Genomic DNA, 115,343 nt, shown 5'->3' with positions numbered 1-115,343 from the left:
GATAGCTGACTTTGCCGCTGTTATAGGCATTGAGCGCGCCCTGAATGCGGAACAGATAATATTGGTTAATGCCGCCTGCGCGGTAGTATTTTGCCGTACCCAGCACGACGCCGACGGGGCGGGGGGGAAGGTCTTTCAGGTCGTCGAAAATGTAGGGGGCGGTGCGCCAGCTGATGCAGCGGTCAAGCAGAAATGCGCCTCCTGCCAGCACCAGGATGCTGGTGAAAAGACCAAATGTCAGGCGTTTCCACATGCGTCTGCCTTACTCAGCACGAATCAAATCATCCGGCAAGGCTACTTTACCTGCCGGGCTCACGCAAGGCGAAGCGTCCCGGGTGAACGCTTAATGATGAATTTTAGTGCAAGGGATCAATTAAAAGGAAAAGAATACCGGGGACGGGAGGAAAGAATTCCCCGGTGTAACGTCATTAGACCCGGCTGCCCCACAGGTCATATTCGTCGGCGTGTTCGATTTTTACCGTCACGAGATCGCCCGGCTTGAGGCGAGTTTCGCCGTTCAGATAGACCGCGCCGTCGATTTCCGGGGCGTCGGCCATGCTGCGGCCGATGGCGCCTTCTTCATCGACTTCATCGATGAGTACCGGCAGCTCCAGGCCGATTTTCGCCTGCAGGCGCTGCGCGGAAATCTGCTGCTGTAACTGCATGAAGCGGTGGTAGCGCTCCTCTTTGATCTCTTCCGGCACTGGGTCGGGCAGCGTATTGGCGGTGGCGCCTTCTACGGGACTGAATTTGAAGCAGCCCACGCGATCCAACTGCGCTTCTTTCAGGAAATCCAGCAGCATCTGAAAATCCTCTTCCGTTTCGCCGGGGAACCCAACGATGAAGGTTGAGCGCAGCGTCAGCGCCGGGCAGATCTCACGCCAGCGTTTAATGCGCTCCAGCGTGCGTTCGATCGCGCCGGGGCGTTTCATCAGCTTCAATACTTTCGGGCTGGCGTGCTGTAGCGGGATATCCAGATACGGCAGGATTTTTCCTTCCGCCATCAACGGGATCACCTCGTCGACGTGCGGGTAAGGGTAGACGTAGTGCAGGCGGACCCAAATCCCCAGCGTCGCCAGCTGTTCGCACAGGCTGACCATGCTGGACTTGACCGGCTGGCCGTTCCAGAAACCGGTACGGTGTTTGATGTCGGTGCCGTAGGCGGAGGTATCCTGCGAAATGACGAGCAGTTCTTTCACCCCGGCGTCGACCAGACGCTTAGCTTCATCCAGGACGGAGCCTACGGGACGGCTATCCAGTTTTCCGCGCATTGAGGGGATGATGCAGAAGGTGCAACGATGGTCGCAGCCTTCGGAGATCTTGAGGTAGGCATAGTGACGTGGCGTCAGTTTCACGCCGGATTCCGGCACCAGACTAGTGAACGGGTTGTGTTTCGGCTGCGGAACATAATGATGGACGTGCGACAGCACCTGCTCGTAGCTGTGTGGCCCGCTGATCTCCAGCACGTTGGGATGCACTTCGCGGATTTGGTTCTCTTTGGCGCCGAGACAGCCGGTGACAATGACTTTACCGTTTTCATTGAGCGCTTCGCCGATGGTTTCCAGCGATTCTTGAACGGCGCTGTCGATGAAGCCGCAGGTGTTGACGATCACCAGATCGGCGTCGTGATAGCTCGGCACGACCTGATACCCTTCGGTGCGCAGCTCCGTGAGGATGCGTTCGGAATCCACCAGGTTTTTGGGGCAGCCCAGGCTGACAAAACCAATTTTATTGCCCTGCGGTTTGTCGCCGCCTTTCTTTTGCCGGGCCAGCGTTTTCTCCGGGGCCGCCAGCGTGGTGGTCTGCGAAGGATCGAAGGTGTTAACAGTCATAGCGTCTCATACATCGGGTTGTACGGGAAAAGTCGGCGGATTATACCCGAATCAACGGCAGGAAACAGATCCCGCCGCCAATCTTGACGGCGGAGCGGGGCGTTTAGCTGAGGGGAATCATAACCTTGCTTTTGAACGCCGGACGCGTCGTTAATTGCTGGTACCAGCGCTCCAGATGGGGATGAGGCTGGCGTGTAATGGGCATGCCGAACCAGCCGTAGGCAATGCAGCCCAGCGGAATATCGCCGACGCCAAAGTGCTCTCCGGATAACCAGGGCTGGGTCGCCAGCGCGCTATCGGCGATGCTCAGCAAAGATTCGCAACGCTCGATATTGGCTTCAACGGCAGCCCTATCGCGCTGGTCGGCAGGCGTGCGCATCATGTTGATAAACACCGGCCCAAAAAATGTGGCGAAGGATATTGCCCAATCCATCCATTTCTCCGCGCTGGCGCGCACTTTCGCATCGGCCAAATAAAGCGAATCTTGCCCATACTGCGCCGCCAGATAGCGCACGATACTATTGGATTCCCATAGCACCAGCTCATCGTCGCGCAGGCAGGGAATCAATCCGTTGGGATTCAGCGCCAGATAATCGGGGTCTTGATTACCCCCGAAAGCGCCGCCCAGAGGAATATGCTGGTACGTCAGTCCTAACTCCTCCGCGCACCAGAGTACCTTTTTCACATTCGTCGAGTTCTCGCGTCCCCATAGGGTTAGCATTGTGTTAATCCTCCCGTCACGTTTTGACCATTAATGTAGATAAGACCATGAGTCTGGCACGGAATAAAGTCGCGCATCGCTATGCCTGCATAATCATAGGGTTTTTTATTATTTATTTATTACGCTGATTCCCTTAATAATCATGATAACCAATGACAACAATGACTCAGACAGGAAGGGTGTTATGACATTTTCTCAATCTATACGAGCGACGGTGGTCGCCGCGCTATTGGCCTCGGGCATTCACAGTGCTGTCGCGCAGAGCGACGCACACACCATCGTATTCGGCGTCGCGCCGGGTCCTTATGGCGATATGGTTAAACAGGCCATCAAACCAGAGCTGACGCAAAAAGGGTACAAGGTCGTGGTGCGCGAATTCAGTGACTACGTCCAGCCTAACCTCGCATTGTCGAACGGCAGCATCGACGCCAACCTGTTTCAGCATACTCTTTATCTGGACAAGTTCGCGGCGGATAAAGGTCTGAAACTGACCCGCCTAATCGCGGTGCCGACCGCCAGCATGGGATTCTATTCGCGCAAAATCACCTCGCTGGACGAATTGAAGAAAGGCGACATCGTGACGTTATCCAACGATCCCACCAACCTGGCTCGTGGCCTGCGCTTCCTACAGTCGCTGGGACTGATTACCATCAAGCCGGACATCGATCCCACTAAAGCGTCGGAAAAAGATATTGTCAGCAACCCGCGAGGGCTGGTGTTTAAACCGCTCGAAGCTGCGCAACTGCCACGCACGTTGGATAGCGTGACGGCCTCGTTGATCAACGGCAACTTCGCCCTTTCCGCCGGACTGAAACTCTCTTCCGCGCTGAAGCTGGAAACGCTGGATGAGAACCTCAAGAACGTCATTGCCGTCCGGACGGCGGACGTTGATAAGCCGTTTGTGAAGGACATCCAAGTCGCCGTCGAGTCACCGGCTTATGCGGCCGTGATCGACAATCCGGCGACGATGTTCAGTCAGTTCCAGAAACCGGAATGGATGCACGCGCAGACGCCAGCGCCAACGACCACGCCATAACGATCTGGCCGCGTGACCTTTCATAGAGCCGGTCAATGATCGGCTTTCTGTTGTTCCTATATTCAGTCGGGAGTGCGCGAACCATGATTCGCATAGACAATGTCAGCGTTGACTTTCCACATGAAAAACAACGAGAAACGAAAGCGGTGGATAATGTTTCACTGCATATCCGTCGGGGCGATGTGTATGGCATCGTCGGGGCGAGCGGGGCTGGGAAAAGTACTTTGCTGCGCACCATCAATCTGCTACAGCGCCCGACGTCGGGCCATGTTAGCGTGAACGGCGTGCGTATCAGCGACCTTCGCGGTGCCAGGCTGCGGCACTGTCGACAAAAAGTCGGCATGATTTTCCAACACTTTAATCTGATGCAGACGCGCACCGTTGCGCAAAACGTCGCTTTCAGCCTGAAATCAGCGGGCAAATCCAGGGCGGAGATTGAGCGGCGGGTGCCGGAGATCCTGATGCTGGTCGGGCTGGCGGATAAGGCTCAGGCCTACCCTGCGCAGCTCAGCGGTGGGCAAAAGCAGCGGGTCGGCATCGCGCGGGGCATCGCCAACCATCCGGAAGTGCTGCTGTGTGATGAGCCGACGTCGGCGCTGGATCTGGAAACGTCCGCCGCGATCCTTGCGTTGCTGAAAGAGATCAATCTGAAGCTTGGTATTACCATCGTGCTGATCTCTCATGAAATGAGCGTCATTAAGACGATCTGTAATCGCGTCGCGGTGATGACCGGCGGTCGCGTGGTGGAAGAGGGCGACGTGTTCGATATCTTCGCCACCCCGCAGCACGATTTCACTCGCCAACTGGTGGCGCATACGCTGAATCTAGCGCTGCCTAGCCGGCTGAAAGAGGATTTGCGGGGAACGCTGGTGAAGATCCTGTTCGTCGGCGACTCCGCCGAACAGCCGGTCCTGTCGGATGTCGCGACGCGCTTCGGCGTGTCCGTGAATATTCTGCACGGCAAAATCGAATATATCGGCAATCGGGCGCTGGGGATCCTGGTGGCGCTGCTGATGCACGCGACGGACCCGTCGCAGGTCACGGCCGCCGTCGAGTACATCCGCCATAAAACCGCTAACGTGGAGGTGCTGCATGGATGAATTATGGGGTGATCTGATCGCCGCATTCGGTGAAACATTCCAGATGGTCGGGATTTCGACTTTCTTCGCCGTAATCGGCGGCCTGCCGCTGGGGCTGTTGATCTACGTCACCGACCGGCATCTTTTCTGGGAGAACCGCTTTTTCTATCTGCTCAGCACCGTGCTGGTGAATATCATCCGTTCGATTCCGTTCGTGATTTTGCTGGTGCTGCTGCTGCCGTTGACACAGATCCTGCTCGGCAACACTATCGGCCCTATCGCGGCCTCGGTGCCGATGTCCGTCGCCGCTATCGCTTTTTATGCGCGGCTGGTGGATAGCGCGTTGCGCGAGGTTGATCCAGGAATTGTGGAAGCCGCGGAGGCGTTCGGCGCCAGTCCAATGCGTATCATCGGCACGGTGCTGCTGCCGGAAGCGCGTTCCGGGTTACTGCGCGGACTGACGATAACGTTGGTGAGCCTGATCGGCTACTCGGCGATGGCGGGCATCGTCGGCGGCGGCGGCGTCGGGGATCTGGCGATCCGTTTCGGCTACTACCGCTATGAAACGCAGGTCATGGTGGTGACGGTCATTGCGCTGGTGATTCTGGTACAGATCGTACAAACGCTAGGCGACTGGCTGGCGAAACGCGCCGATAAGCGCGAGCGACGCTGATCGCACCGGGGCGCCTTTCCTATAGTCCGTTCGCGGCGGAAGGAGAGGCGTCCATTTTCCTCTCTTTTTCCTCGGTTTTATCCGCAGTCACCGCCTCCTCGGACCGGTTTTCCTCACGTTTGATTAACTTTACACATTGAGACGTTTTATTACGGCACGTGAAAGGCTACTTTTATGTGTGTCAGAATATGTCTGCATAGCGTTCCTCTCCGTAGTTAACGACGTAAGGACAGAGTTGCTAACCAATGAAAATCAAGATGCGTTTTCCCCGCTTACAGGCCGGCATCGCCAGCCTGATCTTCGTAACGGTATTGCCTGCGGTCGCGGAACAAGCGCCGCCCGCGCCACAAATCGACGCCAAAGCCTATATCCTCATGGATTTTCACAGCGGCCAGGTGTTGGCCGAGTCTCAGGCGGATGAACGGCTCGATCCCGCCAGTCTGACCAAAATCATGGCCAGCTATGTGATTGGGCAGGCGGTGAAAGCCGGCAAAATAAAAACGACCGATGTGGTGACCGTTGGAAAAGATGCCTGGGCGACGGGCAATCCGGCGCTGCGCGGTTCTTCGCTGATGTTCCTGAAGCCCGGCGATCAGATTGCGGTCTCAGAATTGAATAAAGGGATCGTTATTCAGTCCGGCAACGATGCCAGCATCGCGCTGGCGGATTATGTGGCGGGCAGCCAGGACGCGTTTGTCGGGCTGATGAACCAATATGTGAAAGCGCTAGGGTTGACCAACACGCATTTTCTAACCGTCCACGGCCTGGATGCGGAGGGGCAATACAGTACCGCGCGGGATATGGCGCTCCTCAGCCGGGCGCTGATTCGCGACGTGCCCGATGAATATGCGCTGCACAAAGAGAAGTCTTTCACCTTCAACAACATCCGTCAGATGAATCGCAATCGTCTGCTGTGGAGCAGCAACCTGGTCGTGGACGGGGTGAAAACCGGGCATACCAGCGGCGCAGGCCATAATCTGGTGGCGTCCGCCACGCAAGGGGAGATGCGCCTGATCTCCGTGGTGCTGGGTGCGCCGACGGATGCGATACGTTTTCGCGAAAGTGAAAAGCTGCTGACCTGGGGATTCCGATTCTACGACACGGTTACGCCTGTACGCAGCGATACGGTGCTGACGACGCAACGTGTATGGTTCGGCGAGAGTTCGCAGGCGCGTTTAAGCGTGGCTGAAGACGCCGCGCTCAGCATTCCCAAAGGACAGAGCAAAAATCTGCGGGCCAGCTATACGATCAGCTCAACGCCGCTGACGGCGCCGCTGAAAAAAGGGCAAGCCGTTGGAACGGTGGATTTTCAGCTGGAGGGTAAATCCATCGCTCAGCGTCCGCTGGTGGCGATGGACGACGTACCGGAAGCAGGGTTCTTTAGCCGCATGTGGGACGCGGTGCTGATGAGACTAAATCAGTGGTTTGGCGGTCTCTTGGGGTGAGCATCTGACCGGGCGTTGCCGTTAGCGACGGGGTAAGCAGTTGAATGTCCTGTTCGGCACAGTAGCTGATGTAGTCGGCGGCCGGTAATCGGTCGCTGACCACGATATCGAAGAGCGTCAGTTCGCCGATGCGGGCCGGGCTGCGTTTCTCGAATTTGCTGTTGTCGATGACCAGGACATTGCGTTGACTCGCCGATAACGCGCGGTGTTTTATCGCCAGTTCGGCGACATCGAGACAGGTGGCGCCCACCTGAAGATCGACCCCTTCCGCGGAGATAAACGCGACATGCGGGCAGAGATGGTCCATGTCGTGCTGGTGGCCGATAGGGGTAAACAGGGCTTTGCTCGCGTTGAACAGTCCGCCTAGCAAGATCGCCTGACACAAGGGTTTATTTTGCAGCGCCATAAAGGTGTTGAGCGAGTAGCAGACGCCGGTGAAGCACATATCGTCCGGGATCGCTTCGATGATGAAGCTGGTCGTGGTGCCGCAGTCGAAAAAGACGATGTCGTTGGCTTCGACCAACTGTGCCGCACATTCCCCAGTCTGGCGTTTTTCTTCCACCTGACACTGTTCTCGATCGGCAATGAGATAACCGCCGACATTGTGGCTCCGAGGATCGCTGACCACATAGCCGCCCAGCAACATTACGCAGGTCTCCCCACTGTTAAGGTCGCGCCTCACGGTCATCTCAGAAACGCCCAGCAATAGTGCCGCCTCTTTAAGGCGCATTTTGTCGGTTTTCTTTAAGGCTCGTGCCAGTGTGTTCAGCCGTTCGATGCGGCGCATTACCATGATGGTCCTCAGTAAATAAAGTCAAAATAAAATGCAGTGCGATAAGTGTCGGCCTCCTTGTCAACGACAGCCCCATCGATAGCCATAGGCTGATGCCAACGCGAGGTTGTCCAAGTTCAGAGGTCTAAAAGGTGGCGCACAGCGTGTTCTGTGTGCCGTGCCAGAGTGCGGTCAACCGCAACCTGAAGCAGCAGGAACAGCCATGTTCATGCGGGAAATAGCCTGAGCCGGTGAGCCGGCAGACGGGACAGTAATATAGCGGTTTAGATAACGGTGGTGCAAACAGACATTAAGAAACTAATGTAATGGGTATTTAAATAAGTATAACTAATTACGAAATAGGGTAATTAGCATCCTATCAAAGTCACGGGCTCGTGTATCAAGCCGCAAAGATCATGATTGGCGAGTCGCCCTCCTACCAGCGACAAAAGTGACGCGGTGTCACTTATTAGCGCAACGCGCGGAAGATAAAGGGAGAAGCTTATCTGCCGCGCTGCACTTTCGAATAATCTCTGTTTGCTCTCGTCAACATCCCGCTATAACGGTAGCTCCGGCCAGATAATGACAATAAGCGAACCCGCCAGTGTCAGGAGAACATTGGCGATGGCGTACGTGCCGGCATAGCCGAGCGCCGGAATATTGCTGCGCGCAGCATCGCTGATGATATCCATCGCAGGCGCGCAGGTACGGGCTCCCATGATGGCCCCGAACAGCAGCGCGCGGTTCATGCGGAGAATATAGGCGCCAAACAGGAAACAGATAAACACCGGCACCAGACTGACCAGCATTCCTGACAGCAGCATTTGCAGACCAATAGCGCCCAGACTGGTGTTGATGGTGCCGCCTGCGCTCAGACCGACGCCAGCCATGAAAACCATCAGCCCGAACTCCTTCACCATATTCAACGCCCCCTGCGGGATATAGCCGAAAGTGGGATGGTTGGCTCGCAGAAAGCCCAACATGATGCCCGCGAACAGCAGACCTGCGGCGTTGCCGACGCCGAACGAAAAGTGGCTGAACTGAAACGAGATCAGCCCGATCATAATGCCGATAATAAAGAAGGCGCAGAAGGCGAGCAGATCGGTGAGCTGGCTGTGGATGGAGATAAAACCGATGCGGTCTGCAATGCTTTTCACCCGTCGGGTGTCGCCGCTGACCTGCAACACATCCCCTTTATTCAGCACCACGCCATCGTCAATCGGCATTTCAATCTGGCTACGGACAATGCGATTGAGAAAGCAGCCGTGGTCGGTCAGTTTAAGCTGGCTGAGTCGTTTGCCGACGGCGTTGTGGTTTTTCACCACGATCTCTTCAGTGACGATGCGCATATCCAGCAGATCGCGGTCGAACACTTCTTTGCCGTCGCGGAAGTTGGGATTGAGCCGCGCATGCGCATCCGGGTAACCGACCAGCGAAATCTCGTCGCCCAGTTGCAGCACGGCATCGCCGTCCGGGCTGGCCAGAATCCCGTTACGCCGAATTCGTTCGATATAGCAGCCGGTTTGGCGGTAAATGCCCAGCTCGCGCAGATTTTTGCCGTCGGCCCAGGCCACCAGCTCCGGCCCGACGCGATAGGCGCGAATAATCGGTAGATAAATCTTGCGCTGACTGTCGGCGTCCAGGCCGCGCTCACGCGCGATTTGCTGGGCGCTGGTCGGCAGATCCTGATGTTGCAGTTTAGGTAAGTAGCGCGCGCCAAAGATCAGGCTGACCAGGCCGATGAGATAGGTCAGGGCATAACCCAGGCTGAGGTGTTCCTGTTCGATGCCGAGCATGGGCGTGGCCCCGAACGCGTTCCTGAGCGTATCGCCTGCGCCGACCAGTACCGGGGTCGAGGTCATGGAGCCTGCCAGCATCCCGGCGGTTAGCCCGATTCCCCAGCCGAAAATTTTTCCTAATATCAGCGCAAGTACCAATGCGCTGCCGACCATAACCAGAGCCAGCATCAGATAGTTTTTGCCGTCGCGGAAAAAAATCGAAAAGAAGTTGGGGCCAGCTTCGACGCCCACACAAAAAATAAACAACATGAATCCCAGGCTGAGCGCTTCGGCATTGATGGTGAAATGCTGTTGGCCCAGAAACAACGAGACCACTAAAACTCCAATAGAATTACCGAGTTGTACGGAACCTAGCCTCAACTTCCCCAAACAAAGACCCAAACACAGAACGACGAACAGCAGCAGAATGTAATTCCCGTTTAACAAATCAGCGACGTTTATATTCATGGGATGCAACTTATTTTTTACTATTAAGTTCTTGATATAAAAGTAATTTAGGCTAAATTTACTCCATCACAAGGACGCTGGCGTCGACAGCAGAGTTGCATGAAATGAAGGGAATCAGCCGTGTCTGTAACGATTGATGTGGCGGTCGCTATTCTAGAAGTTTATTTGCGTGACAACCAGCTGTGTATGCAGATAAAACGCGCCAAGAGCACCGTCTTGGCACATCAGGGAAATACCACGATTGGTGGCCTGTGCGGTATGACGAGGTCGGAAGGTATTGTCACCTGTTTATAGTGAGAAGACGAAGCATGGCAAACAATAAAGGGTGGGTTGGGATAATCAGTTGTCTTGTATTGTTTACACTGGTTTTTCTCAGTCAGAAGATGATGTCGTTCAAAGTGACGACGGTACAGGGGGGTAACGGCGAGCCGGGCATGTTGCTGTTTTTACTGCCGGGTATGATCTCCAGCTATCTGACGGGTTGCGACAGAATGCGCTATACCCTGATTGGCGCCTTGATCGCAGTGCCCCTTTGTCTGTGGCTGCTGCGTGCAGGCCACGCATCGTGCGGATCGTTCTGGCAAGACTTGGCGTATGTGGTGGTGTCGGTTTTCTGGACTTTACTGGGAGGGTTGTTGCTGCTGTTTTTGAGGGCGGTCGTTCGTCACTTCTTTCGCTAATAACACGCGAGGTTTTTCTTGCGTTAAACGGGCGACGTCATTCGTGTTGAGTGCTGGATCAGCCATAAAAAAGGCGCGGGAAGCGCCTTATGTTGGATCAATGCTCGGTAAGTGACGCTGTCACTTAAACAGATTCAGATGCTCTTTCGCATAAGCTTCAAACTCCGTGCAGCCACCGATGTGCTGCTCATCCAGGAAAATCTGCGGAACGGTCTCAACCGGTTTGCCGACGGTCTTCGACAAATCGGCTTTCGTGATCCCTTCTTCCTGAATATCCACGTAGCGATAGCTGAAGTCATCGCGCTGAGCGGTCAGTTTTTCCGCCAGTTCTTTGGCGCGTACGCAATAGGGGCAACCTGGGCGTCCGAAAATTACAGCAAACATGCTTACTCCTTCATAAAAACTTAAAGTTAGCCAACGTGGCTACTATGCCCGCTCGACGACACAATAAAAAGCAGTCATTGCCTGTCGTATTGATTCCCTCTGGCTATCAGTATCGCACGCATGACGTTGTGAGTCGGGCGGCCTGTCTTATAATTGTGGGCTAAGCGACGCTTGCTGTCGCCTTTATATCCGTTGATTGTCGCGCCTGTTGCTGACCCTCGGCGCGACAGCCATTTTCATTACGCGTAAGGATCGCCATCGTGACTCCTACTATCGATTTACTCTGTCATCATCGCTCCATTCGTCAATTTACCGACCAACCACTGACGGAAGAGCAGCGTCAGGCCATATTCCAGTCCGCCCGAAGCGCCTCGACCTCCAGTCTGTTGCAGTGCAGCTCCATCATTCGTATTACCGATAACGCGTCGCGTCAGGCGCTGGTCACATTAAGCGGCGGCCAGGCGTACGTGGCGCAGGCGCCGGAGTTCTGGGTTTTTTGCGCGGACTTTAACCGACATCTGCAAATCTTCCCGGAGGCGGAGGTGGGGTTGGCGGAGCAACTGTTGCTGGGCTGTATCGACACGGCCATTATGGCGCAGAATGCGCTGATCGCGGCGCAATCGCTTGGACTGGGCGGGGTGTATATCGGCGGGATTCGCAACCACATCGCCGAGGTCACGGATTTGCTGGAACTGCCTGAGCAGGTGCTGCCTTTGTTCGGTCTGTGCTTGGGCTATCCGGCCGTTCAGCCGGATCAAAAACCGCGACTGCCCGCCGAGTTAGTGATCCACGAAAATACCTACCAGCCGATGGATAAAACCGTGCTGGCGCAATATGACCAGCACATGGCGGAGTATTACCAGCACCGCAACAGCCATCAGCGAAGCGGCAATTGGAGCGACCATATCAGAACGGCGCTGGAGAAAGAGCAACGTCCGTTTATTTTGAATTATCTGCATCGTCAAGGGTGGATTAAACGCTGACGGCGAGCCGCGTTCCGTCTTTTCACCGGCGAGGATGCTCCCTCCTGCACGAACTGGCCGTTCAGACGGCAAAAACAGGGGGACTCGGCAGCATCGCTATTGATATACTAGACTCGCGTTCGGGCACAGTGTCTGGGTCAGGCAGCGAAGGTAAGATGGCGTTCAAGCCGTTTTGGGCCATCGCCGTTGTCCGACAGCATTGTGGCTGTTCGTCACTCCCCGCAAGCTTATGAGAATGCCCTGAGATGTCGCCGCTACCACCACCCGCGGGACATTTATTCCGGGTATAGCCTTGCGGGCCGGTGTCTTTTTTCACTGATGGGTAAGTAATGAGGCAAGTTTATATGGATTCAATCATCGTCCCTGATTTGAATGTGCTACGGCGGTGGCTGGATCAACTGGGCATCATTTATTTCGAATGTGACTCCTGTGAGGCGCTGCATTTACCACATATGCAAAATTTTGACGGCATATTCGATGCCAAGGTCGATATCGTCGACAACGTCATCGTGTTTTCCGCGTTGGCGGAAGTGAAGCCGACTGCGCTTATCCCGCTGGTAGGCGACCTGAGCCAGACCAACGCCAGTTCTCTTACGGCCAAGGTATTTTTGGATATTCAGGACGATAATCTGCCTAAGTTGATCGCTTGCCAGACCTTTAGCGCAGGCGCGGGCATCTGTCTTGAGCAGTTCCGCTATTTCATGCAGCAGGCCGAAGAGCAGACGTCGATGGTGATTATGGAAGCCGGCGCCAATAATCTGCTGTTTATCGGCGATGAAGAAGAGAGTCCTGCTAGTCGCGTTATCGCGCCCAGCCTTCATTGATCGTGTTATTAATCAGTCAATACCATCGCATTTTCTTATTTTTGTCCCCCAACATTTTATTTTAGTTTCCTCGCCTATTTGCCATATATTCCACGGCATTTAGGCGACATTGGACGTGTACTATCAACCAAATACCAGTAAATCATTCATAAACCCCGGTTTTATCTCCCCTCTATGGTGCCTCCAGTTCACTACGGTTATGCTTTAAAGCGGTAGTTATGCATGAGGTCCGCCGTGTTTCGACGGTCAGTCGCTATACTGAATTCTGACGCAAGTTGATGAAAACACATTGCGAATGCTGCCCTGGTCGACACACTCGCGTAATCGATTCATACACAGTTAATCCTAATTATCCCCTGAGATGGAGGAATGGACGGATGTTCACCCAACGTAAAAAATGGTTATCGGGTGTGGTTGCCAGCGTGCTGATGGCTGCGTCGTTCACAGCATTGGCGGAAGATAAAACGCTGCATGTATACAACTGGTCTGACTATATCGCGCCGGACACGCTGCAGAACTTCCAGAAAGAGTCGGGCATCAAGGTTGTCTATGATGTGTTTGACTCCAACGAACTGCTGGAAGGCAAACTGATGGCGGGAAGCACCGGATTCGATCTGGTGGTTCCTTCGGCCAGCTTTCTAGAGCGCCAGCTCAGCGCAGGCATTTTCCAGCCGCTCGATAAGAGTAGACTGCCCAACTACCAGAATCTCGATCCAGAGCTGATGAAACTGATTGAGCCTCACGATCCAGGTCATAAATTTGCGGTGCCGTATCTGTGGGCAACCACCGGTATTGGGTACAACGTCGACAAGGTCAAAGCGGTGCTGGGCAAGGACGCTCCGCTGGATAGCTGGGATCTGGTGTTGAAGCCTGAAAACCTGGAAAAACTGAAAAGTTGCGGCGTTTCCTTCCTTGACGCCCCGGCGGAAATCTATGCGACCGTACTGAATTATCAGGGTAAAGATCCTAATAGTGCCCAAGAGAGCGATTACACCCAATCCGCCAACGATCTGCTGCTGAAGCTGCGCCCGAGCATCCGCTACTTCCACTCCTCGCAATACATCAACGATCTGGCTAACGGCGACATTTGCGTCGCGATCGGCTGGGCAGGGGATGTCATGCAGGCGTCAAATCGGGCCAAAGAGGCGAAAAACGGCGTCAATATCGGCTACAGCATCCCCAAAGAGGGCGCGCTGGCCTTTTTTGACGTGCTGGCGATCCCGAAAGATGCCAAAAATCTGGATGAAGCCTATGCGTTCCTGAACTACCTGTTGAAACCGGATGTGATCGCAGGCGTCACCAATTACGTCTATTACGCTAACCCGAACAAAGCCTCTTTGCCGCTGGTGAAAGACGACGTTAAAAATAACCCTGGCATTTACCCCCCGGCCGACGTTCGCGCCAAGCTGTTTACGTTGAAAGTTCAGTCCCCGAAAATCGATCGCGTGATCACCCGTTCGTGGACCAGGGTCAAAAGCGGGAAATAACGCCCCCAGCTGACCTCGGCCATCAGGCGGCGGCGGTCGCCTGATGGCCTCCTCATCTGTCGCAGTCAGGTGACTGCGATGTATCTTGCTTCTGCCGGAGAGCACTATTTTGAACGAAGCGATTTCCCGCCCTCAGCCTAAGACCCAAAAGGCGGCCACTCCGTTGCTGGAGGTCCGCAATCTGACCAAATCTTACGACGGACAACTGGCCGTCGATGACGTTAGCCTGACCATCTACAAGGGTGAACTCTTCGCTCTCCTTGGTGCGTCCGGCTGCGGTAAATCCACGCTGCTGCGCATGCTGGCCGGCTTCGAACGGCCGACGCAGGGGCAAATTATGTTGGACGGTCAGGATCTGTCGTTAGTGCCGCCCTATCTCCGTCCCATCAACATGATGTTCCAGTCCTATGCGCTGTTCCCCCATATGTCCGTCGAGAAGAACATCGCCTTCGGTCTCAAGCAGGACAAGCTGTCGCGCGGCGAAATCAAAGACCGGGTGGCGGAAATGCTCTCGCTCGTCCACATGCAAGAGTTCGCCAACCGTAAGCCGCACCAGCTTTCCGGCGGTCAGCGTCAGCGCGTCGCGCTTGCGCGAAGTCTGGCGAAACGCCCCAAGCTGCTGCTGTTGGATGAACCGATGGGCGCGTTGGATAAAAAGCTCCGCGATCGGATGCAGCTGGAAGTCGTGGATATTCTGGAACGGGTCGGCGTCACCTGCGTCATGGTCACGCACGATCAGGAAGAAGCGATGACGATGGCGGGACGGATCGCAATCATGAACCGCGGCAAATTCGTGCAGATCGGCGAGCCGGAGGAGATTTATGAGAATCCGACCACCCGGTTCAGCGCGGAGTTTATCGGCTCCGTGAACATGTTCGAAGGGCTATTGCAAGAGCGTCAGGACGATGCGTTCATCGTACAGAGTCCGGGGCTGGTGCATCCGCTTAAGGTAGCTTCCGACGTCTCGGTGGTCGACGGCGTACCCGTGTCCATCGCGTTGCGCCCCGAAAAAATCATGCTGTGTGAAAGCGTACCGGAAGACGGCTGCAACTTTGCGGTGGGAGAGGTGGTGCACATCGCTTATCTGGGCGACTTGTCGATCTATCATGTTCGCCTACAAAGCGGACAAGTCCTCAGTGCACAGTTGCAGAACGCCTACCGCTATCGCAAAAATGCGCCGACGTGGGGCGATGAAGTGCGGTTGTGCTGGGATGCGGACAGCTGTGTGGTGCTAACGGTGTAGCAGGGGGAGCACACATCAATGACGATCTTATCTGAACAACATCAGACAACGGGGAGAACCGCCGGCCTGCTCAGGCGCTGGCGGATGCTGTATGGCCACAAGCTGGTGATCGCGCTGCCGTATTTATGGCTCCTGTGTCTGTTCATGCTGCCTTTCCTGATTGTCTTCAAAATCAGTCTGGCGGAAATGGCGCGTACGGTGCCGCCGTATACCGATCTGATGACGTGGGTCGATGGCACGTTGAATATCGCGCTGAACATCGGCAACTATTTGCAACTGCTGTCTGACCCGCTGTACATCGAGGCCTACCTCCAGTCGTTGCAGGTCGCGGCGATCTCAACGTTACTGTGTCTGCTGCTGGGCTATCCGCTGGCCTGGGCGGTCGCGCACAGCAAACCGTCGACCCGCAATATCCTGCTGCTGCTGGTGATCTTGCCGTCGTGGACGTCGTTCCTGATCCGGGTTTACGCGTGGATGGGGATCCTTAAAGAAAACGGCATCCTGAACAACTTTCTGATCTGGCTTGGCGTCATCGACAGTCCGCTGACGATCCTGCACACCAATTTGGCGGTTTATATCGGGGTGGTGTACTCCTATCTGCCGTTTATGGTGTTGCCGATCTACACCGCGCTCACGCGTCTGGACTATTCGCTGGTGGAGGCATCGCTGGATCTCGGCGCTCGGCCCTTCAAAACGTTCTTCAGTGTGATCATGCCGCTGACCAAGGGCGGTATTATTGCCGGTTCGATGCTGGTGTTTATCCCGACCGTCGGCGAGTACGTCATCCCGGAACTGCTGGGTGGCCCGGACAGCATCATGATCGGTCGTATCCTGTGGCAGGAGTTCTTCAACAACCGCGACTGGCCGGTGGCTTCCGCGGTGGCGACAGTGATGCTGCTTCTACTGATCGTCCCCATCATCTGGTTCCATAAGCACCAAAACAAAGCGGCGGAGGATCAGGCATGAATGATTTACCGGCAGTGCGATCCCCCTGGCGTATATTGATTCTGGTGCTGGGATTTACCTTCCTGTACGCGCCGATGCTGATGCTGGTGGTCTACTCTTTTAACAGTTCCCGCCTGGTGACGGTGTGGGCTGGATGGTCCACGCAGTGGTACACGGCGCTGTTTCATGACTCCGCGATGATCAGTGCGGTTGTGCTCAGTCTGACCATTGCGGCGGCATCGGCGACGATGGCCGTCGTGATCGGGACGATGGCGTCGCTGGTGATGGTGCGTTTCGGCAGTTTTCGGGGTTCGAACGGCTTCGCCTTCATGCTGACCGCGCCGCTGGTGATGCCCGACGTTATTACCGGGCTGTCGCTGCTGCTGCTGTTCGTTGCGCTGGGTCATGCCATTGGCTGGCCGGCGGAACGCGGTATGTTGACCATCTGGCTGGCCCATGTCACGTTCTGTTCGGCCTATGTGGCGGTGGTGGTGAGCGCGCGCCTGCGTGAGCTGGACCATTCAATTGAAGAAGCGGCGATGGATTTGGGCGCAACGCCGCTCAAAGTGTTTTTTATCATCACCGTGCCGATGATTGCCCCCGCGCTGGTCTCCGGCTGGCTGTTGGCGTTCACGCTGTCTCTGGACGATCTGGTGATCGCCAGTTTTGTCTCGGGACCCGGTGCAACCACGCTGCCTATGCTAGTCTTCTCCAGCGTGAGGATGGGCGTTAATCCGCAGATTAATGCACTGGCTTCGCTAATACTCTTAGTGGTCGGCATTATTGGGATCATTGCGTGGTGGTTTATGGCACGGGCGGAAAAACAGCGGCAACGTGATATGCAAAAAGCGCGTCAGGGCTGAGCGGCATACTGCGAGTGAGCGCCGATCCAACCGTCATCATAACGCCACCTTGATTTGAGGTGGCGTTATTGTTTATGGGGAGGAGAGTCTTATTCTGTCTATAAAAAAGGATGCGTTGCGACTGTACCGCCGCGGTACGCCTGTCGCGGTGATGGTGGCGGGAACCGGTATTATCGCCACCCGCTGCGTGGGGTTGGCTTTGGTGATTGGCGAGCTGGGGCTGGATGGTTTCGGCGGTTGGTTAAGCAACAGCGCAGCGCAATGGGATACCACTCTGCTGATGTTGGCGGCATGGCTGCTGTTTTGCCTCGAGGTCCGCTGTGGGTTTGCGGTACTGTATGGGCGCGACTGGGGGCGCTGGTGCTATCTGGCTTGCCAGTGTCTGACGATGCTCTACATTCTCATCGCATCGGTGGCGAATGTGCTGCCGCCTATCTTTTATCTAAGTGCCGATGATGAGATGGGCGTGTTTAAACAGCTGCTGGAGCACAAGGCGGCGGATGTGGTCATGCTGCTCCTCCTGTTTCTCCCCCGGCGCAGCCAACGCTTTTTTATGCGTCGCAAATAATCTTTCGCTCAAGGGGGTGCTACAATTCGCCTCCTTTGATTTCTTAACAGGTTTCAAATTTACCGTGATGCATTGCGCCCGCTACAACGACGGCACCTGCCGTTCCTGCCAATGGTTGGAAAAAGAGTATCCGCAGCAGTTGGAAGACAAACAGCAGCATTTGAATGACCTGCTGGCTGACCATTCGGTTTGTCAGTGGCTGCCCGCGCTTCCTTCGCCCCATAGCGGCTTTCGCAATAAAGCCAAGATGGTGGTGAGCGGCAGCGTCGAGCGTCCGCTGTTGGGTGTACTCCATCGCGACGGCACCTCGGTCGACCTGTGCGACTGCCCGCTTTATCCCGACAGTTTCAAGCCCGTGTTTACGGTACTGAAGACGTTTATCGCGCGGGCGGGATTAACGCCTTATCAAGTGGCTCGTCGGCGCGGCGAGCTGAAATATCTGCTGCTGACGGAAAGTCGGTTGAACGGGCATTTTATGCTGCGGTTTGTTTTACGCTCGGAAACCAAACTGAACCCATTGCGTGCGGCGCTGCCGTGGTTGCAGGAACAGCTGCCGCAGCTGGCGGTGATATCCGCCAACATCCAGCCCGTGCATCAGGCGATCATGGAAGGGGAGCAAGAAATCCCGCTCAGCCGCCAGCAGGTGCTGGAGGAAGCGTTTAATCAGATACCGCTGGCCATCCGCCCGCAAAGCTTCTTCCAGACCAACCCTGATGTGGCCGCGTCGCTATACGACACCGCCCGGCGCTGGGTACACGCGCTGCCGGTCCGCAGCCTGTGGGATTTGTTCTGCGGCGTGGGCGGATTTGGACTTCACTGCGCGACGCCGGAGATGACGTTGACCGGTATTGAAATCAGCGCCGAGGCTATCGCTTGCGCGCGACGCTCCGCCGAACTGCTCGGGCTGAAGAAAGTGCACTTCGAGGCGCTGGATTCGACGCGGTTTGCCATCGGAAAAGGCGCGGTGCCGGATTTGGTTATCGTGAATCCGCCTCGTCGCGGCATTGGGGACGACCTCTGTCAGTATCTCAGTCGAATGGCACCGCCGTACCTTCTCTATTCCAGCTGCAACGCCCAAAGTATGGCGAAGGATATGTCGCGGCTCCCCGGCTATCGCGCCGAACAAATCCAGCTGTTCGATATGTTTCCGCATACCGCGCACTATGAAGTGCTGACCTTGCTGAAACGGGTAGCGTAAATTCAGCGCAGGGTGTCAGCCCGGGAGTGATGTCGATGGAGATCGACGGCGAGTAGAGACAGGGCGGCGAGTTACAGCATGGAAAGGGGACAGATGGGGAATGAGGCGGGTGAAGACGGGCTGCACCGCAGCCCGATGACGTTAGCGCGTGTGCGACTTACTGCGCCGGGAACCACTTATCGCTAATCGTTTTATAAGTGCCGTTCGCCTTTACATCGCTGAGCGCCTGATTCAATTTCGCCAGCAAGGCGGAGTTGTCCGGACGCACGGCAATCCCCAAACCGATGCCGAAGTAGGCCGGGTCAGTAATTTTTTCACCCACCGCCCCCAGTTCAGGGCTGTTTTTCAGCCATTCATCGACGACCGCGGTATCACCGAACACCCCATCGATACGGCCATTTTTGAGGTCAATGATGGCGTTTTGGTAACTATCGTAAGACACCGTCTGTATCTCAGGATGCTTCTCATTAAGGTATTTCTGGTGAGTGGTGCCGTTTTCCATACCGATACGTTTGCCCTTAAGATCGGCAAATGTCGCGAACTTTCCTTTCTGTGAGATCACAATGGCGGAGTTGGCATAGTAAGGCTGTGAAAAGGCGACCTGCTTGCTGCGCTCTGGGGTGATGTCCATTCCGGAAATGACGGCGTCATAACGACGGAATTTCAGCGCCGGGATCAGGCTGTCGAAAGCCTGATTAGTGAAGGTACATGTCGCCTTCATCTGGTCGCACATGGCCTTGGCCAGATCAATATCGAAGCCGGCGATCTGATTATTCGCATCCATAAAATCAAACGGCGGATAGGTAGCCGAAGAGGCAAACCGAATGTTGTCTGCAGCCGCAACGCCAAAGCTCATTCCAGCCAACAGAGTGGCAAGTACCCATTTCTTCATTGTGTTCACTCCAGATCGTTATAGTTAGACGAAATTACGGTCCGCCCTAGAGGCTTACCTTGCCACCGAGTGAATTTATATGCAAACAAAACAATTACAAATTCAATGGCAAAAGGGCAGTCAACGGTGACTAAGGTTTTGAATGCTGGACGATAAGCGACGCATTCCACTCATTGGCGTGTGCGTACTGAGTGCATAAAAAAGCCCGAGAGAGTCGGGCTCTTTCGGGCTGGAAGCATCACAATCGTGCGTGGTTATGCATCGTGATTTTCAAAGGCCAGAGCCCGGCGTTCAACCATCCGCAGAATTAACGTTAGCAGTCCATTCACACAAAGGTAAACGATGCCGGCGGCGCCAAACACCAAAACGTCATAAGTCCGACCATAAAGCAGTTGCCCGTAGCCCATCACATCCATCAGTGTGATGGTATAGGCGAGAGAGGTCCCTTTAAACACCAGCACGACTTCGTTCGAGTAGGACGACAGCGCGCGTTTGAAGGCGAAAGGCAGCAGAATGCGTAGCGTCTGGCGTTTGTTCATCCCGAGGGCCGCGCAGGATTGCCACTGACCGTCTGGAATGGCGCGCACCGCGCCATAAAATAGCTGGGTGGTGTAGGCGGCGCTATTGAGCGCCAGCGCGATCATGGCGCACAACCATGGCTGAGAGAGTAGAGACCAAAGCCAGGGGATCTGCTTGATGGCGTCGAACTGGCCCGGACCATAGTAGATCAGGAAGATCTGTACCAGCAGCGGGGTGCCGGTAAACAACGTAATGTAAGCGCGGGAGGCCAGGGAGAGCAGCGGCGTCTTCAGCGTCAGCACGATGGTCAGCAGCAGCGACAAAAACAGCGCCGCAATCAGCGCGGTGACCGTCAGCGTGATGCTGGTATGCAGCCCCTTGAGCAGCTCAGGAATATAGTCAAGCATCAGGAGGGCCTCCGTTCGAAGCGAGTGGCGCGAGTTTCAATACGTTTAAGGACCCACTGGCTCAACAGGGTGATCACTAGATAAATGGCTGCCGCTATCATGTACCAAGTGAAGGGCTCTTGCGTACGCGTTGCAATGCTTTTGGTCTGCAGCATGAGGTCGTTGACGCTGATGAGCGAGACCAGCGCCGTGTCTTTCAGCAGCACCAGCCACTGGTTTCCCAGCCCAGGCAGCGCATGGCGCCACATCTGCGGCATGATGAGACGGCGGAAGATTGCGCCTTTCGTCATTCCCAGCGCCTGTCCGGACTCCCACTGACCGCGCGGGACTGATTTCAACGCGCCGCGCAGCGTCTGTGACGCATAGGCGGCGTACAGCAAGGCCAATGCGATTACGCCGCACAGAAACGGGCTGACCTCAAATGTTTCAATATCCAACTGCACCGGTATTTGGAACAGATACAAATTAATGCTGAATCCGTCCGCCAGAATCAGCAGCAGCTGGGAAGAGCCGAAGTAGATAAACAGCACGACCAGAATTTCCGGCAGGCCGCGCAGCAAAGTCACCAATGCGGTGCCGCAGGCGCTGACGATTTTCCAGCGCGCCGTTTCCCACAGGGCAAACAGCATCGCCAAAATCAGGCCTAAAAACAGGGCGCAAAGGGCAAGGCCGACGGTCATCCCGGCGGCGCTGGCTAAAGGGTGTAATTCAATCATCGGGTATCAGACTATTGCTGGAACCATTTTTGATAAAGGGCCTGGTAAGTCCCATCCTGTTTGATGCTGTTCAGTGCGTTATTGAATTTCTGCAGCAGCGCATCATTATGCAAACGAACCGCGATGCCCAGACCGGCGCCAAAGTACGCCTTGTTCGTCACCTTATCGCCGACGACGGCCAGGTTGGCGTTCTGCTTCAGCCATTCGTTGACCACAGCGGTATCCCCGAACACGGCAGAAACACGGCCGTTTTTCAGATCCAGCACCGCATTCTGATAGCTGTCGTAAGGCACGACGGTAATGTCCTGATGCGTTTCCAGCAGGTACTTCTGATGGGTGGTGCCGTTCTGCACGCCGACGCGTTTGCCATTAAGCGCGGAAACATCCTTCACGCTATCTTTCTGTGCGATGAACAGCGCGGAGTTGTCATAGTACGGCTGGGTAAAGTTGACCTGACGCTGACGCTCCGGCGTGATGTCCATGCCGGCGATGACGGCATCGAAGCGACGGAATTTCAGGCCCGGTATCAGGCTGTCAAACGACTGATTATTAAATGTACAGGTCGCTTCCATTTTCCGACACAGAGCGTTAGCCAAATCGATGTCAAATCCCTGAATCTGGTTATCCGCACCGACAAATTCGAAGGGGGGATAAGAGGCTTCGGTGGCGAAACGCAGGGTGTTTGCTGCGCTGGCTGACAGGCTCAATCCGGCAAGCAGCGCGGCCACAAATACCTTTTTCATAGGGCTTTCCTGAATCATCAGTGTGATAGGTAGCTGGCAAACTCTTGGGTTTGCGGCTGAGTGAAGTGCGAGGCGTCGCCATGCTCCACAACGCGCCCGTCTTCCATATACACCACGCGGCTGGCGGTTTTACGCGCGAAATCGACCTCATGCGTGACGATGACCTGAGTGATGCCGGTTTGGCTCAGCTCCTGGATAATGCCCACGACCTGTGCGGTGATCTCCGGGTCCAGCGCCGCGGTGGGTTCATCGAACAGCAGGACCTGGGGTTCCATCATCAGCGCTCGGGCAATGGCGACACGTTGTTGCTGTCCGCCCGAAAGATGCAGCGGATAGCGGTCGGCGAAGTCGTTCAGACGCAGGCGTTTCAGCAGCTTTTCAGCACGAGCGTGCGCTTCCTGACGGCCTAATCCCAGCACGCGGCAAGGCGCTTCGACCAGGTTCTGCTGCACCGTGAGATGCGGCCACAGGTTATATTGCTGAAACACCATCCCTACGTTTTGGCGGAGTTCGCGAATTGCGTCGTCGCCCGGCGTGCGGGTAAAGTCAAACTGGTTACCGGCGATAGACAACGAACCGGAACGCGGCATCTCCAGCAAGTTTAGCACTCGCAGAAGGGAGCTTTTTCCCGCGCCGCTGGGCCCTAACAGGACCAGCGTTTCACCGGCCGGGCAGTCAAGGGTGACATCGAACAGCGCCTGATGCGCGCCGTAGAAACAGTTAATGCTGTTTAGTTGAATACTCATGCGCAAGAATTGAATAGACATTGATGCCGCAAATGGTAACGTTGGCAGAATAGTTATGCAATCGCCACGGGTTAAAATTTGCAAACAGGCGTTTTATTGCCCGCTTAATAGCATAAAATAACGATTTCCCGTCTTCATCGCCTGATTTCTCAGGTGATAACCACACCTCATAAACGATTTTTTATCGCCTGTTTTGTTTTCAACAGGAAAACAGCGGTGAATCTGCCGGAGGATTCACTGCGCCAGCAGGCTATACTTCCGTCTCGGGTTTTGCGCAGACGGCGACACCTTTTCATTGTCGCCGCGCGAACATCCTGACGATGTATTTGACGACTCATCCGAATTCCTCAAGGAGATTGCCATGCAACTGTCTACGACTCCCACGCTCGAAGGCTTTGTGATTACTGAATACTGCGGCGTGGTCGCGGGCGAAGCGATACTCGGCGCGAATATCTTCCGGGATTTTTTCGCCGGGATCCGAGATATCGTCGGCGGCCGCTCAGGCGCTTACGAGAAGGAACTGCGGCGCGCGCGCCAGATTGCGTTTAAAGAGCTGGAAGAACAAGCGGCGGACTTAGGCGCCAATGCCGTAGTGGGTATCGATATCGATTATGAAACTGTCGGCAAGGACAGCAGTATGCTGATGGTCACGATCAGCGGCACTGCCGTCAAACTCAGCCGCTGACGGTGGCGGGCTGATGCGTAGCATGCTGTTTTCCGGGGTACTGGCGTTGCTCGCCGGATGCAAGGCGCCCGTCACGGCCGTACCGGTATCGCACATTGGCCAGGATTACCAACTGTCTACGGCGGATGTGTCGCGCAATCAGACTTCCCGCGTCAAACTGCTGGTCATTCATTACACCGCGGAGGACTTCGCCAACTCGCTGCATCTCCTGACGCAGGGCGAGGTCAGCGCGCACTATCTGATCCCCGAAAAGCCGCCGCTTAGCGCGGGCGTCCCCGTGGCGTGGCAGCTAGTGCCGGAGTCCCAGGCCGCGTGGCATGCCGGGATCAGCTATTGGCGTGGAGCGGTTCAACTGAATTCCCTCTCCGTGGGAATAGAATTGGAGAATAAGGGCTACCGTTGTTCGTTGTTGGGGAGCTGCCGCTGGGCGCCGTATTCGCCGCAACAGGTGGCGCTGCTGGCGCATCTGGCGCGGGATATCCTGGAGCGCCACCAGATCGCGCCTTGGAATGTGGTCGCCCACAGCGATATCGCACCGCAAAGAAAGGTTGACCCCGGACCGTTATTCCCCTGGAAAGCGCTGGCGGAGGCCGGTATCGGCGCCTGGCCTGATACGGATAGGGTACGATTTTATCTGGCGGGCCGCGCGCGGGATGAGCCGGTCGCTGTGCGTCCGCTGCTGGATAAGCTGGCTCGCTATGGCTACGAGGTCAATGATTTGATCACGACGCAACAGCAGCAGCGTGTGATCGCGGCCTTCCAGATGCATTTCCGTCCCCAACGCTATGACGGAGTTGCCGATGCTGAAACCGAGGCTATCGTGGATTCGCTGCTGGAGAAATACGGGGGGCAGTAGCGGGTGTTCACCTGCTCTGTGGGTTCAGGCGACGAACATCGCGATCAAGACCGGCGACAGCAGGCTCAGTATGAAACCGTGCACGATGGCGGGCGGAACCATGTCGACGCCGCCGCTGCGTTGCAGTACCGGCAGCGTAAAGTCCATCGAGGTAGCGCCGCACAAGCCCAGTGCGCTGGCGCGGCGGGATCGAATCAGGCTCGGGATCAGCATGATGGCGATCAGTTCACGCGCCAGATCGTTAAAGAATGCCGCGCTCCCGATAACCGGACCGTAGGCATCAGTCATCAAAATGCCCGACAGCGAATACCAGCCATAGCCGGAAGCCATCGCCAGACCGGTTTTCAAAGGCATGTCGAGCAGCAGCGAAGCCAGCGCGCCGCCGCACAACGCGCTGACGGCCACGACACCGGCGATAATCGTGCCGCGACGATTGATAACGATTTGGCGCAAGGTCATACCGCTGTTGCGCAGTTGGATCCCGACCAGGCACAGCAGCACGAGCAGCGCGTATTCTCCGCCTGAGGCTGCGAACTTCAAGAAAGACCATTGGCTCAGCCCCAGCAGGAACCCCGCTAGCACCACCCCGCATAGCTGCAGCGATTCCAGCATCATTTTTAGTCGGGAAGGGATCTCCTCATAGGAAAGCGCCGTGGCCGTCCAGGCGCTGCGTTTTTCCAGCAACCATAGCGCCAACAGATTCGCCGCGATAATGCAGACGGTATAAACGGTGGCATATTGCAGTACGGCAAGCAGGTTGCTGCCCAGATTTTCCAGAAAGGCCAGGCTGATGCCCATTAGGAACAGGATGACGTACACCATCCAGCTCAGTAGCCGGTTCACGCCTTGCAGTAGGGTTTTATTGCGCACAGGGATCAGATAGCCGAGTATCAGCGGCAGCAGAATGATCAGTAATCCTGAATACATAGTGAAGATTTTCCTTGGGAAAGTGGCGCGGTTTGGCTGGAGTGATAAGTTGTAATTATGTGATTTTAAATAAAAAACAAAATCGGGTAAAGCAGTGATGGCGGGCGAAATCAGACCCTGCCGAAGCGTGTCTCCATGCAGGTCATGACATAGCCCATGAGGAGGGGCGGATGTATCTGGAAAAGGTCGATATTGTTGGTTTCCGGGGAATTAACCGGCTGTCTCTGGCGTTGGATGAGAATACGGTCTTGATTGGCGAAAATGCCTGGGGAAAATCCAGTTTGCTCGACGCGCTCTCTTTACTGCTGTCCCCCGCGCCGCCGCTATATCGCTTCCAGCTGGATGACTTCCATTTCACTCCCGGCGACGAGGCCAGCCGTGAAAACCACCTCCAGATCGTTTTCACGTTTCGTGAAACCGATGTGGGTCATCATCAATCTGCACGCTACCGTAAGCTATTTCCTTTATTTATTCACGGGGACGAGCGCCTCAAACGCATTGTTTATCGCCTTGAAGGTGAGGTCGATCAGTCGAAAGCGGTCAAGACCAGGCGCAGTTTTCTGGACGAGCACGGGCAAGCGCGTTCTCTGTCGGATATTGATGCGCTGGCGCAGACGTTAATTCATCTTCATCCGGTGCTCAGGCTGCGCGATGCTCGTTTCATGCGGCGGCAGCCCGTGCCGTCAATCGAACCTGAGGTCGAAAACGGAGAACATCTGGCGCAGCAGTTTGAACTGCTGGTGGAGTCGCTGGGGCAGAACCCTCATCGCATGACCAATCGTGAACTGCACCAAGGGGTGGCGATTATGCGTCAATTGGTCGAACACTATTTCTCCGAACAGAATGCGGCGCCCAACGATCGTCATCAGCGACATGCGCGTCTGGGCGGCGGCCGCTCATGGCGAGCGCTTGATACCATCAACCGCATGATGGCCGGCCCCAACAGCCGGAATCATCGCATTATTTTGCTTAGCCTGTTCGTGACGCTACTGCAGGCGAAAGGCGCGGTGAGGCTCGACCCTGAGGCTCGCCCGCTGCTGCTGATAGAAGACCCGGAAACCCGGCTGCATCCGATTATGCTTTCCGTAGCCTGGGGCCTGTTAAGCCAATTGCCGCTTCAGAAAATGACCACGACCAACTCCGGCGAATTGCTATCGCTGGTGCCGGTAGAACAGCTTTGTCGGCTGGTGCGAAATGCAACCAGGGTGGCAACGTATCGTCTCGGGCCACAAGGCATGTCGGTGGAGGACGCGCGCCGTATTGCCTTCCACATCCGCATCAACCGGCCTGCGTCGCTGTTTGCGCGCTGTTGGCTGCTGGTGGAAGGGGAAACGGAAGTGTGGATGATTGGCGAGCTAGCGCGTCAATGCGGTCACCGCTTCGGCGCTGAGGGGGTGAAGGTGGTTGAGTTCGCGCAGGCCGGGCTGAGGCCGCTGCTTAAATTCGCCCAGCGCATGGGAATTGAATGGCATGTGCTGGTTGACGGCGATGAAGCGGGTAAAAAATATGCCGCGACGACCCGAAGTCTGCTGGTGGATCAGCATGAACATGAACGAGACCATTTGACGGTGCTGCCGGCGCGAGATATGGAATATTTCATGTATAAGAGCGGATTCGCTCAGGTTTATCACCGCGTCGCGCAGTTGCCGGATAATGTGCCGCTATCGCCAACTAAAATCATCGCCAAGGCCATTCATCGTACTTCCAAGCCGGATCTTGCCATAGAAGTGGCCATGGAAGCGGCGACAGGGGGGGAAAGGGCAATTCCGCCGCTGATGCGTCATATGTTTTCACGTGTGCTTTGGCTGGCGCGGGGGCGGGCTGAATAGCGACGACAGATGACAATAGCGCGCTCGACAGGCTTTACCCTCGTAATAGAACATTTGTTTCACGAACTCGCTCCAGTTTTATTGTCTTGAGCGCGCCACGTTTAATTGTCCGTTGTCCTTCAGTAAGCCCGAATGAAATTTTTACAGTGGAAGGGAAAGTAATTATAATCGCGCCGCTTTTTGTTGTTTCTGATTTATATGAAACTCAATTTTACTGCAGCAATAAAATAAGGATATATTTTTAATGGAAAAGGCAAAGGCGATACTCTCTTCTCGACCCATTTTTATTTCTCGCCCCGGCATTGCCAGCAGTCTAGGCGCTTTTATTGCGGCCTTGTTAATATTATGTGTTGCATTGGTGTTCGCTAAAAGTGAAGTGCCTGATATTTATCGTGACTACATTATTAGTAAAAGCCCGTTAGTCATGGAGGATGCCGGTATTTCCCTGGGGAAATGCCGAATGAAATATAGCATTACGCTCTGCTCTGCGGATGTGAAGTACAAATATAAGAACGAAGTCCATGCCTCAAAGATAAATATCATGTTTTTGGACATTTCGCGCAGCAACTACACGACGGATGTCGTCATCTCGTCCGAGCATCCGGAAATGGCGACGCTGACTCTGGGATTAGAGAAATTGAATAACCGAATCATCGCTGCCGGGGGACTTATCGGCGCTTTGCTTATTCTGGCGGCCCTGTCGTTTAATAACAGCGTGAAATTTTTCCGTGCTGGGCGTAAAGCAAAATGCCTGTCGAAATTAACACTTGTTCCTGTCGAACTCGACGACATCAGAAAATCGTTTTTCATACGCGTGCAGCCGTATACCTATATCGGCGAAGATAAAAAGAAAATCAAACTGGCGAGTCTGCTGAAATGCAATGAACAGCCCATTTATCTGGATGAGAGCATGAAACAGGGATGGGCGGTACTCCTGAAAGAGGTCAATATTCCTGTTTTGCTGGACGACCGTTTAATGCGACTGGAACTCAGCGATGAAGAGCGAGAATCGCTTCGCACCGCATTTGAACTCTGACCGCGAGCGCTTCATAACCGATATTTTCGCTACGGTGGCGGTGCGGATAGTCGCCGGTTTGATGTTAATTAACCTCTGCGGTCGTTAAGATAAAAAGGCTGGCCACCTTGGTGACCAGCCTTGCAGGCAGATTCAGCGCCAACGCCGCGACGTACTTGGTCAGTCGTTAGGCCACCGGCTCGTCAATAAATGGCACAATCAGGCTGGCATGATTGCCTTTCGGTCCCTGGTGCACACTGTAATTAACCACCTGGCCCGCTTTCAGCGTGCGGTAGCCGTCCATCTGGATAGTTGAGTAGTGTGCGAAAATGTCTTCCCCTCCGCCCTCTGGGCAAATAAAACCAAAGCCTTTGGCGTTATTGAACCATTTAACAGTACCCGTCTCCATACATCTCCATCCTTCATAAGCGTATTTTTACGGTGGGGTTATTGGTTAAGGTGAAATCAAAATTGATTAAAACTTCATCAATCACACTAAGACTCTATTAAAATTGCGTGGGTCGTCAAGCGCGATGGATTAGGCGGCGCGTCGGCTTCGCCAAAATTTGATATGGGTAACGGAATGGCGGGGAAGATTACGCCTATCGCAGAAATGGGTTGATGTACTTTTGTTGCCGGGTGATTTTGGTTCGGCAATGGTAAAATAAAAAACAGACGTGCTACTGTTAAGTACGGTAGACCAGGGCAAAACACAGTTAAGATTTGGAAAAACGATGGGAAATCATAGTACGTGGTCGCACACTGAGGACCAGACCAAGCTCGCCATACTGAAGCATTGCAGCCGCCGTCCATGTATAACGTTGTGCTCATCAACGACGATTACACGCCGATGGAGTTTGTTATTGACGTACTGCAAAAGTTTTTTTCTTATGATATCGAACGTGCAACGCAACTGATGCTTACGGTTCATTACCAGGGAAAGGCTATCTGCGGCGTATACAGCGCTGAAGTGGCAGAAACCAAGGCCGATCAGGTTAATCGTTATGCTAAAGAGAACGAGCATCCGTTGCTATGTACGCTGGAAAAAGCCTGATTTAAGGCAATATATTGGGGGAGGTGCCTATGCTCAATCAAGAACTGGAACTCAGTCTCAACATGGCTTTCGCCAGAGCGCGTGAGCACCGTCAAGAGTTTATGACCGTGGAGCATTTGCTGCTGGCATTGCTCAGCAATACCTCCGCACGTGAAGCACTGGACGCATGCACGGTCGACCTGGATGCTTTACGTCAGGAACTGGAAACCTTCATCGAACAAACAACGCCAACGCTGCCTGAGAGCGAAGCGGAACGCGATACGCAGCCGACGCTGAGCTTCCAACGTGTGCTCCAGCGTGCGGTATTCCACGTACAATCCTCAGGACACAGCGAAGTCTCCGGCGCCAACGTGCTGGTCGCCATTTTCAGCGAACAGGAATCGCAAGCCGCCTATCTGCTGCGCAAGCACGACGTCAGCCGCCTTGATGTGGTGAATTTCATTTCCCATGGTACGCGTAAAGAAGAGTCCGGGCCGTCGGTCAGCCAGGAAAATCCGGTGAACGAAGAGCAGGCTGGAGGGGAGGAGCGTATGGAGAATTTCACCACCAACCTTAATCAACTGGCTCGCGTGGGCGGTATTGACCCGCTTATTGGTCGCGAACGTGAACTGGAACGCACGGTTCAGGTGCTGTGCCGTCGTCGTAAAAATAACCCGCTGTTGGTTGGTGAATCCGGCGTCGGTAAAACGGCCATCGCCGAAGGCCTGGCCTGGCGTATCGTTCAGGGCGATGTTCCCGAGGTGATCGCCGACTGTACCATCTACTCTCTGGATATCGGTTCGCTGCTCGCAGGCACCAAATATCGCGGTGATTTCGAGAAGCGCTTTAAGGCGCTCCTGAAACAGCTGGAGCAGGATCAAACCAGCATCCTGTTTATCGATGAGATTCATACCATCATCGGCGCGGGCGCCGCCTCAGGCGGTCAGGTCGATGCGGCGAACCTGATTAAGCCGCTGCTGTCGAGCGGTAAAATTCGCGTTATCGGCTCCACGACCTATCAGGAGTTCAGCAACATTTTTGAAAAGGACAGGGCGCTGGCGCGTCGCTTCCAGAAGATCGACATTACTGAACCGAGTGTTGAAGAGACGGTGCGGATCATCAACGGCCTGAAACCGAAATATGAAGCTCACCATGATGTGCGCTACACCGCGAAAGCCGTGCGCGCCGCCGTTGAGCTGGCGGTGAAATATATCAACGACCGTCATCTGCCGGACAAGGCGATCGACGTGATCGATGAAGCCGGCGCGCGTAGCCGACTGATGCCGGTCAGCAAACGCAAGAAAACCGTCAACGTCGCGGATATTGAATCGGTCGTGGCGCGCATTGCTCGGATTCCCGAGAAGAGTGTTTCCGCCAGTGACCGTGATGTGCTGAAAAACCTGGGCGACCGTCTGAAAATGCTGGTGTTCGGTCAGGATAAAGCCATCGAGGCGCTGACCGAGGCCATCAAGATGAGCCGCGCTGGATTGGGTCACGAACGCAAACCGGTGGGTTCGTTCCTGTTTGCCGGGCCGACGGGAGTGGGTAAAACCGAAGTCACGGTACAGTTGGCGAAAGCCATGGACATCGAACTGCTGCGCTTTGATATGTCCGAATACATGGAGCGCCATACGGTGAGTCGTCTAATCGGCGCCCCTCCGGGTTATGTCGGGTACGATCAGGGCGGTCTGCTGACGGATGCAGTGATTAAACATCCGCATGCCGTCCTATTGCTCGATGAAATCGAAAAAGCGCATCCCGATGTGTTTAACTTGCTGCTGCAGGTAATGGATAACGGCACCCTGACCGACAACAACGGTCGCAAGGCTGATTTCCGTAATGTCATATTGGTCATGACGACCAACGCCGGGATTCGTGAAACTCAGCGTAAATCTATCGGGCTGATACAGCAGGATAACAGCAGCGATGCGATGGAAGAGATTAAGAAGGTGTTTACGCCGGAATTCCGTAACCGTCTGGACGGCATCATCTGGTTCAACCATCTCTCTACCGAAGTAATTCAGCAGGTGGTGGATAAATTCATCGTTGAACTGCAGGCGCAGCTGGATGCCAAAGGCGTGTCGCTGGAAGTCAGCGAAGATGCGCGCGACTGGCTGGCTGAGAAAGGTTACGACAAAGCGATGGGCGCGCGGCCGATGGCGCGGATCATTCAGGAGAATCTGAAGAAACCGCTGGCCAACGAACTGCTCTTTGGCTCGCTGGTGGAAGGGGGATCCGTTACCGTAGAACTGGATTCCACGACCCAGCAGCTGAGCTATAGCTTCCACAGCGCGCAGAAACGCAAAACTGAGGGCGCGGTATCGTCCTAACCACGCGTTATTCGCTAACCCCAACGTCAAGGGCATCCGAATGGATGCCCTTGTTTTTAGAGAATATGCCTCAGGGTTAATCAAAGTGAGATCGGTGAGACGTTTTAATCGTCTTGATCCTGATGGGGCGGATAGAGACTCAACAGTTTAAGCGTGACGCCATTCGTCCAGCCAAAACCATCTTGCAGTTCGTACTCGCCCCCGCCGCCGCCGCCAAGTTCGCCGGTTTCAACCGCATATTTCTCCACCAACTTATGCTCGCGTTCATAGGTATGCCGAACGCTGTTTAGAAAACGGACCGCGATTTCTTCGGCGAGCGGCTCTTGCTGGTAATAGCGTAGCCCTTCCACCGCGACCCACTGCAAGGGCGCCCACGCGTTCGGCGCGTCCCATTGCTGGTGAGAGTGTAGAGTGGTCGTCACCATCCCTCCTTCCTGAACCAGCTCGTTACGGACCGCCTGGGCAGTCTCTTGCGCGTAATTCGGTGGGGCGGCCTGGACATACAGCGGAAACAGGGTTGCCGCGGTCAACTGCTGGCTCACTTTGCCTTGGCGCCAATCGTAATCCGCGTAGTATTGCTTTTCCGCGTTCCAAAAGTAGCGATTCAACGCCTGCTTGCGTTTGTCGGCCCTGAGAGCGTAACGATCAGCGTCGGTCATCTTGTTGGCTAAACGACTGGCTTTCGACAGCACCATCTCATTGTGATAGAGCAACGCATTCAGATCGACCGGCAGGATATCAGTAGTGTGGATCGTCGACAGCTTCATCGGGTCTTTCAACCAGCGTGAACTGAAGTCCCATCCAGAGGCTGCTCCCGCGCGTAGGTCACGGTATAGCTGCGGTCGTTCGCTTTCCGGCACTTCGCTGGCGGTGGTGACGTCGTCGAGCCAAGACTCGGTCCTGGGGACGTTGCGATCGTCCCAGTAGCGGTTTAGTACATCATCGCCGAGGCGGACGACGCGTTTGTCGGCCTGTCCGGGCTGTAGGCTGTTTTCTCCGTCCATCCAGTACTGATATTCCCGCTTCATCTGCGGCAGATAGGTCACCAGCAAATTGTCGCCGTCATGCTTCGCCAGCAGCTCTACCATTTTAGTGAAGAAGGGGGGCTGTGAACGGCTCAGATAATAGGTGCGATTACCGTTGGGGATGTGTCCGTAACGGTCGATCTGGTAGGCGAAGTTTTGCACCATGTTGCGGATGAGACCCCACTGGTCGCTTTCCGCAAGGCCTAACATGGTGAAATAGCTATCCCAGTAATAGACTTCGCGGAAGCGTCCGCCCGGCACCACATAGGCGTTGGGCAGCGGCAAGAGCGAGTCCCAGCGGGTAATGTCGGGTGTACTGCGCGTAAGGTGTGGCCACAAATCGATGATATGCTCCCGCAGCGTCTGGCCGCCGGGTGGGATATAACCTTTACCGTCTGCAGGAATGGTGAAGTTATGCAGGACAAAATGCTGCAGGTCAAAATTGTTCAGCCGCCGCTGCATATAGTAATCCGCCATGATGGCCGAGGGCGAGTAGCGGGGAACCGCGTCTACAAACGTTTTTTGATCCGGAAACATTTTCGCTTTCTGCACTGCTTCGAAAAGCGGCCCCATCGTGATATCCGGCGGAGCCGTGGCGATAGGCTGCGGGTTTTCTGCGTGAGCGCTCTTCATCACCATAACGGGAAAAGCCAGGATTGTGGTTATCTGTAAAATAATCAAAAACGGATATGTCCTCATTGCCTGGAGGGTTAACATCGCTCGCTCTACTCCTCTATTATGTGCAAATTGAGCAATAAAAAAGCAACAATTTTGTAAATATTGCTCAATGCAATGATCTTAGGGCAAAGAGATATATGAGACGTTAATCGAAGAGTGATCTGCTGAGAGGGTCACAGGCTGAGATGTGAAATATGTGAAGGTGGGCACAAAAAACAAAAGCCCTGACCGCAAGCGGAAAGGGCAGGAGGGCGAACATCCTCGTGGGATCGCGTTAAGCGATGGCGGGCCTGTTAGCGGCTACGGAAGACAATGCGGCCTTTGCTCAGGTCGTACGGGGTCAGCTCCACTGTGACTTTGTCACCCGTCAGGATGCGGATATAGTTTTTACGCATTTTACCGGAGATATGAGCGGTAACCACGTGCCCGTTTTCCAATTCAACGCGGAACATGGTGTTGGGCAGCGTATCCAGTACGGTGCCTTGCATTTCAATATTGTCTTCTTTGGCCATCGAATCCTCTAGGTTTTACTACCTTAGTTTTTAACCGGCAAGATAATGCCGAAAAACCCACATTATGTAAAGAAGCGTTGCGACTCCGCGCTTGATTAATTCATCATAGGTGGGTCGTTTAGTTAGGCGAGCGGCAGCGTTTGTCTCTGCCAGCACGGTTCACCCAGCGTAATGGGCCGCAATTGGGAAAGGTGTTGCAGGAACTCCCAGCGCGGTATTTCCGTCGCTCCCAGCGATGCCGTGTGCTCGTTTAATATCTGGCAGTCAATCAGTTGTCCGCCGTGGCGAACAAAGTGACGCAAAAACGCCAGTAAACCGCACTTCGAAGCGTTGTCCGCACGGCTAAACATTGACTCGCCGCAGAACAAGGCGCCTTGAGAAATGCCGTACAGTCCGCCGATCAGCCTGTCATTATGCCACACTTCCACCGATTGCGCCTGTCCTGCCTGATGCAGTTGGCAATAAGCGTCAATAATATCATCGTCGATCCAGGTGCCTTCTTCCCGTTCGGTGGCGCAAGCCCTGATTACCTCGGTAAAGGCCTGATTCAACGTGACCTGATACTCGGTCTTGCGGATGAATTTTTTCATACTGCGGCTGAGATGAAATGCCTCAGGAAACAGGACGGCGCGCGGGTCGGGCGACCACCATAAGACGGGCTCTCCCGGCGAATACCAGGGGAAGATGCCGTGCTGATAAGCCGCCATCAATCGTGACGGCGCCAAATCGCCCCCGAATGCCAGCAGGCCGTTTGGATGGTTTAACGCCACCTCCGGATCGGGAAACTGCACGGAGAAGGGCGACAGCTCAAACAGTTGCATGACTGGCCTCAATTAAAGATGTTGATGAAACTGCCAATAGCGGCCTCGCTGAGCCATCAGCATCTGGTGGTCGCCCTGTTCGACTATCTGTCCGCCGTCCATAACGTACAGGCGGTCCATGCTTTCTAAACCGCGTAGGCGATGGGTGATGACCAGCAGCGTTTTATCTTTGCAGTGCTCACGCAGGAGCTGGAGCATTCGCTGTTCAGTTTCGGCGTCCAACCCCTCGGTGGGTTCGTCAAGCAGAATCAGCGGTGCAGGATGTAACAAAGCCCGCGCCAGACCGATTCGGCGCTGTTCGCCGCCGGACAGTTGACGGCCGCCTTCACCCAGCCAGGCATTCAGCCCCTCGTGCTCCAACAGGTGAGCAAGCCCCACCCGCCGCAGGACGTGAGTCAGCGCCTCGTCACAGGCCTCGGGCGCGGCCAGCCGCAGATTCTCACGCAGCGTGTCACTGAAGAGATGTACCCGTTGAGGAACGACGCTCATCATGCTGCGTAGGTTCTCTTCTGACCAGGCAGATAACGGCGAACTATTGAGGCTCACTGCGCCCTCGGTACAGTCCCAAGCACGGGTGAGCAGTTGCATCAGCGTGGATTTACCGCATCCGGTTTTACCCAACAGCGCGATGTGCTCGCCGGGTTGGAGGCTCAGTGAAATATGCTGAAGCACCGGCAGAGGCTGATCCGGATAGGTAAAACTCACGTTGTCCAATGTTAACGCGGCCTGAGAAGCGGGGGGGGGCCCTCGGCAGTGAATACGACGGCAGGCGTCAGCTTCATCAACTGGTCGACTCGAACGGCGGACGCGGCGACCTGTCCGAGATGTTGGAAGGCGTTTGCGACCGGACCCAACGCTTCAAAGGCGGCCAGCGAGGCGAAAACAAACAAGGCGATGAGCGCGCCCGGCTGCGTATCACCGCCGACGCCGCTGGCCGCCATCCACAGGATCAGCGTGACGGTGAGTCCGCCGCTCAAGATGATGAGGGATTGCGCTAGCGCGCTGAGCGTCGCCTGCTGACGTTGCCGTGATAACCAGCGATTTTCCAGTTGATCCAGCCGATGCCGGAAAGAGACTAACGAACCGAAGATAGTCAGCTCGGCCTGCCCCTGTAGCCAGGCGGTCAACTGGAGGCGGTATTGCGCGCGTAACTGAGTCAGCGCTTCGCCAACCGGCTGGCCTGTTCGGTAAAACGCCGGCGGCATGATGATCAAGAGCAGCAGCATGATGGACGCCAGCGTCATCGCCAATGTGCTATCCAGCCAGCTAAGACCGAAAGCCACCACCACGATAACGAAGAGAGCGCTGACCAGCGGCGAAATCACACGCAGATACAAATGGTCCAGTGTATCGACGTCCGCCACCAGGCGGTTAAGCAGGTCTGCCTGTCTAAAACGGCTGAGCCCGCCGGGGGAAAGCGGCAGAATGCGGCTAAAGGTATACACGCGCAGATGCAGCAGCACGCGGAAGGTGGCATCGTGGCTGACCAGTCGTTCGAAGTAGCGGCTCACTGTGCGTGTAATCGCGGCGCCGCGGACGCCAGCGGCGGGTAGCATGTAGTTGAAGGTATAAAGCCCGGCGAGTCCGGCGAGCGCCGAGCCGGCAAGGAACCAACCGGAGAGCGCCAGCAGTCCGATACTCGCGAGCAGGGTAGCGATGGCGAGCACTACTCCCAAACTGAGTCGCCAAAAGTAGCGGCGATAAAGCCCCAGAAACGGCATCAATACCTGGATGACCTGTGTTTTCTTCATCTCAGAGCTCTCCTCGGCGTTGTGCCATCAATTCTGCGAAAGGCCCCGGCGACGTGCTGAGCGCATTGAAATGCCCTTGCTGTACCAGACGTCCCGCTGCCATCACCCACACCTCATCATAGCGATTGGCCTCGTCGAGCTGATGCGTAATCAGCAGGGTTGTCTGTCGCGCTGCGGCAGCACTCAGTGCATTCATCACCCGTTGTTCGCTATGTGCATCCAGGCTGGCCGTAGGCTCGTCCAGCAACAGTAAATGGCTGGGGCGCATCAGGGCTCTTGCCACCGCGACACGCTGAGCCTGGCCGACGGAGAGGCGTGCCGCGGCATCGCCCAGCACGGTATCCAGTCCTTGAGGCAGACAAGGCAGGAATTCGTGGACATAGGCGTTTTCTACCGCTGTTTGAAGCGTCTGTTCATCTGCTTCGGGATGACCTAGCAGAATATTTTGCCGCAGGGTCTGTTCCGGCAGATGCGGATTCTGGCCTACCCAGCTCAGTTGCTTGCGCCAGGCATCGGGGGCGATTGTGTTCAGCTCCACGTTATTGACGGTCAGAGAGCCTCGATAGGGCAGGAACCCAAGTAACACATTCAACAGCGACGTTTTGCCTGCGCCGCTGGCGCCGACCAATGCGATCCGTTGCCCGGCCGCAATGGTGAACGAAAGCGGTCCGGCAAGTACGGATCCGGTTGGCGTAAGAATCGTCAGATCTCTGGCAACCAATTCCAGCGATTCGACACTATCAAAATCCGCCTGGCCACCACCGACGCTCTCCCCCTCTTCGGAAAGGAAGGTATACAGGGTTTCCGCGGCGCCGACGGCTTGGGCTTTAGCGTGGTAGAACATCCCTAAATCGCGCAGAGGCTGGAAGAACTCAGGCGCAAGGATCAGGACCAGAAAACCGGCAAACAAGGTGACGCCAGTCCCGTAATGACCAAAGTTGAGTTCTCCCAAATACGAGAAACCGAAATAGACCGCGACGATGGCGATGGAAATCGATGCGAAGAACTCTAGTACGCTGGAGGAAAGGAAGGCCATTCGCAACACTTCCATCGTGCGGCGGCGAAAATCTTCGGAGGCTTGACGGATACGATCGGTTTCGGCCTGACCGCGGAAGAATAACCGCAGGGTTTCCAGTCCCCGCAGGCGATCAAGAAAATGACCGCTCAGGCGTTCCAATGCCAGGAAATTGCGGCGGTTGGCTTCTGCTGCGCCCATGCCGACCATCGCCATAAATATGGGGATCAACGGGGCGGTCAAAAATAGGATCAGTCCCGCCGCCCAGTTGATGGGAAAGACGAAGAGGAGGATCAGGAGCGGCATCAGCGCCGCCAAATACATTTGCGGCAGATAGCGGGCATAGTAATCCTGCATGTCGTCGACCTGTTCTAGAATCAGCGACGCCCAGCTTCCGGCCGGTTTGCCCTGAATCCAGGCCGGTCCCAACTGCTGTAAGCGATCCAGCACCTTACTACGAATCTGTCGGCGGATGACCTCGCCGCAGCGGAATCCGACGCGCTCCCGTATCCAGCTCATAATCGCGCGTAAACAAAATGTGGCCGCTAACAACGAAAACGGCGCGAGTAACTGTTCTCGAGGGGTGTGATCGATGATGAGCGCCTGCAACAGCGCGGCTAATAGCCAGGCCTGGGCGATAATGAGCAGACCGCTCACCAGCCCTAACAGAAGCGAAAGGCGCAACCAGCGTTGCGCCAACCGGCTTTGCTGCTTCAGCCAGCGGGTGAGTTCTTGTTGTCGGGAATTTTTCATCAGTTGCCGATTGTCTTCTTGTGAGAGTATTGCGAAATAACGCTTGTATAACCGCGGGTTAACATTTGTTCGGGCGTTCGGTCAATTTGGCGTCATGTTATCGTGACGAGAAGGTCATGCAAACGAAAAGAGGCGGAAAATGAGGCTGTGCGATCAATTTTCACAAATCGAGAAAGAAAGGCCTGAGAGAGAGAAAACTCCCTCAGGCAAGGGTGATCAGCTATTGCCCAGACCATCCAGATAGCGCTCGGCATCTAATGCGGCCATACATCCCGTTCCGGCGGAGGTGATAGCCTGACGGTAGATATGATCCATGACGTCGCCTGCGGCAAACACGCCGGGAATGCTGGTCTGCGTCGCGTTGCCGTGAATGCCGGATTGCACCTTGATATAGCCGTTTTCCAGCGCGAGCTGATTATCAAAAATTGCGGTGTTCGGGCTGTGCCCGATGGCGATGAAGGCACCGGCGACGTCCAGTGTTTCCGTCGCTCCGCTGTGCGTGTCGCGCAGACGAACGCCGGTGACGCCCATCTCGTCGCCCAGAACCTCATCCAGCGTACGGTCGGTGTGCAGCACGATGTTGCCGTTAGCGACTTTCTCGTTCAAACGATCGATCAGAATTTTTTCTGAACGGAAAGTATCGCGGCGATGAATCAGATGAACTTCAGAGGCGATGTTGGAAAGATACAGCGCTTCTTCTACGGCCGTGTTGCCACCGCCGACGACCGCGACCTTTTGGTTTCGATAAAAGAATCCATCGCAAGTCGCACAGGCGGAAACGCCTTTGCCCTTAAACGCTTCTTCAGACGGCAGCCCCAGATAACGAGCGGAGGCTCCCGTGGCGATAATCAGGGCGTCGCAGGTGTACTCTTCGCTGTCGCCGAACAGGCGGAAAGGGCGAGTCTGGAGGTCGACGCGGTTGATGTGGTCGAAGACGATTTCCGTATTGAACTTCGTGGCGTGGGCGTGCATTCGTTCCATCAGCGCCGGACCGGTCAAATCATCGGCATCACCCGGCCAGTTTTCAACTTCTGTTGTAGTGGTCAGCTGACCGCCTTTTTCCATCCCGGTAATCAATAGCGGATTCAGGTTGGCGCGCGCAGCGTAGACCGCGGCGGTATATCCGGCGGGGCCGGAGCCCAGAATTAACAGTTTGCGGTGTTTGGCTGTACCCATGAGTTCCTTAACTCCAGTGGAGGGACGATAGGGCGATTGTAAGGAAATTACCGGCCTAAAAAAAGTGTCGGGGAATGTTGTTAACTATTTGTCTTATCGTTAACAACCATTGAAAAAAGTGAAACACGGCTGGAGCGGGGATGTAACGAGCTAACTTGCGGCCAGCAAAAAAGCATCAAAACGCTGCCTGGCAGCGTTTCTAGGATTTGAATCTGGCAGTTTCTTCTGATTTTAATTGTTTTGCTTTGACAATCGGCTGCGCTTTTGCGAAAACATCCTATGAAGAGGAAAATTTTTGTATGTGAATAGTTGAATGCTCGGCTTTTTATCCGTTTTGGCATTGTTTAATTGGCAGGCGACAGCATAGCTCATGCACCTGTTTGTCGTACGCGGGATACGGAATAAACAGACGTGACTTTTGATGTACAAAATAGACAGGGGTCTTCTTTAGGGGCAACTCTGGCACATTGATGTGGGCCAGAGGGAGCGATGAGCAGGGAAGAGTGAAGAGAGACAATAATAATGGTAGACACAAAAAAACGTCCGGGAAAAGATCTTGATCGTATCGATCGCAATATCCTGAACGAATTGCAAAAAGATGGTCGTATCTCCAACGTGGAGCTGTCCAAGCGGGTTGGTTTGTCGCCCACACCGTGTCTGGAACGCGTTAGACGTCTGGAGAGACAGGGTTTTATCAATGGTTATACGGCGTTACTGAATCCTCATTATCTGGATGCTTCGCTTCTGGTCTTCGTGGAAATCACGCTGAACCGTGGTGCGCCGGATGTATTTGAACAGTTCAATACTGCGGTACAGAAGCTGGAAGATATTCAGGAATGTCATCTGGTTTCCGGAGATTTTGACTATCTGCTGAAAACCCGCGTGCCGGACATGTCTGCCTACCGTAAACTGCTGGGGGAAACGTTGCTGCGTCTGCCTGGCGTTAACGACACCCGCACCTATGTGGTGATGGAAGAAGTTAAGCAGAGCAACCGGTTGGTCATCAAGACCCGCTGACGTATGGGTGCAAAGCCCGGCAAACTCAGCTACACTCCTGTGATTTTATACAGCTACAGCGCCGGGACCTTCTCGGCGTTTTGTCATGACTCCTTTACCGGAACCTGGAGAAACGCTTGAGCCAGGAATACACTGAAGATAAAGAAATTACGCTGGAAAAACTCAGCGCGGGGCGGCGTGTAATAGAAGCGTTGCTTGTTGTTGCAGGGCTGTTCGCCTGCTACCTGGCCGCTTCGCTGCTGAGCTTCAGCCCGTCCGATCCTAGCTGGTCTCAGACCGCCTGGCATGAACCCATTCACAACCTGGGCGGTGGCGTTGGCGCCTGGCTGGCCGATACGCTGTTTTTCGTTTTTGGCGTATTGGCTTATGCCATTCCCCCCGTGATGATCTCGCTTTGTTGGCTGATTTTTCGTCAGCGAAACCATCAGCATGCGCTTGACTATTTCACCTTCTCTCTACGTCTGATTGGCGCTTTGGCGCTCATCCTGACCTCGTGTGGTTTAGCCGCCGTCAACGTGGACGACCTGTACTATTTTGCCTCCGGCGGCGTGCTCGGCAGTTTGCTCAGCAGCGCCATGATTCCGCGATTTAACAGCATCGGCTCTACGCTGATTCTTTTGTGCGTTTGGGCGGCGGGGCTGACGTTATTCACCGGTTGGTCGTGGCTGACGATCGCGGAAAAAATCGGGGCTGCGGTGATGGGCTGCTTGACCTTATTCTCCAACCGCGGACGCCGTGATGACGCTATCGACGAAGAGGATATGGCGCACGATACGGAGCATGAAACTGCAGTAACGCCCTCCGTCGCGCTTCGCGAACACGAGGTGGATGAAGACGATGTGCTACTCGCTGCCCCAGCGGAGCCTGGTGTTCAGCCAGTAGCCGCTGAAGAGCAGGTGCCTTCGCCACCGTCTTCCGAGCCGGCAATAGAGGACGTCTCGCAGGACATGTCTGCGACCGAGACACCAGCCGGAAACGTCACGGTTCCTGCCACGCCCATTGACAGCCAGAAGGTTGTCACCGTCCCGACGGAGACGGATAAGCACGTCAGCGAAACGGAAAAAAGCGAAGTCCCTCCCCTGTATTCTTTCGACGTGCCTGAGTCTCCGGCTGCGGAGCCTTTGAACGAAGACTCGATGCATCACGCTCCGCCAGACGACCCGGTTCCCCCGGTGCCGTCCACACCAGTAACGCCTGCTACGGCAGCGGCAGCGGCTGCGGCAACGGTATCAACAAGTCAGGCGGCGTCTTCGCTGTCGTTTACTCCGGCCTTTTCAGCAGATGATTCGAATCCGCAGATCAAGCAGGGGGTAGGGCCGGAATTGCCGCGCCCGAATCCTGTGCGCATTCCAACGCGGCGTGAGCTGGCTTCATACGGTATCAAGCTGCCCTCGCAGCGCCTGGCGGAACAGCAGGAGCGAGACGCTCAACGTCAAGCGCAGCTGAATGGGGGCGTCGAGCCCGTGGAGAGTATCGAAGCAGATCAAGAGGACGATGCGTTGATGCATCAGCTCGCTCAGGACTTCGCTGAGCAGCAACAGGAACGTTACGGTCACGACACATTGAATGATGGGCCGGAAGAGCGCTCCGCTGAGCAGGTTGCGCCGCCGTCGCAAGTTTCGCCACCGCCTCACTCTACGAACGTTCCGCCGTTAGACAGTGTTTTCGCTATTTCTCCGTTGGCTGACCTGGTTGACGATACGCCAAGCGAGCCGTTATTTACTTTGTCTCCTGAGGAAGAGGCCGCTGCCGTAGAGCATTTTGCTTCGCAAAACGCGTCTACGCCTTCTGTCCAGCCCGCAGCGGCGGTATCAACTCCAGCACCTGACGCGGCGGAGGATGAGGACAACGATGCTTCTCCGTCTATTATGGATAGCCTGATCCACCCGTTCCTGATGCGTAACGACCAGCCGTTACAGAAGCCGACCACACCGTTCCCTTCTTTCGATCTGCTGACTCCGCCATCGGGCAATGAAGACCCGGTGGATGATTTTGCCCTGGAACAAACGGCAAGACTGATTGAAGCGCGTTTAGCGGATTATCGCGTCAAGGCGACGGTCGTGGATTATCATCCCGGCCCGGTCATCACGCGCTTCGATCTGGATCTGGCGCCTGGCGTAAAAGCGGCGCGAATTTCTAACCTCGCGAAGGACTTGGCTCGTTCACTGTCCGTGGTGGCTGTGCGTATTGTCGAAGTAATTCCCGGCAAACCCTATGTCGGTCTGGAGTTGCCCAACAAACGTCGCCAGACCGTATTCCTGCGTGAAGTCCTGGATTGCGACAGTTTCCGCGACAATCCGTCGCCCCTGTCGGTCGTACTAGGCAAGGATATCGCGGGCCAGCCGGTGGTGGCCGATCTGGCTAAAATGCCGCATTTGCTGGTGGCGGGGACGACCGGTTCTGGTAAATCCGTCGGCGTCAATGCCATGATTATCAGTATGTTGTATAAAGCATCGCCGAAAGATGTTCGTTTCATCATGATCGACCCCAAAATGTTGGAGCTGTCGGTCTATGAAGGTATCCCGCACCTCCTGACAGAGGTCGTAACGGACATGAAGGATGCGGCTAACGCGCTTCGCTGGTGCGTTGGCGAAATGGAGCGGCGGTACAAGCTGATGTCGGCGCTGGGCGTGCGTAACCTGAGTGGTTACAACGAGCGCGTCGAACAGGCGGAATCTATGGGCCGCCCCATTCCCGATCCGTTCTGGAAGCCGGGCGACAGCATGGAAACACAGCCGCCAATGCTGGAAAAACTGCCTTACATCGTGGTGATGGTGGACGAATTCGCCGATCTGATGATGGCCGTGGGTAAAAAGGTGGAAGAGCTGATCGCGCGTCTGGCGCAGAAGGCGCGTGCCGCAGGTATTCATTTGGTTCTGGCGACGCAGCGCCCGTCGGTGGATGTTATCACCGGGCTGATTAAGGCCAACATTCCCACGCGTATCGCGTTTACCGTCTCCAGCAAGATCGATTCGAGAACGATCCTCGATCAGGGCGGGGCGGAGTCCCTGCTGGGTATGGGCGACATGTTGTATATGGCGCCTAACTCGTCAATACCCGTGCGTGTGCATGGCGCATTCGTTCGTGATCAGGAAGTGCATGCCGTCGTCCAGGACTGGAAAGCGCGCGGTCGCCCTGAATACATCGACAGCATCGTTAAAGGCGGTGATGAGGGCGAAGGCGGCAGTTTGGGTCTGGATGGGGATGAAGAGCTCGACCCGCTGTTCGATCAGGCGGTGGCCTTTGTGGTGGAAAAACGCCGCGCATCAATATCTGGCGTACAGCGCCAGTTCCGCATAGGCTACAACCGGGCGGCGCGTCTTGTAGAACAGATGGAGGCGCAGGGCATTGTCAGCTCCCCGGGGCATAACGGCAATCGCGAAGTTCTCGCTCCTCCTCCCATGGAATAATACTTGGACCGAAACGGCTATCGTCTGTGCAAAGATGCGTAAAGCCCGATATTACAGACAACGACGGCTGTTTCGGTTTACCTCGCTGATCTACAGTGAGGTAGTACACTCGGCGGTTGTCCAATACAGCCGTTGACCGATGCCATCAAGATAGTAAAAGGATCTTTTTATGATAAAAAAATGGTTAATGACCGGTTGTTTGCTGTCGAGCATGGTATCCGGCGTCGTTCATGCGGACGCCTCCAGCGATTTGCAAAGTCGTCTGAGCAAAGTTAATAGTTTCCATGCCAGTTTTTCACAAAAGGTGACCGGCAATGATGGTTCCGCGGTGCAAGATGGCGAAGGCGAACTGTGGGTCCAGCGTCCGAATCTGTTTAATTGGAAAACGACGTCGCCGGATGAAAGCGTACTGATTTCTGACGGCAAGACTTTGTGGTTTTATAACCCCTTTGTCGAGCAGGTCACCGCGACTTGGGTGAAAGATGCGACGGGGAATACGCCGTTTATCCTGATTACGCGCAACAGCCCGAGCGACTGGAAGAACTACCATGTGACGCAGAAAGGCGATGACTTCGAGCTAATGCCGAAGTCCGCCAGCGGCAACCTGCGCCAATTCTCCATCAGCGTGACCAGTTCCGGCACCATCAAAGGCTTTACTGCCACCGAACAGGACGGTCAGCGTAGTAGCTACGTTCTCAAAGATCAGCAGAACGGAGCGGTAGACGCGGCAAAATTCACCTTTACACCGCCCAAAGGGGTGGCGGTGGACGACCAACGTCAGTGAGGCGTCTGTGAGTAATCTGTCACTCGACTTTTCCCAGAATGAATTTCAGCCCCTGGCCGCGCGTATGCGGCCAGTCACGTTAGCGCAGTATATTGGCCAGCAGCATTTACTGGGGCCGGGCAAACCGTTGCCGCGCGCGATTGAGTCCGGACAGCTACATTCGATGATTCTGTGGGGGCCTCCGGGAACCGGAAAAACCACGCTGGCGGAATTAATTGGTCGTTACGGGGATGCCGATGTTGAGCGTATTTCAGCAGTGACGTCAGGCATTAAGGAAATTCGCGAAGCGATTGAGCGCGCGCGGCATAATCGTGATGCTGGGCGTCGCACCATTCTGTTCGTGGATGAAGTACACCGGTTCAATAAAAGCCAACAGGATGCTTTTCTCCCTCATATCGAGGACGGCACGATCACCTTCATCGGCGCGACCACAGAGAACCCCTCGTTTGAGCTGAATTCGGCATTGTTGTCCCGCGCCCGCGTTTATTTATTAAAAGCGCTGACGGCGGAGGATATCGAAGTGGTCTTGGCGCAAGCGCTGCAGGATAGCGAGCGTGGACTCGGAAAACAGCATATCGTCTTGCCTGATGAGACGAGACGCCTGCTGTCTCAACTGGTGAGCGGGGATGCACGTCGCGCGTTGAATTTGCTGGAAATGATGTCGGATATGGCGGAAGTCGATGCTGCCGGTGAGCGTCATCTGACCCCCGATTTGCTTAACGAGGTCGCCGGTGAACGCAGCGCCCGTTTTGATAACAAAGGCGACCGCTATTACGACCTCATCTCCGCATTGCATAAGTCAGTGCGGGGCTCCGCGCCGGATGCGGCACTTTACTGGTACGCCCGAATTATCACGGCGGGCGGCGATCCACTGTATGTCGCCCGGCGTTTGCTGGCGATTGCATCGGAAGATGTGGGTAATGCCGACCCCCGTGGTATGCAGGTCGCAATTGCCGCGTGGGACTGCTTTACCCGCGTGGGGCCGGCCGAAGGGGAGCGGGCGATCGCTCAGGCTATCGTCTACCTGGCCTGCGCGCCTAAAAGCAATGCCGTTTATACGGCATTCAAGGCGGCAATGCGCGATGCCCGTGAAAATCCGGATTTCGATGTGCCCGACCATTTACGCAATGCGCCCACCGCGCTTATGAAGGAGATGGGTCTCGGTGCTGAGTATCGGTACGCGCATGACGAACCCAATGGCTATGCGGCAGGCGAGAACTATTTTCCCTCGGAATTGGCGGCTACGCAGTATTATCATCCAACCTCTCGCGGCTTAGAGGGGAAGATCGGTGAAAAGCTCGCCTGGCTGGCCTCTCAGGATCAAAATAGCCCGACAAAACGCTACCGCTAGCCTACCCGTTGCGGTAAGGTTACAGCCGATATCTTTCTGCTACAGGGACCTTTGCAGGCCCGCTGTTATATCTCTTCCATCAATAAAAAGCACAGGACTAGCATGCTTGATCCCAATTTACTGCGTAATGAGCTAGACGCAGTTGCCGAAAAACTACTGGCTCGTCGAGGTTTTACACTGGACGTCGAGGCGCTGCGCGCACAAGAAGCACGTCGCAAAACGCTACAGGTCGAAACGGAAAGTTTGCTGGCAGAACGTAACTCCCGATCGAAAGAGATCGGCGCGGCTAAAGCACGTGGTGAAGACATTGAACCGCTGCGCCGTGAAGTTAACGCATTGGGAGAGAAGCTGGAATCTGCGAAAAAAGAGCTCGATCAACTTCAGAACGCGATTCGCGACTTGTCTTTGACGATCCCGAATTTGCCTGATGACTGCGTGCCGTTGGGCAAAGACGAGACCGAAAATCAGGAAATCAGCCGTTGGGGCGAGCCGCGCCAATTGGATTTTAAACCTCGCGACCACGTCGAGCTGGGCGAGCTCAACAATGGCTTGAGCATGGCCGACGGTGTGAAACTGACCGGTTCACGCTTCTCCGTTATGCGCGGACAGGTTGCGCGTATGCATCGTGCGCTTGCCCAATTCATGCTGGACCAACATACCGAGCAGCATGGTTACCTGGAAGCCTATGTCCCATATCTGGTTAACCAGGACTCCCTGTATGGTACAGGCCAGTTGCCGAAGTTCGGCGAAGATCTGTTCCATACCAAGCCGTTGTCTGAAGAAGCGGATAGTAGCAATTACGCTTTGATTCCGACGGCGGAAGTGCCGCTGACCAATCTGGTGCGCAACGAAATCCTGGATGAAGAGTCTTTACCGATCAAAATGACGGCGCATACGCCGTGCTTTCGCTCTGAAGCAGGTTCCTACGGACGTGACACTCGCGGTCTGATTCGCGTTCATCAGTTCGACAAAGTCGAAATGGTGCAGGTTGTGCGCCCTGAAGATTCCATGCAGGCATTGGAAGAGTTGACCGGACATGCGGAAAAAATCCTGCAACTGCTGAAATTGCCTTATCGTAAGGTGCTGTTATGTACGGGCGATATGGGCTTCGGATCCTGTAAGACCTACGATCTGGAAGTGTGGCTGCCTGCGCAAAACACTTATCGTGAAATCTCTTCATGCTCCAACATGTGGGATTTCCAGGCGCGTCGCATGCAGGCTCGCTGCCGCAGCAAAGGTGAGAAGAAACCCCGTCTGGTTCACACACTGAACGGCTCTGGTCTGGCTGTAGGGCGTGCGCTTGTCGCCGTGATGGAAAATTATCAGCAGGCTGATGGACGCATTGAAGTGCCGGAAGTGCTGCGTCCTTATATGCACGGACTGGAATTTATCGGCTAAGCCGTTTCAGCTCAGAAAAGCGCCCTCAGGGGCGCTTTTTTTATCCCTAAACTTTGGTGTTTACAGCAATGTGCGTTGGGGTGCTTTCATCGTAAGACTCTTGGTAAGACCTGGGGTAGCGTCCGCGTTATTTGGCTATAGGAAAAGCGTATTACCCTAAAAAATACCCCAAGCCGAGATTCGTTAAGACGTGGTGGGCCTCCGCTATATGAGGCCATGAACAAATCGTGCGGTCACTCTCTCAACACAGATTGACTTTAACTTTGCTGGTGGCATGATGCGCGCAAAATATCTTCTCTCGTGGTCATCGACCCATGTTCACCTATACGCGCCCGGTCATTTTGCTGCTTAGCGGTCTCTTGCTGCTAACGGTCTGCATTGCTGTGCTTAATACGCTCGTTCCCCTTTGGTTGAATGCTCAACAGCTGTCGGTATGGCAAGTCGGGTTGGTGGGTTCCTCATACTTCAGTGGCAACCTGATTGGCACGTTGTTGGCCGGAGCTTGATCCACCGGTTTGGGTTTAATCGCTCTTATTACTTCGCCGCCATCCTGCTGGCTACCGCTACTGCAGCCTTAGCATTGTCGGTCGATTTCTGGAGCTGGTTGCTGTGGCGCTTAATTGCGGGCGTTGGTTGTGCATTGATATGGGTTGTCGTGGAAAGCGCGCTGCTTTGCGGCGGTCACGCCACTCACCGCGGGCAACTGCTGGCGGCGTACATGATGGCGTATTATCTGGGGAGCGTCGTGGGGCAACTCCTGCTGAGCATGGTCCAAACCGATGTATTTAGCGTCTTGCCGTGGGCGGTGACGCTGGTCGTACTCAGTGTATTACCGATGCTGTTTGCCCGCCTTTCCCCGCCACAAATTATGACGCACAAGGTGAATGTCTGGCAGATGTTACGTTACCGTACGGCCCGTTTAGGCATTAATGGCTGTGTGATTTCCGGCATCATCTTGGGATCAATGTATGGTCTGATGCCGCTCTATCTTGCCCATCAGGGAATGAGTGACGCACAGGTCGGTTATTGGATGGCGCTGCTGATTAGCGCCGGTATTTTTGGACAATGGCCGGTAGGCAAAATGGCGGATCGCTATGGCCGCCTGATGGTACTGCGGGTATTAGTGTTCGCGGTGATCATCGGCTGTATCATGATGCTGGGCTTCAGTCGAGTTGCGATGGTGCCAGCGTTATTCATTCTGGGCTGCGCGGCATTTACGCTCTATCCCGTGGCCATGTCTTGGGCCTGCGAGAAAGTGGCGGCGGGAGAGTTGGTGGCGATGAATCAGGCTTTGCTGCTGAGCTACACGATTGGCAGTCTGACGGGACCGAGTTTGGCGGCGATGCTGATGCAGTCATACTCCGATAAACTGCTGTTCGTTCTCATTGGCGCCATTGCTTTCTGTTATCTGGTCATGCTACTAAGAAAGGCCAATCATCAACATCCCAATCCACTGGCAGCAGCTTGAAGGTTGAATCAACACGCCGGCCACAGGTGACCGGCTTGCGGTAAATGTTCAATAAGCGACGTGGTGGCCGTAGCTTTCAAGAATGGATTTAACGCGGTTCATCGTTTCGGCTTTCGGTGGTTTAACGCCATCCAACTGGTACTCCTCGCCCATAGCGACCCATTTGTGTTTACCCAGTTCGTGATAGGGCAGTAGTTCAATCTTCTCGATGTTCCCCATCTCTTGAGTGAACGCTCCTAGCATGTGCGCTGACTTGTCGTCATCGGACCAACCGGGAACGACCACATACCGAATCCATGTTCTCTGGTTACGTTTTGCGAGGTAGCGTGCGAATTCCAGCGTACGATGATTGGAAACACCGACCAGATTTTGGTGGATGGTGTCGTCAAGCTGTTTTAAATCCAGCATCACCAAATCGGTGGCATCCAGCAGTTCGTCAATCACCGGATCGTAACGGCGTACAAATCCATTGGTATCAAGGCAGGTGTTGATGCCCTGTTCCTGACAGGCGCGGAACCAATCGCGAACGAATTCCGCTTGCAGAATGGCTTCTCCACCGGAGGCGGTCACGCCCCCACCGGAAGCATTCATGTAATGGCGATAGGTGACCACCTCTTTCATCAGCTCTTCTACCGTAATCTCTTTGCCGCCGTGAGTATCCCAGGTGTCACGGTTGTGGCAGTAGAGACAGCGCATCAAACATCCCTGGAAGAAGACGATGAAGCGTATGCCTGGACCGTCGACGGTTCCACAGGACTCGAAAGAGTGAATACGACCAATTACTGACATTGCGAGGTTTCTCCGGGTTGGGCCGAACAATAGCGGCCAGCTGGGGCGCAGTATGACGTCACATTGTGCACGAAGTACATCATGATGACGCTGCGTCGAATCTGTTTTGGCAGCCCTCCCTGGTAAACGGTCACAGCGGGCTGACAAAACAGGCTCTGAATGCTCCGGTGAAGCGGTGAAAAAAGGCCCCACAGAGTGGAGCCTTTATTTTACGCCTTTTCAGGCAGACAGGATAATCAGATGGACTGCGTGAAAGTACGCGTAATCACGTCCTGCTGCTGTTCTTTGGTCAGCGAGTTAAAGCGGACTGCGTAACCAGAAACACGGATGGTCAACTGCGGATATTTTTCCGGGTTTTCCATGGCATCGAGCAACATTTCACGGTTCATCACGTTCACGTTCAGGTGCTGACCACCTTCTACGTTGCTGGATGCTTCGTGGTGGAAGTAACCGTCCATCAGACCAGCCAGGTTGGCTTTACGAACATCGTCGTCTTTACCCAGAGCGTTCGGTACGATTGAGAAGGTGTAAGAAATCCCATCTTTCGCGTAAGCAAACGGCAGTTTAGCGACAGAAGTCAGAGAGGCTACAGCCCCTTTCTGGTCACGGCCGTGCATCGGGTTAGCACCGGGTCCGAACGGCGCGCCAGCGCGACGACCATCCGGAGTGTTACCGGTTTTCTTACCGTATACCACGTTGGACGTGATGGTCAGTACAGACTGAGTCGGTACTGCATTGCGGTAAGTGTTCAGCTGCTGAACTTTCTTCATGAAGCGTTCAACCAGGTCACAGGCCAGGTCATCAACACGCGGGTCGTTGTTACCGAACTGTGGGTATTCGCCTTCGATGTCAAAGTCGATAGCCAGGCCGTCTTCGTCACGAACAGGTTTCACTTTGGCGTATTTGATAGCGGACAGGGAGTCAGCCGCAACAGACAGACCTGCGATGCCGCATGCCATGGTGCGATACACATCACGGTCGTGCAGCGCCATCAGAGAGGCTTCATAGCTGTACTTGTCATGCATGTAGTGAATAATGTTCAGCGCGGTGACGTACTGTTTAGCCAGCCAGTCCATGAAGTGATCCATGCGTTCCATGACTTCGTCGAAGTTCAGGGTTTCGCTCATGATCGGTGCAGATTTCGGGCCTACCTGCATCTTCATTTTTTCGTCCATACCGCCGTTGATTGCATACAGCATGGTTTTCGCCAGGTTGGCACGAGCGCCGAAGAACTGCATCTGTTTGCCCACAACCATCGGGCTAACGCAACAGGCAATGGCGTAGTCGTCATTGTCAAAGTCAGGGCGCATCAGATCATCATTCTCATACTGCAGAGAAGAGGTATCGATGGAGACTTTAGCCGCGTATTTTTTGAAGTTTGACGGCAGTTTTTCAGACCACAGGATGGTCATGTTCGGTTCCGGAGACGGCCCCATGGTGTATAGGGTGTTCAGGAAACGGAAGCTGGTTTTGGTGACCAGCGTACGGCCATCCAGGCCCATACCGGCCAGAGATTCAGTCGCCCAGATCGGGTCGCCGGAGAACAGCTCATCGTATTCAGGGGTACGCAGGAAGCGAACCATACGCAGTTTCATGACCAGGTGGTCGATCAGTTCCTGAGCGTCCTGTTCGGTGATTTTGCCCGCTTTCAGGTCGCGTTCGATGAAGATATCCAGGAAGGTTGAAACTCGACCGAAGGACATCGCGGCGCCGTTCTGAGACTTAACTGCAGCCAGGTAACCGAAGTAGGTCCACTGTACTGCTTCTTGAGCGGTGGTAGCCGGAGCAGAGATATCGCAACCATATTTGGCTGCCATTTCTTTAATCTGTCCCAGAGCGCGATGCTGTTCAGCAATTTCTTCACGCAGACGGATGGTGGCTTCCAGATCTTCGCCGTTTTCCAGTTTGCTCTGCAGAGAGCTGAACTGTGCGAATTTCTCTTTCATCAGGTAGTCGATACCGTACAGCGCAACGCGACGGTAGTCACCGATGATACGGCCACGGCCATACGCATCCGGCAGCCCAGTCAGAACACCGGATTTACGGCAACGCAGGATGTCAGGGGTATAAACGTCAAACACGCCCTGGTTGTGAGTTTTGCGGTATTCGGTGAAGATTTTTTTCAGTTCCGGATCCAGCTCGCGGTTGTACGCTTTGCAAGAACCTTCAACCATCTTGATGCCGCCGAAGGGGATAAGCGCGCGTTTCAGCGGAGCATCAGTCTGCAGACCAACCACTTTTTCAAGGTTGTTATCGATGTAGCCCGCATCATGCGAGGTGATGGTGGCAGCAAGATCAGTATCGAAATCAACAGGCGCATGAGTGCGGTTTTCCTGTTTGATGCCTTCCATGACTTTATCCCACAGCGCGCTGGTTGCAGGAGTAGCGCCCGCCAAGAAAGACTCATCGCCTTCATACGGCGTGTAGTTTTTCTGGATGAAGTCGCGAACATTGACTTCATTCTGCCATTCACCTTTGCTAAAACCATGCCATGCGTTGGCTAATTTTTCATTCAGATCGGTCATTTTACACCTACCTTTTATATGGATTTTTAAAACCCGATGTTGCGGCCGATAACACCCTAGTGCTTGTTTCCACCGCGCAAATAAATAACCCAATAAGTTAAGCCTACCAACAACCCGCCCCCAATGATGTTGCCGATAGTGACCGGGATCAGGTTATCGACAATAAAATTGTGGATAGTCAGGTGTTCGAATTGGCTCGGCGCCATCCCAATGGCATGCCAGAATTCTTCCGAAGCGAAGTTTTTAATCACAATTCCCATGGGAATCATAAACATGTTTGCAATGCTATGCTCGAAACCGCTGGCTACGAACATGGCTACCGGCAAAACCATCACTAGACATTTGTCGAGCAGGGTGCGGCCGGAGTAACTCATCCAGACGGCCAGACAAACCATCAGATTTGCCAGGATGCCGAGGCTCAGCGCTTCAGTGAACGTGTGCTCCAGCTTGTGATTCGCTGTCTGCAGAACATTCAAGCCCCATGCGCCGTTAGCAACCATGTGCTCGCCCGAGAACCAAATCAGCGCAACGAAGATCAGCGCTCCTACCAGGTTCCCAAAATAGACGTTCACCCAGTTACAGCCTAACTGCCGCCAGGTGATGCGGTCGCTGGCCTTAGCCACAAGAATCAACACGGTGGACGTAAACAAATCCGCACCGCAGACCACCACCAGCATCAGCCCTAAAGAGAAGCAGATACCGCCGACCAGCTTGGCCATGCCGAATGGCATAGAGGCAGACCCTGTGGTGGCAGTGATGTAGAAGACAAATGCTATGGAGATGAACACTCCCGCACATATCGCGAGGGAAAATGTAGTAAGCGGTTTTTTTGTGGCTTTATAGACACCTGCATCTTCCGCAACTTTTGCCATTGCTGCCGGTAGTAGCAGAGTAAAGGGGTTGTCAGCTTTCACACTAACTCTCTCTTAAAGTTTATCAGCGCAGTGATATTAACAAAGCATATTAATGCGAAATTTGATATGGATCATAATGGCGGGTACTTGATAGGTATTATACCGCCCAAAATGAGGTGTTTTTTAGGTTAACCGAATGAATTATAAGGAAAAATATTTTTAAAAATATAAAAACGTTTAAGCATAAGCGCCGTAATAGGTATTTTTTATTAAAAAATGGCACTTATAATATAATTATAGCGGTTAAATTCATCGCCACTAGTCGAAATTTAACCAAGTAGTAACATCGGAATTAATATCCATAATTAAATTAAGGTGTTAGGAAAAAATCACCCTAAATTTAGTCTGGGATTATATAGGCTGACGAAAAACGGAAACCGGGGGCGAACAGCCGCGGGGAGTGTAAAGCATTGTTGCAGCGATGGGAATCCATCAGCGTGTAAATATATACCCCACTAATAAAAAACGGGATCATGGTGAGAGACGGCAAGCACAAGCTTGCCGTATTAATAGGAGGGTTAGGATCGCCAGTGCTTACGTTTGGCCTGTTGCAGCTTTTCATAGGCCGCCAGCAGAGACTGGTGAGCGGGCAACGCGGTCAGAGAAGCATCGACAGAGAACAGCTTGTAGAAGCAGGATTCGCCTGCGATGGCCGCGCTGGCTTCTTCAACAGTATTTTGGCCGTACATCTTGACCAACGCATCGTAATACTGCTCAGCCTCTCTTTCCGGCTCCAGCGCCAATTCCAGCAGGGTTTGCAGGCAGCGATAGTAGTTGCTGTGCTCATGACTGAAGACGGACTGGTTGAAGTCCTGCGACCACTCGACCCAACTCAGCGCCTGTTCCAGATCGCCGCCCGCCAGCGCCAGCATGGATTTAAGTTCACCGACACGCAGCGTGAACCAGCCGTTATCTTTGCCGGTCGCAATACCTAACAGTTCGCGCACGCGGGTGAAATCGTCCAGTCCTTCGTCGTCGAGTTGTTGCAACAGCGCCAGATATTCTTCCTGACCAAATTGGCTGTCAGGTAACGCCAGCAAGGTTTCGCGCAGATGCGCCCCCATGCTGTTATTGGCCAGCATTAGGTCTTCGGCAGGATAAATGTCGGACATGCCCGGTACCAAAATACGGCAGGCGTAAACGGAGAGATGCTCATAATCAGCGATATACACCTCTGCATCTTCCTCGCGGAAAATGTCCATCAGCGTCGCGAATTCCTGCTCGGTCGTACCGCTGAAATCCCAGTCGCTAAAAGCGTAATCGGACTCGTCTTTAAAGAGATCCCAGGAGATCAGACCGCTGGAGTCGATGAAGTGCGTCTCCAGGTTCGTGTGCTCAGCGACTTCTTCATTGTCGAACGTTGGCGGGGTGAAGACATCCAGATCTTTCAACCCGCGGCCCTGCAATAGCTCTGTCACGGTGCGCTCCAGCGCGACGCCGAAGTCGGGGTGTGCGCCGAACGAAGCGAAGCAAGTGCCGTTGGCCGGGTTGAACAATACCACGCAGATCACCGGGTATTTTCCGCCCAGGGAAGCGTCGAAGGCAAAAATAGGAAAGCCTTCTTGCTCTAGTGTGGCGACGGCTTCGACAACCCCGGGATAGCGGGACAGCACATCCGCCGGAATTTTCGGCAGGCTAATGGCTTCCGCGATGATTCTATTCTTAACATAGCGCTCGAATACTTCGGAAAGTCCCTGAACGCGCGCCTCATTAGCGCTGTTGCCCGCGGACATCCCGTTTGAAACATACAGATTGCCGATAATGTTGACCGGAATATAAACCGTCTGTAGATCGGACTGGCGGGTGAAAGGCAGTGCGCAGATGCCGCGTTCGGCGTTGCCGGACTGCAGATCGATCAGGTCGTTCGCGGCCAGTTCGTGTTCAGGATTGTAGAAAGCGTGTAGCCGATCATCGAGGATGCCGTCGGGCAGTGTATCGTCCTCTGGCAGGGCGAACCATTTTTCGTCTGGGTAATGGACAAAGTCGCCGTGAGCGATGGTTTGACCCAGATAGAAATCGGCGAAGAAGTAGTTGGTGGACAGACGCTCGAAATATTCGCCAAGCGCGGAAGCCAATGCCGCTTTTTTCGTTGCGCCTTTACCGTTGGTAAAGCATAACGCGCAATCTCGGTCGCGGATATGGACAGACCAGACGTTAGGCACCGGGTTCAGCCAAGAGGCTTCTTCGATGTTGAACCCCAGGTCTTGGAGCTGCTGTTGAAAACGGGCGATGGAGTCTTCCAGGGCGGCGTCTTTGCCTGGGATAAACGTTTGGGTCATGTTGCTCACTCGGTTGTTTTTTTGCAGAAAAGGCATGATACGGACTTTTCTGCGCCGACTCTATTTATTCTCTGTAACAGGCGGGCAACAGGTGAAGGGACGGCGTCGGCTCTCGGTTGGCCACGTTTTCGATGACCGGGGTGAATAAGCGTTGCAGGCGCGAATAACGAGTGATAAAACCAATAACCAAGCAAAACCAGCGACGACTCAGGTCGCCATTTTTTTTATATTTTAGACAGAATGTGGTGAGGGGAAATGACTCAGGTTTTTAATTTTAGCGCCGGTCCGGCGATGCTGCCGACCGATGTATTGCGTCAAGCGCAACAGGAATTGTGTAATTGGCAGGGGCTGGGGACGTCAGTGATGGAAATCAGCCATCGCAGCAAAGAATTTATCCGGGTCGCCACCGAGTCAGAACAGGATCTGCGCGATCTCCTCAATATTCCCTCCAACTATAAAGTCCTTTTCTGCCACGGCGGGGCGCGTGCGCAATTTGCGGCAGTGCCGATGAACCTATTGGGCGACAATAACAAAGCGGACTATATCGACGGCGGTTATTGGGCCCACAGCGCAATTAATGAAGCGCAGAAATATGGCACGCCCAATGTCATCGACGTGAAAACGCGTGCGGATGGCCTGCGGGCAGTAAAACCAATGCGCGAGTGGGCGCTGTCGGACGATGCCGCTTTTGTCCATTACTGCCCGAATGAAACCATCGACGGCATGGCCATTGAAGAGCAGCCTGATTTCGGCGACAAAGTTGTGGTGGCCGACTATTCCTCAAGCATTCTGTCCCGAGCGATTGATGTCACTCGCTACGGCGTCATCTATGCAGGCGCCCAGAAAAACATCGGTCCCGCCGGCCTGACGCTGGTGATTGTACGTGACGACTTGCTGGGCAAATCCCGCCGGGAATTGCCGTCTATGCTGGATTACAAAATTCTGGCCGACAACGATTCTATGTACAATACGCCGCCGACATTTGCCTGGTATCTTTCCGGGCTGGTGTTTAAATGGCTTAAAGCGCAGGGCGGATTGGTTGAGATGGAGAAGAAGAATCAGGCCAAGGCCGAGCTACTTTACTCCGTCATCGATCGCAGCGATTTCTATAGCAACGATGTCGCAGCATCCAACCGTTCCCGCATGAATGTGCCTTTCCTGCTGGCGGATGCCGCGCTGGACAGCGTATTTCTGCAGGAAGCGCAGAGCGCTGGCCTGCATGCGTTGAAAGGGCACCGGGCCGTTGGCGGCATGCGTGCGTCCATCTATAATGCGATGCCCCTGGAAGGAGTGAAGACCCTGACCGAGTTTATGGCTGACTTCGAACGTCGCCACGGCTAATCGCATTAGCATGCGGCCATGCTCGCCCCATTTAAAAGCCCGGTCGGATGCCGGGTTTTTTATATCACTATTTTGGAGACAACAATTCACATGCAGGAATCCCTGACCCTACAACCCATAAAACGCATCGACGGCACGATCAATCTGCCCGGCTCGAAAAGCGTATCCAACCGCGCGCTGCTGCTGGCGGCGTTGGCGGAAGGCACGACGCGCTTAACCAATTTGCTGGATAGCGATGACGTGCGTCACATGCTGAATGCTCTCAAAGCGCTGGGCGTCAGCTATCACTTATCCGCAGACCGGACCCAGTGCGATATCGTAGGGCTAGGCCATCCGTTTTACGTCAACGAGCCGATTGAATTGTTCCTGGGCAATGCAGGAACCGCGATGCGTCCACTGGCTGCCGCGCTGTGCTTGACGGAAGGGGATGTCGTCCTGACGGGTGAACCGCGCATGAAAGAGCGTCCTATCGGTCACCTGGTCGACTCATTGCGTCAGGGCGGCGCGCGCATCGACTATCTGGAGCAGGAGAACTATCCTCCGCTGCGTTTGCAAGGGGGTTTCCAGGGCGGCGATATCACCGTGGATGGAAGCGTCTCCAGCCAATTCCTGACGGCGTTGCTGATGATGTCTCCGCTGGCGCCTAAAGACACACGCATCACCATCAAGGGCGACTTGGTGTCCAAACCGTACATCGACATCACGTTGCATATGATGGAAACGTTCGGCATTTCCGTTGAAAACAAAGCGTATCAGACGTTCCAGATCGCGGGGCGGCAGCGCTACCGCTCGCCGGGCGATTATTTAGTTGAAGGGGACGCATCATCTGCATCCTATTTCTTGGCCGCTGGCGCTATTCGGGGCGGGGTGGTGCGAGTAACCGGCGTAGGGCGTAACAGCGTTCAAGGCGATGTGCGCTTTGCCGATGTGCTGGAAAAAATGGGCGCGATTATTCGCTGGGGCGACGACTACATCGAATGCGAACGTAATGTGCTGCACGCCATCGACATGGACATGAATCATATCCCCGACGCGGCCATGACCATCGCGACTGCGGCCATGTTTGCGGAGGGCGGCACTACCACGCTGCGCAATATCTATAACTGGCGCGTCAAGGAGACCGATCGTTTAGCCGCGATGGCGACCGAGCTGCGTAAAGCCGGCGCGGAAGTAGAAGAAGGGCACGACTATATCCGTATTACTCCGCCGAAACAGCTAACGTCAGCTGAAATTGGTACGTACAACGATCACCGTATGGCGATGTGTTTCTCGTTGTTGGCACTCTCCGACACGCCCGTGACGATCCTCGACCCCAAATGCACGGCGAAAACCTTCCCCGACTATTTTGAGCAATTGGCACGACTGAGTCAGTTTGCTTGATTTGTACTATTTCAGGGGGGGGAATTACGCCTCCCTGAATAGTTTTATCCGCTCTTCGTATAAGAATTCGCCGGATATTCAGTAGGTATAAGTCTTTTATTTAAATTTTATCGCTATGTCGGCGTATAATAGCTGACTTTATTGTCTACAATGGCACGAAGATTTTCCCTGTGTGAAGGAGAAGAACATGGCGGTGACTGCACCGGTAATTACGGTTGACGGGCCGAGTGGCGCGGGTAAAGGCACGCTATGCAAGGCATTAGCAGAGGCGTTGCACTGGAATCTGTTGGATTCCGGCGCTATCTATCGCGTACTGGCGCTCGCGGCGCTGCATCACCAGGTGGATATCCACTCTGAAGAAGCGCTGGTGCCGCTGGCGACGCACCTTGATGTCCGTTTCGTTCCCGAAGACGGGCAGTTGAAAGTGGTGCTGGAAGGCGAAGACGTTAGCCTGGCAATCCGTACAGAAGAAGTGGGCAACACGGCGTCGCAAACGGCTGCATTTCCCCGAGTACGCGAGGCGTTGCTGCGTCGTCAACGCGCTTTTCGCGAGGCGCCCGGCTTGATTGCCGATGGTCGGGATATGGGGACTGTCGTCTTCCCCGATGCGGCCGTGAAGATTTTTCTCGACGCCAGCGCGGAAGAGCGTGCGCAACGCCGCATGCTGCAGTTGCAGGAGAAGGGCTTTAGTGTTAACTTTGAACGTCTTTTATCCGAGATTAAAGAACGCGACGATCGCGATCGTAATCGAGCTGTAGCACCGTTGGTGCCGGCGCCGGACGCTCTGGTGCTGGACTCGACCGAGATGTCGCTAGATGAAGTGGTTGAAAGGGCGCTGGCTTATGTAAGTCAAAAGCTGGGTCCGGCAAACCAATAAATAATCCCACCTCGCTGTAAGGATGCGTAGCGAGGTATGTGAAACAGCCCCATCGAGCAGGATGCCAGATGGACGTTAAATTAAGAAACCCTAAGATTATCAACATGACTGAATCTTTTGCTCAACTCTTTGAAGAATCCCTGAAAGAAATCGAAACCCGTCCGGGTTCCATCGTTCGCGGTGTTGTTGTTGCTATCGACAAAGATGTCGTACTGGTTGACGCCGGTCTGAAATCTGAGTCCGCCATTCCGGCTGAGCAGTTCAAGAACGCGCAGGGCGAAATTGAAATTCAGGTTGGCGATGAAGTTGACGTTGCACTGGACGCTGTCGAAGACGGCTTCGGCGAAACTCTGCTGTCCCGTGAGAAAGCTAAGCGTCACGAAGCATGGCTGATGCTGGAAAAAGCTTACGAAGAAGCTGAGACTGTTACCGGTGTTATCAACGGTAAAGTTAAAGGCGGTTTCACCGTTGAGCTGAACGGTATTCGTGCGTTCCTGCCGGGTTCCCTGGTAGACGTGCGTCCGGTACGCGACACGCTGCACCTGGAAGGCAAAGAGCTTGAGTTCAAAGTGATCAAGCTGGACCAGAAACGTAACAACGTTGTGGTTTCCCGCCGTGCAGTTATCGAATCCGAAAACAGCGCAGAGCGCGATCAGCTGCTGGAAAACCTGCAGGAAGGCATGGAAGTTAAAGGTATCGTTAAGAACCTCACTGACTACGGTGCGTTCGTTGATCTGGGCGGCGTTGACGGCCTGCTGCACATCACTGACATGGCTTGGAAACGCGTTAAGCATCCGAGCGAAATCGTCAACGTTGGCGATGAAATCAATGTTAAGGTGCTTAAATTCGACCGCGAACGTACCCGTGTATCTCTGGGTCTGAAACAGCTGGGCGAAGATCCTTGGGTTGCTATCGCTAAACGTTACCCGGAAAGCACTCGTCTGACCGGTCGCGTAACCAACCTGACTGACTACGGCTGCTTCGTTGAAATCGAAGAAGGCGTTGAAGGTCTGGTTCACGTTTCCGAAATGGATTGGACCAACAAAAACATCCATCCGTCCAAAGTGGTTAACGTGGGCGACGTGGTTGAAGTTATGGTTCTGGATATCGATGAAGAACGTCGTCGTATCTCCCTGGGCCTGAAACAGTGCAAATCCAACCCGTGGCAGCAGTTCGCTGAAACCCACAACAAGGGTGACCGCGTAGAAGGTAAGATCAAGTCTATCACTGACTTCGGTATCTTCATCGGTCTGGATGGCGGCATTGACGGTCTGGTTCACCTGTCCGACATCTCCTGGAACGTAGCTGGCGAAGAAGCTGTTCGCGAGTACAAGAAAGGCGACGAAATCGCTGCCGTTGTCCTGCAGGTTGACGCAGAGCGTGAGCGCATCTCCCTGGGCGTTAAACAGCTGGCTGAAGACCCGTTCAACAACTACCTGTCTATGAACAAGAAAGGTGCGATTGTTACGGGTAAAGTTACTGCCGTTGACGCTAAAGGTGCTACAGTTGAATTAGCTGATGGCGTTGAAGGTTACCTGCGTGCTTCTGAAGCCGCGCGTGACCGCGTTGAAGACGCAACTCTGGTTCTGAGCGTTGGCGATTCCGTCGAAGCGAAGTACACCGGTGTTGACCGTAAGAACCGCGTAGTTAGCCTGTCTGTTCGTGCTAAAGACGAAGCTGACGAGAAAGATGCAATTGCTTCTGTTAACAACAAACAGGAAGAAAGCAACTTCTCCAATGCAATGGCTGAAGCTTTCAAAGCTGCTAAAGGCGAGTAATCACGGTGGACCGAGCGACAGTATGCCGCTCGGTCTCAAACGGTAGTAAGTTACTATGGTGTTATCTGACCATATACTTGGAGGAACTATGACCAAGTCTGAGCTTATTGAAAGACTTGCTGGACAGCAATCTCATATCCCGGCCAAGTTAGTCGAGGATGCGGTTAAAGAGATGCTCGAGCAGATGGCGAGTACGCTGGCAGAAGGTGATCGTATTGAGATCCGTGGGTTCGGCAGTTTCTCACTTCACTACCGTGCACCGCGTGTTGGACGTAACCCGAAGACGGGTGAAAAGGTGGAACTCGAAGGTAAATACGTTCCCCATTTCAAACCTGGCAAGGAACTGCGCGATCGTGCGAATATCTACGGCTGAATGACAGCAGTAGGTAAGCATCTTGCGCGGTATGACGTGCAACAGACTGCTGAGTAAGAAATTTTAAAAGGCGCCCCACAAGGGGCGCCTTTTTTCTGTCTGCGATTTGGCCAACGAGTCTACCTCTGAGATATGAGGGTTGAGGCGCAGTGCAGACGAAGAGGGCATGGCTGTATGCAGGATGAATGAGGCAGTCAGCCACTCAGTCGTGATAGGAAAGATCCGCGGGTGTAGTGATTATGTAGAAATTTATCTATTTGAATCGGCGCGTTGACGGTACCGTGCCTGGTGGCATTTTTGACTTTCAGTAGCCGTGGAATAGTGAGAAGCCTTGGTTAACTTTACGGATCATCGCTGATTGTCAGAGGTGTGACCAGGATGGTCTCAGGCGATGACCTGTCAGGCGGCATATTTGTGCGGCCGCCTCTTTTGCGAACTGTTGAGTGGAGAGAACAAACAAACGGAGCTGCTTCGGCGGTGCATAGTCGGCGCAGTGTACCGAGGCATTGAAGGATGTGGTAAGGGTAAGTAAGCAGGCGGAACATTAACCAGCCTTCAAAAATGCTGATGAGTTGGGCATGACGCACATGTCGAAGAGGCATGAACCCGTACATCAGTGATGATGGTGACATCCGTCGAAGTCACGAGCGCGGCGCGTGATAAGGCGCATCAGGCCAAATTGAATGACCAGTAGAGTGCGGTAGGCGTCAACAGCGGGGATGATGAGGGTCACCCTAGCCAACGCAGGGTGACCTCGTTCATGAGCTGATTATTGGGTATGACGTTGTTGCAGACAGCCGATGATAGTCGCCAAATCCAAATTCTGATCCTGAAGCAGTACCAGCAGGTGATACATCAGATCGGACGCTTCGTTGGTCAACTCTTCCCTGTCATGCACGGTTGCAGCCAGCGCGGTCTCCAATCCCTCTTCGCCGACTTTTTGCGCGATACGCTTCGTGCCGCTGGCATAGAGCCGTGCGGTGTAGGAGCTTTCTGGGTCGGCGGCCTTACGGCTTGCCAGCAGCTGCTCCAGATTAAACAGGAACTGCCATTGACTGGCTGCCGGGGAGAAGCAGCTGCTAGTACCGGTATGGCAAGTCGGGCCAACCGGATTGGCCAGAACCAGCAGGGTATCGTTATCGCAGTCCGGCGTGATGGAGACGACGTTCAGGACATTGCCTGAGGTTTCCCCTTTGGTCCACAGTCGGTTTTTGGTGCGAGAGAAAAAGGTGACTTTTCCCGTCTCTTCGGTCGCCTGCAGCGCTTCAGGATTCATGTAGCCCAGCATCAGTACTTCGCCGGAGACGGCATGTTGTACGATAGCAGGCAGCATGCCGTTGGTTTTTTCCCAGTCTAGCTGGCTTCTTTGTTGTTCGGTTAACACACCCGGATCTCCACGCCTTGTTGCTTGAGGAACTGTTTCAGTTCACCAATATTAATAATTTGTTTATGAAAGACCGATGCCGCCAGCGCGCCATCGACGCGTGCATTCTGGAATGCTTCCAGGAAATGCTCGCGAGTACCGGCGCCGCCGGAGGCGATTAATGGCACCTGACAGACGTCTCGTACCTGCCGCAGCTGTTCCAAATCGTAGCCGTTGCGGACACCGTCTTGGTTCATCATGTTGAGAACAATTTCACCTGCGCCGAGCTTCTGAACTTCCTGAACCCAGTCCAGCGTTTCCCACTGAGTAACACGGGTGCGCTTCTCGTCACCGGTGTATTGATTAACATGATAACGCCCGGTGTCGGCGTCATGCCAGGTATCGATCCCGACGACGATGCATTGAACACCGAAGCGGTCGGCCAACCGGGAAATCAACGTCGGGTCGGCCAGCGCCGGCGAGTTGATGGAAATCTTGTCTGCGCCGAACGACAGAATCTGTGCGGCTTCTTCCAGACTTTTAATGCCGCCCGCTACGCAGAAGGGGATATCGATCACTTCCGCCACGCGAGAGACCCAGCTTTTATCCACGACGCGGCCGTCAGAGGATGCTGTGATATCGTAAAACACCAGTTCGTCCGCGCCTTCCAGTGCATAGCGCTGCGCCAGAGGAACGATATCGCCGATGATTTCGTGGTTGCGGAATTGAACGCCTTTCACCACCTGTCCGTCGCGCACGTCAAGACAGGGAATTATCCGTTTTGCCAACATGCGATTGCCTCCGCTACGTTAAATTTTTCTTCCAGCAGTGCGCGACCCACGATCACGCCTTGCACGCCGCTACCGCGCAGCGAGGCAATATCGGCAAGAGAGCCGATACCGCCGGAAGCCTGAAACGCCACCTGAGGGTATTGCTGGCAGATCTGTCGATAAAGATCCACGTTAGAACCCTGCAGCGTGCCGTCGCGGGAAATATCGGTGCACAACACGTGACGCAGACCCAACGGCAGATAGCGCTCGACGGTCTGTTCCAGCGTGATCCCTGAGTTTTCCTGCCAGCCGCTGATCGCCACATTTTTAACGCCGTCGGCATCAATACGCACGTCCAGCGCTAGTACCAATGCCTCTGCGCCGTAGCGCGTAAACCATGATTGCACCAACGCGGGATCTTTGACGGCGGTGGAGCCGATGACGACGCGGCGGGCACCTGCCGCCAACAGGGCTTCTACGTCCTGCTCGGTGCGGATACCGCCGCCGACCTGTACCGGCACGGAGACGCCGGCCAATAGCGTTTTCAGAAGGGGGATCTGGCGAGCGGCGGGATCTTTTGCCCCGGTCAAATCGACCAGATGCAGCACCTGCGCGCCTTGCTGCTGATAATCCTGCAGGCGAGGAAGCGGATCGCTGCCGTATTGGCGCTGCTGTCCGTAATCGCCCTGATGCAAACGGACGACCTGCCCGTCGATCAAGTCTAAAGCGGGAATAATCATGATCGTTTACATCTCCAGAAAGTTTTTCAGCAACTGCGCGCCAGCGGCGCCAGAACGTTCCGGGTGGAACTGCACGCCGTAGAAGTTCTCTTTTTGCACTGCGGCCGTAAAAGGATCGCCATACTGAGCCTGTGCGATGGTATCGGCGCAGACAGGCATGGCGTAGCTATGCACGAAGTAGAAATAAGCGTCCTCGGGAATGTCGCGGAACAGACGGTGACCCGCCTGCGGCGTTAGCTGGTTCCAGCCCATGTGCGGCAAAGGCAGCCCTTGGTCTTCCATTTTCAGCACGGGCGCGTCGACGATGCCCAGCGTGTCGATACCGCCGCTCTCGTCGCTGGCGCTGCCCAGCAGCTGCATCCCCAAACAGATACCCAGTACGGGCTGGGTGCAGGCTTTAATCAGGTCGATCAGATCGCGCGCTTTCAGCTGTTCCATCGCGGCCTGCGCCGTGCCGACGCCCGGCAGAAACAGTTTATCGGCATGCAGCACCACGTCCGACTCGCGGCTGATGACGGGGTCATAGCCCAGACGTTTCACCGCATAGGCGACGGATGACAGATTGGCGCAGCCGGTATCAAGAATCACTACGTCCATCACAATACTCCTTTCGAGCTCGGCAACGTATCACCTTCGACCCGGATAGCCTGACGCAGCGCGCGGCCAAAGGCTTTAAACAAGCTCTCGACGCGGTGGTGGTCGTTACGGCCTTTGGTTTTGAGGTGCAACGTGCAGGCCATTGCATAAGAGAGCGAACGGAAGAAGTGTTCGACCATTTCCGTGCTCAGATCGCCCACGCGCTGATAGTTGAATTCTGCTTTGTATTCCAGGTGCGGACGGCCGGAGATATCCAGCGCGCAGCGGGCCAGACATTCGTCCATCGGCAGCACGAAACCGAAGCGGCCGATACCGCGTTTGTCGCCCAGTGCCTTATTCAACGCTTCACCCAACGCCAGCGCGGTGTCTTCTACCGTGTGGTGGTCGTCGATGTACAGATCGCCTTTGACTTCCACCTGCATCCGGAAACCGCCGTGGGTGGCGATTTGGTCCAGCATATGGTCAAAGAACCCCACGCCGGTGCTGATCTGGCTCTCACCCTCACGATCTAGCCAGACGTTAACGTCGATAGCCGTTTCGCGCGTCACCCGGCTGACGTATGCGTGGCGGTCGCGGCGGGTCAACTGGGTGACAATATCAGCCCAGTTGAGCCCGTCTCGCTGGTAGCGCAGACCGGTGATCCCCATGTTTTTCGCCAGTTCGATATCCGTTTCCCGATCGCCGATGACATAGCTGTTGCCGCTGTCCATCACGTTGTCTTTCAGGAAAGCGTCAACCAGCGCGGTTTTCGGTTTGCGGCAATCGCAGTGGTCAGACGGCAGGTGAGGGCAGATCAATACGCGCTCGAAGGCAATCCCCTGTGAGGTGAAGATCTGCATCATCAGGTTATGCGGCGGATCGAATTCGTCCTGCGGGAAGCTGGCGGTGCCGAGTCCATCCTGATTCGTGATCATCACCAGTTTAAAGCCAGCCTTTTGCAGCGCCAGCAACGAAGGAATGACACTCGGCTCCAGCGCCAGTTTGTCCAGCCGGTCAACCTGATAATCCTCAGGGGGCTCGGCGATCAACGTGCCGTCACGGTCGATAAAAAGGTATTTCAATCCCACAATCGTTCCTCAAGATTAAGCGGTGATGCCGGAAAGCGCCTGTAGGGCGGCGATAACGCGTTCACATTCGTAGCGGGTGCCGACGGTAATACGTAGGCACCCGGCCAGCCCGGGCTGTTTATTTTGGTCGCGCAGAATAATGCCTTGCTCCCACAGAGATTTAAACACTTGGGTCGTTGGATTGAACTTCACCAGCAGGTAGTTGCTTTCGCTGGGGAACACCGACTGTACGCAGTCCAGCGGCTGCAGTTTATCGGCCAGCCACTGACGATTGTCCAGTATCTCGGCGACATTGGCCTTCATCTTCGCGACACCCGTCTCGCTCAGCGCCTGTGCGGCGATGTCAGCCACCGGTAGAGAGAGTGGGTACGGGGCAATCACCTTTAACAGCAGCTGAATGACGTCTTCGTTCGCCAGCGTAAAGCCGCAGCGCAGTCCCGCCAGCGCGAATGCTTTAGACAGCGTGCGCAGGATCACGAGATGAGGATAGTCCGCCAGCCAGCTTACGGTGGAGGCCTCTGGGCAGAATTCGATGTAGGCCTCGTCGATAACAACCAGCGCCTTGTCCTGCGCCAGTGTTAGTAGGCGACGCAGATCTTCCGGGTTCACCAGATTGCCCGTCGGATTGTTCGGGCTACAGACGTAGATCACTTTGACGTTATCGAGTTGCCGTTCAATCGAGGCCATATCCAGCTGCCAGTCCGCTGTACTTTGCGCCGTGCGGCGTTCTACGCCGAACGTTTCGGCGCTGACCGCGTACATACCATAAGTCGGCGGACAGAACAGAATCGCGTCTTTACCGGGTTCGCAGAAGGCGCGAATTAACAGCTCGATACCTTCATCCGCGCCGCGGCTAGCCAGCACCTGCTCTGGTCTGACTCCCGCGTAGGCCGCGTAGCGCTCAATCACTTGCTTAGGCTGACATTCCGGATAGCGGTTGAGCGTGGGTAGCGTGAGCTGATATTCCGGCTCCTGAGGAAACTCATTGGCGTTCAGCCAGACATCGCCGCTGCCCCCCAGACGGCGGGCCGACAGGTAGGGCGTCAGCTGACGGACGTTTTCGCGTGCCAGATTTTCGATGCTCATGCTTGCTCCTTCAGGGCGGCGACGCGCAGGGAGACGGCGTTTTTGTGAGCGGCCAGCTGTTCCGCCTGCGCCATCACTTCTATCGCGGGCGCCAGCGCCAGCAAGCCTTGCGGCGTTAATTGCTGAACGGTCATCCGTTTCTGGAAATCCGCCAGCCCCAGACTCGAATAGGTGGCGGTATAGCCGTAGGTCGGCAGCACATGGTTGGTGCCGGAGGCATAGTCGCCCGCGGACTCCGGCGACCAGTCGCCGAGGAAGACTGAGCCGGCGCTGATGACGTCGTCAACGAGATCGCGGGCATTGCGGGTCTGGATGATCAAGTGCTCAGGACCATACTGATTGCTGATCTCGACGCACTGAGCCAGGTCGCGGGTAATGATCACACGGCTGCTGGCCAGCGCCTGTGCAGCGATTTCGCGGCGCGGAAGCTGACTTAGCTGCTGTTCCACCGCCACGGTGACGGCCCGAGCCAGCTCGCGATCCGGCGTTAACAGAATCACCTGCGAGTCCGGACCGTGCTCCGCCTGAGAAAGCAGGTCGGAGGCGATAAAGTCCGGCGTCGCGCCGCTGTCGGCAATCACCAGCACTTCGGAAGGCCCGGCGGGCATATCGATCGCCGCGCCGTCCAAACGCTGACTCACCTGACGTTTGGCTTCGGTCACGTAGGCGTTGCCGGGGCCAAAGATCTTATCCATTTTCGGAATGCTTTCGGTGCCGAACGCCATGGCGGCAATGGCCTGCGCGCCGCCCAGTTGGAAGACTTCCTGCACGCCGCACAGCTGCGCCGCATACAGAATTTCATCGGCAATCGGCGGGGGGGAGCACAGGATGACGCGGTTGCAGCCCGCCAGCGTTGCGGGCGTTGCCAGCATCAGTACCGTCGAGAGCAGGGGCGCAGAACCGCCGGGGATATACAGCCCGACGTTGGCGATAGGACGGGTGAGTTGCTGGCAGCGGACGCCGGGCTGAGTTTCGACGTCCACTGGTGGCAGTTGCTGCGCCTCGTGAAACGTTTTGATATTACGTACGGCAATCGCCATCGCTTGTTTGATGTCATCGCCCAGACGGTCGGCCGCGGCGTCGACGTCCTGCTGACTGATGCGCAGGCTGTCCACCCGCACTTTGTCGAATTTGGCGCTGAAGTCACGCAGGGCGCTGTCGCCTTCGGCTTTCACGCGATCCAGAATGTCGCTGACGATGGCGGTGATCTGGCCAGAGGCGGAAATCGCCGGGCGCGTCAGCAGCTGTTGCCGCTCTGATTCTGAACAGGTTTGCCAATCTATGAGTGTTTCGAAGCTGTTCGCCATGGTGATTACTCCATCATTTTCTCAATCGGCAGCACCAGAATAGAGCTGGCGCCCAGCGCTTTCAGATTTTCCATTGTTTCCCAGAACAGGGTTTCGCTACTCACCATGTGCATGGCGACGCGGCTTTTCTCTCCGGCCAACGGCAAAATAGTCGGACGCTCGGCGCCCGGCAGCAGCGCGATGATTTCGTCCAGACGTTCGCTGGGCGCGTGGAGCATGATGTATTTGGATTCGCGAGCTTGAATCACTCCCTGTATACGGGTCAGGAGTTTGTCGATCAATTCCTGTTTCTCTGCGGGCATTTCGCCATCGCGCTGAATCAGGCAGGCTTTGGACCGGTAAATCACTTCGACTTCACGCAGACCGTTGGCTTCCAGCGTGGCCCCGGTCGAAACCAAGTCGCAGATGGCGTCGGCCAGACCCGCGCGAGGAGCGACTTCAACTGAACCATTCAGCAGGCAGGATTTGAAATTGATGTCTTGTTTATCGAGGTACTGCTTAAGGATGTGGGGGTAAGACGTGGCGATACGTTTGTTTTGCAGGCATTGAGGACCGGTGTATTCCTCATCCAGCGGCATCGCCAGCGACAGGCGGCAACCGCCGAAATCCAGACGGCGCAGCGTAAAGTAACGCGGGTCTTCGCCTTGGGCGCGGCGGTCGAGTAACTCTTCCTCCAGCACGTTTTCGCCGATGATGCCCAGATCGACGACGCCGTCCATGACCAGCCCTGGGATATCGTCATCGCGAACGCGCAGGATATCGATGGGCATATTCTCAGCGAAAGCGATGAGACGCTGCTGCTGCAAGTTGATTTTAATACCGCAGCGGGCCAGTAACTCGCGAGATTCGTCGCTCAAACGGCCTGATTTCTGCATCGCGATGCGTAAACGTGTTTTATCCAGCATATAAACCTCAATTTTCCTGTCTGATGTGCCTGTTGATGCAGGCTTCTTTTAAAAACGGGGGACATAAAAAAACCCTCGGAAGACGATCTTCCGAGGGCTCTCTTTAACGTTCTGCGCCACTGGAAGATCTAACCGTCTTCCAGCACCTATCGCCTGAAAGACTAGTCAGGGTGATGGTGATGATGGTGGTTGAACAGAACGCTTAACATAATATTGTCCATTGAAGTGGATGATTTAATTCTCGTGTTGGACTTAACCTAAACCAAGTCGTATCGGTTGTGCAACCGTTTTTTACCTCTCCGCAAGCATTTGGTGTTGCTATGGTTAATTGAGCGTGGATAGTAGGTGGAAACAAGCGGGTCAGGGCGGGAGCGTGAAATGAAAAAAGTGTCGATTATCGGGTTAGGGTGGTTGGGCATGCCGCTGGCAATGGCGTTGATGGGCCGCGGGTATCAGGTGGTCGGATGCAAAACCACGGATGACGGGGTAGAGGCGGCACGCAACGTAGGGATTGAATGTTATCGCCTGCGTCTGACGCCAGAACTCGAGTGCGAAGCCCGTGAGCTGGAAGCGTTGCTGGACACGGAGGCGCTAATTGTGACGTTGCCGCCGAGCAGGGTGTCCCAGGAGGGGGCAGGCTATCTGGAGGCGGTTCAGGCGATCGTCAACAGCGCGTTGGCCCACGGCGTTCAGCGCATGGTGTTTACCAGCACGACGTCGGTATACGGACGGACGCAAGGCATCGTTAAGGAGAGCAGCGCGCTGCAGCCTGATACCGCGACGGCGCGAAGCATTGTTGAGCTGGAACAATGGTTGCACGCGTTGCCGAATACGGAGGTGGATATTGTGCGGCTCGCCGGGCTGGTGGGCGCGGAACGCCATCCTGGGCGTTTTCTGGCCGGGCGACGCGACGTGCCGAATGGCAGTCACGGTGTCAATCTGGTTCATCAGGAGGATGTGGTTGCGGCCATTCTCCTGTTGTTGCAGCTGCCGCACGGTGGACATCTCTACAACCTGTGCGCGCCGCTGCATCCTTCCCGGGAAGTTTTCTATACCGCACAGGCGCAGCGTTTGCATCTGGACCCGCCCCGATTTTTGGCGGGCGACCCGGCGGCGGCGCGCCTCGTCGATGGGCAGCTTATCTGTCGCGAACTGGGATTCGAGTACCTGCATCCAGACCCGATGACGATCCCGCTCAACTGACAGATCCTCTTTAGCCATTATTTTTTCGGTACAGGCGTCGAGGATGACCGATTTTGCCGTACAGCATCTGCACGTCGAGAAAATGATTTTCCAGACTGTGCTCCAGATAGCGGCGGGCGGTGGTCTTGCTCAGCCCCGTTCGGGCGACCACCTCATCGACTGAAAACAGCGTGTCGGGGGCGTCATGGAAGATCTGCTGGATCAAATTCAGAGTGTTTTCCTCGATGCCTTTCACCGACGAGCCGGTGGGGGCGGCGCTCGACTGGAGCTGATACAGAACGTCGACGTTTTGCTGGTCGACGTATTTGTAGGTGTACTGCGCCTTTACGAACTGGATAAACCGATTCAGCGATGAACGCAGCCGCGGGTAGGACACGGGTTTGATGATGTAATCAAACGCGCCGCAGCGGATCGCCTGGGCGCACGTGTCCATGTCGCTCGCGGCCGTGATGAAAATGACCGAACAGTTCATTCCCTTCATGAGTTCACTCTCAATCAATGAGATGCCTTCGCCATCCGGCAGATAGTTATCCAATAGCATTAAACGGGGACGATGCAGCTGAAGTAATCGCCGCGCTTCTTGGAGCGTAGAGGCGATACCGACGATGCCTAGGTTGAAATTCTTTTCAATAAACTCGGCATGGATGTCGGCCAGTCGTTTTTCATCTTCGACGATGAGGACCTCGAAGTTTTCGACCGATTCGTCCGTCGATGAGGTGGGTTTCTCAATTGACATGATGCTCTGTGTTCCTGTTGGTCTCTGTCTGGTGAGTCTCGGTAAGATGCCGGGGAATAAAAACGGAGAAAATAGTGCCCTGCGGCGGGTTGGCGGAAACCTCAATCACCCCCTGGGCCTGATTGACATAGTTTGCGACCAGATGAAGCCCCAGCCCGTGATCGCCTGTGGTCTTGCTGGTGGCGCCCATGTCAAAGATGCGGTCGGCTATCTCCGGGGCGATGCCGGTGCCTTTGTCGGCGATTTCGATCACCAGTTCCCGCTCATTATCATGAATATAGACCTCAATCGGTTCATGCGGCCGCGGGCTGGCCAGCGTGGCCTCCATCGCGTTATCCAGCAGATTGCCGATGATCGACATCAACTCGGTCTCACGCAGCGCGTCGGGGATAGCTTTCAGCTGACAGCGAGGGTCGAAGAGTATTTGCAGTCCTTTCTCTCGTGCGCTGGCGTATTTCCCCAGCAGTAATCCACACAGGGCGGGAGCGCTGAAACGCGCGGAGATGAAGTCCAAGGTGGCCTGCGCGCCCTGCGATTGGGCTTCGATATAGCGAATCGCCTCATCGTAGCGCTCCAGGTGCAGCAGCCCGGCCAGCGTCGCCGTCCAGTTCAACTGCTCATGGCGTAATATTCGCAGGCTGTTGGCGTAGCGCTTTACCTGACTGAGCTGCAAGCTCAACGTGTGAAGATCGTTTTTATCGCGAAAGCTGATGACCCACCCCTGTAGCTCGTCTTCCAGCATAATCCGCACGCGGCTGGCGATGACGGTCACATGGTTAAAGCGGCAAATTTCGTCATGGGTATCGCTGGTCCACATCTCGTCGCTGGAAAAGAAGGGGACGGACTTGATGACTTCGTCTATCGGTCTGCCACGTAGCGTCACGGCGGGATCGTTCAGCTCCAGCAGCGTTTTCGCCGAATGGTTGATGGCGGCGATATGCGACTGTTTGTCGATAGCGATGACGCCTTCGTCGATGGACTCGAGCAACGCCTGCTGCTGGCGGACCAGCAGTTTGATCTCCAGGGGCTCCAGCCCGAACATCTGTTTTTTAAGATTGCGAGAAAACCACCATGAAAATAGGAACAGCGCGATAAAAATCGCCACGATCCCTAGCAGAACGTGGCTGACATTACTGAGCGATAGGCTGTCGATGTGCGTTTTCAGGTAGCCGACTGAAACGATGCCCACCACCTCGTTGCCGTCCATGATAGGCGCTTTGCTACGCAGGGAAATGCCGGTTCCGCCGTGGCGTAGGGTGATCGTCGTCTTGCCGGCAAGCACTTCCGCATTATCCCCGCCCACCATCTGGCTGCCGACCAGCTGAGCGTCCGAGGAGTGAAAAAGATGCACGGCGCTACGGTCGCCAATGACGATAAAGCTGGCGTCACTGTTCTGTATTAACTTCTGCCCGAGAAGATCAATAGTGGGGATGTCGCGTTGCTTGACGCTGGTGATAAGCGTGGGGATCACGGCGATCTCTTTTGCCTGCACCTGCGCCCGTCCGCCCAGCTCATGGTAAAGGCGTTGAGATGTGGCGCGGTAATAATAAAGGCTGCCCATGGCTAACAGTAGGGAAAAGAAAATCATCAGATAAATGAAGAGTCTGAGATGAAATGAAAGCCTCAATGCCATGTTGCGCTAACACCGCCAAGTTTGTTTTGTCTGAAAGTTCAATCTAGCATGAAAGAAGTGAAAGGGGATAAGCAGTGCCCATTCTTGTGAGCGCCGACAGGTAAGTTATCCGCAGGATTAATATAGACAGGCAAATATGTAGACATTTGTAGGCAAATAAATTTGCCATGGAACATTTTAATTACCTTTTTATAACATGAGCAGGGGATATTTCCGTCAGTTATATAGAGATGAAAATTAACGGCATGTTCACGAAAATTGTTTAATAATGTTAACTTGGTAACCATCTGTTTTTTATCAAGTTAATAATTAAAACTTTAAAAACCATAAGTGCCATTAAAACTCATTTTTCAATTTGAAGGTTATCACACAATTATTGTTTTTGACCTCCTAATATGACTGGTAAAATAATACAAGGAGGCAGGGGCATGAGTACGACAGATGATTCATATATCGCTGTAAAGGATAAGCGCTCTGTGAAGCGTTCGCTTAAAGAAAAATGGTGGTATGTACTGGATACCTACAAAATCGGTATTATTCCTCTGCCGCTATTCCTCCTTATCGGTCTATTAATCGCGCTTGACTGTCTGGACGGCAAGCTGCCCAGCGATATTGTCGTCATGGTGGCGACGCTGGCCTTTTTTGGTTTTGCCTGCGGCGAATTCGGCAAGCGTTTGCCGATTATTGGAAAAATGGGGGCCGCGGCCATTTGCGCCACCTTTATTCCTTCCGCGCTGGTATATTATGGACTGCTGCCAAAGGTCGTGGTTGACTCCACCACCCTGTTCTATAAGTCCACCAACATCCTTTATCTCTACATTTGCTGCATTATCGTCGGCAGCATCATGAGCATGAATCGGGACACCTTAATTCAGGGCTTCATCAGGATTTTCTTTCCGATGCTGTGTGGCGAAATTGTCGGGATGTTGGTCGGCGTCGGCGTCGGGGTCGCGCTGGGTCTTGACCCGTTCCAGGTGTTCTTCTTCCTGGTGCTGCCCATCATGGCGGGTGGCGTGGGCGAGGGGGCGATACCGCTTTCCATCGGGTACGCGACCCTGCTGCATATGGATCAGGGCGTGGCGCTGGGAAGAATATTGCCCATCGTCATGCTGGGTGGCCTGACCGCTATCCTGCTGGCAGGGATGCTCAATCAGCTCGGCAAGCGTTATCCGCACCTGACCGGCGAAGGGGAACTCCTGCCGGGCAAATCGAACGATGACAAAAAGACGACAGCGTTGTCGGCCGAACTGAGTGGCAAAATCGATGTGACCGCGCTGGCCGCAGGCGCCTTACTGGCCATCATGCTCTATATGGTGGGCATGCTGGGCCATAAATACATTGGTCTGCCCGCGCCGGTTGGCATGCTGTTTGCCGCGGTGTTGGTGAAGTTGGCGCATGGCGTTTCGCCGCGGATTCGAGAAGGATCGCAGGTGGTTTATAAATTCTTCCAGACGTCTGTGACCTATCCCATTCTGTTTGCCGTCGGCGTCGCGATTACGCCGTGGGAAGAGTTGGTGCATGCTTTCACCATCACGAACCTGATCGTTATCGTCACCACGGTGGTCACGTTGGTCGCGACCGGATTCTTTGTCGGTAAAAAGATCGGGATGTATCCCATCGATGTCGCGATTGTCTCGTGTTGCCAGAGTGGGCAGGGTGGGACCGGCGATGTGGCCATCCTGACCTCCGGCAATCGCATGGTGCTGATGCCTTTCGCCCAGATTGCGACCCGCATCGGCGGCGCCATTAATGTTTCCGTGGCGTTGCTGGTGCTCGGGAACTTCCTGATTTAATTCATTACGACAGTAAAGCAGTGAACCAGCATAAGTTATTTTTAATACGGGAATCATTATGAAACTTGCAAGCTACCGCCATAACGGAAAAGACAGCTACGGCATTTATACACCGGCTGGCTTTATTGACCTGCGCAGCAGACTGGGTCAGCGTTATCCGGATTTAAAAGCATTGCTGGCGGGAGACGGCTTGGCGGCGGCGAAAGCCCTGGTCGATGAAGCGCCGGATGTGGCGGAGTCGGATGTCACCTTCTTACCGGTTATCGTTAATCCTGGGAAAATTTTGTGCGTCGGCATGAATTATGCAGCGAAACGGAAAGAGTTTGATCAGGTCGACCCGGCGCCGACCCTGTTTGTCCGCTTTGCCGATTCTCAGACCGGACATATGACCGATGTGCTGAAACCCCAGTTCTCGGACGAGTTCGACTATGAAGGCGAGCTGGCGGTGGTCATCGGTCGCCGCGGTCAAAACATCGCGCGGGAAGACGCCTTATCGTTTGTCGCGGGATACAGCTGCTATATGGACGGTTCCGTACGAGACTGGCAGCACAGCTGGTTCACCGCCGGCAAAAACTGGCCGAAGACCGGCGCGTTCGGCCCTTATCTGACGACGAGCGATGAGATCCCCGACCCGCAGGTGCTCAATATTCATACCTATCTCAACGGCAGCCAGGTGCAGGAAGATAACACCCGCAACATGGTGCACAAGGTGCCGGAGCTGATTGAGTACATCAGTACCTTCACCTCGCTGGCGCCAGGCGATGTCATCATCACCGGGTCTCCGGGCGGCGTGGGCAAAAAACGCCACCCGCCGCTGTTTATGCGCCCCGGCGATCGCATCGAAGTCGACATCGAACATCTCGGCAGGCTGAGCAATAACATCGCCGAGGCGAAAAGCCGCATCGATGATGTTCAGCCCTCGTCAGCTACGATCACCCATTGAATTCGGTCCCCGTTTGCGCGGGGATATTTTTAGCCGTTATGTTGAATAGCCGTCAGAAGCAGGATTACCGTTATGTATGACGATGAGTCTTTCTTTATCACCACACTCGATGTCAAAGACCCTGCCGAGGAGCTGGAGGAGATCCACCAGTTTCTGACTCGTTGTCAGTTGGGAATGGACAATGACGTGAATACCTTTGTGATAGGGAGGCACGGCGGTCACTTGGTGGCCTGCGCGGGACTGGCGTCGAACACCATCAAATGCGTGGCGGTGGACCCTGAGTTCAGAGACCTGAACCTGGGGGTGCGGATGGTCAACGAAGTCGTCCAACTGGCTGCCGATCGCGGCATATTCCACCTGTTTCTCTACACTAAACCCGACAATATCGCCATTTTTCGCGGCTGCGGCTTTTACCCCATCGCTAGCTACGACGAGACGGCGGTGCTGATGGAAAATACGCCGATAGGCATTAAACAATACTGTCAGAAGCTGTCTGCGTTGCGGCAGCCTGGTGAGCGTATCGGCTCAATTGTGATGAACGCTAATCCCTTCACGCTCGGTCACCGCTATCTGGCTGAACAGGCCGCCAGCGCCAGCGACTGGCTGCATATCTTCGTCGTTCGCGAAGACGTCTCTTTCTTTCCCTATAGCGAGCGGCTGGAGATGGTGCAGAAAGGGGTTGAGCATATCCCTAATCTGACGGTGCACCCCGGCTCGGACTACATGATTTCTAAAGCCACCTTTCCCGGCTATTTCCTGAAGGAAGAGAAGCTGATCACCCAGGCCCATGCGGCCATTGACCTGATTATTTTCCGCAAATATATCGCTCCCGCGCTCGGTATCAACCAGCGTTTCGTCGGGACAGAACCCTTCTGTCCGGTGACGCATCAATACAATCAGGATATGCATTACTGGCTGGAGCAGGACGGCAGGGTGAAGGCGCCTGCGCTCAAGGTGATTGAAATCGAGCGCACCTGCGAACATTCAGGCCGGGCTATCTCCGCCTCGGAAGTTAGAAAACTCTTGAAGCTGCGCCAGTTCGATCCCATTCGGGACATGGTGCCGCCGACCACGTTGCAGCATTTACAGCGTTACTGCGAGCCTCAGTACGCGTAATTCACTTTTCATGTATCAGGCAGGAAATAAAGATGAAGATTGTCAAGGAAGCCTTGGCGGGCACCTTTGAGTCCAGCGATTTGCTGGTCAAAGTCGCCCCTGCTGAAGGTCAGTTAACCGTCGTGATCAATAGTGACGTCATCAAGCAGTTCGGTGATCAAATTAAGAAAGTCGTCGATGAAACCCTGACGGCGTTGGGCGTCAAAGACGGCACCATCATCGTAGAAGACAAAGGCGCGCTGGATTGCGTGATCCGCGCCCGGGTGCAGAGCGCCGTCCTGCGCGGAGCGGATGCCCAGCAGATTGAATGGGAGAAACTCTAATGTCGACCTTACGCCGCAGTATGCTATTTCTTCCCGGTTCCAGCGCCGCCATGCTCTCCAACGCATTCATCTATAAACCCGACTCGATCATGTTCGACCTCGAAGATGCCGTATCTCTGCGAGAAAAAGACACGGCCCGTCTGCTGGTATTCCACGCGCTGCAACACCCGATGTATCAAGATATTGAAACCGTGGTGCGCATTAACCAACTGAGCACGCCGTTCGGGCTATTGGATCTGGAAGCCGCAGTTCGCGGTGGCGCGGATGTGATCCGTTTGCCGAAAACCGACTCCACCGACGATGTCGACGAGTTGGAACAGCACCTGGTGCGTATTGAAAAAGCCTGTGGTCGAGAAGTGGGATCGACGCGCATCATGGCGGCCATCGAATCCGCCGTCGGCGTGATCAATGCGGTATCTATCGCGCGGTCCTCCAAGCGCATGATCGGCATCGCGCTTGCAGCCTTTGACTATGTGATGGATATGCAGACGGAACGCGGCGACGGCACCGAACTCTTCTATGCCCGCTGTGCCGTGCTGCACGCCGCTCGAGCGGCCGGGATCGACGCGTTCGACGTGGTGTACTCCAACGTGAACGATGAAGAGGGCTTCCTGCGAGAAGTCGAGCTGATCCGCAAACTGGGCTTCAACGGGAAATCGCTGATTAACCCGCGTCAGATTGAATTGCTGCACAACGCCTACGCGCCGACACAGGATGAGGTGGATTACGCCCAACTGGTGATTAAGACGGCGGAAGAGGGCGAGCGCGCTGGACTGGGCGTCATCTCGCTCAACGGCAAGATGATTGACGCGCCGATTATCGACCATGCCCGCCGGGTAGTGGAACGCGCCCAGGCATCGGGTGTGCGTAAATAAACGTCGGCCTTTTTTCAGCAATGACAGGATTTGATCATGAGCAACATTATTGAAGCGCTTCGTCAGCAGTTTCCAGAAAAAAACGCGTTACAGCCGTTCGTCGACGCCAATCACAACACGCCGTGGCTGAACGACCTGACTCAGAAGCACGAGCGTAAGCTGTGCGCCGATTTGCAAGAAGCCGTCGTCAAAAGCGGTTTGAAAGACGGTATGACTATCTCCTTCCATCACCATTTCCGTGAAGGGGATAAGGTGATCAACAAGGTGATGGAGACGCTGGCGGAGATGGGATTCAAAGACCTGACGCTCGCCTCCAGCTCGTTGATGAGTTGCAACGCGCCATTGGTCAAACACATTCGCAACGGGGTCATCAGTAAAATTTACACCTCGGGTATGCGCGGCAAGCTGGCTGACGCCGTGTCGCACGGGTTGATGAAAGAGCCGGTGCAGATCCACTCTCACGGCGGCCGGGTGCATCTGCTGCAAAGCGGCGAGCTGAAGATAGACGTCGCTTTTCTGGGCGTGCCATGCAGCGATGAATTCGGCAACGCCAACGGGACGGACGGAAAATCCCGCTGTGGTTCGCTGGGCTACGCGATGGTGGATGCGGCATTTGCCCGCAACGTCGTGCTGCTGACAGAGAGTCTGGTGCCGTTCCCCAATATGCCCGCCAGTATCGTGCAGGATCAGGTGGACTACATTGTGCAGGTCGAAGAGGTGGGCGACCCGGCCAAAATCAGCGTGGGGGCCGCGCGCGTGACCAGCAATCCTCGTGAATTGCTGATCGCCCGTTCCGCCGCCGATGTGATTGAACACTCTGGCTATTTCAAACCCGGTTTCTCAATCCAGACCGGCTCCGGCGCGGCCTCCACCGCCTGTACCCGCTTCCTCGAAGACCGGATGCAGAAGCAGAACATCGTGGCGCGCTTCGCGCTCGGCGGTATCACCGGCAGCATCGTCGACCTGCATGAAAAGGGATTGATCGAGAAACTGCTGGATACGCAGTGCTTCGACGCCAACGCGGCCGACTCGCTGGCGACCAATCCCAACCATGTGGAAATCTCGACCAACGTCTACGCGAACCCGAGCGCCAAGGCGGCGTGCTGCGATCAACTGGACGTGGTGATCCTCAGCGCGCTGGAAATCGATCTGGACTTCAACGTTAACGTCATCACCGGCTCCGACGGCGTAATGCGTGGGGCTTCCGGCGGACACTGCGACGTGGCGACGGCGGCTAACTTGACGGTGATCGTGGCGCCGTTAATTCGCAGCCGTATTCCGACTGTGGTTCGTCATGTCACCACGTGTGTGACGCCGGGCGAAAGCATCGACGTCCTGGTGACCGACCACGGGATTGCGGTCAATCCGGCGCGTCCTGAAGTGGCAGAGCGACTGACTGCCGCCGGGCTGACCGTCATGTCGATCGAAGCGCTGTATGAGCGTGCGGTGGCGCTGGTAGGCGAGCCGAAACCGATCGCGTTTCACGACCGCATCGTCGGGGTAATCCGCTATCGCGACGGCAGCGTCATTGACGTCGTGCGGCAGGTGAAAGAGGACGATGAATAACGTGACGGCGCCGTCGCCCGCAACGGTTACGCTGGAACGTCTGCTGGCGGCGAAAGAGCGAAGAGCCGCCCGGCAGCAGGCGCTGCTGGCGAGGCATCATGCCCCATTAGTGTCGCTGACGTTGGTGACGCCGGGGCCAATTAAAGACTCGCCGCTGTATCGCCGCGCGATGGAAGAGGCCGTGGCGGCGTTTGATGCCTTGAGCCGTCAACAGGGCTGGCAGGTGGCGGAACATCAGCTGCACTGGTTGGAGACGGGCGCGGAGGGATTCTGGGTGGTGGGTGGCGATGCACTGGCGATTAAGCGCGCCACCGTTATTCTCGAAGATACGCATCCGCTCGGACGGCTGTGGGACTTCGACGTTTTCTGCCCGCAGTCCGGCGCGCTCAATCGCGCGGGTCTCGATCGCGCCGGTCGCCGCTGTCTGTTATGCGACGAGCCAGCCCATGCCTGCGCGCGTTCGCGGCGGCACCCGTTGTCCGACGTCCTCACCCGGATTGAGGAGAGGCTAAATGCCTATTTCTCCTCACGCTGACGAATGTCTGGCGCAGACTGCCGTGTCCTTTGGCGCTCGCGCGGCGCTGCCTGTGCCGGATATCGATCGATGGGTGGTACAAGCGCTGACGGTGGAGGTCTTGCTGACGCCGAAACCGGGGCTGGTGGACCGGGCGAACAACGGCGCGCACCATGACATGGACGTTCAGTTGTTTCAAAAAAGCATTGATGCGATCACGCCCTGGCTGCGGCGCTTTATCGACGAGGGCTATGCCCATGCGGACCTGTCGCCTAAGCTGTTGCTGGCACAGGTTCGTCCTGTCGGCATCGCCTGCGAGCAAGCCATGCTCGCGGCGACGTACGGTGTCAACACGCACAAAGGCGGCATCTTCGCCTGCGGACTGCTGTGCAGCGCCGCGGGCTGGCTGGCGGCGAACGGTGTGGCGCTGACGCAGCGAAGTTTATGCCAAACCGTGGCGAACATGTGTCGCGATCTGGTGCGTGAAGAGCTGTCTCTTTCCCATCGGGCGGCGACGGCCGGAGAGCTGTTGTTCCAGCGCTACGGCCTGACCGGCGCTCGGGGGGAAGCCGCCAGCGGCTTTGAAACGGTGACCCGACTGGCTCTGCCCGCCTATCGACAGGCGCTGCGCAAGCACGATCAGGAAACGGCGTTGTTGCATACGTTGGTGGTGCTGATGGCGCACAATCCGGACACCAATGTCGTAGCTCGCGGCGGGTTGGAAGGGCTGGCGTTCGTCCAGCGCTGTGCAACCCATCTGCTGGCGCAGGGGGTCACCATTCCTGGCTTACAAGCGATGGATCGCGCCTTGACCGAACGTCATCTCAGCCCTGGCGGCACGGCTGATTTACTGGCGCTGACCTGGTTGCTGCATCACTATCCCGCTGAATAAATTTTTTAATCACCCCTTATAATGTCAATCCAACGTAAAGTTGGGGACGCAACTGACGATATCCTACGTATAACTCTAAGCTGTGACTTATCGGGACTGATTCGTCGCGGTAACGATTAAACTTTGGGATGGACAATATGGACGAAACCAAAAAAGAACAATTTCTAAAGAGAAACAAACTGGCGATTTGCGCGACGCTCCGCGAGCTGCATAAAAACAAGACGGCGCTGATGGTGAATCACGCACGGGGTCATTTCATCAGTAATATTCTAGATGTTCGGCCGGACGACAATATTTTCATCTTCGACCTCGGCGGCACGTCGCAGGGGAATGACGTACTGGACACGGAGATGTATTTCGTTGCCGAGCCGGCGGGCGCGAAGGTGGAATTTAATGCGAACGGGGTATCCAGAATCGATTACGAGGGGTTCCCGGCATTCCGCGCCACGATTCCCGCCGACCTCTATCGCATCCAGCGCCGCAACTATTTTCGCATTACTTCTCCGGCTTGGCCGCCGATGTTCTGTCGAGGCAGTCTGCCGGATGAGCGTCGTTTCCAATTCACGATCAAAGATCTTTCGCTGGGCGGCGTCTGCCTGCTGAGCGAACAGGAAGACGTTGCTGAACAGTTCGGGCATGGCGATATTTTGGAAAACGTTACGCTGGAGCTGGGCACCTATGGCGAGTTCAGCATCGACGTACAATTCATCAGCCATGCAGTTAGCCGCATTGTCGGCGCCAAAGGCGAAGTGAAAAAGGTGCAACGGCTCAGCTTCAAGTTCCCGTGCCTGACGCCTGGGCAGGAGCGAAGTCTGCAACAGGTGATTACCGCGCTGGAGCTGGAACAGCACGAGAAAAGGAAACGGGTCCTGTAATTTGCCGCTGTCAGCGAGCCGTTATTGAGACACTACCGGTGACTTAATTTAAATAACTCCTGCGGTCGCGCAAAGTCTTGTCTCTTGCCCCCCTCTCCGGCAGAATACGCGCCCTGAAATAACCGACGTTAATAGCGTCGGTTATTTTTTTGAGACTTTTTTTTCTTAATGAAGGGGCCGGACGTCGTGCCGGAACGATATCAGACCAGGCTGCCACGAAGGCAGAAAGAGGAATATGTGAAATGGGGCAATCTGTTGTAGCAGTACCGGTGCCCGCCGGTTTGCGCTGTGTGAGCAGCGACTATGGCGCCGCAGCGGCGTCGACTTTCTACGATCGTGCGTCAGCATCCATTGACGGCGGCAACCTGTCTTCATCCAAGTCAAACTACACCGTTTCTCATCGCCTCCCCATGTCCAATAGATTCACGACATCCCTGACCCGTATATCTATTGCCGGCAACGGAGGGATGCGTCATGTCGCATAATGCAGCGGTTTCCAGCCAACGAGTACAACTAAGAAAAACACTGACGCTCTGGCAAGTTGTGATGATGGGGCTCGCCTATTTGCAGCCCATGACAATTTTTGACACCTTCGGCATTGTTTCCGGCCTCACCGATGGCCACGTGGCGACCGCATACGCCTTTGCCTTGACCGGCATTCTGTTCACGGCGGTGAGCTACGGAAAATTGGTGCGTCGATTCCCGTCCGCGGGCTCGGCCTATACCTATGCGCAGAAAGCGATTAGCCCGCACATTGGTTTCATGGTGGGCTGGTCCTCATTGCTGGACTACCTGTTCATGCCAATGATCAACATCCTTCTCGCCAAAATTTATTTGGAAGCGATCTTCCCCGGCGTACCGTCCTGGATCTTTGTGGCGGCGCTGGTCGGACTGATGACGCTCTTCAACCTGCGCGGCATCAACATCGTCGCGAACCTCAACTCGGTGATCGTGGTTGTCCAGGTGGCGATAATGGCGGTCTTCCTGACGCTGGTGATCCACGGGATTTCCGGCGGCGAAGGCGCGGGAACGCTGGTGAGCAGCAAACCGTTCTGGTCTGAGCACGCACAGGTGGTACCGATGATTACCGGGGCTACGATACTCTGCTTCTCCTTCCTCGGTTTCGACGGCATCAGCTCCCTGTCGGAAGAGACGCCAGACGCGGGCCGCGTGATCCCGAAAGCTATTTTCCTGACGGCGCTGATCGGCGGCATTATCTTCATCGTGGTGTCCTACTTCTTGCAGTTGTTCTTCCCGGACATCTCTCGCTTCCAAGACCCGGATGCGTCTCAGCCGGAAATCATGCTCTACGTTGCGGGTAAACTGTTCCAGTCTGTCGTGCTGGTCTTCTCCTGCGTCACCGTATTAGCGTCCGGGATGGCGGCACACGCGGGCGTTTCCCGTCTGATGTATGTCATGGGACGCGACGGTGTCTTCCCAGAGCGCTTCTTCGGCTACATCCACCCGGCATGGCGGACGCCTGCGCTGAACGTCTTGCTGGTGGGCGTAATTGCGCTGTCGGCGGTATGTTTTGATCTGGTGACGGCCACGGCGTTGATCAACTTCGGCGCGCTGGTGGCGTTTACCTTCGTCAACCTGTCCGTCATTTCCCAGTTTTACATTCGGGAAGGTCGCAACAAGACGCTAAAAGATCACATCAATTATCTGCTGCTGCCGGTCTTGGGCGCGCTGGCTGTCGGCGCGTTGTGGCTGAATCTGGAAGCAACGTCGATGACGTTGGGACTGGTCTGGGCCGCGATTGGCCTGCTGTATCTCGCGGTGGTGACCCGCCGCTTCAGACAGCCGGTGCCGCAGTGCAGTGAAGACATTGTCTAACTCCGCCACATTAGCCTGATGCTAAAACGGCCGCCGAGGGAGTGATCCCCAGCGGCCGTTTTTTATCGCTAAACGCTCGGAAGTGTGGCCGTCCGGCACAAATATCGCCCGTAAAAACAAGACCGCCCGCCAGAGGGTATTCTGACGGGCATCGCGTTGACCTGCGGGTCGTGTCGCGTCTTTCGTCGTCTTTGACGGCGGTCAACCTTGAGTCTTATCCCGTCGGTCAGGCGCTGGTATCAGCCCACCACCTGCTGGGCATAGGCGAACAGGGACTTGAGCAGGAGTGACTTTTTCTCATCATCCTGATGCAACTGATACAGCTCGTGCAGATTATTCAGATAGGTCTCCAGACGTTCCGGAGTAAAGACCTCTTTGCGGTGCTGCAGCCAGCGCTGTTGTTCGCGGTCATCCAGCGTGGCGGGATAATTGCGGGCGCGAAAGCGGAAAAGCAGTTCTGCAATGCGGCCGTCGGCGAATTTCAGATCGAGCGCGGGCAGGTTTTGCGGCGACGTTTCCTGAATAATGGTCATGGCCGCACGGTCTGCGTCACTGAAAAAGCCGTCGTACAGTTGAAGATCTACGTCGTTAGCAGCGGCGAAGGCGGGCGCTTCGGCATACAGCGCCACCGCTTTTTCCCGTACCAACGGGTGTTGACGCAGACGTTGCAGGTTATCGAGACAGTGCTGTCGGTCTATCCCCAATCGTGCCGCATCTTCCGGCCTCAGCGTGCTGGCGGGCGCGAGCACGGGACATTTGTTAATTTGCACCAGTTTGAGTGGGACGGGAGACTGCCCTTCTTCCAACTGGTCGCGTTTGGTGTACAACCGCGTGCGCAGTTCATCAGGCTCCAGCTCCAGTAGCGGCGTGATATCGCCCGCCAAGTCGCACATGATCACCGCATTACGATTTTCCGGATGCCAGGCAAGTGGCACAATCCAGCTGGTATTGCCCCGCGCCGCGCCAAACATGCCTGAAACGTGCATCAGCGGTTTCATCTTCGGGATATCAATCAGCGCGTTAACCTTATTCTTGTTACGCAGTTGGAACAGATAGTCGAACAGTTTGGGCTGCGCGGTTTTCAGCCGTTTGGCCATGGCGATCGTCGCGTAAACGTCGGACATCGCGTCATGGGCCTGCGTGTGTTCGACGCCATTCGCCTTGGTCAGGTGTTCAAGTCGGAAGCTTGGCAGACCGTCGTCATTTTCCGGCCAGACGATCCCCTCCGGCCGCAGCGCGTAGCAGGCGCGCAGCGCATCCAGCAGATCCCAGCGTGAGTTGCCGTTTTTCCAGCTGTAGGCGTAGGGATCGTAGAAGTTGCGGTAAAAAATGTTGCGGCTGACTTCATCATCGAAACGGATGTTGTTGTAGCCCAAGATACAGGTGCCCGGCACGCTGAAGGCTTCGTGGATCTGACGCGCGAACTCCGCCTCGCATACGCCTTTGCTCTTGGCAACCTGCGGCGTGATGCCGGTGATGAGCACCGCTTCCGGCTCCGGCAGATAGTCGTCCGTCGGCTGACAGTAGATGACCAGCGGTTCACCAATGATATTGAAGTCCATATCGGTACGGACGCCAGCAAACTGCGCGGGTCTATCCCGGGCCGGATGCTTGCCGAAGGTCTCATAGTCGTGAATAAAGAAGGTCGGAGTGCTGAATTTATTAGACACGCGGTTTCTCTGTCGGTTGCAAGGACCCGCCGGGTACGCATGTATCGGGCGCGTCGGGTGCGGATGGGGAGGTTTCGCTTGGGACGCCGGTTAGCGAAACGTGACATGGCGGCAATGGTAAACCATATCGTCGTCCGGCAGAAGTCGGCGGAGGGGATCGGTACCGGTAAGGGGGAATGTCCCGGCCTGGCGGCCGGGACGAACAGTGGCAGAGCTCAGTCATCCTCGATGATGAGATAAGCGGCATTGACCGGGCCGTGTACCCCGATCACTTTGCTCAGCTCAATGTCGGCCGTAGAGCTGGGACCGCCGATCAGATTGATGCAGGACGGCATGCGCTCTCCGGACTGCGCCTTCTGATGCAAACGCTCCGCCAACTGAGCGACGCGGGGCAGCAGCGTACTTTTTCGCACCACGAAAATCGAGGAAGTGGGCAGCAGGCTCAGCGAACGGGGGCGTTCCGGCGCGGAAAACAGAACGACGCCGCCGGACTCTGTCAGTCCGTACTCGGCGAACACGACGCCAACGTCTGCCCGCTCTGCGGCGTGAATATTTACCTCCCCCTGCGATGCATCCCACACCTGCGCCGAAAAAGCCGCCTGCAACGCGGAGGTGATCCCCAACGTCTGTAAGCGAGCATCTCCGCTCACCATCACGGCGGTCCGGTTTTCGTGCTGATCGCCGTTGTTTTTGTGATCCTGAATATAGTGCTGGCAGAGTTCGCGCACGGCCGCCGGGGCGTCTTGCTCGCGGGTCAGTCGGCAGGTGACCTTGAGGGTCTCTTGCGCCAGTTTGACGAAGGCGTCGCAGCGCTGCTGAAGGGAGAGATCCGCCAGCCGCGTCTTCTCATAGCGGCAAACCGGGGGCGGAGCGGCCGCGGGCTGATGGCGCACCGGACGCCTAAACTGCTGGGCTATCTGAGCCAGGAACGTGTCGCGATTGGCATTTCCCATCACTGCTTCTCCTCTTTATTCGCCTGATGCTGCTTGAACCAACTGCGAAAGCTTTCGCCGTCGCTTTGGGGCAGATCGCGTGCTTCCGTCCACTTGCCGATGGCGCCGATATTCAAGGGGGCTTTGCCGTTTTTAATAAACCAGTTAACAGCGTGGGCGCCGCTGACCATGCCGACCTTCCACAGGGTTGGGTGGCTATTGGCATAGGTAAACAGGCGCGTCGCGACCTGTTCGACTCTAGGCGGCAGGCCCGCGTCGACCATCCTGCGGCGATGTTTAAGGATCAGCTGCGCCAGCGGAATTTTGACCGGGCAGACGCTATTACAGGCGTAACACAGCGAGCAGGCGTAGGGCAGATCTTTAAAGTCGGCGTAGCCGCCCAATAGCGGAGACAGTACGGCGCCGACCGGGCCGGGATAGATTGAACCATAGCCGTGACCGCCGATATGACGATACGCAGGGCAGGTATTCATACAGGCGCCGCAGCGGATGCAGTGCAAAATGTCGCGGAATTCCGATCCGAGCACGGCCGAGCGTCCATTATCAACCACCACCAGATGAAAATCCTCGGGGCCATCGACGTTGTCTGCCTCCCTTGGCCCCGTCAGCCAGGTGTTATAGCCGGTCAGCTGAGCGCCGACCGCGCTGCGAGCCAGCAGCGTAATCAGGACATCAACTTCCTCGAACGTCGGCGCGAGACGCTCCATGCCCATCACGGCGATGTGCGTTTTCGGCAGCGTGGTGCACAGCCGCGCGTTGCCCTCGTTACTGACCAGACATACCGATCCGGTTTCGGCGACGGCGAAATTACAGCCGGTGATGCCGATATCCGCGCTAAAAAACTGCGGGCGCATCTGTTCGCGAATAAACAGCGTCATCGCCTCCGGGGTGTCGGAGCCGGTGTAGCCCAACGTATCATGCAGAATTTTGCGGATCTGGTGGCGATCGCGATGAATGGCGGGGACGACCACATGGGACGGGGCGTCGTGGGCGAGTTGCAAAATGTATTCGCCCAGATCGGTTTCGATGACGGTCAACCCCGCGCCTTGAAGCGCGGCATTGAGACCGATCTCCTCGGTGACCATCGACTTGGATTTGACGATTTTCCTCGCCTGTTTCTGTTTCGCGACGGTCAGGATATAGTCCGTCGCCTGCGCTTTGGTGGAGGCGAAATAGACGTGTCCGCCATTCTTCGTCACATTTTCGGAGAGCTGATACAGGTAGGCGTCCAGGTTTTCGAGCACGTGCCGCCGGATCTGTTCGCCACGGCTGCGCCATGCTTCCCAGTGTCCGAGGTCATCGACCATGATTTGTCGGTTGGCGCCGATGCGCTCTTGAGCCATCGCCACCGCTTTACGCATGACGGCATCGTCAATCTGTTCGCGGATCCGTTCATGAAACGGGACGTCGCTGGTTTTGAGATACATGTGGGCTCCTTAATGGCTCATCAGCACGTCGGCGATGTGCATGACTTTCACGGATTTGCCTTCGCGATGGAGGCGGCCGCCAATGTTGATTAGGCAGCTAACGTCGGCGCCGATAAGGTAGTCGGGGTTGGCTTCCATCATGTGACTGACCTTTTCTTTCACCATTTCACCGGATATTTCCGCCATTTTGACGGAGAACGTGCCGCCAAAACCGCAGCAGGTTTCGGATAAGGGAAACGGGACGATGTCCAACCCGTTGACGTGCTCTAGTAACGTCATTGGCTCGCGCTGAACGCCCAGTTTGCGAAATAGACTGCAGGAGGGATGGTAAACCGCCTTGCCGGGCAAGGTTGCGCCCACATCCACGACGTTGAGAGTATTCACGATGAAAGAAGTCAGATCGCAGATTCTGTCGGAGACATGAGTCGCGCGCTTGGCCCACTCAGGTTCATTCTTCAAATATTCGGGGTAGCTTTTGATGGCGTAGGTACAGGAACCGGCCGGGGAAATGATCGGGTCGTCATTGTCTTCCAGCGCGGCGATCAGATTTTTCATCCCCGGGATGGCATCGGCGGTATACCCCGCGTTTAACGCCGGTTGGCCGCAGCAGCCCTGTTTTTGAGGAAAGTGAACGGTACATCCCAGTTTTTCGAGCAGTAATACCGAGTTTTGCGCCATTTTTGATTTCAGCGCGTCACCAATACAGGTAACGAAAAAGTTCACATTCACTTGCTTGCCTCTCTGTGAGTCCTTTGCATGAATCATCATGCGCCCGTTAACGGGAAAATCGTGTGATAGGCGTTGTTATTTATTTCCGGATAACGGCACTGGACATGTCGAATTAATCCATTTTCGATGATTTATAGCGCCTGATAATATTTTCCGAATAAATTATTGATTACCTGAAAGATGATGAAGGGTAATGCGACGAGGTTCCTGAATAAGGTTTAGAAGACGCGGAAGTATAATGACACCCGTTTTTTGTTTCGGTTTGTTACCGTAGCTTATCGTCGGCCTAATAAGGGATTGCCATGGCAAATCTCCTCTTCAATATAATGACGCATCGAAAATGTGGGTGTCGATAGGACTGACTGGTCTTGAGATAATCGCCATATTCGCGAAAGCGTATGGCGTCGGCCCCCCCTATGCGAGCAGAAAGGGCGGCACGCAAGATCACCGCTGTACGCGCGCTGAGTCGCACAAAGCTCTGTTGCTAAAATTGTATGAAGAGTGGTCGGTCAGCCGCCACGCAACGCCGTCCTGCGGCGGCCGGAAGGGAAAGCGGGTGAAAGAAAGTGAAAACAATGATAAAACAAGCTCATCTGTAATCGCCGTCGGCACCCGGCAGTGGCTGCATTCAGTCAATACCGACTTGTCGATGAGAACTGCTAACCTGTATGTTTAGCACGGGCGGTTTCCGCATCTTGAATCTTAATATGAGTTAAGTAAGGGTAGAAAATGGATAAGGGTAACAACAAACCGTGTTTCCAGGACGTATTGGCGTTTGTGCGTACATTCCGTCGTAAAAACAAGCTGCAACGTGAAATCGCCGATAACGAAAAGAAAATCCGTGATAACCAGAAACGTGTGCTGCTGCTGGACAACCTGAGCGAATACATCAAGCCGGGTATGTCGATCGATGATATTCAGAACATCATTGCCAACATGCGCAGCGACTATGAAGACCGTGTTGATGAGTACATCATCAAAAACGCGGATCTGTCGAAGGAACGCCGTGAGCTGTCACGCAAAATCAAAGAAATGGGCGAAATCAAATCAGCTGCTGAGACTAAATAACCTGTTTCATGACGTATTCAAGGGATCGCTGCGGCGATCCTTTTTTTTGCCTGCTCGCGCAATGGCGCGCCCTTCGGCTTGATCGCTTCGCGTGAGAGATCGGGGCTGGCGGCGAATAGAGGCGGCGTTATCTCCGCCCATCCCAATGCGGACGATGAGACAAACACGGTCTAAACGCCGCTGTCGGCGCCGTATACGGAACAACACACCCACGCCAACGCGCCTATGGGCGGAAGGGCGCGATAGCGGCCTTAGCGTGATGATAGGCGTTTGGCCCTGTGGCTTGAGCGGTGGTGATAGGCTGACCTCGCTGAAATAAGCTTTTGCCTTCTGTCTCTCCGCGCATCACCCTGACTGCCTGACTGCCTGACTGCCTGACTGCCTGACTGCCTGACTGCCTGACTGCCCACGTTTCTCACTCAACCGCCGTTACATGACATGACATTTATCTTTGCGCGGCGGCCCGCGCTTCAATCACCGGCTGCTGTGCTTTCAGCACGGTGAAAAATAGACTGGATGAAGGGATAAAAACGCCGTCCGACTGGCGGGCGAAACGGTCAGGGAGTGCCGCTTTACTATGTCGCTGAATGTCATGGCGCTTGCGCTGATAAGCGGAATTTTACCGCTATTGTGGCTACCGCAAATCCCGCCGCTCACCGCATTGGTAGGGGGGCTAGCGGCGCTGATCCTGGCCTGCCGTTACCTTTCCAACCGCTTGCGCGCCTTGGGCTTGGCGATATTCGCGCTGGTCTGGGGATGCTACAACGCCGGGCAGGCCGTCGACCAGACGGCGGAGCTGACCTCAAGGCAGGTAACGGCAGAGGTGGATATCATTAGCGTGCGCTTTGGTGCGTTGCCGGAAGCCGCCCCGGTGGTGCGTCTGATTCGGGTCGACGGTCGCCGGCGGTTTCCTCCGGTCGCGGTCCGGCTGACCCCGTCTACGGCACTGAACGCGTGGTGCGGCGGGCAACGCTGGCAACTCAGGCTACAACTTCGGCCCGTGCACAGTCGGCTGAACGAAGGCGGATTCGACAGCCAGCGTTGGTCGTTGGCCCGTCGACAAACGCTGACGGGCACCGTACAACGCGCGGCGGTGCTGGATACGCGCTGCGGGGTTCGGCAGGGCATCGTGACGGCGGTGGAGCGTCAGACTGAACACCTGCCGTGGCGCTCCATCCTGTTAGCGTTAACGCTGGGTGAAATGGCCACCGTGGATGAAGATACCCAGGCCCTTCTGCGCCGGACGGGAACGATGCACCTGATGGCGATCTCCGGATTACATATCGCGCTGGCGGCGCTGTTCGGCTGGGGGATCGCCCGGGGCGTCCAATACCTGTTCCCGGTACATCGTATCGGCTATCGCTTTCCATTGTTCGTCGGACTATTCGCGGCCCTAAGCTATGTCTGGTTGGCTGGGGGAAATCCGCCGGCAGTCAGGGCGGGTCTGGCGTTATGCGTATGGACGCTATTACGGTTGAAATGCGTAAGTTGTACGCCGTGGCAGGTGTGGCTTGGGTGTGTGGCCCTGATTCTGACCGGCGATCCGCTAAGCGTATTATCCGACAGTTTTTGGTTATCGAGCCTCGCGGTGGCGGCGCTGATTTTTTGGTATCAGTGGGCGCCGTTGCCTCGTTCTTTCCTGAGGCCTAAACGCTGGGTTTGGCTCCGCTGGCTGCATTTACAGGTGGGCATGACGTTATTACTGCTGCCGTTGCAGGTCGCGTTGTTCCACGGCGTCAGCCTGACGTCTTTACCCGCAAATCTGTGGGCCGTGCCGCTGGTCTCTTTTGTCACGACGCCGCTGGTGCTAGTCGCGCTGCTGCTGTCTTTCGCCCCAGCCTTTAGCGCCATTTTTTGGTGGTTGGCCGATCGTTCGCTGACGGGCGTGTTCGCGCCGCTCGCGGCGTTGCCATCCGGCTGGTGGTCGTTAGGGGAGCAGGCGTTGCCGTGGAGTCTCTCGGGGTGGCTGGCGGTGGCGATCTGGCGTTTTGCCTGGTGGCGATCTGCGCCGCTGAGCGTACTTAGCCTGCTGCTGATCCTGCTCCTCCGACCGAAAGCGCCAGCGCCGTTGTGGCGAGTGGATATGCTGGATGTCGGTCACGGGATGGCCGTCGTGATTGAACGTAATGGCAAAGCCGTGTTGTACGATACGGGCGCGAGCTGGACGGGCGGCAATATGGCGAGCCGTGAAATCGTGCCCTATTTCAGGTGGCGGGGGCTGAAACTGGAGCGGATTATCGTCAGCCATAGTCATCAGGATCACCTCGGCGGACTGGGTGAACTAAAGCGACGGTTTCCCGCCGTTCAGGTATTTAGCCCGATGGCGAGGGCAGGACACCAGCCGTGCCTGAAAGGACAGCGATGGGAGTGGCAGGGACTGCATTTCAGCGTGCTGTGGCCGCCGCGGATCACTGTCGATGCGGGAAACAATGACTCCTGTGTCGTCGCGGTCGACGACGGTCGGTTTCGGGTTCTGCTCACCGGCGATGTGGAGGCGAAAACGGAGGCAATATTGCTGCGCACCCAGCGGCTGGCGCTGGCAGCCGATATTTTGCAGGTGCCGCATCACGGCAGCGCGACGTCCTCGTCCCCGCCTTTCATTCGCGCCGTGGGGGCACAATGGTCGGCGTCATCCAACTCTCGTTATAACCCGTGGCGACTGCCGTCGGTGAAAGTTCGGCGGCGCTATCGCCAGATGGATCACCCGTGGCACGACACGGCCACGTCCGGTCAATTAAGCGTGCGCTTTTTCTCCGAAGGCTGGCAGGTTTTTGGCTTTAGGGAGGCGATCTCCCCGCGTTGGTATCATCGCCGTTTTGGCGTAGGTCCCGAGACATCATGATGGCGTCCGGCTATCGACGACGCCCCCCATTGTCACTTTCTCCACCAAGGGCGTGGAGTTATGAACGTACGCAGTATTTCCTGATCGTAATACCCATCCGATGTGACCATAATTCGTGACTTTATTTTTACCGAGTTTAAGGCTTTTCCAAAATGGCATCTGTTTAACCTCACTCCGGCTGGAAGAAATAAAAAACGCGATCAGGTTAATATATTTTCTCGCCAATATTATTAGCGTAAAAATAACGTCGGCATTAGATGTATTCTTGGGGGGTACATATTTATGGCGCGTGGTGACGTAAATGAAATCACCCGACCTATCTTATGTTACTAACATATTGCAGCGTGTTGTCGTTTGAGGTGGGAAATAACCCAAACGATTTTTTAGGGCGGCATGAAAAAGGGCCGTGGCGCACGTCTATGCGGCGCGAAAGCCTTCAGGCCTCGGAGCGGATTTTTCGACGAAGGGGGAAGACACGCCGCATCACAGGATGAGTACATTCGCGGTTGCATTTCCGCATATCGCTCTGATTCCCCTTTAGTCTTTCTCACGGGGCCGTGAATGGGTAATATAGGCGGCTATTTCTATAGGCTCAGGTTTATTGCATGATTAATGATCAAGATCTTTCCACGTGGCAGACATTCCGTCGCCTATGGCCGATGATCACGCCGTTCAAGACAGGGTTGTTTGTCGCAGGCGTCGCGCTGGTGATGAATGCCGCCAGCGACACGCTGATGTTGTCGCTGCTCAAGCCTTTGTTGGACGATGGATTCGGCAAGGCTGACCGCAACGTGCTGGTGTGGATGCCGTTAGCCATTATCGGGCTGATGGTGATGCGCGGGATCTCCAGCTACATCTCCAGCTATTGCGTGGCGTGGGTCTCCGGCAAGGTCGTGATGAACATGCGTCGCCGGTTATTTAGCCACATCATGGGCATGCCGGTTTCGTTCTTCGACCAACAGTCCACAGGGACGCTGCTGTCGAGAATCACCTACGACACCGAACAGGTCGCGGCTTCCTCATCGGACGCGCTGGTCACCGTCATTCGTGAGGGCGCCTCCATCATCGGTCTGTTTATACTGATGTTTTGGTACAGCTGGCAGCTTTCGTTGATCCTGATTGTGATTGCGCCCATCGTTTCCTACAGCATTCGTCTGGTGTCTAAACGCTTCCGTAACATCAGTAAAAACATGCAAAACACGATGGGGCAGGTGACGACCAGCGCGGAACAGATGCTCAAAGGGCATAAGGAAGTCCTGATTTTCGGCGGACAGAAAGTGGAAGCGGAGCGCTTTGATTCGGTGAGCAACCGCATGCGTCAGCAGAACATGAAGATGGTGTCCGCCTCCTCCATTTCCGATCCGGTCGTGCAATTTATTGCCTCGCTGGCGCTGGCCTTTGTGCTGTACGCCGCCAGCTTCCCTTCCGTGATGGAAACGCTGACCGCCGGGACCATTACGGTCGTCTTCTCCGCGATGTTCACACTGATGCGTCCGCTGAAATCGCTGACCAACGTAAACGCGCAGTTCCAGCGCGGTATGGCCGCCTGCCAGACCTTGTTCACTATTCTGGATATGGAACAAGAAACGGACAAAGGCAAACGCGTAATTGAGCGCGCCAAAGGCGACCTCGAGTTCCGCCATGTCGATTTCGCTTATCCGGGCAAAGAGACGTTGGCCTTGAACGATATCAGCCTGCATGTGCCGCCGGGTAAAACCGTCGCGCTGGTAGGACGTTCCGGCTCCGGTAAATCGACTATCGCCAACCTCATCACGCGTTTTTACGATATCCAGTCAGGCGAAATCATTCTGGACGGTCACGATCTGCGCGAATACACGCTGTCTTCACTGCGTAATCAGGTCGCGTTGGTGTCTCAGAATGTGCACCTGTTCAACGACACCATCGCGAACAATATCGCGTATGCCTACGATAAGTCGTTTAGCCGCGAAGATATCGAACGCGCGGCGACCATGGCGCATGCGATGGACTTCATCAGCAAGATGGATAATGGCTTGGATACCGTGATCGGTGAAAACGGCGTGCTGTTGTCCGGCGGACAGCGTCAGCGTATCGCGATAGCGCGCGCGCTGCTGCGCGACTGCCCGATTCTGATTCTGGACGAGGCCACCTCGGCGCTGGATACCGAATCCGAACGAGCCATTCAGTCGGCGCTGGACGAGTTGCAGAAAGACCGTACCGCGCTGGTTATCGCTCACCGTCTTTCCACAATTGAAAACGCCGACGAGATTCTGGTGGTGGAAGACGGCCGTATTATTGAACGCGGCAATCATCACGATTTGATTATTCGCGATGGCGCGTACGCACAGTTGCACAAGATGCAGTTTGGCTCATGATTGACCGCATCTGGTCAGGTCGCTCGCCGCTCTACTGGCTGTTGATCCCGCTATCGCTACTCTATGGCATGATCAGCGGGTTCATCCGCCTGAGCTATCGCTGGGGCTGGCGTCAGGCGTGGCGCGCGCCCTTGCCGGTGGCGGTAGTGGGCAACCTGACGGCGGGAGGCAACGGGAAAACGCCGGTCGTCATCTGGCTGGTTGAACAGTTACAGCTGCGGGGTTACCGTGTGGGTGTGGTATCACGCGGTTACGGCGGAAAGGCGGATCGCTATCCTCTGGTGATCTCGCCAAACGTTACCACCATGCAGGCGGGCGACGAACCCGTCCTGATTTTTCAACGTACAGGCGTTCCCATTGCCGTCGCACCCAAACGTCGCCAGGCCGTGGCGGCGCTGTTGGCCGCCTCTCCTTTGGATATTGTGATTACCGACGATGGGCTGCAACACTATGCGTTGGCGCGGGACTACGAAGTGGTGGTCATCGATGGCGTTCGCCGTTTCGGCAACGGTTGGTGGCTACCCGCAGGACCGATGCGCGAGCGGGCGTCCCGGCTGGCATCGGTTGATGCGGTTATCGTTAATGGCGGCGATGCTCGGGCAGGCGAGATCGCGATGCAGCTCTCCGCGGACGATGCCGTTAATCTGGCGACCGGCGAACGGCGCCCGGTCGCCGAGCTGCCGCCTTTGGTGGCGATGGCAGGGATCGGGCATCCGCCGCGATTCTTTGCCACACTGAAACAGAAGGGTGCGACCGTGCAACATGAAGTTGCTTTCGCAGACCATCAGTCCTATTCGCCCGCCCAGCTCGCTACGCTACCCGGCGGAGAACATCAGCCGCTGATCATGACCGAAAAAGACGCGGTGAAGTGCCGCGCTTTCGCACAGAAAAACTGGTGGTATCTGCCGGTGACCGCCGAGCTAGCCGCCGCGCCCGCAGAAGCCATATTATCGCGGCTCGAACAGCTGATTGCGCAGTATCGACAGGGCAACCCGAACGCCCGCTAAGGCGCGTTGCCTCTTATTGACAAAGAGCTTCTTGATGGAGGAAGCACGATGGATCATCGTTTACTTGAAATAGTGGCTTGTCCGGTCTGTAACGGACGTTTGGTTTTTGATAAAGAAAAACAGGAACTGATCTGCAAGATTGAAGGTCTGGCCTATCCCATGCGCGACGGCATCCCGGTCCTGCTGGATCACGAGGCCCGACACCTGACGGCCGACGAGACCGCAAAATGACGTTTACCGTAATTATCCCGGCCCGCTTCGCCTCCAGCCGTTTACCGGGCAAGCCGCTGGCGGACATCAACGGTAAACCGATGGTGATCCACGTGATGGAACGTGCGCAGGAGTCGGGCGCAGAGCGTGTGATCGTGGCCACAGACCATCCCGACGTTGAGCAGGTCATTCGTCAGGCGGGCGGAGAAGTCTGTCTGACCAGTCCCGATCACAACTCAGGGACAGAAAGGCTGGCGGAAGTGATTGAACGCTACCGTCTTCCGGATGACGAGATCATTGTGAACATCCAGGGCGACGAACCGATGATCCCTCCGGTCATTGTACGTCAGGTCGCTGAAAATCTGGCGGGAAGCCGGGCAGGGATGGCGACGTTAGCCGTGCCGATTGTCGGCAGCGAAGAGGTGTTCAACCCCAACGCGGTAAAAGTGGTGAGAGATGCGGAAGGGTATGCGCTGTACTTTTCCCGTGCGCCGATCCCATGGGACCGCGAGCGCTTTGCCCAATCGAATGAGAACATCGGCGATCACTTCCTGCGTCACATCGGCATCTATGCCTACCGGGCTGGATTTGTGCGCCGTTACGTGAGCTGGGCGCCGAGCGAGTTGGAAAAAATCGAACTGCTGGAGCAGCTGCGCGTACTGTGGTACGGCGAAAAAATTCACGTTGACGTGGCGAAAGCGATTCCAAGCGTCGGCGTCGATACGCCGGAAGATCTGGAGCGTGTGCGTTCGGCGATGGCGGGCGGCTGATCGTACTCGCCTCATCGTTTGACGAGCGCACCGGCGGATATGATAGCCGCCCGTTTTGCTGACCTCCGGGACAATACGCCTGAATCCCGGTTTCAGGACCGTGCTGAACCGGTCCAGTATCGAACGTTATCTCAGGGAAGCGCCGTCTGACTGGGCAAGGCGGTGAACGATGCGTTCAAGATTGTCTGAGGGTGCCACGACACCGCGCTGCGCGTGTTGGAGAACCTCGAAACAGAGTTAATAAAGACCCCCAAGGAAGGAGTGATACATGGAAATGAGTAACACTATTCGCTTAGCGTTGGCGCTGAGCCTGCTGACGGGCGCGGTTGCGCCGACGACGGCCGCCACCTTTTACTTGTCGCCGACCGGCAACGATAATGGCAGCGGGACGCTTACCGCGCCCTGGAAAACAATCGGACGGGCCCAGCAAACCCTTGCGCCCGGCGACCGGCTGTGGATCCGCGGTGGAAAATACAGTTTTACTGCGGGGGCTAACTCGTGCGCGAGTCGTACCGATGTCGTCAACGCGGTGACGCTGAATAAAAGCGGGACGGCGGGCAAACCGATTCAGTACTTGGCCTACTCGGGCGAAACGCCGGTATTCGACTTCAGCAAAATGAAAGACGACTGCCGCATTAAAGGGTTCAACGTGGCGGCGAACTGGGTCTCACTGAAAGGACTTGAGATTGTCGGCGTCCCGCAGCATAACAGACTCAATCATGAATCCTGGGGCGTGTGGATTAAGGGCAGTAACAACACGTTCGAGCAGTTGAACATCCACCACATCATGGGTACCGGCTTTTTTTGCAGAACGGCGCCAACAATAAGGTGATCAATTGCGATTCCCACCACAACTACGACCCGCTGACGTCAAACGGCGCAGGACAGAGCGGTGACGGCTTCGGCGTACATGTCGCCGCCAACCAACCGGGAAACCTTCTGCGCGGCTGTCGGGCATGGTCGAATTCGGATGACGGTTTCGACTTTATCAACGCCTATTCGCCTGTCACGGTTGAAAACTCCTGGGCGTGGCTGCACGGCTATTTGCCCGGCACGACCACGTCGCTGGCCGCGGGCAACGGCAATGGTTTCAAAATTGGCGGATACGGCGCACGCTACGTTGCTAACGCCCCCAAGCATACCGTGCGTCAGAGCGTGGCGTTCATGAACAAAAGCGCGGGTTTTTATGCTAACCATCACCCGGTCGCTAATAACTTCTTCAATAATACCGGCTACAAAAACAGACCTAATTTCAACTTGCTGGGCATCAACGCCAGCGGTGGAGACGTCGGCCTGGGCATAGCGCGCAATAATATCTCGTATGGCGGCGTCGCGCTCATAAATACGCAAGGCGCGGATATGCGCTACAACTCGTGGAATCAGTCAAAAGTGCTGTCCGATGCCGAGTTTGAGAGCGTCGCTGTAACCGGCTGGGATGCAAAACGGAAATCGGACGGCAGTTTACCTGACCTGAAAAGCCTGCATTTGTCAGCCGGTAGTTGGCTCATCGACAAGGGCGGCAATCTTAATCTGCCCTACAAAGGCGCCGCGCCGGACCTCGGCGCTTTCGAACGCCAGTAATCCCTAGCACGCTTTGCGCGGAACCTTTTGCTATTCTTTAGGTTCTGCGCCCATCATGGGCAGATTCCGGCTTTGTTCGATCTGTATTGAGGAAAACCGCCTCCCCACAACGGCATGATACGATCGACAAGCCTTCCCTTCAGTCAAGGTCTCATGCTTATGGAATTGCTTAAAGCCGAGTTGAGTGCGGTATTAGGGGAACCTCTTAGCCGCGTTGAACGTATTAGTGAACAACCGTATGCACATCTGTACGCCATGTATGACAAGGAAGGTCACGCGATTCCGTTGTTGGTCAAAAGCTATGTATGTCAGGGCGTCGCTCAGCAGGAGGCCTACAAGCTGAGCATGCTGTCGCGTGAAGGCGACGTGCGGGTGCCGACCGTTTACGGGATGGTGATGAGTCAGCATCCGTCGCATAAGGAGTTATTGCTGCTGGAGCGGCTGCGCGGCGTGCCGGTCGAAACGCCGACCCGAACGCCACCGCGCTGGGAGTCTCTTATGGAGCAGATCGTGGACAGCGTCCTGGCCTGGCATCGTATTGACAGCCACGGCTGCGTTGGGTCGGTCGATAGCATTCAGGAAAACAGCTGGCCCAACTGGTACGCCCAGCGGCTGGAGGTACTGTGGTCGACGCTGATGCTGGTGCAGACCCCGCTGCTGACGCGGGAAGACAGGGCGCTGCTGTTCCGATCTCGTCAGGCGCTACCCGCGCTATTCCGGGACTTTAACGATCCCTGCGTGCTGGTGCACGGCAACCTGTCGCTGCGCAGCATGTTGAAGGATAGCCGCAGCGATCAACTGCTGGCGATGATCAATCCGGGCATGATGTTGTGGGCGCCGCGCGAATACGAGCTGTTCCGGTTGTGTGACGAAGGGATGGCGGAACAACTGCTGTACCATTATTTGCGTCGTGCGCCGGTGTCAGAAACCTTTGTTTCCCGACGCTGGCTTTACGTCGTGTGGGCTGCCGTATCTCGCTATATTCATACCGGTCGGTTAGACCGGGAGGTGTTCGACCGGGCGTCGCGCGAGCTGCTGCCCTGGTTGGACTAGTCCGTCGTCGCCTGCGTTCCTCTGATCTTCTGCCACAGGCCGCCCAACGTTTCATACCATGCCCGCTCGCTGTGCGAGAGATACAGCGCTGACGGGAACAGCTTTTCCCACGGATTCAGCGGCGAAGTGATCGCCAATTGATTTGCCGGCGCGGGGATGGGGTGCAGCCCCTGGCCCTCGAAAAAGCGCATGGCGCGCGGCAGATGATTGGCGGATGTCACTAGCAGGAAAGGCTGTTGTCCCACCCATCGCGCCGTACCGGCCGCCTCCTCCGAGGTATCACGCGCCGTTCCTACCTGCAGAATATCTTCCGCCGGAACGCCGAGGCTCTCCGCCACGCGCGCGGCCGTGCTGGCGCTGGTGACCGGATTGCCTTTCGCCGCCGCGCCGGTGAAGATCAATTTGGCGCCGGGATTGGCATGGTACAGACGAATCCCCTCGGTCACGCGCGCCAGGCTATTGCCCACCAGATTTGAACTGGGCGCCCAGTCGGGATTGAAGGTGTAGCCGCCGCCGAGGACGACGATAAAGCCGACCCGCTGTTGACCGGGCTGCCAGGTGGGATAGCGGGATTCCAACGGGAGCAACAGCCGATCCGCCACCGGCTGCAGGCTGATCAAGGCCAACATTAGCCAGCCCACGGTCAGGACGACGCGCCCGGTCTTCTGGCGGGGGGTGAACCACAGCAGCAGAAGCGCGATGCCCATTAATAACAGTAAAAGCGGCAGCGGCTGTAGCAGGCTGCCAACATACTTTTTGAGGTCAAACAGCATAAAATAGCATCCAGGTTGAGTGAAAAAGCGCCATCCAGGCGGAGAACGTGGTCTCAGGCGATTCATTCTATGCCAGCCTGTGCCAAAATGTCAGATTAGGAGCGAGTCGGCGCATTGTGGATGCGCCGTCATCAATTGCGTGGAACTCGTGGAATGCAGGATCGTAACTTTAACGATATCGCTGAAAAATTTGCCCGCAATATCTACGGCACCACCAAAGGGAAATTGCGTCAGGCCGTGCTGTGGCAGGATCTGGAAACCTTGCTGGCCCGTCTTCCGCAACGACCCTTGGTCATTGTGGATGCCGGCGGCGGTGAAGGTCATATGGCCTGCCGCTTGGCTGCTTTAGGACACCAGGTCTTGTTGTGCGATGTGTCCGATGAGATGATTCGGCGGGCGCAGGCTGCCGCCGAGGCCCAAGGTCTCACGGATCGTCTGCGTGTCGTACATTGCGCAGCACAGGATATCGCCCTATATATGGATCGGCCCGCCGATCTGGTATTGTTTCACGCGGTGTTGGAGTGGGTGGCTGAACCCCAGCCGGTATTAAGCGCGCTGACGGACTGTCTGGCGCCGGGTGGCGCGTTATCGCTGATGTTTTATAACCATCATGCCTTTTTGATGCGCAACATGGTGCTGGGAAACTTTGGTTATGTCGACGTCGCATGCCGAAACGCAAGCGGCGTTCTTTGTCCCCTGACCATCCGCTGAATCCGGAAGAGGTCTACCTGTGGCTGTCCGCACTAGGCCTGACGATCAGCGGCAAAACCGGGATCCGGGTATTTCACGATTATTTGCGGGACAAGCAAAAACAGATTGACGAATTTGACACTCTGCTGGCGCTCGAGCAGCGCTATTGCCGGCAGGAGCCTTTTGTCAGCCTGGGGCGTTACATCCACGTTATGGCGCATAAGCCCCTTTTAAAGGATGCATTATGAGTGATTTTTCCCAGACCGTACCCGAACTGGTCGCCTGGGCTAGAAAAAACGACTTTTCGATTTCGCTGCCGACGGAAAGGCTGGCGTTTTTGCTGTCGATTGCCACGCTCAACGGCGAACGCATGGACGGCGAGATGAGTGAGGGCGAACTGGTGGACGCGTTCCGTCACGTTAGCCAGGGATTTGAACAAACCCACGAAACTATTGCTCAACGCGCCAACAACGCGATCAACGATCTGGTGCGACAGCGCCTATTGAACCGGTTCACCAGCGAGCTGGCCGACGGCAATGCCATCTACCGACTGACGCCGCTCGGCATCGGAATCACGGACTACTATATTCGTCAGCGCGAGTTTTCCGCGCTACGTCTCTCCATGCAGCTCTCCATCGTCGCCCAGGAACTGGGCCGGGCCGCAGAAGCGGCGGAAGAGGGCGGAGACGAATTTCACTGGCACCGCAATGTCTTCGCGCCGCTGAAGTATTCGGTGGCGGAAATCTTCGACAGCATCGATCTGACTCAGCGCATCATGGATGAACAGCAGCAAGGGGTGAAAGAGAATATCGCCGGGCTGCTGACGCAGGATTGGCGCGCGGCCATCAGCAACTGTGAACAGTTGCTGACCGAAACCTCCGACACTCTGCGCGAGCTGCAGGATACGCTGGAAGCCGCGGGCGACAAGCTCCAAGCCAATCTGTTGCGCATTCAGGACGCGACGCTCGGCAACGACACGCTGGGATTCGTCGATAACCTGGTCTTCGACCTGCAAGGCAAGCTGGACCGCATCATTAGTTGGGGACAGCAGACCATCGACCTCTGGATCGGCTATGACCGACACGTCCATAAATTTATTCGTACCGCCATCGATATGGATAAAAACCGCGTTTTCTCGCAGCGGTTGCGCCAGTCGGTGCAGACCTATTTCGACCAGCCGTGGGCATTGACACACGCCAACGCCGACAGGCTGTTGGATATGCGTGACGAAGAGCTGGCGCTGCGTAGCGATGAAGTCACCGGGGAACTGCCGCCGGAGCTGGAATATGAAGAGTTCAGCGAGATGCGTGAGCAGGTTGCCGCTTTGGTGGAGCAAGCGTTGGAAAAATACAAGCAGCAGCGCATTCCGCTGTCTCTGAGTGAGGTGATGCGCGACTATCTGGCGCAATATCCTCGCTCCCGGCAATTTGACGTTGCCAGAATTGTGGTCGACCAGGCCGTGCGTCTGGGCGTAGCCGAAGCCGATTTTACCGGATTGCCTGCGCAATGGCAGGCAATCAATGATTACGGAGCCAAGGTACAGGCCCATGTCATCGACAAATATTGAACCGATTATTACGGCCAAACTCATGGCCGCGCTGTCCAACGCGCAGTTTCCGGCGTTAGACAGCCAACTGCGCGCTGGGCGCCATATCGGCGTTGAAGAGCTGGATAACCACGCCCTGCTGATGGATTTTCAGGAGGAGCTGGAGTTTTTCTACAGCCGCTACAACGTAGAACTGATTCGCGCGCCGGAGGGCTTTTTCTACCTGCGTCCGCGTTCGACGACGCTGATCCCGCGCTCCGTCCTGTCGGAGCTGGATATGATGGTGGGAAAAATCCTCTGTTATCTCTATCTCAGCCCTGAACGTCTCGCGCATGAGGGCATTTTCAGCCAGCAGGACCTCTACGACGAGCTGATGAGCCTGGCGGATGAAAACAAACTGCTGAAGCTGGTCAATCAGCGTTCCACCGGTTCGGATCTGGACCGTCAGAAACTGCAGGAAAAAGTACGCACCTCGCTGAACCGTCTGCGTCGACTGGGCATGATCTACTTCATGGGCAGCGACAACAGCAAATTCCGCATTACCGAGGCGGTGTTCCGCTTCGGCGCCGACGTGCGCAGCGGCGACGACCCGCGTGAGGCGCAGCTGCGCATGATCCGCGATGGCGAAGCCATGCCGCTGGAAAGCAGCCTGTCGCTGGATGACAGTGACGACGGAGAGTCAAGCGGCGATAACCCGAGTGTTGAGGATGAACAGGAATGATTGAACGCGGTAAATTTCGCTCACTGACGCTGGTTAACTGGAACGGTTTCTTCGCCCGTACTTTCGACCTGGATGAACTGGTCACCACGCTGTCGGGCGGTAACGGCGCCGGGAAGTCCACCACGATGGCGGCCTTCGTCACCGCGCTGATCCCCGACCTGACCCTGCTGCACTTTCGTAATACCACCGAGGCAGGGGCGACCTCCGGCTCTCGCGATAAAGGCTTGCATGGCAAGCTGCGCGCCGGGGTGTGCTATTCCATTCTTGATGTGGTGAACTCTCGTCACCAGCGCGTGCTGGTGGGCGTACGCTTGCAGCAGGTCGCCGGCCGCGACCGCAAGGTGGATATCAAGCCCTTCACCATTCAGGGGCTGCCGACCACCGTCGCGCCGACAGAAATTCTGACCCAGACGGTAGGCGAGCGTCAGGCGCGCGTGCTGACGTTGCCGGAGCTGAAAGAGCGTCTCGAAGAGATCGACGGGGTCCAGTTCAAGCAGTTCAACTCTATCACCGACTACCACTCGCTGATGTTCGATTTGGGAATTGTGCCGCGGCGGCTGCGCTCTGCGTCCGACCGCAGCAAATTCTATCGTCTGATCGAAGCGTCGCTGTATGGCGGAATTTCCAGTGCCATCACCCGCTCGCTTCGCGACTATCTGCTGCCGGAAAATAGCGGCGTCCGCAAGGCGTTTCAGGATATGGAAGCCGCGCTGCGTGAAAACCGCATGACGCTTGAAGCGATTCGCGTCACCCAGTCTGACCGCGATCTGTTCAAGCACCTGATTTCTGAAGCCACCTCCTATGTGGCGGCAGACTACATGCGGCACGCCAATGATCGACGCATTCATCTGGACGGTGCGCTGACGCTGCGCCGTGACCTATTCGGCAGCCGCAAGCAGCTGTCGACCGAGCAGTACCGCCACGTGGAAATGTCGCGCGAGCTCCAAGAGCACAGCGGCGCAGAAAGCGATCTCGAAACTGACTATCAGTCTGCCAGCGACCATTTGAGTCTGGTGCAGACGGCAATGCGTCAGCAGGAAAAAATTGAGCGCTACAGCGGCGATCTGGAAGAGCTGAGTGACAAGCTTGAAGAACAGAACGAAATCGTGGCGGAAGCGCACGATCAGCAAGAAGAAAATCAGGAGCGCGCCGACGCGGCGGAGCAGGAAGTTGATGAGCTGAAAAGTCAGCTGGCGGACTACCAGCAGGCGCTGGATGCGCAGCAAACGCGCGCCATTCAGTATCAACAGGCGCAGCAGGCGCTGGAGCGCGCCCGCGCGCTCTGTCAGCAGCCGGATCTCACGCCGGAAAACGCCGATGACTGGCTGGACACGTTCCACGCCCGCGAGCAGGAAGCCACCGAACTGCTGCTGATGCTGGAGCAGAAATTGAGCGTGGCGGACGCGGCGCACAGCCAATACGAACAGGCCTATCAGTTGGTGACCCGCGTGGCAGGCGTGGTCAGCCGCAGCGAGGCCTGGCAGGTCGCGAAAGAACTCTTGCGCGACAGCTCCTCCCAGCGTTATCAGGCAGAACGCGTGCAGCCTCTGCGTATGCGCTTGTCCGAACTGGAACAGCGTCTGCGGGAACAGCAGGATGCTGAACGTCTGCTGCAGGACTTTGCCAAGCGCAACGGTCAGGAGTATCAGCCGGAAGAACTTGAGGGCGTGCAGCAGGCGATTGACGCGCAGATCGAAGAATTGGCCGGACTGGTGGCGGAAGCCGGCGAACGCCGTATGGCGTTGCGTCAGGAGCTGGATCAGATCCAGCAGCGTATCCAGCAACTGACGGCCCGCGCGCCGGTATGGCTGGCGGCGCAGGAAACGCTGTCCCAGCTCAGCGAACAGAGCGGGGAAAACTTCGAGGACAGTCGTCAGGTCACGGAATGCATGCAGCAGCTGCTGGAGCGCGAGCGCGAAACCACCGTCGAACGCGATGAAGTGGCGGCCCGCAAGCGTGAAGTCGAAGCGCAGATCGAACGGCTCAGTCAGCCGGGCGGTTCGGAAGATCAGCGCCTGAACGCGCTGGCGGAGCGTTTTGGCGGGGTATTGTTGTCGGAGATCTACGACGATGTCACGCTGGACGACGCACCGTACTTCTCCGCGCTGTATGGCCCGTCGCGTCACGCGATTGTCGTGGCGGATCTCTCGCTGGTGCGCGAACAGCTTTCCGGTTTGGAAGATTGTCCGGAAGATCTCTACCTGATCGAGGGCGATCCGCAGTCGTTCGATGACAGCGTGTTCGAAGTGGAAGAGCTGGAAAAAGCGGTCGTTGTGAAGATCGCCGACCGTCAGTGGCGTTACTCGCGCTTCCCGTCCGTGCCCTTGTTTGGCCGCGCCGCGCGCGAACAGCGTCTGGAAAGTCTGCGCAGCGAACGCGACGTCCTGTCAGAGCAGTACGCCACGCTGTCGTTCGACGTTCAAAAAACACAGCGCCTGCATCAGGCGTTCAGCCGCTTTATCGGCGCGCATCTGGCCGTGGCGTTCGATGACGATCCGGAAGAGGACATTCGCCAGCTCAACAGCCGTCGCGGCGAGTTAGAGCGGGCCATCAGCAATTTCGACAATGAAAATCAGCAGCAGCGTCAGCAGTATGAGCAGGCGAAAGAGAACACGACGTTGCTGAACCGCCTGATCCCGCGTATTAGCCTGTTGTGTGACGACGCGTTGGCCGATCGCGTGGATGAGATCCGCGAGGAGCTTGACGAGGCGGAGGATGCCGCGCGTTTCATTCAGCAACACGGCGCGACATTGGCGCAGCTGGAGCCGCTGGTCAGCGTCTTGCAGAACGACCCGCAGCAGCATGAACAGTTGCAGGCGGATTATACGCAGGCGCAGAGCGCGCAGCGTCTCGCCAAGCAGCAAGCCTTCGCGTTGACCGAAGTGGTGCAGCGCCGCGCGCACTTTAGCTATACCGATTCCGCGAGCATGCTGAATGCCGACGCCGACCTCAACGACAAGCTGCGTCAGCGGCTGGAGCAGGCCGAAACCGAGCGCACCCGCGCGCGTGAACAACTGCGCCAGCATCAGGCTCAGTTGACGCAGTACAGCCAGCTACAGGCGTCGCTGAAAAGCGCCTATGACGCCAAGCGCGACATGCTGAAAGAGTTGACCCAGGAACTGACGGAGATCGGGGTGCGTGCGGATGCAGAGTCCGAAGCCCGCGCCCGTCAGCGTCGCGACGAACTGCATGCAGCGTTGAGCAACAACCGTGCTCGTCGTAACCAGTTGGAAAAACAGCTGACCTTCTGCGAAGCCGAAATGGATGCCTTGCAGAAGAAACTGCGCAAGCTGGAGCGCGACTACCATGTGATGCGTGAACAGGTGGTGACCGCCAAGTCGGGCTGGTGCTCCGTCATGCGCCTGGTGCGCGACAACGGCATGGAGCGTCGGCTGCATCGCCGAGAACTGGCTTACATGAGCGGTGACGAGCTGCGTTCTATGTCGGATAAGGCGCTGGGCGCGCTGCGTCAGGCGGTGGCGGACAACGAACATCTGCGCGATGTGTTGCGTCTGTCCGAAGATCCCAAACGGCCGGAACGCAAAATCCAGTTCTACATCGCGGTCTATCAGCACCTGCGCGAGCGCATCCGTCAGGACATTATCCGTACCGATGACCCGGTGGAAGCCATCGAACAGATGGAGATCGAGCTGAACCGTCTGACGGAAGAGCTGACGTCGCGCGAGAAAACGCTGGCGATCAGCTCCCGCAGCGTAGCCAACATCATTCGCAAAACCATTCAGCGCGAGCAGAATCGTATTCGCATGCTGAACCAGGGGCTGCAGGCGGTGGCGTTCGGTCAGGTCAACAGCGTCCGTTTGAACGTGAACGTGCGTGAAACGCATACCACGCTCCTGAACGTGTTGTCCGAACAGCAGGAGATGCATCAGGATCTGTTTAGCAGCAACCGTCTGACCTTCTCGGAAGCATTGGCAAAACTCTATCAGCGTCTGAATCCGGAAATCGATTTGGGCCAGCGCGCGCCGCAAACCATCGGCGAGGAGCTGCTGGATTACCGCAACTACCTGGAAATGGAAGTGGAAGTCAATCGTGGCACCGACGGCTGGCTGCGTGCGGAGAGCGGGGCGCTGTCGACCGGGGAGGCCATTGGTACCGGGATGTCCATTCTGGTCATGGTGGTGCAGAGCTGGGAAGAAGAGTCTAAACGGCTGCGTGGGAAAGATATCTCGCCTTGTCGTCTGCTGTTCCTCGATGAAGCGGCGCGTCTGGATGCCAAGTCCATCGCCACGCTATTCGAGCTGTGTGAACGGCTGGAAATGCAGCTGATCATCGCAGCGCCGGAGAACATCAGCCCAGAGAAAGGCACTACCTATAAGCTGGTCCGTAAGGTCTACCAAAACCACGAGCATGTGCATGTGGTGGGACTGCGCGGCTTCGCCAGCGAGACCGAAGAGAGTGTGGCGGCACCGACGACCTAGCGCGGCGTCTGCTTAAAGGCGATCTCCGCTGCGGCGGCGATCGCCTGTTGTTCTCTTTCTGATTATTCGTCTTGATGCGGGTCGATCCCTCTTCAGTGTGACACGCTATCTATGCCTTCCCACTTCCCACTTCCCACTTCCCACTTCCCACTTCCCACTTCCCACTTCCCACTTCCCACTTCCCACTTCCCACTTCTGTGATCATTGCGGGCTTATCTTTATCGTCCTCACATCCACGGCTGACGCCGATAACTGCCTGCCAAAATCGGCGTGGTGACAACGTCACTTATTTTTGCTCATCAATCCGCTAAGGGGGCACGGCTGCAGAGCGAAAACAGGAAATCGCGCATCCTGATTTCGTCAGGCATCACGCTTCGTCGCGCTCCACGGGAGGGATGAGGTTCTCGCCGGTTTTTTTGACCACTTTTTGTCAGTTATATGCCACGATTCAAAGAAAGCCTACATGAAACAGGCTAAGGTCACTGCACAAAAAACTGGCGGCCTCCGGGTATGTACGCATTTAATTTGGTGTTACTGCTGTTGCAGCAAATGTGTGTGTTTTTAGTCATCGCCTGGTTGATGAGTAAAACGCGTCTGTTTATTCCCCTGATCCAAATCACGGTGCGGTTGCCGCACAAGCTGCTCTGTTACGTCACCTTCTCGATGTTCTGCATTATGGGAACCTATCTGGGTCTGCATATTGACGATTCGATCGCCAACACGCGCGCTATCGGCGCCGTTATGGGCGGATTACTGGGCGGGCCGGTGGTCGGCGGACTGGTTGGCCTGACCGGCGGCCTGCATCGTTACGCCATGGGGGGGATGACTGCGTTCAGCTGCATGATTTCCACCATTACCGAAGGGCTGTTGGGCGGACTGGTGCACACTGTGTTGATTCGGCGAGGGCGCAGCGACAGCCTGTTTAGCCCATTCACCGCGGGGGCGATAACGCTGGTCGCCGAGCTGACGCAGATGGCGATCATCCTGCTGCTAGCCCGCCCGTTTCAGGAAGCGTTGCAGCTGGTTCAAAACATCGCCGCGCCTATGATGGTGACCAACACTGTCGGCGCGGCGATGTTTATGCGTATCCTGCTGGATAAGCGTGCGATGTTTGAAAAATACACCTCGGCATTTTCCGCCACGGCGCTGCGGGTGGCGGCCTCGACCGAGGGAATATTGCGGCAGGGCTTCAACGAAGAGAACAGCACCAAGGTAGCGCAGGTGCTGTTCCAGGAGCTGGATATCGGCGCGGTGGCGATCACTGACCGGGAGAAGCTGCTGGCGTTTACCGGCATCGGCGACGACCACCATTTGCCGGGCAAGCCCATCTCCTCCGACTATACCTGGCGTGCGCTGGAAACCGGCGAGGTCGTGTACGCGGATGGCAACGAAACGCCGTACCGCTGCTCGCTCCATCCGCAGTGCAAACTAGGCTCAACGCTGGTGATCCCATTGCGCGGCGAGAACCAGTGCGTCATCGGGACGATTAAGCTCTATGAAGCCAAACATCGTCTGTTCAGCTCCATCAATCGGACGTTAGGCGAGGGGATCGCGCAGTTGCTGTCGGCGCAAATCCTCGCCGGCAAATATGAAGATCAGAAGGTGCTGCTGGCCCAGTCAGAGATCAAACTGCTGCATGCGCAGGTGAATCCGCATTTTCTGTTTAACGCGCTCAATACCCTGATGGCCGTCATCCGCCACGACAGCGACAAAGCCGGTCAGCTAGTGCAGTATCTGTCGACCTTCTTTCGCAAAAATCTCAAGCGCTCGACGGAGATCGTCACGCTGGCCGACGAGCTGGATCACGTTAACGCCTACCTGCAAATTGAAAAGGCGCGATTTCAGTCGCGGCTGAACGTCCAGTTGAACGTCCCGGATGAACTGTCGATGCAAAAGCTGCCCGCGTTTACGTTGCAGCCCATTGTGGAAAATGCCATCAAGCACGGCACCTCGCAGCTGCTGGGCGTGGGACAAATCACGATCCAAGCCAGCCAGGAGGGGGGATATCTGATTTTGGCGATAGAAGATAATGCCGGTCTTTATCAGTCCAGCCAGAGCAGTACCGGACTGGGGATGAGTTTGGTGGATAAGCGCCTGCGAGCGCGCTTTGGCGACAGTTATGGTCTGACCGTCACCTGTGAACCGGATTGGTTTACCCGCATCATCCTGCGGCTGCCTTTGGAGGAGCGTCTATGTTGAAAGTGTTGATTGTCGACGATGAACCGCTGGCGAGGGAAAACCTGCGTGTGCTACTGCAAAAGGAGAGCGATATTGAGATTGTCGGCGAGTGCGCCAACGCGGTGGAAGCCCTCGGCGCCGTTCATGCTCTAAGGCCCGACGTCATGTTCCTCGACATTCAAATGCCGCGCATCAGCGGTCTGGAGATGGTGGGAATGCTCGACGATCAATTCCGGCCATACACGGTATTCCTGACCGCATTCGATGAATACGCGGTCAAGGCATTCGAAGAGCATGCGTTTGATTACCTGCTCAAACCTATCGAATCCCCGCGGTTACAGAAAACGCTGACGCGTTTGCGACAGGAACGACAGGAGCAGGATATTTCCGTGCTATCCGACCAACAGCCGCCGCTCAAATTCATTCCCTGCAACGGTCGCGGTCGTATCTATCTACTGCAGATGGAGGACGTGGCCTACGTCAGCAGTCGCATGAGTGGTGTTTTTGTCGCCAGCCACGGCGGCCGGGAAGGGTTCACTGACCTAACGCTGCGGACGCTGGAAAACCGCACGCCGCTGCTGCGCTGTCACCGGCAATATCTGGTCAATATGGCCCACTTGAGTGAAATCCGTCTGGAGGACAACGGCCAGGCGGAGCTGCTGCTGCGTGATGGTCAAACCGTGCCGGTCAGCCGCCGCTATCTCAAAAACCTGAAGGAAACGCTGGGGCTGTGAGTCGAAAAATGCCGCGCAACGGTGCCCGTGATGCGGCTTATTGCGGTCTCAGGGCTTCGAAGGCCTGGCGGATATTCTGTTCTGGCAGTTGCACGCCGATAAAAATCAGCGTGCTTCGCCGCTTCTCCTCGGGCAGCCATTCGCGATCCCAATCGGCGTTGTACAAGCGTTGTACGCCCTGAAATAGCAGACAGCGAGGCTGATCCTCAATCCACAGCATGCCTTTGTAGCGCAGTAGGTTATCGGTAAAGCCAACCAGCAAACCCTCCATGACGTTAGATACGGCATCCAGCGCGACCGGGTAGTCGAGCGTCACGACGATGGAGGCGATATCATCCGGCTTGCCGGGGGCGAAATGGTAAATCGGCTTGACGGCGACCACGCGTTCGTCGAGCAGGAAGCCGCGGGTGTTGAACAGGTGCGACAGATCAATATCACCCTGCGTGACCGGGTAGATCGGCGCGCGGGCGTTGATTCTGCCAAGCGCTCGGTCAGCGCCGAGTGGTCGCCCGACAGGTCGGTTTTGGTCAACAGCAGTCGGTCGGCATAGCCGACCTGCGATTGCGCCAGCGGGAAGCGATCCAGCTGGTCATCGGCGTGCACCGCGTCCACCAGCGTGATGACGCCGTCCAGCAAATAGCGCTCACACAGTATTTCATGCGAGAAAAAAGTGTGAATGATCGGGCCTGGGTCGGCCATGCCGGTGCACTCGATCATCAGCCTGTCGAAGGCAATGTCGCCTTTGTCCCGACCGTCGAGCAGATCGAGCAGCGCATCTTCCAGTTCGTTGGAACGCGTACAGCAAATGCAGCCGTTGCTCAGCGTTTTGATTTGCGTAGCGCGGTCGCCGATAAGCTGGTCATCGAAGGCGACATCACCAAACTCGTTTTCAATGACGGCGATGCTCAAGCCGTGGGGGGCATTAAGGATATGGCGCAGCAGGGTGGTTTTGCCCGCGCCCAGGAAACCGGTTAATACCGTAACGGGAATGGGGGTCGTCATCATGATTCTCCTTTGGGTCAGCAGCAGCGCATGCCGCCTTTACCGTCGCCGCCGTAGCGCGCCTGTTGACGCTCTCGGAAAAATTCTTCGTAGGTCATGACCGGGCTGTCAGGATGGTTGGTCTGCATATGCGCGACATAGGTTTCATAGTCAGGGATCCCAATCAGCATACGGGCAGCCTGTCCGAGATACTTTGACGCCTTGCCCAATTGATCAAACATCGTATTTTCCTCAGGGTACAGCCCCGCCAAAGCGGGGCTGTGCTGATCATCAATGTCCCGACGAGGTTTTGACGCCGCCTTCTGGGACGGGAACGTACGGCGTTTCCTTGTCCGTCCGCTGATCCGTTTTTCTCGCATTCAGCCAGGTGCGAATACCGTAGAAGATAATACTGTACACCACCACCAGGAAGAGAATGCTCAGGCCGGCGTTGGTGTAGTTGTTGATCACGATGTGATTCATATTTGCGACCTCCTGCGCGGTCAGTTCGCCGCCCGCCAGAATCCGTGCCTTATACTCCCGCGCCATGAACAGGAAACCTTCCATCTGCGGGTTGGTGCTGAACAGTTTCATACCTAGCGCCCAGGTGGTGCATATCAGCAGCCAGGTGGCGGGCACCAGCGGCACCCAGAGATATTGCGTGCGCTTCATTTTCACCAAGACGACGGCGGCCAGCACCAGCGCAACGGCCGCCAGCATCTGGTTGGAAATGCCGAACAGCGGCCATAGGCTCTTCACTCCGCCCAGCGGATCCACTACGCCCTGGTAGAGCAGATAGCCCCACAGCCCCACACAACCGGCCGTACCGACGATACCGGCGGGCAGCGAGTTGGTTTTCTTCAGGAAGGGGATGAAGTTGCCCAGCAGGTCTTGCAGCATGAAGCGGCCGGAACGCGTGCCGGCATCCAACGCGGTCAGAATAAACAGCGCTTCAAACAAAATGCCGAAGTGATACCAGAAGCCCATATCTGCGGCGGGGATGATCTGATGGAACACCAGCGCGATCCCGACCGCCAGCGTCGGTGCGCCGCCTGCGCGGTTCAGAACGGAGGGTTCGCCGATGTCTTTGGCGGTCTGCAGAATCTGTTCCGGCGAGATCACGAACCCCCAGCTGCTGACGGTCGCGGCCGCCTGCGTGGTGACCTCTTGCAACTGCGACAAGACCAGCGGCGCGTTTTCCGTCCCCAATTGGTGCAGGTTCGGCATGACGATGCCAAGACCCGACGGCGGGGTGTTCATCGCGAAGTAAAGGCCCGGCTCAATGATGGACGCGGCCACCAGCGCCATGATGGCGACGAAGGACTCCATCAGCATGGCGCCGTAGCCGATGAACCGCGCATCCGTTTCGCAGGCCAGTAGCTTCGGCGTGGTGCCGGAGGCAATCAGGGCATGGAAGCCGGAGACCGCGCCGCAGGCGATAGTGATGAACAAGAAGGGGAACAACGCGCCTTTCCACAGCGGGCCGGTGCCGTCCACGTATTGGGTGATGGCGGGCATTTTCAGGTCCGGGTTCAGGATCACGATACCGACCGCCAAACCGACGATGACCCCAATCTTCAGGAACGTCGCCAGATAGTCGCGCGGTGCCAGAATCAGCCATACCGGCAGGAGTGCGGAGACGAACGCATAGCCAATCAGCGTGAAGGTGATGGTGGTGTCTTTGAAGGTCAGCGCCGGTCCCCAGAACGGATCGTGCGCAATGATGCCGCCGAACCAGATGGAGGCGACCAGCAGTACGATACCGATGACGGAAACCTCGCCCACTCGGCCCGGACGCAGGAAGCGCATGTAGATACCCATGAACAACGCGATCGGCACCGTCGAGCATACGGTGAACACCCCCCACGGACTTTCCGCCAGCGCTTTCACCACGATCAGCGCCAGCACCGCCAGAATGATAATCATGATCAGGAAACAGCCGAACAGGGCGATGGTGCCCGGTACGCGTCCCATCTCTTCCTTTATCATCTCACCCAGCGACGCGCCGTTACGGCGAGAGGAGATAAACAGCACCATAAAATCTTGTACGGCGCCGGCTAGCACGACGCCAGCCAGCAGCCATAGGGTACCGGGAAGGTAGCCCATCTGCGCCGCCAGAACCGGTCCCACTAACGGTCCGGCGCCCGCGATAGCCGCGAAGTGATGTCCGAACAGCACGTAGCGGTTGGTCGGCACGTAGTTGAGACCGTCATTGTTGATGACGGCGGGCGTCGCGCGCGACGGGTCCAATCTCATGACTTTCTGGGCGATGTATAGGCTGTAATAGCGATACGCCACCAAATAGACGGAGACAGACGCGACGACAATCCACAGCGCGCTGACGTTTTCGCCCCGACGCAGGGCGACGACTGCAAGGCAAAACGCGCCGATGATACCGATGACGACCCAGGGAATATGTTTGAGGAACGTATTATTTTTCATACAAAACCTGCTTGTCAGACGAACCAGTAAAACAGCGAAACGGGCTGCTTTAATAAGGCTGTATGGGTTTTAGGAGTTAGAGAGAAAGCCAGTGTTGATGCTGACGGCTATCGTGGCGAACTTTGCGGCCGGTCGGTGGGATAATTGCGTGAGCGGTGGGATAGCACCCCTAAGCGGTCATGGGCGCGCGCCAGTGGTCTTTATGAGGTTATTGCTGGCTTGAATGTGTGAGGGCGATCCCATAAAAAGGGATAAAAATGATGAGGCAGGTCGCGGGAGGAGTCACAGATCCTGCGACAAAATATCAAAAGTGTTACCAATATCAATTTATCGTTCTTCAGGCTCCGTCGAAGACAGTCGTCGAGTCGGTCAGTGCTTCGCCTGTCTGCTGTATTGGCCGATCGCGCAGCGCTGGCGGACAAGGCTCACCGCTCAGCGTCGGCACCATTCCTACGATGGCCCTTGCCGCGAGCGCGGGGATGGTCGTCACTAGATCGCTGTCTTTTAATAGCCAGGGGATGGCGGCGAAGTGGGTGGTCGACGCCCCGACGGTGCGGCTCAGCCCGCGTTTCGTCCGCTTTTCATCCATTAGACCCCGATACCCGCCGTAGGCGACGATCCCCGTTCGTTGCGGATATACAGCGGGTCGTGATATAGCGTTGTAAGTTGTTTCAAGGCGGCGATCACGGCGAACCGAGTTAACCCGTGTCTGACGCCCGCGCGGCTGGCGCTGCCTTCTTCATACAAGGCCTCAAAGGTTTTCAGTGAATTCAGATCCAGCGTTCCGATAGTAATTTCATTCCTAGTATTGAGCGACGAAGTGGGCTTTTATTCATGTTCGTGTAGTGCCACTCTGAAGCCTATGCCGTCTCATCTGCGAGGCGGCAATCCACCATTGATGACAGGGGAACAGAGTATGGCGAAATCCGTCGTGGCGGCACTGCAACTAGGGTCTTCTCCCGAAGGAAAAGCGGCGACCTTGCAGGAGATATTGGCGTATGAGGACGAGATTGCGCGCAGCGGTTGTGCGCTCGTCGTCATGCCGGAGGCGCTTTTAGGGGGATATCCTAAAGGAGAGATTTTCGGTACCTATTTAGGCTATCGTCTGCCGGAAGGGCGCGAGGCTTATGCACGCTACTACCACAACGCGATCGATCTTAACGGCGAAGAGTGCGAGGCGCTGGCGGGACTCTCCGCACGCACCGGCGCGTCGCTGGTGGTCGGCGCCATCGAACGTGACGGCAATACGCTCTACTGCACCGCACTGTTCTTCACGCCCGAAGGCGGGCTGGTCGGTAAGCATCGCAAGCTGATGCCGACCGGCACTGAGCGATTGATCTGGGGGCAGGGGGACGGTTCGACGCTGAGCGTTGTTAACACGCAGGCCGGTAAAGTCGGCGCGGCGATTTGTTGGGAAAACCATATGCCCGCACTGCGCATGGCCATGTACGGTAAAGGCGTGGAAATCTGGTGCGCGCCGACCGTGGACGAACGCGAGAACTGGCAGGCGTCTATGCGGCACATCGCTCACGAAGGGCGCTGTTTCGTGGTCACCGCTTGTCAAATTCAGGCGTCGCCCGCCGAGTTGGGGATCAGCGTCACGGCCTGGGACGATCACCGCCCGCTGATCAACGGCGGTAGCCTGATTGTCGACCCGATGGGCACCGTGCTGGCGGGCCCGTTCACGGGGACAGCGGGGCTGCTAATGGCGGAAATTGACACTGATGACTTGGTCAAAGCCCGCTACGATATGGACGTCACCGGTCACTATGCTCGCCCGGATGTTTTCTCACTGACGGTCGATGAAACGCCCCGCGCTGCGGTGCGATATAAGAATACGGTGGGGGATGGGACGAACGAACCGAAGAAATAATGCGGTGTGGGAGGTTTTTCGTTAGAAGAAAAGCCTGAATATAAATTCAGGCTTTTTATCTCGGTTCAGC

Annotated in this window: 94 protein-coding genes, 6 pseudogenes and 1 other annotated feature (1 of these 101 running past the window's edge); of the genes and pseudogenes, 57 read left to right on the top strand and 43 right to left on the bottom strand. The window is 55.8% G+C overall.

Features of this window, described 5'->3' with window-relative positions:
• From sanA to AU511_RS03850, 3 genes are all read right to left on the bottom strand, one after another.
• Positions 1–253: the 5' portion of an outer membrane permeability protein SanA gene (gene sanA / locus AU511_RS03860; protein ID WP_094108821.1), read on the bottom strand. 494 nt of this gene lie to the left of the window's left edge; only the first 253 of its 747 coding nucleotides appear in the window; it begins with the start codon at positions 251–253; the stop codon falls past the left edge of the window.
• 175 nt (positions 254–428) lie between these two features.
• Positions 429–1,832, bottom strand: a complete 1,404-nt coding sequence (gene rimO, locus AU511_RS03855; RefSeq protein WP_167371992.1) for a 30S ribosomal protein S12 methylthiotransferase RimO — start codon at positions 1,830–1,832, stop codon at positions 429–431.
• 103 nt (positions 1,833–1,935) lie between these two features.
• Positions 1,936–2,553 (bottom strand): glutathione S-transferase family protein, encoded by a 618-nt coding sequence (locus tag AU511_RS03850; protein WP_094108820.1) that lies wholly within the window; start codon positions 2,551–2,553, stop codon positions 1,936–1,938.
• 184 nt (positions 2,554–2,737) lie between these two features.
• On the opposite strand from AU511_RS03850, the gene AU511_RS03845 reads away from it, so the two are divergent.
• The 4 genes from AU511_RS03845 (at position 2,738) to AU511_RS03830 (ending at position 6,786) form a co-directional block, all read left to right on the top strand.
• Positions 2,738–3,589 (top strand): MetQ/NlpA family ABC transporter substrate-binding protein, encoded by an 852-nt coding sequence (locus AU511_RS03845; protein ID WP_094101029.1) that lies wholly within the window; start codon positions 2,738–2,740, stop codon positions 3,587–3,589.
• An 83-nt stretch (positions 3,590–3,672) separates the two neighbouring features.
• Complete coding sequence (locus tag AU511_RS03840; RefSeq protein WP_094108835.1) at positions 3,673–4,689, top strand: methionine ABC transporter ATP-binding protein; 1,017 nt, start codon at positions 3,673–3,675, stop codon at positions 4,687–4,689.
• Positions 4,682–5,341, top strand: a complete 660-nt coding sequence (locus AU511_RS03835; protein ID WP_094101031.1) for a methionine ABC transporter permease — start codon at positions 4,682–4,684, stop codon at positions 5,339–5,341. Before AU511_RS03840 ends, AU511_RS03835 begins: the two co-directional genes overlap by 8 nt.
• A gap of 257 nt (positions 5,342–5,598) precedes the next feature.
• Positions 5,599–6,786, top strand: a complete 1,188-nt coding sequence (locus AU511_RS03830; protein ID WP_240503758.1) for a serine hydrolase — start codon at positions 5,599–5,601, stop codon at positions 6,784–6,786.
• On the opposite strand, the gene deoR is transcribed toward AU511_RS03830, so the two are convergent.
• Both deoR and AU511_RS03820 read right to left on the bottom strand, forming a co-directional pair.
• On the bottom strand, positions 6,722–7,579 hold the full coding sequence (gene deoR, locus AU511_RS03825; protein ID WP_094108818.1) for a DNA-binding transcriptional repressor DeoR: 858 nt from the start codon (positions 7,577–7,579) through the stop codon (positions 6,722–6,724). The two genes, AU511_RS03830 and deoR, sit on opposite strands and share 65 nt — an antisense overlap.
• Before the next feature lie 536 nt (positions 7,580–8,115).
• Complete coding sequence (locus AU511_RS03820; RefSeq protein ID WP_094101033.1) at positions 8,116–9,804, bottom strand: aspartate:alanine antiporter; 1,689 nt, start codon at positions 9,802–9,804, stop codon at positions 8,116–8,118.
• Between the two features lie 308 nt (positions 9,805–10,112).
• Here AU511_RS03820 and ybjM point away from each other — a divergent pair, with 308 nt between their 5' ends.
• A complete protein-coding gene (ybjM, locus tag AU511_RS03815) occupies positions 10,113–10,484 on the top strand; it encodes an inner membrane protein YbjM (RefSeq protein ID WP_094101034.1) in 372 nt (123 codons plus the stop codon).
• Between the two features lie 120 nt (positions 10,485–10,604).
• Here ybjM and AU511_RS03810 read toward each other — a convergent pair whose 3' ends face one another.
• Positions 10,605–10,868 carry a GrxA family glutaredoxin gene (locus AU511_RS03810; protein ID WP_094101035.1) on the bottom strand — a complete coding sequence of 88 codons (264 nt, stop codon included), beginning with the start codon at positions 10,866–10,868 and terminating at the stop codon, positions 10,605–10,607.
• Positions 10,869–11,128: 260 nt separating this feature from the next.
• Here AU511_RS03810 and nfsA point away from each other — a divergent pair, with 260 nt between their 5' ends.
• The 8 genes from nfsA (at position 11,129) to rlmC (ending at position 18,979) form a co-directional block, all read left to right on the top strand.
• The gene (gene nfsA, locus AU511_RS03805; RefSeq protein WP_094108817.1) at positions 11,129–11,851 is read left to right on the top strand and encodes an oxygen-insensitive NADPH nitroreductase; all 723 of its coding nucleotides are present in this window, start codon (positions 11,129–11,131) and stop codon (positions 11,849–11,851) included.
• A 344-nt stretch (positions 11,852–12,195) separates the two neighbouring features.
• The gene (locus AU511_RS03800) at positions 12,196–12,675 is read left to right on the top strand and encodes a type III secretion system chaperone family protein (RefSeq protein ID WP_094101037.1); all 480 of its coding nucleotides are present in this window, start codon (positions 12,196–12,198) and stop codon (positions 12,673–12,675) included.
• Between the two features lie 377 nt (positions 12,676–13,052).
• Entirely contained in the window at positions 13,053–14,162 is a 1,110-nt protein-coding gene (potF, locus tag AU511_RS03795; protein ID WP_094101038.1) for a spermidine/putrescine ABC transporter substrate-binding protein PotF, read from the top strand.
• A gap of 109 nt (positions 14,163–14,271) precedes the next feature.
• Complete coding sequence (gene potG, locus AU511_RS03790; protein WP_094101039.1) at positions 14,272–15,405, top strand: putrescine ABC transporter ATP-binding subunit PotG; 1,134 nt, start codon at positions 14,272–14,274, stop codon at positions 15,403–15,405.
• Positions 15,406–15,423: 18 nt separating this feature from the next.
• Positions 15,424–16,371, top strand: coding sequence for a putrescine ABC transporter permease PotH (gene potH / locus AU511_RS03785; protein ID WP_094108816.1), 948 nt, complete (start codon positions 15,424–15,426; stop codon positions 16,369–16,371).
• Positions 16,368–17,213: a putrescine ABC transporter permease PotI gene (potI, locus tag AU511_RS03780; RefSeq protein WP_085652301.1), complete on the top strand. Its 846-nt coding sequence runs from the start codon at positions 16,368–16,370 to the stop codon at positions 17,211–17,213. The genes potH and potI overlap by 4 nt, the downstream gene beginning before the upstream one ends.
• Before the next feature lie 115 nt (positions 17,214–17,328).
• Entirely contained in the window at positions 17,329–17,781 is a 453-nt protein-coding gene (locus tag AU511_RS03775) for a YbjO family protein (protein ID WP_240503757.1), read from the top strand.
• 67 nt (positions 17,782–17,848) lie between these two features.
• Complete coding sequence (rlmC, locus tag AU511_RS03770) at positions 17,849–18,979, top strand: 23S rRNA (uracil(747)-C(5))-methyltransferase RlmC (protein WP_094108834.1); 1,131 nt, start codon at positions 17,849–17,851, stop codon at positions 18,977–18,979.
• 157 nt (positions 18,980–19,136) lie between these two features.
• Here rlmC and AU511_RS03765 read toward each other — a convergent pair whose 3' ends face one another.
• From AU511_RS03765 to artP, 5 genes are all read right to left on the bottom strand, one after another.
• Entirely contained in the window at positions 19,137–19,871 is a 735-nt protein-coding gene (locus tag AU511_RS03765; RefSeq protein WP_094108815.1) for an arginine ABC transporter substrate-binding protein, read from the bottom strand.
• 254 nt (positions 19,872–20,125) lie between these two features.
• Positions 20,126–20,797, bottom strand: a complete 672-nt coding sequence (artM, locus tag AU511_RS03760) for an arginine ABC transporter permease ArtM (protein ID WP_094108814.1) — start codon at positions 20,795–20,797, stop codon at positions 20,126–20,128.
• Entirely contained in the window at positions 20,797–21,513 is a 717-nt protein-coding gene (artQ, locus tag AU511_RS03755) for an arginine ABC transporter permease ArtQ (RefSeq protein ID WP_094101045.1), read from the bottom strand. Before artQ ends, artM begins: the two co-directional genes overlap by 1 nt.
• Positions 21,514–21,524: 11 nt before the next feature.
• Positions 21,525–22,256, bottom strand: a complete 732-nt coding sequence (gene artJ, locus AU511_RS03750; RefSeq protein ID WP_094108813.1) for an arginine ABC transporter substrate-binding protein — start codon at positions 22,254–22,256, stop codon at positions 21,525–21,527.
• A gap of 17 nt (positions 22,257–22,273) precedes the next feature.
• Positions 22,274–23,002: an arginine ABC transporter ATP-binding protein ArtP gene (artP, locus tag AU511_RS03745; RefSeq protein WP_167371994.1), complete on the bottom strand. Its 729-nt coding sequence runs from the start codon at positions 23,000–23,002 to the stop codon at positions 22,274–22,276.
• A 361-nt stretch (positions 23,003–23,363) separates the two neighbouring features.
• On the opposite strand from artP, the gene AU511_RS03740 reads away from it, so the two are divergent.
• Together AU511_RS03740 and AU511_RS03735 are read left to right on the top strand one after the other, a co-directional pair.
• Positions 23,364–23,687: a heavy metal-binding domain-containing protein gene (locus AU511_RS03740; RefSeq protein ID WP_094101048.1), complete on the top strand. Its 324-nt coding sequence runs from the start codon at positions 23,364–23,366 to the stop codon at positions 23,685–23,687.
• Between the two features lie 13 nt (positions 23,688–23,700).
• A complete protein-coding gene (locus AU511_RS03735; RefSeq protein ID WP_094108812.1) occupies positions 23,701–24,543 on the top strand; it encodes an N-acetylmuramoyl-L-alanine amidase in 843 nt (280 codons plus the stop codon).
• 24 nt (positions 24,544–24,567) lie between these two features.
• On the opposite strand, the gene AU511_RS03730 is transcribed toward AU511_RS03735, so the two are convergent.
• Positions 24,568–25,470, bottom strand: coding sequence for a LysO family transporter (locus AU511_RS03730; RefSeq protein WP_094108811.1), 903 nt, complete (start codon positions 25,468–25,470; stop codon positions 24,568–24,570).
• Positions 25,471–25,640: 170 nt separating this feature from the next.
• Here AU511_RS03730 and AU511_RS03725 point away from each other — a divergent pair, with 170 nt between their 5' ends.
• A complete protein-coding gene (locus AU511_RS03725) occupies positions 25,641–27,299 on the top strand; it encodes an ATP-dependent nuclease (RefSeq protein ID WP_094108810.1) in 1,659 nt (552 codons plus the stop codon).
• Between the two features lie 244 nt (positions 27,300–27,543).
• A complete protein-coding gene (locus AU511_RS03720; RefSeq protein WP_094108809.1) occupies positions 27,544–28,335 on the top strand; it encodes a hypothetical protein in 792 nt (263 codons plus the stop codon).
• A 166-nt stretch (positions 28,336–28,501) separates the two neighbouring features.
• Here the strand turns inward: AU511_RS03720 and cspD are convergent, their stop codons facing one another.
• On the bottom strand, positions 28,502–28,723 hold the full coding sequence (cspD, locus tag AU511_RS03715; protein ID WP_026740460.1) for a cold shock-like protein CspD: 222 nt from the start codon (positions 28,721–28,723) through the stop codon (positions 28,502–28,504).
• A 325-nt stretch (positions 28,724–29,048) separates the two neighbouring features.
• Here cspD and clpS point away from each other — a divergent pair.
• Positions 29,049–29,368 (top strand): annotated as a pseudogene (clpS, locus tag AU511_RS03710) (ATP-dependent Clp protease adapter ClpS).
• Between the two features lie 29 nt (positions 29,369–29,397).
• Positions 29,398–31,677 carry an ATP-dependent Clp protease ATP-binding subunit ClpA gene (gene clpA, locus AU511_RS03705; protein WP_094102218.1) on the top strand — a complete coding sequence of 760 codons (2,280 nt, stop codon included), beginning with the start codon at positions 29,398–29,400 and terminating at the stop codon, positions 31,675–31,677.
• 104 nt (positions 31,678–31,781) lie between these two features.
• Here the strand turns inward: clpA and treA are convergent, their stop codons facing one another.
• The 6 genes and pseudogenes from treA to trxB all read right to left on the bottom strand — a co-directional run bounded on the left by treA (position 31,782) and on the right by trxB (position 39,408).
• On the bottom strand, positions 31,782–33,419 hold the full coding sequence (gene treA, locus AU511_RS03700) for an alpha,alpha-trehalase TreA (RefSeq protein WP_094108808.1): 1,638 nt from the start codon (positions 33,417–33,419) through the stop codon (positions 31,782–31,784).
• A 254-nt stretch (positions 33,420–33,673) separates the two neighbouring features.
• Positions 33,674–33,892: a translation initiation factor IF-1 gene (gene infA, locus AU511_RS03695; protein WP_002211347.1), complete on the bottom strand. Its 219-nt coding sequence runs from the start codon at positions 33,890–33,892 to the stop codon at positions 33,674–33,676.
• A gap of 122 nt (positions 33,893–34,014) precedes the next feature.
• Complete coding sequence (gene aat / locus AU511_RS03690; RefSeq protein WP_094108807.1) at positions 34,015–34,713, bottom strand: leucyl/phenylalanyl-tRNA--protein transferase; 699 nt, start codon at positions 34,711–34,713, stop codon at positions 34,015–34,017.
• A gap of 12 nt (positions 34,714–34,725) precedes the next feature.
• Positions 34,726–36,446, bottom strand: a pseudogene (cydC, locus tag AU511_RS03685) (heme ABC transporter ATP-binding protein/permease CydC).
• Between the two features lie 19 nt (positions 36,447–36,465).
• A complete protein-coding gene (cydD, locus tag AU511_RS03680) occupies positions 36,466–38,232 on the bottom strand; it encodes a heme ABC transporter permease/ATP-binding protein CydD (RefSeq protein ID WP_094108806.1) in 1,767 nt (588 codons plus the stop codon).
• A gap of 216 nt (positions 38,233–38,448) precedes the next feature.
• On the bottom strand, positions 38,449–39,408 hold the full coding sequence (trxB, locus tag AU511_RS03675) for a thioredoxin-disulfide reductase (RefSeq protein WP_094100368.1): 960 nt from the start codon (positions 39,406–39,408) through the stop codon (positions 38,449–38,451).
• A gap of 522 nt (positions 39,409–39,930) precedes the next feature.
• Here trxB and lrp point away from each other — a divergent pair.
• From lrp to AU511_RS03645, 6 genes and pseudogenes are all read left to right on the top strand, one after another.
• Complete coding sequence (gene lrp / locus AU511_RS03670; protein ID WP_094108805.1) at positions 39,931–40,425, top strand: leucine-responsive transcriptional regulator Lrp; 495 nt, start codon at positions 39,931–39,933, stop codon at positions 40,423–40,425.
• Positions 40,426–40,541: 116 nt separating this feature from the next.
• On the top strand, positions 40,542–43,835 hold the full coding sequence (locus AU511_RS03665) for a DNA translocase FtsK 4TM domain-containing protein (RefSeq protein ID WP_094108804.1): 3,294 nt from the start codon (positions 40,542–40,544) through the stop codon (positions 43,833–43,835).
• A gap of 172 nt (positions 43,836–44,007) precedes the next feature.
• Complete coding sequence (gene lolA, locus AU511_RS03660) at positions 44,008–44,619, top strand: outer membrane lipoprotein periplasmic chaperone LolA (RefSeq protein WP_094108833.1); 612 nt, start codon at positions 44,008–44,010, stop codon at positions 44,617–44,619.
• 7 nt (positions 44,620–44,626) lie between these two features.
• Positions 44,627–45,970, top strand: coding sequence for a replication-associated recombination protein A (locus tag AU511_RS03655; RefSeq protein WP_094108803.1), 1,344 nt, complete (start codon positions 44,627–44,629; stop codon positions 45,968–45,970).
• Between the two features lie 102 nt (positions 45,971–46,072).
• A complete protein-coding gene (gene serS, locus AU511_RS03650) occupies positions 46,073–47,368 on the top strand; it encodes a serine--tRNA ligase (protein ID WP_094108802.1) in 1,296 nt (431 codons plus the stop codon).
• Between the two features lie 314 nt (positions 47,369–47,682).
• Positions 47,683–48,836: pseudogene (locus AU511_RS03645) on the top strand (MFS transporter).
• Between the two features lie 48 nt (positions 48,837–48,884).
• Here AU511_RS03645 and pflA read toward each other — a convergent pair.
• From pflA to ycaO, 4 genes are all read right to left on the bottom strand, one after another.
• Complete coding sequence (gene pflA / locus AU511_RS03640) at positions 48,885–49,625, bottom strand: pyruvate formate lyase 1-activating protein (protein WP_094108801.1); 741 nt, start codon at positions 49,623–49,625, stop codon at positions 48,885–48,887.
• Positions 49,626–49,861: 236 nt separating this feature from the next.
• Positions 49,862–52,150: a formate C-acetyltransferase gene (gene pflB, locus AU511_RS03635; protein WP_094108800.1), complete on the bottom strand. Its 2,289-nt coding sequence runs from the start codon at positions 52,148–52,150 to the stop codon at positions 49,862–49,864.
• A gap of 56 nt (positions 52,151–52,206) precedes the next feature.
• Positions 52,207–53,064: a formate transporter FocA gene (gene focA / locus AU511_RS03630; RefSeq protein WP_036150632.1), complete on the bottom strand. Its 858-nt coding sequence runs from the start codon at positions 53,062–53,064 to the stop codon at positions 52,207–52,209.
• 518 nt (positions 53,065–53,582) lie between these two features.
• Positions 53,583–55,343: a 30S ribosomal protein S12 methylthiotransferase accessory factor YcaO gene (ycaO, locus tag AU511_RS03625; protein WP_094108832.1), complete on the bottom strand. Its 1,761-nt coding sequence runs from the start codon at positions 55,341–55,343 to the stop codon at positions 53,583–53,585.
• 255 nt (positions 55,344–55,598) lie between these two features.
• On the opposite strand from ycaO, the gene serC reads away from it, so the two are divergent.
• From serC to ihfB, 5 genes are all read left to right on the top strand, one after another.
• The gene (serC, locus tag AU511_RS03620) at positions 55,599–56,684 is read left to right on the top strand and encodes a 3-phosphoserine/phosphohydroxythreonine transaminase (protein WP_094108799.1); all 1,086 of its coding nucleotides are present in this window, start codon (positions 55,599–55,601) and stop codon (positions 56,682–56,684) included.
• A 90-nt stretch (positions 56,685–56,774) separates the two neighbouring features.
• Entirely contained in the window at positions 56,775–58,064 is a 1,290-nt protein-coding gene (gene aroA, locus AU511_RS03615; protein ID WP_094108798.1) for a 3-phosphoshikimate 1-carboxyvinyltransferase, read from the top strand.
• Between the two features lie 187 nt (positions 58,065–58,251).
• A complete protein-coding gene (gene cmk / locus AU511_RS03610; protein WP_094108797.1) occupies positions 58,252–58,941 on the top strand; it encodes a (d)CMP kinase in 690 nt (229 codons plus the stop codon).
• Positions 58,942–59,045: 104 nt separating this feature from the next.
• Positions 59,046–60,719 carry a 30S ribosomal protein S1 gene (gene rpsA, locus AU511_RS03605; RefSeq protein ID WP_100052958.1) on the top strand — a complete coding sequence of 558 codons (1,674 nt, stop codon included), beginning with the start codon at positions 59,046–59,048 and terminating at the stop codon, positions 60,717–60,719.
• Positions 60,720–60,807: 88 nt separating this feature from the next.
• Positions 60,808–61,092, top strand: a complete 285-nt coding sequence (ihfB, locus tag AU511_RS03600) for an integration host factor subunit beta (RefSeq protein WP_026740440.1) — start codon at positions 60,808–60,810, stop codon at positions 61,090–61,092.
• A gap of 769 nt (positions 61,093–61,861) precedes the next feature.
• On the opposite strand, the gene hisIE is transcribed toward ihfB, so the two are convergent.
• Genes hisIE through hisG form a run of 8 tightly spaced genes read right to left on the bottom strand, consistent with a single transcriptional unit; the run spans position 61,862 to position 68,927 of the window.
• Positions 61,862–62,476 carry a bifunctional phosphoribosyl-AMP cyclohydrolase/phosphoribosyl-ATP diphosphatase HisIE gene (gene hisIE, locus AU511_RS03595; protein ID WP_094100379.1) on the bottom strand — a complete coding sequence of 205 codons (615 nt, stop codon included), beginning with the start codon at positions 62,474–62,476 and terminating at the stop codon, positions 61,862–61,864.
• Positions 62,470–63,246 carry an imidazole glycerol phosphate synthase subunit HisF gene (hisF, locus tag AU511_RS03590; protein WP_094108796.1) on the bottom strand — a complete coding sequence of 259 codons (777 nt, stop codon included), beginning with the start codon at positions 63,244–63,246 and terminating at the stop codon, positions 62,470–62,472. The genes hisIE and hisF overlap by 7 nt, the downstream gene beginning before the upstream one ends.
• Complete coding sequence (gene hisA / locus AU511_RS03585; RefSeq protein WP_094108795.1) at positions 63,228–63,965, bottom strand: 1-(5-phosphoribosyl)-5-[(5-phosphoribosylamino)methylideneamino]imidazole-4-carboxamide isomerase; 738 nt, start codon at positions 63,963–63,965, stop codon at positions 63,228–63,230. The genes hisF and hisA overlap by 19 nt, the downstream gene beginning before the upstream one ends.
• A 6-nt stretch (positions 63,966–63,971) precedes the next feature.
• Entirely contained in the window at positions 63,972–64,562 is a 591-nt protein-coding gene (gene hisH, locus AU511_RS03580) for an imidazole glycerol phosphate synthase subunit HisH (RefSeq protein ID WP_094100382.1), read from the bottom strand.
• Positions 64,562–65,629, bottom strand: a complete 1,068-nt coding sequence (gene hisB, locus AU511_RS03575; protein WP_094108794.1) for a bifunctional histidinol-phosphatase/imidazoleglycerol-phosphate dehydratase HisB — start codon at positions 65,627–65,629, stop codon at positions 64,562–64,564. Before hisB ends, hisH begins: the two co-directional genes overlap by 1 nt.
• A 15-nt stretch (positions 65,630–65,644) precedes the next feature.
• Complete coding sequence (hisC, locus tag AU511_RS03570) at positions 65,645–66,715, bottom strand: histidinol-phosphate transaminase (RefSeq protein ID WP_094108793.1); 1,071 nt, start codon at positions 66,713–66,715, stop codon at positions 65,645–65,647.
• On the bottom strand, positions 66,712–68,022 hold the full coding sequence (gene hisD, locus AU511_RS03565) for a histidinol dehydrogenase (protein ID WP_094108792.1): 1,311 nt from the start codon (positions 68,020–68,022) through the stop codon (positions 66,712–66,714). Before hisD ends, hisC begins: the two co-directional genes overlap by 4 nt.
• Before the next feature lie 5 nt (positions 68,023–68,027).
• The gene (hisG, locus tag AU511_RS03560) at positions 68,028–68,927 is read right to left on the bottom strand and encodes an ATP phosphoribosyltransferase (protein ID WP_094108791.1); all 900 of its coding nucleotides are present in this window, start codon (positions 68,925–68,927) and stop codon (positions 68,028–68,030) included.
• Positions 68,928–68,990: 63 nt separating this feature from the next.
• Positions 68,991–69,113, bottom strand: a sequence feature (His leader region).
• A 192-nt stretch (positions 69,114–69,305) separates the two neighbouring features.
• On the opposite strand from hisG, the gene AU511_RS03555 reads away from it, so the two are divergent.
• On the top strand, positions 69,306–70,130 hold the full coding sequence (locus tag AU511_RS03555; RefSeq protein ID WP_094108790.1) for an SDR family oxidoreductase: 825 nt from the start codon (positions 69,306–69,308) through the stop codon (positions 70,128–70,130).
• Positions 70,131–70,140: 10 nt separating this feature from the next.
• Here the strand turns inward: AU511_RS03555 and AU511_RS03550 are convergent, their stop codons facing one another.
• Both AU511_RS03550 and AU511_RS03545 read right to left on the bottom strand, forming a co-directional pair.
• Positions 70,141–70,866, bottom strand: a complete 726-nt coding sequence (locus tag AU511_RS03550; RefSeq protein ID WP_094108789.1) for a response regulator — start codon at positions 70,864–70,866, stop codon at positions 70,141–70,143.
• Positions 70,856–72,499 carry an ATP-binding protein gene (locus AU511_RS03545; protein WP_094108788.1) on the bottom strand — a complete coding sequence of 548 codons (1,644 nt, stop codon included), beginning with the start codon at positions 72,497–72,499 and terminating at the stop codon, positions 70,856–70,858. The genes AU511_RS03550 and AU511_RS03545 overlap by 11 nt, the downstream gene beginning before the upstream one ends.
• Before the next feature lie 428 nt (positions 72,500–72,927).
• Between AU511_RS03545 and AU511_RS03540 the strand changes: the two genes are divergently transcribed.
• The 11 genes from AU511_RS03540 to AU511_RS03495 all read left to right on the top strand — a co-directional run bounded on the left by AU511_RS03540 (position 72,928) and on the right by AU511_RS03495 (position 83,232).
• Positions 72,928–74,292, top strand: a complete 1,365-nt coding sequence (locus AU511_RS03540) for a 2-hydroxycarboxylate transporter family protein (protein WP_094108787.1) — start codon at positions 72,928–72,930, stop codon at positions 74,290–74,292.
• 58 nt (positions 74,293–74,350) lie between these two features.
• Positions 74,351–75,235: a fumarylacetoacetate hydrolase family protein gene (locus AU511_RS03535; protein ID WP_094108786.1), complete on the top strand. Its 885-nt coding sequence runs from the start codon at positions 74,351–74,353 to the stop codon at positions 75,233–75,235.
• Between the two features lie 72 nt (positions 75,236–75,307).
• On the top strand, positions 75,308–76,351 hold the full coding sequence (gene citC / locus AU511_RS03530) for a [citrate (pro-3S)-lyase] ligase (protein ID WP_094108785.1): 1,044 nt from the start codon (positions 75,308–75,310) through the stop codon (positions 76,349–76,351).
• A 32-nt stretch (positions 76,352–76,383) separates the two neighbouring features.
• Complete coding sequence (gene citD / locus AU511_RS03525) at positions 76,384–76,674, top strand: citrate lyase acyl carrier protein (protein WP_094100392.1); 291 nt, start codon at positions 76,384–76,386, stop codon at positions 76,672–76,674.
• Entirely contained in the window at positions 76,674–77,549 is an 876-nt protein-coding gene (citE, locus tag AU511_RS03520; protein WP_026743477.1) for a citrate (pro-3S)-lyase subunit beta, read from the top strand. Before citD ends, citE begins: the two co-directional genes overlap by 1 nt.
• A gap of 36 nt (positions 77,550–77,585) precedes the next feature.
• Complete coding sequence (gene citF, locus AU511_RS03515) at positions 77,586–79,115, top strand: citrate lyase subunit alpha (RefSeq protein ID WP_094100393.1); 1,530 nt, start codon at positions 77,586–77,588, stop codon at positions 79,113–79,115.
• Entirely contained in the window at positions 79,108–79,650 is a 543-nt protein-coding gene (citX, locus tag AU511_RS03510) for a citrate lyase holo-[acyl-carrier protein] synthase (RefSeq protein WP_094108784.1), read from the top strand. Before citF ends, citX begins: the two co-directional genes overlap by 8 nt.
• Entirely contained in the window at positions 79,628–80,521 is an 894-nt protein-coding gene (gene citG, locus AU511_RS03505; protein WP_094108783.1) for a triphosphoribosyl-dephospho-CoA synthase CitG, read from the top strand. The genes citX and citG overlap by 23 nt, the downstream gene beginning before the upstream one ends.
• A gap of 137 nt (positions 80,522–80,658) precedes the next feature.
• The gene (locus AU511_RS03500; RefSeq protein ID WP_240503756.1) at positions 80,659–81,396 is read left to right on the top strand and encodes a flagellar brake protein; all 738 of its coding nucleotides are present in this window, start codon (positions 80,659–80,661) and stop codon (positions 81,394–81,396) included.
• Positions 81,397–81,638: 242 nt separating this feature from the next.
• Positions 81,639–81,881, top strand: coding sequence for a hypothetical protein (locus AU511_RS17195; RefSeq protein ID WP_139823890.1), 243 nt, complete (start codon positions 81,639–81,641; stop codon positions 81,879–81,881).
• Positions 81,871–83,232, top strand: a complete 1,362-nt coding sequence (locus tag AU511_RS03495) for an APC family permease (protein ID WP_094100397.1) — start codon at positions 81,871–81,873, stop codon at positions 83,230–83,232. The genes AU511_RS17195 and AU511_RS03495 overlap by 11 nt, the downstream gene beginning before the upstream one ends.
• A gap of 239 nt (positions 83,233–83,471) precedes the next feature.
• On the opposite strand, the gene sbcB is transcribed toward AU511_RS03495, so the two are convergent.
• From sbcB to AU511_RS03475, 4 genes are all read right to left on the bottom strand, one after another.
• On the bottom strand, positions 83,472–84,902 hold the full coding sequence (gene sbcB, locus AU511_RS03490; RefSeq protein WP_094108781.1) for an exodeoxyribonuclease I: 1,431 nt from the start codon (positions 84,900–84,902) through the stop codon (positions 83,472–83,474).
• Between the two features lie 215 nt (positions 84,903–85,117).
• On the bottom strand, positions 85,118–85,855 hold the full coding sequence (locus AU511_RS03485; protein WP_094108780.1) for a LutC/YkgG family protein: 738 nt from the start codon (positions 85,853–85,855) through the stop codon (positions 85,118–85,120).
• A complete protein-coding gene (locus tag AU511_RS03480; protein WP_094108779.1) occupies positions 85,855–87,282 on the bottom strand; it encodes a LutB/LldF family L-lactate oxidation iron-sulfur protein in 1,428 nt (475 codons plus the stop codon). The genes AU511_RS03485 and AU511_RS03480 overlap by 1 nt, the downstream gene beginning before the upstream one ends.
• 9 nt (positions 87,283–87,291) lie before the next feature.
• On the bottom strand, positions 87,292–88,011 hold the full coding sequence (locus tag AU511_RS03475; RefSeq protein WP_094108778.1) for a (Fe-S)-binding protein: 720 nt from the start codon (positions 88,009–88,011) through the stop codon (positions 87,292–87,294).
• A gap of 729 nt (positions 88,012–88,740) precedes the next feature.
• Between AU511_RS03475 and AU511_RS03465 the strand changes: the two genes are divergently transcribed.
• The 8 genes and pseudogenes from AU511_RS03465 to AU511_RS03430 all read left to right on the top strand — a co-directional run bounded on the left by AU511_RS03465 (position 88,741) and on the right by AU511_RS03430 (position 98,896).
• Positions 88,741–89,079 carry a DUF496 family protein gene (locus tag AU511_RS03465; protein WP_026740414.1) on the top strand — a complete coding sequence of 113 codons (339 nt, stop codon included), beginning with the start codon at positions 88,741–88,743 and terminating at the stop codon, positions 89,077–89,079.
• Between the two features lie 577 nt (positions 89,080–89,656).
• Entirely contained in the window at positions 89,657–91,921 is a 2,265-nt protein-coding gene (locus AU511_RS03460; RefSeq protein WP_094108776.1) for a ComEC family protein, read from the top strand.
• Positions 91,922–92,526: 605 nt separating this feature from the next.
• Positions 92,527–94,275 carry a lipid A ABC transporter ATP-binding protein/permease MsbA gene (gene msbA, locus AU511_RS03455; protein ID WP_094100403.1) on the top strand — a complete coding sequence of 583 codons (1,749 nt, stop codon included), beginning with the start codon at positions 92,527–92,529 and terminating at the stop codon, positions 94,273–94,275.
• Complete coding sequence (lpxK, locus tag AU511_RS03450) at positions 94,272–95,282, top strand: tetraacyldisaccharide 4'-kinase (RefSeq protein ID WP_094108775.1); 1,011 nt, start codon at positions 94,272–94,274, stop codon at positions 95,280–95,282. The genes msbA and lpxK overlap by 4 nt, the downstream gene beginning before the upstream one ends.
• A 48-nt stretch (positions 95,283–95,330) precedes the next feature.
• Entirely contained in the window at positions 95,331–95,513 is a 183-nt protein-coding gene (locus AU511_RS03445; RefSeq protein WP_094100405.1) for a Trm112 family protein, read from the top strand.
• Positions 95,510–96,262 (top strand): 3-deoxy-manno-octulosonate cytidylyltransferase, encoded by a 753-nt coding sequence (kdsB, locus tag AU511_RS03440; protein ID WP_094108774.1) that lies wholly within the window; start codon positions 95,510–95,512, stop codon positions 96,260–96,262. Before AU511_RS03445 ends, kdsB begins: the two co-directional genes overlap by 4 nt.
• A gap of 268 nt (positions 96,263–96,530) precedes the next feature.
• A pseudogene (pelN, locus tag AU511_RS03435) lies at positions 96,531–97,843 on the top strand (pectate lyase PelN).
• 159 nt (positions 97,844–98,002) lie between these two features.
• Positions 98,003–98,896, top strand: coding sequence for a YcbJ family phosphotransferase (locus AU511_RS03430; RefSeq protein ID WP_094108773.1), 894 nt, complete (start codon positions 98,003–98,005; stop codon positions 98,894–98,896).
• Here AU511_RS03430 and elyC read toward each other — a convergent pair.
• Complete coding sequence (gene elyC, locus AU511_RS03425) at positions 98,893–99,669, bottom strand: envelope biogenesis factor ElyC (RefSeq protein WP_094100409.1); 777 nt, start codon at positions 99,667–99,669, stop codon at positions 98,893–98,895. The two genes, AU511_RS03430 and elyC, sit on opposite strands and share 4 nt — an antisense overlap.
• 153 nt (positions 99,670–99,822) lie before the next feature.
• Between elyC and cmoM the strand changes: the two are divergent.
• From cmoM to btsR, 6 genes and pseudogenes are all read left to right on the top strand, one after another.
• A pseudogene (gene cmoM / locus AU511_RS03420) lies at positions 99,823–100,607 on the top strand (tRNA uridine 5-oxyacetic acid(34) methyltransferase CmoM).
• The gene (mukF, locus tag AU511_RS03415) at positions 100,604–101,926 is read left to right on the top strand and encodes a chromosome partition protein MukF (protein ID WP_094100410.1); all 1,323 of its coding nucleotides are present in this window, start codon (positions 100,604–100,606) and stop codon (positions 101,924–101,926) included. The pseudogene cmoM and the gene mukF overlap by 4 nt, the downstream one beginning before the upstream one ends.
• The gene (gene mukE / locus AU511_RS03410; RefSeq protein WP_094100411.1) at positions 101,907–102,626 is read left to right on the top strand and encodes a chromosome partition protein MukE; all 720 of its coding nucleotides are present in this window, start codon (positions 101,907–101,909) and stop codon (positions 102,624–102,626) included. The genes mukF and mukE overlap by 20 nt, the downstream gene beginning before the upstream one ends.
• Positions 102,623–107,065, top strand: a complete 4,443-nt coding sequence (mukB, locus tag AU511_RS03405) for a chromosome partition protein MukB (RefSeq protein WP_094108772.1) — start codon at positions 102,623–102,625, stop codon at positions 107,063–107,065. The genes mukE and mukB overlap by 4 nt, the downstream gene beginning before the upstream one ends.
• 510 nt (positions 107,066–107,575) lie before the next feature.
• A complete protein-coding gene (locus AU511_RS03400; protein ID WP_094108771.1) occupies positions 107,576–109,264 on the top strand; it encodes a sensor histidine kinase in 1,689 nt (562 codons plus the stop codon).
• Positions 109,258–109,977 (top strand): two-component system response regulator BtsR, encoded by a 720-nt coding sequence (gene btsR, locus AU511_RS03395; RefSeq protein WP_094100414.1) that lies wholly within the window; start codon positions 109,258–109,260, stop codon positions 109,975–109,977. Before AU511_RS03400 ends, btsR begins: the two co-directional genes overlap by 7 nt.
• 37 nt (positions 109,978–110,014) lie before the next feature.
• On the opposite strand, the pseudogene yjiA reads toward btsR, so the two are convergent.
• From yjiA to AU511_RS17965, 5 genes and pseudogenes are all read right to left on the bottom strand, one after another.
• A pseudogene (gene yjiA, locus AU511_RS03390) lies at positions 110,015–110,979 on the bottom strand (GTPase).
• Between the two features lie 17 nt (positions 110,980–110,996).
• On the bottom strand, positions 110,997–111,200 hold the full coding sequence (locus tag AU511_RS03385) for a YbdD/YjiX family protein (RefSeq protein WP_094100416.1): 204 nt from the start codon (positions 111,198–111,200) through the stop codon (positions 110,997–110,999).
• A 49-nt stretch (positions 111,201–111,249) separates the two neighbouring features.
• Entirely contained in the window at positions 111,250–113,400 is a 2,151-nt protein-coding gene (locus AU511_RS03380) for a carbon starvation CstA family protein (protein WP_094108770.1), read from the bottom strand.
• A gap of 337 nt (positions 113,401–113,737) precedes the next feature.
• Entirely contained in the window at positions 113,738–113,989 is a 252-nt protein-coding gene (locus tag AU511_RS17525; protein ID WP_205756409.1) for a type 2 periplasmic-binding domain-containing protein, read from the bottom strand.
• Complete coding sequence (locus tag AU511_RS17965) at positions 113,989–114,165, bottom strand: helix-turn-helix domain-containing protein (protein WP_420843433.1); 177 nt, start codon at positions 114,163–114,165, stop codon at positions 113,989–113,991. The genes AU511_RS17525 and AU511_RS17965 overlap by 1 nt, the downstream gene beginning before the upstream one ends.
• Positions 114,166–114,316: 151 nt before the next feature.
• Between AU511_RS17965 and AU511_RS03370 the strand changes: the two genes are divergently transcribed.
• The gene (locus tag AU511_RS03370; RefSeq protein WP_094108769.1) at positions 114,317–115,273 is read left to right on the top strand and encodes a carbon-nitrogen hydrolase family protein; all 957 of its coding nucleotides are present in this window, start codon (positions 114,317–114,319) and stop codon (positions 115,271–115,273) included.
• Positions 115,274–115,343 lie beyond the last annotated feature (70 nt).

It is taken from the genome of Lonsdalea iberica (assembly GCF_002111585.1).
In the GTDB taxonomy this organism is placed as follows: domain Bacteria; phylum Pseudomonadota; class Gammaproteobacteria; order Enterobacterales; family Enterobacteriaceae; genus Lonsdalea; species Lonsdalea iberica.
Note: the sequence above shows the minus strand (reverse complement) of the source record. Positions and strands in the feature narration are given on the sequence as shown.

Bases quoted from the DNA above. Each gene is read 5' to 3' on its own strand.
- rimO (WP_167371992.1), bottom strand. From the start codon at position 1,832: ATGACTGTTAACACCTTCGATCCTTCGCAGACCACCACGCTGGCGGCC.
- AU511_RS03850 (WP_094108820.1), bottom strand. From the start codon at position 2,553: ATGCTAACCCTATGGGGACGCGAGAACTCGACGAATGTGAAAAAGGTA.
- AU511_RS03845 (WP_094101029.1), top strand. From the start codon at position 2,738: ATGACATTTTCTCAATCTATACGAGCGACGGTGGTCGCCGCGCTATTG.
- AU511_RS03840 (WP_094108835.1), top strand. From the start codon at position 3,673: ATGATTCGCATAGACAATGTCAGCGTTGACTTTCCACATGAAAAACAA.
- AU511_RS03835 (WP_094101031.1), top strand. From the start codon at position 4,682: ATGGATGAATTATGGGGTGATCTGATCGCCGCATTCGGTGAAACATTC.
- AU511_RS03830 (WP_240503758.1), top strand. From the start codon at position 5,599: ATGCGTTTTCCCCGCTTACAGGCCGGCATCGCCAGCCTGATCTTCGTA.
- deoR (WP_094108818.1), bottom strand. From the start codon at position 7,579: ATGGTAATGCGCCGCATCGAACGGCTGAACACACTGGCACGAGCCTTA.
- AU511_RS03820 (WP_094101033.1), bottom strand. From the start codon at position 9,804: ATGAATATAAACGTCGCTGATTTGTTAAACGGGAATTACATTCTGCTG.
- ybjM (WP_094101034.1), top strand. From the start codon at position 10,113: ATGGCAAACAATAAAGGGTGGGTTGGGATAATCAGTTGTCTTGTATTG.
- AU511_RS03810 (WP_094101035.1), bottom strand. From the start codon at position 10,868: ATGTTTGCTGTAATTTTCGGACGCCCAGGTTGCCCCTATTGCGTACGC.
- AU511_RS03800 (WP_094101037.1), top strand. From the start codon at position 12,196: ATGGATTCAATCATCGTCCCTGATTTGAATGTGCTACGGCGGTGGCTG.
- potF (WP_094101038.1), top strand. From the start codon at position 13,053: ATGTTCACCCAACGTAAAAAATGGTTATCGGGTGTGGTTGCCAGCGTG.
- potH (WP_094108816.1), top strand. From the start codon at position 15,424: ATGACGATCTTATCTGAACAACATCAGACAACGGGGAGAACCGCCGGC.
- potI (WP_085652301.1), top strand. From the start codon at position 16,368: ATGAATGATTTACCGGCAGTGCGATCCCCCTGGCGTATATTGATTCTG.
- rlmC (WP_094108834.1), top strand. From the start codon at position 17,849: ATGCATTGCGCCCGCTACAACGACGGCACCTGCCGTTCCTGCCAATGG.
- AU511_RS03765 (WP_094108815.1), bottom strand. From the start codon at position 19,871: ATGAAGAAATGGGTACTTGCCACTCTGTTGGCTGGAATGAGCTTTGGC.
- artM (WP_094108814.1), bottom strand. From the start codon at position 20,797: ATGCTTGACTATATTCCTGAGCTGCTCAAGGGGCTGCATACCAGCATC.
- artQ (WP_094101045.1), bottom strand. From the start codon at position 21,513: ATGATTGAATTACACCCTTTAGCCAGCGCCGCCGGGATGACCGTCGGC.
- artJ (WP_094108813.1), bottom strand. From the start codon at position 22,256: ATGAAAAAGGTATTTGTGGCCGCGCTGCTTGCCGGATTGAGCCTGTCA.
- artP (WP_167371994.1), bottom strand. From the start codon at position 23,002: ATGAGTATTCAACTAAACAGCATTAACTGTTTCTACGGCGCGCATCAG.
- AU511_RS03740 (WP_094101048.1), top strand. From the start codon at position 23,364: ATGCAACTGTCTACGACTCCCACGCTCGAAGGCTTTGTGATTACTGAA.
- AU511_RS03735 (WP_094108812.1), top strand. From the start codon at position 23,701: ATGCGTAGCATGCTGTTTTCCGGGGTACTGGCGTTGCTCGCCGGATGC.
- AU511_RS03730 (WP_094108811.1), bottom strand. From the start codon at position 25,470: ATGTATTCAGGATTACTGATCATTCTGCTGCCGCTGATACTCGGCTAT.
- AU511_RS03725 (WP_094108810.1), top strand. From the start codon at position 25,641: ATGTATCTGGAAAAGGTCGATATTGTTGGTTTCCGGGGAATTAACCGG.
- AU511_RS03720 (WP_094108809.1), top strand. From the start codon at position 27,544: ATGGAAAAGGCAAAGGCGATACTCTCTTCTCGACCCATTTTTATTTCT.
- cspD (WP_026740460.1), bottom strand. From the start codon at position 28,723: ATGGAGACGGGTACTGTTAAATGGTTCAATAACGCCAAAGGCTTTGGT.
- clpA (WP_094102218.1), top strand. From the start codon at position 29,398: ATGCTCAATCAAGAACTGGAACTCAGTCTCAACATGGCTTTCGCCAGA.
- treA (WP_094108808.1), bottom strand. From the start codon at position 33,419: ATGTTAACCCTCCAGGCAATGAGGACATATCCGTTTTTGATTATTTTA.
- infA (WP_002211347.1), bottom strand. From the start codon at position 33,892: ATGGCCAAAGAAGACAATATTGAAATGCAAGGCACCGTACTGGATACG.
- aat (WP_094108807.1), bottom strand. From the start codon at position 34,713: ATGCAACTGTTTGAGCTGTCGCCCTTCTCCGTGCAGTTTCCCGATCCG.
- cydD (WP_094108806.1), bottom strand. From the start codon at position 38,232: ATGAAAAATTCCCGACAACAAGAACTCACCCGCTGGCTGAAGCAGCAA.
- trxB (WP_094100368.1), bottom strand. From the start codon at position 39,408: ATGGGTACAGCCAAACACCGCAAACTGTTAATTCTGGGCTCCGGCCCC.
- lrp (WP_094108805.1), top strand. From the start codon at position 39,931: ATGGTAGACACAAAAAAACGTCCGGGAAAAGATCTTGATCGTATCGAT.
- serS (WP_094108802.1), top strand. From the start codon at position 46,073: ATGCTTGATCCCAATTTACTGCGTAATGAGCTAGACGCAGTTGCCGAA.
- pflA (WP_094108801.1), bottom strand. From the start codon at position 49,625: ATGTCAGTAATTGGTCGTATTCACTCTTTCGAGTCCTGTGGAACCGTC.
- pflB (WP_094108800.1), bottom strand. From the start codon at position 52,150: ATGACCGATCTGAATGAAAAATTAGCCAACGCATGGCATGGTTTTAGC.
- ycaO (WP_094108832.1), bottom strand. From the start codon at position 55,343: ATGACCCAAACGTTTATCCCAGGCAAAGACGCCGCCCTGGAAGACTCC.
- serC (WP_094108799.1), top strand. From the start codon at position 55,599: ATGACTCAGGTTTTTAATTTTAGCGCCGGTCCGGCGATGCTGCCGACC.
- aroA (WP_094108798.1), top strand. From the start codon at position 56,775: ATGCAGGAATCCCTGACCCTACAACCCATAAAACGCATCGACGGCACG.
- cmk (WP_094108797.1), top strand. From the start codon at position 58,252: ATGGCGGTGACTGCACCGGTAATTACGGTTGACGGGCCGAGTGGCGCG.
- rpsA (WP_100052958.1), top strand. From the start codon at position 59,046: ATGACTGAATCTTTTGCTCAACTCTTTGAAGAATCCCTGAAAGAAATC.
- ihfB (WP_026740440.1), top strand. From the start codon at position 60,808: ATGACCAAGTCTGAGCTTATTGAAAGACTTGCTGGACAGCAATCTCAT.
- hisF (WP_094108796.1), bottom strand. From the start codon at position 63,246: ATGTTGGCAAAACGGATAATTCCCTGTCTTGACGTGCGCGACGGACAG.
- hisA (WP_094108795.1), bottom strand. From the start codon at position 63,965: ATGATTATTCCCGCTTTAGACTTGATCGACGGGCAGGTCGTCCGTTTG.
- hisH (WP_094100382.1), bottom strand. From the start codon at position 64,562: ATGGACGTAGTGATTCTTGATACCGGCTGCGCCAATCTGTCATCCGTC.
- hisC (WP_094108793.1), bottom strand. From the start codon at position 66,715: ATGAGCATCGAAAATCTGGCACGCGAAAACGTCCGTCAGCTGACGCCC.
- hisD (WP_094108792.1), bottom strand. From the start codon at position 68,022: ATGGCGAACAGCTTCGAAACACTCATAGATTGGCAAACCTGTTCAGAA.
- hisG (WP_094108791.1), bottom strand. From the start codon at position 68,927: ATGCTGGATAAAACACGTTTACGCATCGCGATGCAGAAATCAGGCCGT.
- AU511_RS03555 (WP_094108790.1), top strand. From the start codon at position 69,306: ATGAAAAAAGTGTCGATTATCGGGTTAGGGTGGTTGGGCATGCCGCTG.
- AU511_RS03550 (WP_094108789.1), bottom strand. From the start codon at position 70,866: ATGTCAATTGAGAAACCCACCTCATCGACGGACGAATCGGTCGAAAAC.
- AU511_RS03545 (WP_094108788.1), bottom strand. From the start codon at position 72,499: ATGGCATTGAGGCTTTCATTTCATCTCAGACTCTTCATTTATCTGATG.
- AU511_RS03540 (WP_094108787.1), top strand. From the start codon at position 72,928: ATGAGTACGACAGATGATTCATATATCGCTGTAAAGGATAAGCGCTCT.
- AU511_RS03535 (WP_094108786.1), top strand. From the start codon at position 74,351: ATGAAACTTGCAAGCTACCGCCATAACGGAAAAGACAGCTACGGCATT.
- citC (WP_094108785.1), top strand. From the start codon at position 75,308: ATGTATGACGATGAGTCTTTCTTTATCACCACACTCGATGTCAAAGAC.
- citD (WP_094100392.1), top strand. From the start codon at position 76,384: ATGAAGATTGTCAAGGAAGCCTTGGCGGGCACCTTTGAGTCCAGCGAT.
- citE (WP_026743477.1), top strand. From the start codon at position 76,674: ATGTCGACCTTACGCCGCAGTATGCTATTTCTTCCCGGTTCCAGCGCC.
- citF (WP_094100393.1), top strand. From the start codon at position 77,586: ATGAGCAACATTATTGAAGCGCTTCGTCAGCAGTTTCCAGAAAAAAAC.
- citX (WP_094108784.1), top strand. From the start codon at position 79,108: ATGAATAACGTGACGGCGCCGTCGCCCGCAACGGTTACGCTGGAACGT.
- citG (WP_094108783.1), top strand. From the start codon at position 79,628: ATGCCTATTTCTCCTCACGCTGACGAATGTCTGGCGCAGACTGCCGTG.
- AU511_RS03500 (WP_240503756.1), top strand. From the start codon at position 80,659: ATGGACGAAACCAAAAAAGAACAATTTCTAAAGAGAAACAAACTGGCG.
- AU511_RS17195 (WP_139823890.1), top strand. From the start codon at position 81,639: ATGGGGCAATCTGTTGTAGCAGTACCGGTGCCCGCCGGTTTGCGCTGT.
- AU511_RS03495 (WP_094100397.1), top strand. From the start codon at position 81,871: ATGTCGCATAATGCAGCGGTTTCCAGCCAACGAGTACAACTAAGAAAA.
- AU511_RS03485 (WP_094108780.1), bottom strand. From the start codon at position 85,855: ATGGGAAATGCCAATCGCGACACGTTCCTGGCTCAGATAGCCCAGCAG.
- AU511_RS03480 (WP_094108779.1), bottom strand. From the start codon at position 87,282: ATGTATCTCAAAACCAGCGACGTCCCGTTTCATGAACGGATCCGCGAA.
- AU511_RS03465 (WP_026740414.1), top strand. From the start codon at position 88,741: ATGGATAAGGGTAACAACAAACCGTGTTTCCAGGACGTATTGGCGTTT.
- AU511_RS03460 (WP_094108776.1), top strand. From the start codon at position 89,657: ATGTCGCTGAATGTCATGGCGCTTGCGCTGATAAGCGGAATTTTACCG.
- msbA (WP_094100403.1), top strand. From the start codon at position 92,527: ATGATTAATGATCAAGATCTTTCCACGTGGCAGACATTCCGTCGCCTA.
- lpxK (WP_094108775.1), top strand. From the start codon at position 94,272: ATGATTGACCGCATCTGGTCAGGTCGCTCGCCGCTCTACTGGCTGTTG.
- AU511_RS03445 (WP_094100405.1), top strand. From the start codon at position 95,331: ATGGATCATCGTTTACTTGAAATAGTGGCTTGTCCGGTCTGTAACGGA.
- kdsB (WP_094108774.1), top strand. From the start codon at position 95,510: ATGACGTTTACCGTAATTATCCCGGCCCGCTTCGCCTCCAGCCGTTTA.
- AU511_RS03430 (WP_094108773.1), top strand. From the start codon at position 98,003: ATGGAATTGCTTAAAGCCGAGTTGAGTGCGGTATTAGGGGAACCTCTT.
- elyC (WP_094100409.1), bottom strand. From the start codon at position 99,669: ATGCTGTTTGACCTCAAAAAGTATGTTGGCAGCCTGCTACAGCCGCTG.
- mukF (WP_094100410.1), top strand. From the start codon at position 100,604: ATGAGTGATTTTTCCCAGACCGTACCCGAACTGGTCGCCTGGGCTAGA.
- mukE (WP_094100411.1), top strand. From the start codon at position 101,907: ATGTCATCGACAAATATTGAACCGATTATTACGGCCAAACTCATGGCC.
- mukB (WP_094108772.1), top strand. From the start codon at position 102,623: ATGATTGAACGCGGTAAATTTCGCTCACTGACGCTGGTTAACTGGAAC.
- AU511_RS03400 (WP_094108771.1), top strand. From the start codon at position 107,576: ATGTACGCATTTAATTTGGTGTTACTGCTGTTGCAGCAAATGTGTGTG.
- btsR (WP_094100414.1), top strand. From the start codon at position 109,258: ATGTTGAAAGTGTTGATTGTCGACGATGAACCGCTGGCGAGGGAAAAC.
- AU511_RS03385 (WP_094100416.1), bottom strand. From the start codon at position 111,200: ATGTTTGATCAATTGGGCAAGGCGTCAAAGTATCTCGGACAGGCTGCC.
- AU511_RS03380 (WP_094108770.1), bottom strand. From the start codon at position 113,400: ATGAAAAATAATACGTTCCTCAAACATATTCCCTGGGTCGTCATCGGT.
- AU511_RS17525 (WP_205756409.1), bottom strand. From the start codon at position 113,989: ATGGATGAAAAGCGGACGAAACGCGGGCTGAGCCGCACCGTCGGGGCG.
- AU511_RS03370 (WP_094108769.1), top strand. From the start codon at position 114,317: ATGGCGAAATCCGTCGTGGCGGCACTGCAACTAGGGTCTTCTCCCGAA.